This is a genomic window from Streptomyces sp. NRRL B-1140 (assembly GCF_001280065.1).
Classification (GTDB): Bacteria; Actinomycetota; Actinomycetes; order Streptomycetales; family Streptomycetaceae; genus Streptomyces.
The window spans coordinates 57,672-170,823 of record NZ_LGEA01000114.1 but is presented as its reverse complement, the minus strand read 5'-3'; the positions used below and the strand labels follow the sequence as shown (position 1 = coordinate 170,823).

The window sequence follows — 113,152 nt, the reverse complement described above, 5'->3', positions numbered from 1 at the left end:
CGAGCCCCGCGTGCGGCCGGCCCTCCTTGAGGACGACCTTGCGTCCGTCACGGGTGTCGGTGCCCGCGTACACCCCGCCGCCGTTGGAGAAGTGCAGCGCCTTCTCGATGCGGTAGGGAAGTTCGCCCGTCGTCGTGTTGTTCCGCGCGTCGAGATGCGGCTTGAGGAACGCCGGCAGCGTTACCCACTCGGGCACCTGGAAGGACGGCGACCGCCGGTCCGGCACCAGCCGCCCCTCACCGTCGCGCACCGCCGGCACCAGCGAGCCCCGCTGGTCCACGACGAACGCCCGTGCGAAGGCGCCGTAGCGGACGTACAGGGGCCCTTCGCCCCAGCGCAGGTCGGTGAGGATGTACGGCCCCTCGAACCCTTCCAGCAGGGCGCCCAGCTCGCGCAGCACCTGGTGCAGCTGCTCCTCGTCGGCCGGGTAGACGGTGACGAACTTGCCGCTGCCGTCGCGCGGCGCGTACTTGGTGTTGCGCAGGTGGAGCAGGTGCGGTCCCGGCACGAACTTGAAGGGGACGCGCCGCTCGACGCAGTAGTCCCACACGATCCGGGCGACGTCCTCCGCGTTCGCCCGGGTCGCCGAGGCGTGGATCTTCCACCCCTGGGCCGGGCCCTGCAGCGGTTCGCCGTCCGGGCCGAGCGGCGTCATCGTCTGCCAGTCGCCGATCCGGGCCGACTCCCAGCCCTCGGGCAGCGGCCGGCGGGCCGTCTCGTAGAGGTGGGCGGCCGTCCCTTGCGCGCCCCGCGCCAGCCGGTCCGGCGTCTCGTAGAAGTGCCGGTCGGCCAGCGCGTACACCTCGTACCGCTTGTCCATGCGTCCCCCTCCTGACGAGCACCGAGCTTTCCAGCCACCCGACGGGCACGCACAGTCACGCCTGTCACGAGAACACCGTGCGGAACGCATGCGTTAAGACATGTTCGGTTTCATTCGAGCGCCGTCGGCGGAGGCGGGGCACCGAACGCCCACAGGGGCTGCGTAGGTGTCTCATAAGCGCTGTAATGGCCAACGTGGTCAGTCAGGGCGCCCAGGAGCGCGGAACGCGAACGCTGCGTGCCGAAGGTGCCCTCAGGGCGATCGCGATCGATCAGGACTCGCCCGAACGGCTGCGTCGCGTCCTCGAACAGGCACTGGTCTTCGCCGGCGCGGCGCTGGCCGCCGTCTACGCGCCCAGCGAGGACGGCGAGCTGCTGTGCCTGATGGAGTCGGCCGGGGTTCCGAGGACCCTGTACGGGCTGCGCGACAGCTACCCGCGCGCCGGGCGGTCCCCCGTCGCCGAGGCGCACCGCCGCGGACGGCCGGTGTCGCTGGGCCCGGCGGAGCTCGCCGAGCACGCCCAGGCCCGGCGTGTGCCCTCCCGGGACTTCTTCCTGACGGCCCTGCCCGTCCAGGGGGACGGTGGCTGCCTGCTGGCCGTCAGCGAGCGCCCCGGGGGGTTCGCCGCCGACGACCTCAGGTGCCTGGAGCTCGTCTCCGACGCGGTCGCCTTCACCGCCCCGGCCGCACCCGCCGAGGCCGGCGAGCTGCCACCGAGCGCCTTCACCCTCGCCATGGACACCGGCCGCGTCCGGGTCGGCGACGACCTGCTGGACCTGTTCGGCCTGGACCCGGTGGAGTTCGACGGCCGGGTCGAGACACTGCTCAGCCTGACCGTCCCCGAGGACCTGCCGTCGCTGATGTCCGTGGTGGAGGCGGACCACATGTCGATCGGCGACCGCGAGCTGGAGTTCCGGGTGCTCCAGCCCGCCGGCCCCCCGAAGTGGCTCCGGCTGCGCGGACGGCTGCTGCCCGGCGGCGAGGGCCGCCCGGCACGGCTCGTCGGCACGGTCGTCGACGTCTCCACGCTGCGCTCCGACGTCACCGACGTGGCCAGGGTCCAGCGTCTGGCCGCCGCGCTGGCCACCGCCGTCACCGTCCGCGACGTCGGCAAGGCCGTGGTCGCCGCGCTGCGCGGGCCCCTGCGCGCCGACCGGATCGCCTTGGCCGAGCTGGAGAGCGATCGGCTCGTCGTCACCGTGCTCGACCCGCCCGAACCCGAGGCCTGGCCCGAGCTGTGGCGGTCGGAGTGGCGCACCGAATGGCCCGACGCGCCGGTACGCGCGATGCCCACCCTCGCCGCGGCACTGCGCGAGGGCCGGGCCCGCATCTGGCCCGCCGGCAGCCCCCTGGAGCGCGCCCTGGCCGAAGTGGGCCCCGGCGGTCTCGCCGTCCTGCCGCTGCCCGCCGGGAACCGCATGGCCGGAGCCTGCCTGATCGGCTGGGACACCCCGCACGACTTCGGCACCGACGAACGCGCCCTGCTCACCGCCTGCGCCGGACTCGCCGGACAAGCCCTGGTCCGGGCCCGGGCCTTCGACGCCGAACACGAACTCGTCGGCATGCTCCAGCGCCAGCTGCTGCCGCGCAGCCTGCCCCCGCTGCCGGGCGCGGTGGCCGTCGCCCGCTACCTGCCCAGCACGGCCGGGCTCGAACTGGGCGGCGACTGGTACGACGTCATCCCGCTGCCCGACCACCACGTCGCCCTCGTCATCGGCGACGTCCAGGGCCACAGCGCCGGCGCCGCCACCCTCATGGGCCAGATGCGCACCGCACTGCGCGCCTACGCCGTCGAGGGCCACCCCCCGGACGTGGTCGTCGCGCACGCCAACCGGCTGCTGACGGACATGGAGAGCGACCTCTTCGCCACCTGCTGCTACGTCGACGTCGACCTGGAGGAGGGCGCCGCCTGGTGCGTGCGGGCCGGGCACCTGCCGCCGGTGCTGCGCTACCCGGACGGCCGGACCGAGATCGCGGAGGCCGAGGGCGGTCCGCCCCTCGGCGTGGTCACCCGGGCCGACTTCCCCATGAGCCCGCTGCGGCTCCCGCCCGGCACCCTGATCACCCTGGCCACGGACGGGCTCGTGGAGACGCCCGACTCCGACATCGACGAAGGCATGGACCACCTCGCCGGGCGACTCGCGGACGCCGACCCCGCCGACCTGGGGCTGGTCGCCGACGCCCTCCTGGGCGACGCCCCGCGCAGCGACGACGTCGCCCTGCTCCTGTTGCGCTATGACGGCATGGCCCTGCGCCCGCTGCGGGAGAGCTGGACGGTCTGGCGGGTGCCGCAGGCCGTCGGGCACGCGCGCCGCTTCGCCCGGCGCACCCTGCGCTCCTGGGGCGTCACCGCCGAGTACGACGCCGTCCTGCTCGTCGTCTCCGAACTCGTCACCAACGCCCTGGTGCACACCGACGGCAAGGTCCGCATGGACCTCACCCTCATCGGCAACCGTCTGCGCGTCGCCGTGGCCGACGCCTCCCCCCGCTCGCCGGTCAGACCGGCCAGCATCGGCTGGGAGGCCACCGGCGGCCGCGGCATCCTCCTCGTCGAGGCCCTGGCGGCGACCTGGGGCACCCTGCCGGTCAGCGGCGGCAAGCAGGTGTGGGCTGAGCTGCTGCTGGGGCGCTGAGCACCCGTCCGGCGCGGGCGGGCGCCCGGCTCAGCCCAGCCGCTTCAGCAGCTCCTGAGCCAGCGGGGCCGACGACGCGGGGTTCTGGCCCGTGACCAGATTGCGGTCGGTGACCACGTGCGGGGCCCACGGCTCACCGGCCCGCACCGTCACTCCGGCCTCGGTGAGACGGTCCTGGAGCAGCCAGGCGGCCCGGTCGGCGAGACCGCCCTGGATCTCCTCGGCGTTGGTGAACGCCGCGACCTCGTAGCCCGCGAAGATGTTGTGGCCGTCGGCACCGACAGCGGCCAGCAGCGCGGCCGGGCCGTGGCAGACGACACCGAGCGGCCTGCCGGACTCCAGGGCCCGGGCGAGCAGCCGGCCGGAGTCGGCGTTCACGGCGAGGTCCTCCATCGGGCCGTGGCCACCGGGGTAGAAGACGGCCGCGTAGTCCTCCAGCCGGACGTCCTCGAGCCGCACGGGGCGCCGCAGCTCGGTGAAGGACTCCAGCGCCTTCGCGATCCGGTCGGCGTTCTCCTGGCCCCCGTTCACCTCGGGCGCCAGGGACGCCCGGTCGACGGTGGGCTCGACACCGCCGGGGGTGGCCACGACGATCTCGTGGCCGGCGGCCCGGAACGCCTCGTAGGGGGCGACGGCCTCCTCGGCCCAGAAGCCGGTGGGGTGGCCGGTGCCGTCGGTCAGGGTCCAGGTGTCGGCGCCGGTGACGACGAAGAGGATCTTCGACATGGTGATGCATCTCCAGGAGACGGGCCGCGGTCGCACGGTGCGGCGATGACTCGGACGTTGACGACCGTAGGCGCCCGGGCCCCACGTTTTCCAATGGACGATCCGATGGCAGCCATAGGTTCTCCGATGGCGGGGCGCGCTAGGGTCGGACCGTGTGAGGCCCACCGACCCCCTCGGCACGACCGGCACCCCCGCGCAGCCGGACCTCAACCTGCTGCGCACCTTCCTGGCCGTCTACCGGTCCGGCTCCTTCACGGCCGCCGCCCAGCTGCTCGGCCTGTCCCAGCCGACCGTCACCGCACAGATCCGCTCGCTGGAGCGGCAGACCCGACGGGAGCTGTTCGAGCGGCTGCCGCGCGGCGTCGCCCCCACCGCCGTGGCCCACGAACTCGCCGCTCGCGTGGCGGCCCCCCTCGACGCCCTCGCGGCGGTCACCGGGCACGGGCCCCGGGCGGAGGCGCACGCCGAGCCGGTCCACCTGGCCGGACCCGCCGAGCTGCTCTCCACCCGGGCCCTGCCCGCCCTCGCCCCGCTGGTCACCGAAGGCGTACGGCTGCGCGTCTCGACGGGACTGACCGATCCGCTGCTCGACGAGCTGCGCGCCGGCCGCCACGACCTGGTGATCGCCACCACCCGGCCCCGCGGCCGCACCCTGTCCGCGGTGCCGCTGACGGACGAGGAGTTCGTCCTGGTCGCCGCGCCCGTCTGGGCCGACCGCGCGGCGGAGCGCCCGGCCGCCGAGACACCCGCCGCGTTGCACGACATCCCGCTGATCGCGTACGCCGAGGACCTGCCCATCGTGCGCCGTTACTGGCGGCACGTCTTCGGCCGCCGCCTGAACTGCCGCGCCGCCGTCTCGGTACCGGATCTGAGGGCCGTCCTGGCCCTGGTCACGGCCGGGGCCGGCTTCAGCGTGCTGCCGCGCTACCTGTGCGCCGGGGAACTGGCGTCCGGTGCCCTGGTCCTCCTCGCCACCCCCGAGGACACGCCGATCAACACCGGCTTCCTGGTCCAGCGGCCGGGCACCTCGGACAACCCGCACGTCACCCTTGTGCGCGACCGGCTGCTGGAGGCCGGCCGCACCTGGTGATGCCGCGGGACGAGCGGGTACCCGGCGTGGCGCAGGACGGAGAGACCGCCACGAGCCGAAGGAAAAGGAAGAGACACATCATGGCTCAGCATGTCCGCGACATCATGACCGGCGATCCGGTCACCGTCGAGCCACAGACCTCCGTCGCCGAGGTGGCGCGCATCATGCGCGACGAGGACCTCGGGGCCGTCCTGGTGACGGACGGCGATCACCTCCGAGGCCTGGTCACCGACCGCGACCTCGTGGTGCGGTCGGTCAGCAAGGGCGGCGACCCGGAGCGGATCAGCGTGGCCGGCGCGTGCAGCGACGAGCTGGTCACCGTCAGTCCCGACGAGGACCTGACCCAGGCGGTGGAGCTGATGCGCGAGCACTCCGTGCGCCGCATCCCGGTCGTCGACCACGGGCACCCCGTGGGCATCGTCTCCTTGGGAGACATGGCCATGGAGCGCGACCCCGAGTCCGCGCTCGGCGACATCAGTGCCGCGCGCCCCAACGCCTGACAGGGCATCCCGTCGCACGGTCCCGCGCCCCCGAGGGGACGCGGGACCGTTGCGTCTGCCTGAACGCCGGACGGGAGAGGAGTTCCGACGCCGCCGCACAGGTGTTCCGCGCCGGGTTTGTTCGGTTTTTTGCCGGGCACTCGAACAAGAGCGGAATCAGAAGGAAGATGATGAGTCGTGGAGTCCATGGACACCAGTGAGAAGTCCGTCGTCCGTCAATACGAGACCGGCTGGTCGAAGGCACGCCGTCTGCGCGGAAAGGCCGCGCTGAGGACCTGCCTCCCCGCCGTGGGGGACCGGGGAACCCCCGGCACGATGCGCTCCGGGTCGGAGTGGAACATCGTCCGCGGTGAGGACTGACTCCCCCTGAACCCGTCCCACGGGGCCGCGCGGTGACGATCCGAGCAACTCCGAGCATGACGATTCGAGCAACTCCGCGCGTCGGCAACCAAAAGAAGTGATGTTCACAACCGCCGGTTCACGACTAAGGTGAACCGAATGAAGGCTCTCGTGCTGTCCGGCGGCGCAGGAACACGACTGAGGCCGATCACGCACACGTCGGCCAAACAACTCGTCCCCGTGGCCAACAAGCCTGTGCTGTTCTACGGGTTGGAGTCGCTCGCCGACGCCGGCATCACCGAAGTGGGCATGATCGTCGGGGAGACGGCCGCGGAGATCGAGGAAGCGGTCGGGGACGGGTCGAAGTTCGGTCTGGACGTCACCTACATCCCTCAGGAGCGCCCTCTCGGGCTGGCGCACGCGGTGCTGATCGCCCGGGACTACCTCGGTGACGACGACTTCGTGATGTACCTCGGTGACAACTTCATCGTCGGCGGTATCACCGGTCTCGTCGAGGAGTTCCGCGAGAACCGGCCCGACGCCCAGATCCTCCTCACCCGCGTTGCCGACCCGCGCGCCTTCGGAGTCGCCGAACTCGACCCGTCCGGCCAGGTCATCGGCCTCGAGGAGAAGCCCGACCAGCCCAAGAGCGATCTTGCGCTGGTCGGCGTCTACATGTTCACGCCCCTCATCCACGAGGCGGTGCGCGCCATCGAACCGTCCTGGCGTGGCGAACTGGAGATCACCCACGCCATCCAGCACCTGATCGACACCCGTGCCGACGTGCGCTCCACGGTCATCAAGGGCTACTGGAAGGACACCGGCAACGTCGGCGACATGCTCGAGGTGAACCGCACGGTCCTGGAGGTCGTGGAACGCCGCATCGACGGCGACGTGGACGACGACTCGGAGACCGTCGGGCGCGTGGTCGTCGAGGAGGGCGCGCGGATCGTGGGCTCCCGTATCGTCGGGCCGGTCGTCATCGGTTCGGGCACCGTCGTCAGCAACTCCTACGTCGGTCCCTTCACCTCCGTCGCCGAGAACTGCCGGATCACCGACAGCGAGCTGGAGTTCTCGATCGTCCTGCGGGACTCCTCGATCCAGGGCGTCGGCCGGATCGAGTCCTCGCTGATCGGCCGGCACGTCGAGGTGACCCCCGCCCCCAGCGTCCCCAGCGCCCACCGCCTCGTCCTCGGAGACCACAGCAAGGTGCAGATCACTTCATGAACCTCCTCGTCACCGGCGCCGCCGGGTTCATCGGCTCCCGCTACGTCCGCGCCCTGCTCGCCTCGGACGCGCCCGACGCGCCGCGCATCACCGTGCTGGACAAGCTCACCTACGCCGGCACGCTCGACAACCTCGAACTGACCCACCCTCGACTGGAGTTCGTGCAGGGCGACATCTGCGACGCCGAACTGGTCGACAAGCTGACGGCCGCCGCGGACCAGGTCGTGCACTTCGCCGCCGAGTCCCATGTGGACCGCTCCATCAGTGGCGCCGCCGACTTCGTCCGCACCAACGTCCTCGGCACCCAGACCCTGCTGGACGCCGCCCTGCGCCACGGGGTGGGCCCCTTCGTGCACGTCTCCACCGACGAGGTCTACGGCTCCATCGACTCCGGCTCCTGGCCCGAGGACCACCCGCTCCGGCCGAACTCCCCGTACTCGGCCTCCAAGGCCTCCTCCGACCTGCTCGCCCTGGCCTACCATCGCACCCACGGCCTGGACGTGCGTGTCACGCGCTGCTCCAACAACTACGGCCCGCACCAGTTCCCCGAGAAGGTCATCCCGCTGTTCGTCACCAACCTCCTCGACGGCCACACGGTGCCGCTGTACGGCGAGGGCCGCAACGTCCGCGACTGGCTGCACGTGGACGACCACTGCCAGGGCGTCGACCTCGCCCGCACCAAGGGCAGGCCCGGCGAGGTCTACAACATCGGCGGCGGCACCGAACTCACCAACAAGGAGCTCACCGGCCTGCTCCTGGAAGCCTGCGGCGCCGACTGGGACCGGGTGGAGTACGTCGAGGACCGCAAGGGCCACGACCTGCGCTACTCCGTCGACTGCAGCAAGGCCCGCGACGAACTGGGCTACCGCCCCCGCCACGACTTCACCACCGGCCTCGCCGAGACCGTCGCCTGGTACCGCGACAACCGCGCCTGGTGGGAGCCCCTGAAGCGGCGCGTGGCCCAGGAGCGGGCATGAGGTGGCTGATCACCGGCGCGGGCGGAATGCTCGGCCGTGACGTCGTCGGGGAACTGACGAGCCGCGGCGAGAGCGTTGTCGGCCTCGACCGCACCGCCCTGGACATCACGGACCCCGCGGCCGTCGACGCGGCCGTACGGCAGCACCGCCCCGACCTCGTCGTGAACTGCGCGGCCTACACGGCCGTCGACGACGCCGAGACCGACGAGGCCCGCGCCCTTGCGATCAACGGCGACGGCCCGCGCCTGCTGGCCCGCTCCTGCGCCGCGCACTCCGCCCGCCTGATCCACGTCTCCACGGACTACGTCTTCTCCGGCGAGGCCCGCACCACCCCCTACCCGGAGGACCACCCGACCGGCCCGCGCACCGCCTACGGCCGCACCAAGCTGGCCGGGGAGCGGGCCGTCCTGGAAGAACTCCCCGGCGCGAGCGCGATCGTGCGCACGGCATGGCTGTACGGCGTCCACGGCGCCAACTTCGTCCGGACCATGATCGGACTGGAGGCCCGCCGGGACACCCTCGACGTCGTCGACGACCAGCGCGGCCAGCCCACCTGGAGCGCGGATGTCGCCGAGCGGATCGCCGGCCTCGGCCCCCTGCTCGGCCCCGAGGCGCACGGTGTCTTCCACGCGACCAGCTCCGGCGAGGCCACCTGGTACGACCTCGCCCGCGAGGTGTTCTCCCTCATCGGCGCCGACCCGGACCGGGTGCGCCCCACCAGCAGCACGGCCTTCCCCCGGCCGGCGCCCCGCCCGGCGTACAGCGCACTCGCCCACGGACGGTGGCAGGCGATAGGCATGCCGCCCCCACGCGACTGGCGCTCCGCCCTGCACGAAGCACTGCCCCGTATCCGCAAGGAAGGTCTTCCTCGTGAAACGCCATGAGTTCCTCCGGGAACTGCACAAGGTCAGCGCCAATCGCAACTACCTGGAGATCGGCGTCAACGACGGGCGCAGCCTGACGCTGTCCCGGGTCCCCAGCATCGCGATCGACCCCGCCTTCAAAGTGGTCTCGGAGCTGCGGTGCGACGTCCACCTGGTGAAGGCCACCAGCGACGACTTCTTCGCGCGTGAGAATCCGCTCCAGCACCTCAAGGGCGGCCGTCACCCGCTGCGCAACCTGCGCCGCGGCCGCAGCCCGATCGGCTACTGGCGCAAGACGACGCTGGACCTGTCGTTCATCGACGGCATGCACCTGTTCGAGTTCGCGCTGCGCGACTTCATGAACGTCGAGAAGTACTCGGACTGGGGCAGTGTGATCGTCCTGGACGACATGCTGCCGCGCAGTGTGGACGAGGCGGCCCGGGACCGGCACACCAACGCCTGGACCGGCGACGTCTTCAAGATCACCGAGGTGCTGGCGCGCTACCGCCCCGACCTGGTCACCGTGCAGGTGGACACCGCGCCCACCGGCCAGCTGGTCGTCTTCGGCGCCGACCCGAACAACCGGGTCCTGCACGAGAAGTACGACGAGATCATGGCCGAGTACAAGATCCCCGACCCGCAGAAGGTTCCCGAGGCGATCCTGGAACGAGCCGGAGCGGTCAGTCCCGAGACCCTCCTGGAAGCGGGCTTCTGGCGGCCCCTCACCCAGGCCCGCAACCGCGGCCTGCCCCGCTCCGTCGGCTGGGAGCCCCTGCGCAAGGCCCTGCAGCAGGTCGGCGTCAGCCGCTGAGACGACGGCGTTCCCCGCCGGGCAGGACACAGGCCCGGACGCTGCACGCGTCCGGGCCTGCGGTGTGTCGGTGCTCCGGCTGCCTCAGCCGTCGGCCGGTGTATCCGGCCCGCCCCGCAGTCGCGCGTAGTACGCCCGGCAGGACTCGTACGCCGGCAGCAGCCCCCGCCGCTCCGCCTCGGCCAGGGTCGGGGCCTGTTCGTCCTTGGGGGAGAGGAGCGGCGTGATGCCCTCGGGCCACTCGATGCCCAGGGCCGGGTCGAGCGGGTGGATGCCGTGTTCGCGGCCCGGAGCGTAGCCCTCCGAGCACAGGTAGACCACCGTCGCGTCGTCCGTGAGGGCCATGAAGGCGTGCCCGAGGCCCTCCGCGAGAAAGACCGCGTGGCGCGTGTCGTCGTCGAGCCGTACGGCCTCCCACTTCCCGTAGGTGGGGGAGCCCACGCGGATGTCGATCACCACGTCCAGGACGGCACCGCGTACACAGGTGACGTACTTGGCCTGGCCGGGCGGCACGTCGGCGAAGTGCACGCCCCGCAGCACGCCCCGCCGCGAGACCGAGCAGTTCGCCTGGGCCAGGGACAGGTCGTACCCCGTCGCCTCACGGAACTCCGCACCGCGGTACCACTCGTGGAAGCTGCCCCGGTCGTCCGGGAAGATCTTGGGTTCCAGGACCCAGGCACCCGCTATGTCCAGGGGTCGCATGCCGTCACCGCCCTCCGTTCCTGATACGGGAATTCACCTTCCGGCGCGCGGCGCCGAGCACCCGGCGCGCGCGCCGGGCCAGCCGCAGCGCGACACCGGGCCCCGGCGCCGGCGTCACCAGCACGCTCCCGCCTCCGGCCCGCAGCGCGAACGGCAGGCCGGCGAAGCGCGCCCCCTCGGCGTCGGGGTTCAGGCACACGGCCACCCGCCAGACGTCATCCGAGAGGTCCTCGGCGGGCAGGTCGGCCGCCAGCACCGAGCCCGGCAGGTCCGCGTGGGGGGAGAGGGTGCCGGATGTCTCCAGGATCCGAGTGGAGGAGACGAACCTCAGCCGCACCGTCCTGTCACCCGTGACGTACACCGGAAGCACGACACGGAACCGGCCGTCGGAGACGGTGACGTCCCCCAGTTGCACCCGGCCCAGCCCGAGCCGCTTGCTGCGGGGGCGGATTTCCAGGGAGAGGTTGCCGTGCGGCTCGGTCCAATAGGGCAGGACCGGGCGGGCACCGACCAGGCCCACTTCCGGCGTGGGCCGGTCCTCGCGCGGCACCGGGCCCAGTCGGCACTCCTTGGTCCAGCCGCCCGACTTCACCCGGACGAGCGCGTCCCAGACGCCGTCGCGGGGCAGGGCGGCCGGGTCGACGGTGGCGGTCGCCCGCAGCACCAGCCGGACCTCCTCGCCGTCCCCGGCCGGCACGGTCTCGCCCGTGCACTCCACCGGCTGGAAGTACTGCGCCGCGCTGGAGCGCTCCCGCAGCAGCAGGTCGGCCGTGGCCTGCCCGAACCGGGCGGCGGTCTCCGAGGCCACCCACCGCACCGCCTCGGACACGTCCTTGGGCACGTCGGTGAGCGGCGTGGCCTCGGCGCCTGCGGGGAACGCCATCGGCTCGTCGCCGGACAGGTACTCGGCCGTGAAGGCGATACGGAGCCGGCCGTCACGCCACTCGATGTCCCCGGGGGCCGCCGCGGGGGCGACGCCCGCCTCCCACTCCGCGAACGCCACGACGTCGTCGTAGCGGTCGGCGGCCGTCAGCGCGGCGATGACCTGCTGCGTCGGCTGCAGTCCGGCGGCGACACCGGGCCCGAAGCGTTCGACGACGACCTCGTGGATCTCCCGGAACAGTTCCCTGCGGTAGTCGTCCGGCAGGCTCAGCAGGCGTCGCGCCCGCAGCCGCTCCACCATCTCCACGCGCAGCCAGCGCCGGAACAGCCGGTCGCGCACCGGACCGGGTTCCGTGTACCGCTCGACGACGTCGAGGGCCTCGCGCAGGTTCTCGAAGTAGCCGACGGGATCGAAGCGTTCGAAGCCCGCGTTGGAGCCGTCGTCCCGGCGGATGTGGTAGTAGCAGACGTAGTCGCTGAGCACCGAGACGTTCTCCGCGCGCAGGTACGCCTCCGTGATGAAGACGTGGTCCTCCAGGCGCCTTCGGCCCTCGGGGAAGCGCAGGCCGATGCGGTCCAGGAAGGCCCGGCGGAGCATCTTGTGCGGGGTGAGACTGTCGATGAGCGGGGCGTTCTCGACGGTGGCGCGCGGGCGGTTGCGCCGGAACAGCTCCACCGGCACCCCGCGGTTCTTGCCGGCCATCTTGCCCACGACGACGTCGGCGCCGTGGGCCACGCCGTAGTCGTACATCCGCTCCAGGGCCTCGTCGCCGAGGTAGTCGTCGTTGTCGACGAACATCACGAACTCGCCCCGGGAGGCCTCGATGCCGACGTTGCGGGGCTTGCCCGACCAGCCGGAGTTCTCCTGGTGGATGACCTTCATCCGGGGATCCCCGGCGGCGAGCGCGTCGAGCCGGGCCGGGGTCTCGTCGGTCGAGCCGTCGTCGACGAAGATCACCTCGAACTCGTCGGGAGGCAGCGACTGCCGCTGCAGCGAGGAGATGCAGTCCTCGATGTAGATCCCCGGGTTGTACACGGGGACGATGACGCTGACCTTGACCGGCATCGGGTTTCCGGGCCCCTTCGGGTCGCTTGCCGTAGACGTCCTGTTGTACTGCGTGTTGCCCGATGCTAACCCGCTCGGCGAGGTCGCCTCACCTTTCGAGACCTCGCCGTGATCATCTCCGCCGGCAGGGCAACTGAGCTGCTGCGTCTGTCTGTTCGCGGTCAAGCCGGTTGCGGGCGGGAGGGGCCCGCAGCGCCTAGGCTGAGGGCGTGCGCCTGCTTCTCATGTCGGACACCCACCTGCCCAAGCGTGCCAGGGAACTGCCCGCCCCCCTGCTCGCCGCCCTCCCGCAGGCCGACGTCGTCTTTCACGCCGGGGACTGGGTCGACACCGGCACGCTCGATCTGCTGGAGGCGCGCTGCCGCAGGCTCGTCGCCGTGTACGGCAACAACGACGGTCCGGACCTGCGCGCCCGGCTGCCGGAGGTGGCCTACGCCGAGCTGGGCGGGATGCGCTTCGGTGTGATCCACGAGACGGGCGCCAGAGACGGCCGGGAGCAGCGGTGCGCCGCCCGGTTCCCCGACCTCGACGTCCTCGTCTTCGGCCACAGCCACATCCCCTGGGACACCACAACCCCCTCCGGCCTGCGCCTGCTGAACCCGGGGTCCCCGACGGACCGGCGTCGTCAGCCTCACTGCACGTACATGACCGCCACGGTCGCCGACGGGCGGCTCACGGACGTGGAACTGCACCGGCTGCCGCCCCGCACAGCGAGCTGAACCGCCGCGCCGGGCCCGTGGCATGATCGCCGCATGGGTCAGGACGAGGGGTACCTCCTGGACAACCGCCGGACCGAGGCCGGCACGCGCTTCGACGCGCTGGCGGCCCTCTTCGACGCCTCGACGTTCCGGCACTTCGAGACGGCCGGGATCGCCGAGGGCTGGCGGTGCTGGGAGGTCGGGGCCGGCGGGCCGAGTGTCGCTCGGTGGCTGCGTGAGCGGGTCGGGCCGTCGGGGCGGGTGCTCGCCACCGACATCGACGTGTCCTGGACCGGTACGGCGGCCACCGAGGGGGTCGAGGTGCTCTGCCACGACGTCGGGCGCGACGCCCCGCCTGCAGGCCCCTTCGACCTGGTGCACGCCCGTCTCGTCCTGGTCCACGTCACCGAGCGCGAGGCCGCGCTGCGCTCCATGGTGCGGGCCCTGCGGCCCGGTGGAGTGCTGCTGGTCGAGGACGCCGACCCCGCGCTGCAGCCGCTGATCTGCCCCGACGAGCACGGTCCCGAGCAGCGGCGGGCCAACCGGCTGCGCACCGGCTTCCGGGAACTGCTGCGGCAGCGCGGTGCCGACCTCTCCTACGGGCGCCGACTGCCGAGGCTGCTGCGCGAAGCGGGCCTGGTGGACGTCGAGGCCGACGCCTACTTCCCGTTTACCTCGCCCGCCTGCGACCTCTTGGAGGCGGCCACCGTCCGGCAGGTGCGGGACCGGCTCGTCGCGGCGGGCCTCGCCACGGACGAGGACATCGACGCGCATCTCGCCGCCGTGGAGGCGGGACGCCTGGACCTCGCGACCTCGCCCATGATCTCGGCGTGGGGCCGCAAACCGGCGGGCGACGGCTCGCATCCCCTCGTCTAGAGTCGCCCCTATGACGGAGGCACCGGCCCTGGACCGCGGCGCGCGGTCCCGTGACGCGATCCTGGACACCGCCGGTGAGCTGATGTCGCGCCACGGCTACGCCGCCACGTCCATCTCGATGATCTCCACCGCGTGCGGTCTGCCGGTGAGTTCGATCTACTGGCACTTCGGGAGCAAGGACGGGATCTACGTCGCGGTGCTGGAGCGCGCGAGGACCGCGCTGCTGGCCGCCCTGCCCCCGGCCGAGGTGCCGGGCGCCGACGCGGCCCAGCGTCTGGACACCTTTCTCACAAACCTGGCAGGCGCCTTCCGGCACCACCCGCGGGGTGTGAAGCTCCTGTTGGGTTTGGGTACGGTCCAGAAGGACGCCAGCGCGGCCGCCCTGGCCGAGGTGCGTCACTACCGCGACGCACTGGTGGCCTGGGCCCGGGAGTCCGTCAGTTGCGTCTTCGCCCTGGACGACCGCCCCCAGGTGGCTGACGAGCTGGCGCGCTTCGTGCTGAGGATGACGACCGGCACCGCGGTGGCCCGCTGGTTCGAGCCGGATGCGGTCCTGGAGACCGAACCGCTGCGCGTGGCGCTGCTGGCGTTGGCCACCCATCACGGCGTTTCGGCCTCGTAGGCGCCCATGTCACAGGCCGCCCCCTGGGGGCGCGCGACGCCGCGCTGATCGGTGCCCGGGCAGCCGTCGGCCGTGTCCAGAGCGGGACTGCCGGGGAGCAGCGCGACGGTGTCGGTCGGGCCGCCGTTGTCCGTCAGCGGTCCGGTCAGCGGCGAGCGGCTGGGCAGATCGCCCGCCGCGGTCAGTCGGCAGCTGCCGTCGCCGTCGAGGTTGTGGCCCTGCGACGCGATGGTCGCGAACGCCTTCTTGCAGTCGGCGGGCGCTCCGTCGACCGTGTTGTTCGCGATGACGGAGTTGCGCAGCGTCAGGCGCCCGAGGGGCAGGTCGACGATGTCGGGGATCGGCGCGGGCAGGCTGTCGAGGTAGGCGGGGGCGATGTTGATCCCGCCCCCGCCGTCACTCGAACGGTTGCCGGTGATGGTGGAGTTGAGGATCTCCACCGCTCCGGTTCCCCGGATGTCGATGCCTCCGCCGTATCCGGCGAGGCTGCCCGGGCGGTCGCCGGGGTTCGTCACCCGGTTGTCCGCGATCGTGGAGTTGGTCACGGTACCGGTGTCGTCGAATCTGATGCCCCCGGCCTCTCCCGCGGTGTTCCCGCTGACGGTGCTGTCGATGAGATCGAGGTGGGAGTCGGGGACGTTGAAGACGCCCCCGCCGTAGCCGGCGGAGTTCCCGGTCACGGTGACCCGTCGCAGTGTCATGTGATGTCCGTTGGCGATCGCGCCACCACCGGTGTCGGTGATGGGGAGTTCGCGTTGTCTGGTCACTCCTCCCGTGATCGTCAGATCGGACAGCCGGGAGTCCGCCTGCATGCGGAAGGCCCGGTCCAGGCGGTTGGCGTCGATGACGGTGGTCCGTGCGCCGCTGCCCTTGATCGTGACGGGGGCGGCGACGTTCAGGTCGCCCGTGGTGGGGTCGGGGTGGTCGCCGATGATCAGCCGCGGGTCGGGCGGGATCGTCAGCCGGTAGTGGCCGGGAGGCAGCGTGATCGTGCTGCCCGGCCGGGCGTTGGCGGCCATCACCGCGGCACGCAGGCTGCACCGGCCCGAGTCGGTGAGACACCGGCCGTCCGCACCGTCGGCGTCGACCGCGTCGGAGGTGGTGTCGACGGTGTACTCCGCGGGACCGGAGTCCACGGGAGCGGAGGCGTGGGCGATTGCGCCAGGTGCGGCGGTGGCGAGGAGGACGGCGGTGATGGCGGCCGTGACGGCTGTGCGTTTCATGTGGAACCCCTCTCGGCGAGGCATCCGGGCGTGCCAGGACTCTGCTTGCGCGAGGACTTCGAGGAGCACTTCGTCGAGCACTTGGTGGAGCACTCCGTGGTGGTGAGCGAGGCGCGGTGCGTCGGGGAAACGGCATGGGGCGTCCGGAGGCGCGCCTTCCGGGTGTCGCCTCGCGCTCTGGAGGGAGCGTTCCATTCAGAGTGCTTCGTGTCCATCGGCGCATGCGGAAATGGCCGAATGGGGATGCCGCCGTCACGGGGTGGGGAGGCGCACCGGCGATTGGCATGCCTTCGGCGGACCGCTGAAGGGCCGCGGTCCCCGGAGTTCAGCGGGGCAGTGGCAGCTCACCGCACGCAGCCCGGCCGGAAGCGGGAACCGGCCTTCGGTGCGACCGTCGCCCTGACCACACGCCGCCGGTGATTGCGCAAGGGGACGCCGAGCCGTCCGTCCGCCGATTCGCCCGCACGGCCCGGGGCGAGGGCTTCGAGGGCCACGGGGCCGTCGGCTGCGCGGCCGACGGCTGGTCGGCTCCGAACGCAGCGTGCGCGCCGTGCTCGTCACCGACGGCGCCGACGGCCTACCGTGCACGCACGGTCACATGACGGACCGTTTGCTTGAAGCGCCCCTCACCCGTCCTCTCCTTCCCCCTCCGGGAAGCCGGTGCAGGGGAAGCCGGGTTCCAGTTCCACACCGGTGGCGTTCAGGAAGAAGGCCACCATCTGGTACTGGCCCACCAGCATGACGATCTCGATCAGTTCGGCGTCGCCGAAGTGCTCGGCCAGGCCCTCCCAGGTCGCGTCGGACATCGTGGCATCGCGGTGCAGCTCGTCCGCCGCGCGGAGCAGGTGCCGCTGGAGTTCCGCCCAGCCGGGTGCCTCGGGCCCTTCGCCGATGCGGTCGATGTCCGCGTCCGTGACGCCTGCGGCCCTGGCCATGGGGAGGTGGCGCCCCCACTCGTAGCGTGCGCCGGTGTTGCAGGCCGTGCGCAGGATCAGCAACTCGCGCACATCGCCCGGCAGTCGGCCGCTGCCGAGCAACTGGCCGCCGAAGGGCAGGAACCGCTCGTACAGATCGGGGTGGCGCACGAGCGTGGTGAAGATGTTCGGGATCCCGCCCCCGGGGTCGTGCGGAGCGAGCGCCAGCAGGTCCCGGATCCGCGGCTCCCACTGCTCTTCGGGGAGCGGCAGCAGCCGCGGACGGTTCGGTCGGGCGGCTTCGTCGCGCTGTGACATGGCGGCCTCCAGTCTCCGATGGACCACCCAGGAAACCGGCTGAACGCCTCGCAGTGAAAGGCCGCGAGCGGTCAGCCCGCCGGATCGAGGACTATCTTGCGGACACCGTCGGAGCGACCCGCGAACAATGCGTACGCCGCCGGCCCTTCGGAGAGGGCGAAGCGGTGCGAGACCACGACCTCGGGCTTGATCCGTCCGGCACGGGTGAGGGCGATCAGGGGAGGGAGTTCGTAGTGCACCGAGCACAGCCCGATGGCGAACTCCAGTTCCTTGACCTGCGCCAGGTACATGTGGAACGGGAACGCCTTGTTCTGGCTGACCCCGATCACACTGACCCGGCCTGCCTGCCGTACGGCCTTGACGGCGAGCTGGATGGTGGCGTCGGAACCCACCGCCTCCACCACGGCGTCCGGTCCGCGGCCGGCGGTCATGTCCCGGATGGCCGACCGCACGTCGTCACCCTCGACCGGCTCGACACCCAGGCCGGCGGCGAAGGCGCGGCGCTCCGCGACCAGATCCACGCCCAGCACCCGGGCCGCGCCCATGGCGAAGGCGGACTGGGCGGCCATGAGGCCGACCGGTCCGAGGCCGACGACCAGAACGGTCTCACCGGGCTGGATGCGGGCACGGCGGCAGCCGTACCAGGCGGTGGGGGCGTTGTCCGTGAGGACGACGGCCGCCTCGTCGGAGATGTCCTCGGGCAGGTGGACCAGATTGACGTCGGCGCAGGGCACGGCCAGGGCCTGGGCCTGACTGCCCGGAAGTTTCGCGCCGACTCCGTAGCAGAGTTCCGTGCTCGACGTGGCGCGTTCGCAGCGGGCGGTGAACCCGGCCGCACACTGCCCGCACCGAGCACAGCCGACCGAGGCGGGCACCAGGACCCGGTCGCCGGGCTTGAAACGAGTGACCTGGCCGCCGGTGTCGACGACCACGCCGACGCACTCGTGTCCCGGTGTGTAGCCCAGTTCCGGGCTGAATCCGTTGCCGCCGTAGATATGCAGGTCGCTGCCGCAGATACCGGCCGCGGTGACCCGCACCACCGCGTCGGCGGGGCCCGTGACGGCCGGGTCGGGGACGTCTCCGTAACGGATGTCGTGACGGCCGTGGTAGGTCAGTGCCTTCATCGGATCTCCCTGTGCCTCGGCCCGGTCAGTCCGCGATCTTCAGCACCAGCTTGCCGCGGTTGTCACCGCGGAACAGGCGCATCAGGGTCTCGGGGAAGTCCGCGACCGAGCCGGACACCACGTCCTCCAGGGACTTCAGCCGGCCCTCCGCCCGCCACGCGGCCATCTGCGCGATGCCCTCCGCGTACCGGTCGGCGTAGTCGAACACCACGATGCCCGTCATGGAGGCTCGGTTCACCAGCAGCGACAGGTAGTTGGCGGGGCCCTGCGGCTCGGTGCTGTTGTACTGGGAGATCGCGCCGCAGACCACGACGCGGGCGCCGCGCGCCAGCCGCAGCAGCACGGCGTCCAGAACATCGCCGCCGACGTTGTCGAAGTACACGTCGACGCCGTCGGGGGCGTGCTCGCGCAGGGCCTTGCGGACGTCCTCGCTCTGGTAGTCGATCGCGGCGTCGAACCCGAACTTCTCCACCACCATCCGGCACTTGGCCTCGCCGCCCGCGATGCCGACGACCCGGCATCCGAGGATCTTGGCGATCTGCCCGACGACGCTGCCCACGGCCCCGGCCGCTCCGGAGACCACGACGGTCTGCCCCGGCTCGGGACGCCCGACCTCGATCAGGCCGAAGTAGGCCGTCAGGCCCGACATGCCGAGCGTGCCGAGATAGGTCGGCAGGGGAGCGGCCGCGGGGTCGACCCTGGTCACGCCGCGCCCGTCCGACACGCAGTACTCCTGCACGCCGAAGGTGCCCGACACATGGTCGCCGACCGCGAAACCGGAGTGCCGGGAGGCGACCACCCTGCCCACCGCGCCGGCGCGCATCACCTCGCCGATCTCCACCGGCCGGATGTAGGACCTGCCCGCGTTCATCCAGCCGCGCATCGCCGGGTCGATCGACAGACAGAGCACCTGCACCAGGAACTCCCCGTCGTCCGGCTGCCCCGCCGGCTCCTCGGCGTGCTCCCAGTCGGTGGGGCGCGGCTCTCCCACGGGACGTGCGGCCAGGCGTATCTGGCGGTTGATCATGCTCATCTGCGGCGACTCTCCTCGGCTACGTACCGTCCAGTCGGTACGGCCGTGAGCGTACGGCTGCCCGCCGTCCGGGGCAAGAGCCGGGGGGAGAGAGCGCCGTCCGCTGCTTTGTGCCGTTCATGCCGCCGGCCGCCGGCCAGTGCAGCGGGTCAGTCCTGTCCCGGCACCGCCATCTCCCCGAGGAGCGACCAGTCGTCCTGCGGGACGTTCGCGTTCACGATGCGCGGCGTCTCGGCCAGATGGGGAGGCAGCGTCTGCTGGGCGGTCTTGAAGTGGGCGGACTGCACGTGGGCGGCACCGGCCTCGTCGTCCCGGAAGGCCTCGACGAGCACGTACTCCGACGGCTCGTCCACGCTGCGCGACCAGTCGAACCACAGGCAACCGGGCTCGGCACGCGTCGCCCGGGTGAAGTCGGCGGCGATCTCGGGCCAGCGGTCCGCGTGCTCGGGACGGACGCGGAACTTCGCGGTGATGAAGATCATGGGTTCCCTCTCGCTGGTGTGCTGGTGTGCTGGTGTGCTGGTGTGATCACTGTGTCAGGAGGGCCGGCGCGGATGCACCGCCCCCTCCGTCGCGGTGAGCGGCGCGCCGGTGCCGCCCCAGCGCAGCGCCACGATCTCGGCGGCCACGGACACCGCCACCTCCTCGGGGGTCCGGGCCCCCAGGTCCAGGCCCACCGGTGAGCGCAGCCGGGACAGTTCGCGCTCGGTGAGCCCCGCCTCGGCCAGTCGTGCGGCCCGGTCGGCGTGGGTGCGGCGGCTGCCCATCGCCCCGATGTAGGCGGCCGGGCGGCGCAGTGCCTCCGTCAGCAACGGCACGTCGAACTTGGGGTCGTGCGTGAGCACGCAGATCACGGTGCGCTCGTCGGTGTCGGTCTCCCGCAGATACCGGTGCGGCCACCGGGCGACCACCTCGACGCCCTCGGGAAAGCGCCGGGTCGTGGCGAAGACGGGGCGGGCGTCGCAGACGGTGACCCGGTAGCCGAGGAAGCCGCCGATGCGGGCCACGGCCGCGGCGTAGTCGATCGCGCCGAACACCAGCATCCTCGGCGGTGGCGCGAAGGACTGCAGGAACACGCTGACGGCGTCCTCGCGGCGCTGTCCCTCGGGCCCGTAGTGCCGCATGCCGGTGGCGCCGAGGGCGAGTTCCCCGCGGGCGTCGGCGGTCACGGCCGCGTCCAGGCCGCGGGTGCCGAGCGTGCCGAGGGTCCGGTCCGGCCACACGGCGAGGGCGGCTCCGTGCGGCGCCGGTCCGTCGGCCACGGTCGCCACGGTGACCGGCTCGCCCGCCGCGACCGATTCCGCGACCGCGCCGAAGGCGGGATCCCGCTCGGGCGTGACGGCCCGCACGAGCAGTGTGATCTCGCCGCCGCAGGTCAGGCCGACCGCGAAGGCGTCGTCGTCGTTGTAGCCGAAGGTCTCGAGTCGCGCTTCGCCGTCCGCGGCGACGGCCTGCGCCAGCTCGAACACCGCGCTCTCGACACAGCCCCCGGACACGCTGCCGACCACCTCGTCGTCCGGGCCCACCGCCATCGCCGCCCCCGGGCCGCGCGGCGCGCTGCGGCTGACCTCGACGACCGTGGCGAGGCCGAACGGGACCCCGGCCGCGTACCAGCGGCCGAGCGCCGGCAGAACGTCACGCACGAGCCACTCCTCTTCCGTCGGGCATCCCGCCGGGTACCCCCGTGGCGGTTAATTCCGTTGTGATCCCCGGCACTGGTCTGCTGCACTGCACTGGACAGCGAGACCAGCGAGTCCCCGAGGAGTTCCGAATGCGCACTGCGTGCATGTCCCCCCAGCCAGGAACGGACCTCTCTCCGAAGGACATGACGCTTCGTGCACATGCTCAACCTTGGAATTCTCGCCCATGTCGACGCCGGTAAGACCAGCCTGACCGAGCGGCTGCTCCATTCGGCCGGGGTGATCGACGAGATCGGCCGCGTCGACGACGGGAACACCCGCACCGACACCCTCGCCCTGGAACGCCGGCGCGGCATCACCATCAAGTCCGCCGTCGTCTCGTTCCCGCTGGACGGTGTGACCGTCAACCTCATCGACACCCCCGGCCACCCGGACTTCATCGCCGAGGTGGAGCGCGTCCTCGGCGTGCTGGACGGCGTCGTCCTCGTGATCTCCGCCGTGGAGGGCGTGCAGGCGCAGACGCGGGTGTTGATGCGGACGCTCCAGCGGCTGCGCATCCCGACGCTGCTCTTCGTCAACAAGATCGACCGGAGCGGGGCGCGCCACGAGGCCGTGCTGCGGGAGATCGCGGCGCGTCTGACTCCCGCGATCGTGCCGATGGGGACCGCCGCCGGCCTCGGCACGCGCGCGGCCCGCTTCGTCCCCGGCGCCGGACCGGCCGGTGCCCTCGACGTCCTGACCGGGCGCGACGACGCCCTGCTGTCCGCGTACGTCGAGAACACCGTCACGGACGAGCTGCTGCACTGCTCCCTCCTCGCCCAGACGAGGGAGGCACTCGTCCACCCCGTGTACTTCGGCTCCGCCGCCACGGGCGCGGGAGTGGAGGCGCTGCTGTCCGGCATCGAGACCCTGCTGCCGGTGGCCGACGGGGACGCGGACGGGCCGGTCTCCGCCACCGTGTTCAAGGTGGACCGGGGCCCGGCGGGGGAGAAGGTCGCCTACGCCCGCATGTTCTCCGGGACCCTGCGCACCCGCGACCGGGTCCCCTTCGGGGCGGACGGTGCCGAGGGCCGGGTCACCGGCATCAGCGTCTTCGGCGACGGCACGGACGTCCGCGAGGACTCCCTGGCAGCCGGCCGGATCGCCCGCCTCACCGGGCTCGGCGACATCCGCATCGGTGACGCGATCGGCGAATCCCGTTCGGTTGACGAGCACTTCTTCGCCCCGCCGACACTGGAGACGGTCGTCGTCCCCGGCCCGGACGTCGACAGGGGAGCGCTGCACCTGGCGCTCACCCAGCTGGCCGAGCAGGACCCGCTCATCGGCCTGCGGCGTGACGAACGCCGTCAGGAGACCTCCGTGTCCCTGTACGGCGAGGTGCAGAAGGAGGTCATCCAGGCGACCCTCGCCGAGGACTACGGCCTCGACGTCGCCTTCCGCGAGACCACGCCCCTGTGTGTCGAACGGCTCGTCGGCACGGGGCAGGCCGTGGAGTTCAACAAGAAGGACCCCAACCCGTTCCTCGCGACGGTCGGCCTGCGCGTCGAGCCGGCACCGGTCGGCTCGGGCGTCTGCTTCCGGCTGGAGGTGGAGCTCGGCTCGATGCCGTACGCCTTCTTCAGGGCCGTCGAGGACACCGTCCGCGAAACCCTCGACCAGGGCCTGCGCGGCTGGCAGGTCACCGACTGCGTGGTCACCATGACCCACAGCGGCTACTCGCCCCGCCAGAGCCATGCCCACCAGGGCTTCGACAAGAGCATGTCGAGTACGGGCGCCGACTTTCGCGGGGTGACGCCGCTGGTGCTCCTCGAGGCGCTGCGGCGGGCCGGTACGCGGGTGCACGAGCCGATGCACCGCTTCCGCGTCGAGGCGCCCGCCGACACCCTCGGCGCGCTGCTGCCGGTGCTCGCCCAGCTCGCTGCCGTACCGGAGACGACGCGGAGCCGGGACGACCTCTGCGTCCTCGAAGGCACCGTGCCGGCCGCCCGGGTGCACGCCCTCCAGCAGGCCCTGCCGGGACTCACCCGGGGCGAGGGCGAGCTGGAGAGCTCCTTCGCCCACTACGCGCCGGTCACGCACGGCACGATTCCCGAACGCCCGCGCACCGACCACAACCCGCTGAACAGGAAGGAGTACTTGTTGAACGTGACACGGAGGGTGGGTGGTTGACATGTGAGGGTTGCCGGAAAGGGAACTTACTCCGGAGTCAGAGGTGTTGACGGTGTCCTGATATCGCCGGACTGTAGTGGACATGCCGACTATCCGAGCACGTCTGCTGGTTGTCCTGGCTGTCCTCTTCGGCTCCGTCTCGGTGGCGGGTGTCCCGCCGGCCACCGCCGTACCCCCGTCCGGCTCCCTCTGGTTCGACGATCCCGCCGTCACCGTGAAGAACGGCCGCTTCACCGACGCCCACGGGCGCGAGATCGTGCTGCGCGGCTACAACGTCTCCGGCGAGACCAAGCTCGCGGAGAACAAGGGCCTGCCCTTCGCCTCGGTCGCCGACGCCCGTAAGTCGGCGACCGCGCTGCGCGCCCTCGGCGGCGGCAACACCGTCCGCTTCCTGCTTTCCTGGGCCTACGCCGAGCCCGAGCGCGGCCAGGTGGACACCGCCTACCTGGCCGCCGCCACCGACCAGATGAAGGCCTTCCTCGACGCCGGCATCCGCGTCTACCCCGACTTCCACCAGGACCTCTACTCCCGGCACCTCTTCGACAGCGACAGCTGGTACACCGGCGACGGCGCCCCCCGGTGGGCCGTGGACGCCGGGAACTACCCGGACGAGTCCTGCGGGATCTGCCTCTTCTGGGGACAGAACATCACCCAGAACGAAGCCGTGAAGCGTGCCTCGTACGACTTCTGGCACAACGCGCACGGCGTGCAGGACGCCTTCCTCGCCACCGCCGAGGAGACCATGCGGTACGTGCAGCAGCACCTGAGCGCGGACCAGTTCAAGGGCATCGCGGGCTTCGATCCCTACAACGAACCGCACGCGGGCGTCTACGACTCCGGGCAGACCAGCCGCGCCTGGGAGCGGGATGTGCTCTGGCCGTTCTACGAGAAGTTCCGGGCCCGCATGGACACGGCCGGGTGGCGTGACAAGCCGGCGTTCGTCGAGCCGAACCTCTTCTGGAACGCCAACATCGACTTCCAGAAGCAGGAGGGCGGCCTGCTGGACGCCGGAGCCCTGGGACCGCGCTACGTCTTCAACACCCACTTCTACGATCAGAAGGCCATCTCCGGCGTCTTCATGTGGGGCAAGGCGGCCGACGGCCAGTACGCGGGCGACTTCCGCACCGTCCGCGACCGGGCCGCCGCCGCCCGGACGGCCGCCGTGGTCAGCGAGTTCGGGCACCCGCTCGCCGGCAACGTCTCAGACAAGGCGCCGACCGTCCTCAAGGCGATGTACCAGGCACTCGACTCACGCCTCAAAGGCGCCGACTGGTGGTCCGACCCGGCGGCCTCGGGCCCCGTGCTCTCCGGCTCCCAGTGGCAGTGGGACATCTACAACGGCCGTCACCGCGAGCTGATGAACGGCAACCCCGACAAGGTGCTCACCGCCGGCGACGCCTGGAACGACGAGGACCTGTCCGCCGTGCGCCTCGACGACGCGGGCAAGCCCGTGCTGCGCCAGGACGCCCGGCTCCTGGACCGTCTCTATCCGAGTGCCACCGCGGGGGAGACCGTCGGCTTCACCTACGAGGACCGCTCCCGGGACGGCTCGGCGACCCTGACCTGGAACCCGGTGCCCGGCGCCCTGCCGAACGTGCAGCGGCTGGTGGGGTCCGGTCAGTACGGGCTGCTGCTGTGGCGCTCGAACGGCGGCCCGGCGCCCACCGAGATGCACCTGCCGGCGAGCTTCCCGACCGCGTCCACCACGGTCGTCTCCGACCTGGGCACGGTCCACGGCCCACCGGCCTACACCGCGACGACCCCGGTCGCAGTGGCACAGGAGCCCGGCGGCACCGGAAGCCGCCGCCTGCTGCTCACCGCGCCGGACCCGGGCGTCCTGCACTACGCGCTGGTGACCAACGGGGCGACGGCTCCTTCGGCGGACCTGCTCGCCGCGGCGCGCTCCGAACTGACGGCCTGGGCGGCGAAGGAGGTCAACTAGCGGACGGGCTCGTCCAGTCGGCCGCGACATGGCCGAGCCGGACGCGCTGCGGGTGGTCACCGACCGGCACCGAGACGACCTTCTTCCCGGAGGCGAAGTCGATCGCGGTGACCTGGTCGGTGCCGCTCTCGGAGACCACGCAGGACTTGCCGTCACCGCTGACCGTGGCCCAGTAGGGCTTGGCGGCGGTGACGAGCGGGCCCTCCTGGAGGGTGGCGCGGTCGACGACGGTGGCGTAGTCGTCCATCGTGCCCGCGACGCACAGCTTGCGCCCGTCCGGGCTCATCGAGATGCCGTGGTGGCGCGAGTCGTTGACGAAGGTCGTGCGGTCGTCGCTGGTCGCCGGGTTCTTCGGCAGGGTCTTGGTGCGGGTGATCTTCTCGGTGGTGACGTCGTACTCGAAGAAGCCGTTGAAGAACGAGACCTGGAAGTACAGCTTCGACTCGTCCGGCGAGAAGACGGCCGGGCGGACCGCGTCGGAGTAGTCCTTGAGGCCGAGCGCGTCCAGCTGCGGGCGCATGTCGATGACCTTGACCTGCTCGAACGTCTTCGCGTCGACGACGGTGATGCGCCGGTCGCCTTTGGTCCAGTCCAGCCACGGAGCGTCGGTCTGCGTGTTCACGTCGCCGATCGCCATGTTGTAGATGTACTTGCCGTCCTGGGTGAAGATGTTCTCGTGCGGCTTGTCGCCGGTGCCGAACCTGCCCAGCTCCTTTCCGGAGACGATGTCCAGCACGTGCACGGTGTTGGAGGTCGACGCCGACACCGCCACCCGCTTGCCGTCGGGGGAGACCGCCATGTGGTCGGAACGGTAACCGGAGACCGGGAAGCGCCAGTTGAGCTTGCCGGAGGCGAGGTCGATCGAGACGACGTCGGCGAAGCTCGGCCGGGAGACCACCACCGACGTCCCGTCCGGCGTGGAGTACATGTCGTCGACGAACTGGTCGTGACCCTCGCCGACGCTGTTGCGGATCGCCATGAAGTAGATCCACTTGATGGGGTCGGCGTTGATCGCCGCCATCCGCTCGTCCTTGTCGGGGATGACGTTGATCCGGCCGATCTTCGCGAAGTCACCGCTGGAGCGGATGACGTCGGCGGTGCCGTCCCAGTTGTTGCCCACGAACAGCACCTCGCGCAGCGCGGCGGAGGAGCCCGGAGCGGCCGCGGTGGCGGCGGTCGCTGGAGCGGTGACGGTCAGGGCCAGGGCCGCGGCTACGGAGCACAGGTGCCGGCGTCGGAAGACGGGCATGACGGCTCCCCTCTCTGCTGTGGGGTCGCTGCTGGGGGCGAGCAAGGTGAGTGGGACATGCCAAACAGGGGCGCGTGGGAAAACTGAACACGCATGCTTTCAGAGTCAACTTACTGCAAAGTAAGGAAGGGGTGCCCTTCTCCACAAGACCGCGTGCACGACAAAATCGGTGTTCGAACGAGGAAGGGAGAGCCGGTGCCGGGCAGACTCAGAGCGCCGACCGGCCGCTACGGCGGCAAGACGGCCGAGGAGCGGCAGGCCGAGCGCCGCCGGCGGTTCCTCGACGCCGCGCTCCGGCTGTTCGGCGACACCCCCGGCTTCCGCTCCACCACGGTCGCGGCCCTCAGCGAGACGGCGGGGCTGTCCACCCGGCAGTTCTACGAGGAGTTCCGCACCCTCGAGGACGTGCTCGCCGCACTGCACCTCCAGGTCAACGGCTGGGCCGAGGCCGCGGTGCTGGAGGCGGCCGCGGGCGCGGCCGACCTGCCCCTCGCGGAACGCGCCACAGCCATCTTCCGCGCCTACGCCGGGAACGTCACCGCCGATCCGCGCCGGATCCGCATCACCTTCGTCGAGATCATCGGCGTCAGCCCGCGCCTGGAGGAGCAGCGGCTCGCGCGCCGGGCCGGCTGGGTGGACCTCATCTGCGCCGAGGCCGAGGCAGCCGCCGCGCGAGGCGAGGCCGCACCCCGCGACTACCGCCTGCCGGCGACGGCCTTCATCGGCAGCGTCAACGGCCTGCTGCACGACTGGAGCGCCGGCTGGGTCGACGCCACGCTCGAGGAGGTCGTCGACGAACTGGTCCGGCAGCTGCTGGGGATCCTGTGGCCGCCGGGGTGGGAACCGGAAGGGTGACGGAGGCTGCTGCTCTGGACCGACGCCAGCACGGCGACGGCCCCCTGGACCACAACGCCGAGCGCCGGCTGCGGCAACTGCTGCGGGACCGGCCGGATCGGGTCCCCGGCCGGCTGCGGGACCGGCTGCCGCCGATGCCCGGCCGCTCCCGCTCGCGGTCCCGAGCGGCGTGGGGGCCGCGCCTGGCCTGGGGGCTGGTCGCCGGCGCCGTCGTCGCGGCCCTGACCCTCACCTTCGTGCTGAGCGGCCCGAGCACCGCACCCGCGGTCGCCGCGCCCCGACCCCTGGTGATCGAGTCGGGCTCCCCACCCGTACCCCTGGACCGGCTGGCCGAGCGCGCGGCGGACGAGGCGGCGGCCGGCGGCCCGCCCCGCCTGCGCAAGGGCACGCACGTGCAGTCCTGGAGCCTTGGGATGTCGGAGGACAAGCCCCCGATCACCCTGCCGCAGGAGCGCATCGTGCGCTGGCGGCCCGACGGCAGCCACACCGAACTCGTCGTCGCGACCGACCCGAGACACCCGGGCAGGCCGGTCCTGTCCGACGAGGGCGGCACACCGCGGCTCGTCGACGACCGCCACGTCCTGCTCGACCGGACGTACCCGCCGAGCTGGAGCGACGCCCCGCCCCAGTCGCCCCCGCCCCACGACCCCGCGAAGCTGCGCGCCTACCTGACGGAGTCGCAGTTCACCGACACGCCGCTGACCACGCCCGAGCTGCTCGACGCCACCGCGACGCTGCTGGACCACTGGACCCTCGGCGCACGCGAGAGCGCGGCGCTCGCCCGGCTCCTGGCCACGGAAGAGGGGCTGCGCCCCGCCGGCCAGGTGACCGACCGGCTGGGCCGCCGCGGCCAGGCCTATGTCAGCGACTCCCGCGGCATCCGCCGCATGCTGATCATGGACCCGGCCACCGGTGCCGTCCTCGGGCTGGAGAGCACCCTCACGGCCCCGGAGCCCGCGTTCGGCGTGAAAAGGGGCGACGTCATGTCGTACAGCGCCTGGATGCGCTGATCACACCGGCGCGACGCCGAGCTGCCGGGCGGCGGCCTCCGGACAGCAGCCGGGCGCCGTGCCCGCCCAGTCAGGCGCCTGTCACTCGTCCCAGGCCTGGACCAGCGTCTGCTCGGCGATTTTGCCGTCGCGCAGCCCGATCATCGACTCGGACAGCACGCGCACCCCGTCCGCGTACTGGCAGCTCTCGCTGTAGGCGGCCTCGTCGCCCTGGATGACGCACCGCTCCAGCTTGTGCGACATGTCGCGGCTGTAGACGTCCTCCAGCATCCGCCCGATTTCCTCCCGGCCGTTCAGGACCTTGGGGTGGCTGGGCTGGGTCGTGTGGTCCACGATGCGCAGTTCGGCGTCGTCGGCGTAGAGGGAGAGCAGGATGTCCGGATCCCCTTCCACGCCTTGGCGCAGGGTGTCCCGGTCGAAGGCGGGGTCTGCCGCGGTTCCCATGATGACCTCCTTCGAAGGGCCGCGGCCCTTCGGGAGCGGGCCGCGAAAGGCCTCTCCTGTCGAGCGTCCTCCCGCCCGGCGGGCTCGGCAAGCGCAGCGCGGACACGGGGCCTGACGGCCGAGCGGAGCCGCCCGCCCGGGCCCGCCGGCCCCGACGTGCTGTCACCACCGTTGGTCTCGCCGACCTCACGCCCGGCCTCAGTCCGCCGTGGCGAGGAACTGCGTCGCCGCCAGCTCGGCGTACAGCGGATCGGCCGTCACGAGCTCACGATGGGTACCGACGGCCCGGACCCGGCCCGCGTCCATCACCACGATCCGGTCGGCCATCGTCACCGTGGACAGCCGGTGCGCCACGACGAGGACGGTGGTCGTCCGCGCCACGTCCGCGACGGTGTCGCGCAGCGCCGCCTCGTTCACCGCGTCCAGCTGCGAGGTCGCCTCGTCGAGCAGCAGCAGCCGGGGGCGGCGCAGCAGCGCACGGGCGATGGCGACGCGCTGGCGCTCACCGCCGGACAGTTTGGTGCCGCGGTGCCCGACCAGCGTGTCGAGACCGCCGGGCAGCCGGGCCACCAGGCCGTCGAGACGGGTCGTCTTCAGGACCCGCGCGAGGGCGTCCTCGTCCGCCTCCGGATTGCCCAGCAGGAGGTTGTCCCGCAGGGAGCCCGACAGGACCGGCGCGTCCTGCTCCACGTAGCCGATCGCGGCCCGCAGGTGGGGCAGCTCCCAGTCGTTCAGGTCCCGCCCGTCCAGGGTGATCACGCCGGACTCCGGGTCGTAGAACCGCTCGATCAGCGAGAAGACGGTGGTCTTGCCGGCGCCGGACGGGCCGACGAACGCCGTCATGCCCTGTGCGGGCACCGTGAACGTCACCCCGTGGTGGACGTGGGGCAGGTCGTCGGCGTAGCGGAAGCGGACGTCGTCGAAGGCGAGGGCGGCGGGCCGCGCGCCGGGGGAGGGCAGCGGCGCTGCGTCGGCGGCCGGTTCGGCGGGCAGGCGCAGCGCCTCCTCGATGCGGGTGAGGGCCGCGGCGCCCGTCTGGTACTGGGTGATCGCGCCGACGACCTGCTGGATCGGCGACATCAGGTAGAAGACGAACAGCAGGAACGCCACCAGGGTGCCCACGTCGATCGCGCCGGTCGCGACCCGTGCGCCGCCCACCGCGAGCACCGTGATGAAGGCGATCTGCAGGGACAGCCCCGCCGTGTTCCCGGCGGCGGCCGACCACTTGGCGGCCCGCACGCTCTGCCGCCACGACTCCTGCGCCGCCTCGTGCAGCGTCCGCTCCTCCCGGTGCTCCGCGCCGGACGCCTTCACGGTGCGCAGGGCGCCGAGGATCCGCTCCAGCGAGGCCCCCATGACCCCCACCGCGTCCTGCGCCTGCCGGCTCGCCCGGTTGATGCGCGGCACGATCACCCCGAGCACCAACCCCGCGCCCAGGATCACGGCCAGGGTGACGCCCAGCAGCACCGCGTCCACCAGGCCCATCATCACGATCGTCGCCATGAGCGTGAGCCCACCCGTGCCCAGGCCGACCAGCGAGTCGGTGGTGACCGCGCGCAGCAGGGTGGTGTCGGAGGTGATGCGGGCCATCAGATCCCCGGGCTCGCTGCGGTCCACGGCCGTGATCCGCAGCCGCAGCAGGTACGACGACAGGGCGCGCCGCGCGCCGAGCACCACCGACTCGGCGGTACGGGTCAGCACGTACGAACCCAGTGCGCCCAGCGCCGCGTTGGCCACGACCAGGGCCGACATGGCCAGCACGGCGCCGGTGATGGCCCGGTCGTGCGACAGGTCGTCGACGAGGTCCCGCGCCACCAGCGGCAGCAGCAGCCCGGTGGCCCCGGTGACCAGGGACAGCAGCGCGCCGGCGAACAGGGACCGGCGATGCGGCCGTACGTACCCGAGGAGCTGCCGCCAGGCAGGGGCGGCCGTCTCGGTCTCTGCGATGCTCACGGCGCTCCCTCGGCCTCGGCGGAGCGTTCAGGCTACGTCGCAGGCGCCCCCGCGGCCTGCCCCTTTCGCGTCTTCGCGTGCGGAGCGGGCGGCCGATCCGCGCCCCTTACCGATCAGTCGCGCGTAGGGTCGGAGGGGAACGGACCCCGGCCACGAAGGAGTCAGCACCATGGCCCAGGAAGTACGCGGCGTGATCGCACCCGGCAAGGACGAGCCGGTGCGGATCGAGACGGTCGTGGTGCCCGACCCGGGACCGGGTGAGGCCGTGGTGCGGGTGCAGGCCTGCGGGGTGTGCCACACCGACCTGCACTACAAGCAGGGCGGCATCAACGACGAGTTCCCGTTCCTGCTGGGCCACGAGGCCGCGGGCGTGGTCGAGGCGGTCGGGGCCGGTGTCACCGATGTCGAGCCCGGTGACTTCGTGATCCTCAACTGGCGTGCGGTGTGCGGGAAGTGCCGGGCCTGTCTGCGCGGGCGGCCCTGGTACTGCTTCGACACGCACAACGCGCGGCAGAAGATGACCCTCGCCTCGACCGGCCAGGAGCTGTCCCCCGCCCTGGGCATCGGCGCCTTCGCCGAGAAGACGCTGGTCGCGGCCGGCCAGTGCACCAAGGTCGACCCGCGCGTGGCCCCGCAGGTGGCAGGGCTGCTGGGCTGCGGTGTGATGGCCGGGATCGGCGCCGCGATCAACACCGGGAACGTAGGCCGGGGCGACTCGGTCGCCGTCATCGGCTGCGGCGGCGTCGGCGACGCGGCCATCGCCGGATCGCAGCTGGCCGGAGCGGCGACGATCATCGCCGTCGACGTCGACGACCGGAAGCTGGAGACCGCCCGTTCCATGGGCGCCACGCACACCGTCAACTCGCGCGAGAACGACCCGGTCGAGGCGATCCGCGAGCTCACCGGCGGCTTCGGCGCCGACGTCGTCATCGAGGCCGTCGGCCGCCCGGAGACGTACGAGCAGGCCTTCTACGCCCGTGACCTCGCCGGCACGGTCGTCCTGGTCGGCGTCCCCACACCCCAGATGAAGCTCGAACTGCCCCTGCTCGACGTCTTCGGCCGCGGCGGAGCTCTGAAGTCGAGCTGGTACGGCGACTGCCTGCCCTCCCGGGACTTCCCCATGCTGATCGACCTGCACCTGCAGGGGCGCCTGGACCTCGGCGCGTTCGTCACGGAGACCATCCAGCTCGACGAGGTGGAGAAGGCCTTCGAGCGGATGCACCACGGCGACGTGCTGCGCTCGGTGGTGGTGCTGTGATGACCACGCGCATCGAACACCTCGTCACCTCCGGGCAGTTCAGCCTCGACGGCGGCACCTGGGACGTCGACAACAACGTGTGGATCGTCGGCGACGACCACGAGGCGATCGTCATCGACGCCGCCCACGATGCCGACGCCATCGCCGAGGCCGTCGGAGACCGGCGGCTCACCGCCATCGTGTGCACGCACGCCCACAACGACCACATCGACGCCGCCCCCGCCCTCGCCGAGCGCACCGGCGCCACCATCTGGCTGCACCATGACGACCTGCCGCTGTGGAAGCAGACCCACCCGGACCGCGAGCCCGACGCCTGGCTGGTCGACGGCCAGACGATCGAGGCCGGCGGCGCCGACCTCAGGGTCCTGCACACTCCGGGGCACGCGCCCGGCGCCGTCTGCCTCTACGACCCGGGACTGGGCACCGTCTTCACCGGCGACACCCTCTTCCAGGGCGGCCCAGGCGCCACCGGCCGTTCCTTCTCGCACTTCCCGACGATCATCGACTCGATCCGCGACCGGCTGCTCACCCTGCCGCCGGAGACGACGGTCCGCACCGGACACGGCGACTCCACGACCATCGGCGCGGAGGCCCCGCACCTGGAGGAATGGATCACTCGGGGCCACTGACCGCGACTCGCCGTCAAAAGGCGACAGAAGATGTCCGGCTTACCCGTCACGCTGAAGGCAGCCAAGCAGTCACCGTCACGGGAGGCCGGACATGTCAGCTCCGTTGCAGGACAAGGTCGCACTGGTCGCGGGTGCGACCCGGGGCGCAGGGCGCGGGATCGCGGTGGAACTCGGTGCGGCCGGTGCCACGGTCTACGTCACCGGCCGCACCACCCGCGCCCGCCGCTCGGAGTACGACCGGCCGGAGACCATCGAGGACACCGCCGACCTGGTCACCGCAGCCGGCGGCAACGGCATCGCCGTCCCCGCCGACCACCTCGACCGGGCGCAGGTCAAGGCGCTGGTGGACCGGATCGCGGACGAGCAGGGCCGCCTCGACGTCCTCGTCAACGACATCTGGGGCGGCGAGAAGCTCTTCGAGTGGGACGCCCCCCTCTGGGAGCACGACCTCGACAACGGCCTGCGCCTGCTCAGGCTCGCCGTGGAGACACACGCCGTCACCAGCCACCACGCCCTGCCCCTGCTGCTGCGCAACCCCGGCGGCCTGGTCGTCGAGGTCACCGACGGCACCGCCGACTACAACGCCGAGAACTACCGGGTGAACTTCTTCTACGACCTCGCCAAGGCCTCCGTGCTGCGCATGGCCTTCGCCCTCGGTCACGAACTCGGCCCGCGCGGTGCCACTGCCGTCGCCCTCACACCCGGCTGGCTGCGCTCGGAGCTGATGCTGGACGGATTCGGAGTGCGGGAGGAGAACTGGCGCGACGCCCTGAAGAGCGTCCCGCACTTCGCCATCTCCGAGAGCCCGCGCTACGTGGGCCGGGCCGTGGCCGCACTCGCCGCCGACCCGGACGTCGCGCGCTGGAACGGGCAGTCCCTCTCCAGCGGCGGACTCGCCCAGGCCTACGGCTTCACCGACCTCGACGGCAGCCGTCCGGACGCCTGGCGCTACCTGGTGGAGGTCCAGGACGCGGGGAAGCCGGCGGACACGACCGGCTATCGCTGACGGAGCCCCCCGAAAAGTCCCGAAAAGCCAGTTGTCAGTAATGCCCCACCGTGCGCATCTATGTCCACCTCCGTGCCGGTGGGGTATGTCACTGTTCGGTCCCAGCACACCCGACCGCACAACCACAACCGCTCTCCGTCCGTCTAGCTGGCAGACATCACAGACCCGTTTTCGCGAAAGGGCCAGCCATGGGGGACGTACGCAGACGGAGCGCCGTCGCACTGGGGATCACCGGTCTGGTGGCACCGCTCACACTCGCGCTCGGCGCCGCACCGGCCCAGGCCGCGAGCTGCACCACACAGGCCGGCCCGTACCAGAAGCAGGTCGAGAAGTTCCTCGGCCGCCCGGTCGACGGCAAGCAGTCCGCCGCCGACTGCAAGGCGATCAAGGCCTTCCAGACCAAGCACGGCATCACCCCGAACATCGGCTACGCCGGCTCGGTCACCTGGGGCGTGATGGACCTGATGCAGAAGCAGAAGGCCGTCGGCAAGACCCCCAACAAGGACGGCAAGTGCCCGGTGAACAAGGGCCGGATCGCCTGTGTGAACCTCACGCTCCAGCTCAGCTGGATCCAGGACGGCGAGAAGCTCGTCTACGGCCCCGTCCCGGTCCGCACCGGCCGCGACGGGTACGAGACCCGCACCGGCCTGAAGAAGATCTACTGGCGCGACATCGACCACGTCTCGTCCATCTACCACGTGCCGATGCCCTACTCGCAGTTCTTCGACGGCGGCCAGGCCTTCCACTCGGTGGGTGTCAGCATGTGGAACCCGCCGGGCTCGCACGGCTGCACCAACATGACCAAGACCGACGCCAAGAAGTACTGGTCGCTGCTGAAGAACGGCGACGACGTCTTCGTCTACGGCCGCAAGCCGGGCACCTGATCGCAGGTCCCCCGGCTCGCGGCCGTCGCCCCCTACTGCGGCGCGTCGCCGAAGTCCGGGATCTCCAGCCTCGCCCCGCCCTGCCGCGCCGACTCGTGCGCGATGATGCCCGGCAGGGTGTAGCGGGCCGCCACCCAGGCGTTCACCGACGGCAGCGTGCGGTCGTTGACCGCGGTCACGAAGTCGTCGACCAGGAAGTGGTGGCTGCCCTCGTGGCCGTTGTGGAGGTGGTCGAACTCCCTCGGCAGCCGCGCCCGGTCGTGCACGGGCGCCGACCCGGAGGTGAAGGCGGCCCGCAGCTCCGGCGCGATGTGCCGCAGCGAGGGGTCGTCGGGCGCCATGGTGGGCTTGGGCTCCAGCAGTTCGCTGATGTCCTTCACCCCCTGCTTGTCCTGCCAGAGGGCGACCGTGGCGAGCTGCTCCATGCTCGCCTCGGTGCCGAAGAACCGGAAGCGCGATTCCCGTATGTGCGAGGGGTAGCCGACCCGCCGGAACTCGTTCGTGCGGAACGATCCGCCGCCCGCCACCTCGAACAGCGCGGTGGCGTTGGAGACGTCGTTGCCGAACTGGCTGACGTCCTTGTCGAAGACGCCATCGCCCCGGTCGTCGACGACACCGATCGCCGACACACTCACCGCGTGCGTCTTCCAGGCGCCCAGGACCCCGCCGACCGCGTGCGTCGGGTACAGCAGCGGGGGATAGCTGGCGGTCGCCTTCCAGTTCTCGCCGCCGCTGTACTGGTAGGCCTCGTAGAACCCGAGGTCCATGTCGTGGACGTAGTCGCCCTCGGCGTAGAAGAGCCGCCCGAAGGCGCCCTCGGCGATCTGGTTGCGGGCGTGGACCGTGGCCGGGTTGTACTCGCTGGTCTCGCCCATCATGTAGGTCAGCCCCGTGGCCTTGACCGCGTCGATGATCGCCGCGATCTCCTCCGTGCTGATCGCCATGGGGACAGCGGAGTAGACGTGCTTGCCGGCGTTGAGGCCCTGGAGCACCAGCGGCCCGTGCGTCCAGCGCTGGGTGAAGATCGCGACGGCGTCGACGTCCTCCGACTCCAGCATGGCCTGGTACGAGGGGAAGGTGCCGGCGAGCCCCTGGGCGGCGGCGAGCTGCTCGGCCCTTTCCGGCAGCAGGTCCGTGACGTAGACGTCGCCGACGCCGGGGTGTGCCTGGAACAGCGTGGCGAACTGGCCGGAGAACTGGCCGGCGCCGACGATGCCGATGGAGAAGGTCATGGAGCGCGCGTCCTTCACTGGGAGAGGATGAGGTTGATCTGGTCGTTGGTCTGATCGAGGCTGCTCACGGGCTTTCCATTGCCGTAGATGTCCTCCATCGCGGGAGCCATCAGCGCTGTCATGTCCGCCGAGTAGCTGGCGATCGGATACGAGAAGGTCCGGAAGTCCTTCTTGTCGGCCACGGGTTCGGTGAAGGACGAGACGTCGATGCCCTTCTTCCGGTAGGCGGCGACGGCGGCATCGGTGCCGGCCTTCGTCGCGGGGAAGACGACGCCGTACCTGCCGACGACGGTCTGGCACCGGTCGGAGGCCAGATAGGCCACCCACTTCTTGGCGCCTTCCTTGTTCTTGGATGCCTTGGTGACGGAGTCGGCGAGGCCGTTCATCATGGTGGCGCGCTTGCCGGTGGGGCCGACCGGCGTCAGGGCGCTCTTGATGGCCTTGCCCTTGAACCCCGCGTACGTACTGATCATCCAGGCCCCGTCGAACGCGGTGGCCGCCTTGCCCGCCGCCACCTGGGTGTTCGCCTGGTTGGACTGGACGTTGTAGTCGGACAGTGGAGGCATGTAGCCCTTCTTCGCCAGGCCGAAGTACCACTTGACGACCGACTGGAAGGTCTTGCTGTCGTACTGGTACTTCGTGCCCCAGCGCGGCTTGTCGAGGTAACTCCACCCGGCGGAGGCGGCGAAGTTGCTCCACTGCGTCTGGCCGTCGCCGAAACCGCCGCCGTTGCTGGCCAGGCCGTACACCTTGACGCGGTTCTTGTCGAAGCCCGGTTCGTCACCCCGTTTGCCGTTCCGGTCGATCGTGAGGTGGGCGATGGCCTTCTCGAAGCTGCCACCGTCCTCCGGGTTCCAGGACAGGCCGTTGAGCTGCTCGGCGGTGACACCGGCCTGCTCGGTCATCTTCGAGTTGTAGAAAAGCGAGACGGTGTCCCAGTCCTTCGGGGCGCCGTAGCGGTGACCGTCCTTGCCGATCCAGTTGGCGGCGAGTCCCGGCTGGTAGTCCGCGTTGTCGATGCCGAGGTCGTCGAGTGGTTCAAGGACCTTGAGGTCGGCGAACTGGCCGAAGTTCTGAATGTGGTCGGTGAACACGTCCGGCTGGGTGCCCGCGATGAATCCGGCGGTGAGCTTGGTCCAGTAGTCGCTCCAGCCCAACTGCGTGATCTTCACGTTCAGTCCGGGGTTCTCCTTCTCGAAGCCCTTCGCGCAGGCCTGGTAGGCGGGCAGCTGGTTGGCGTCCCACAGCCAGTACGTGACGGTGTGCGCGGAGGATCCGGCGGCGCCTGTCTGCGCGCATCCGCTGATCAGGGACAGCGCCAGCGCTCCGGTCGCCGCGGCGAGCGGACGAAGTCGAATTCGCATCACAGTCCCCTTACTTGATCCCGGTGAAGCCGATGGAGCTGACGATGCGGCGGGCGAAGCAGGCGAACAGCACCAGCATCGGCAGCGCGGCGATCAGCGTCGCCGCCATGAGCCCGGACCAGTCGACGCCGGTCGCCGGGGTCTGCGCCCGGAAGACCGCGAGTGCCACGGTGAGCACGCGCGAGCTGTCGCTGTAGGAGACCATCAGCGGCCAGAAGTAGTCGTTCCAGGAGGTGATGTACGTCAGCACGGCCAGCGTGATGATGGGTGTCGACGCCATCGGCAGGACCACCCGGAAGAAGATCTTGATCTTCCCGGCGCCGTCGAGCAGCGCTGCCTCCTCGACCTCCTTCGGGATGTTCATGAAGAACTGGCGCAGGAAGAACACCGCGAACGGCGTCATGAACATGGTGGGCAGCGCGATGCCCAGGAGCGTGTCGATCAGGTGCAGCTGCTTGATGAGCACGAAGTTCGGCAGCAGCGTGAAGATGGCCGGCACCATCATCCCGGCCAGGAACAGCCCGAAGACCTTGTCCCTGCCCCGCCAGCGCAGCCGGGAGAAGGCGTAGGCGGCCATCGCGGAGAAGAAGATCTGGCATCCGGTGATCAGGGTGGACACCAGCACGGAGTTGAGCAGGTAGCGCCAGAAGTCCAGCCCACCGCCCGCGCCGCCCTGCGCGACGGCCTCCTCGGCCGACTGCAGGCCGAGCGCCCGTTCGAAGCCGCTGGTGGTGAGGTCCACCGGCAGGGGGTTGGTGGGGTCGGCGCCGAGGCCCGCGTTGGTGGACAGCGCGGTGCGCAGGATCCAGTAGAACGGCAGCAGGGTGATGAGGACGATCAGTCCCATCACGGTCCAGGCGGCGGCCCGCCCGAAGGAGAACCCGCGCCGCACCGGTCGTACGGTCGTCGTGGTCGTCACGGCAGCCATGAGGTGTCTCCCTTCCGTCAGCCGAGGTCGGTCCGGCCGGCCCGGGTGAGCCGGTACTGCAGGACGGTGATCGCGCTCAGCACGACGAGCAGGGCGACGGACATGGCCGAGGCGTAGCCGAACTGGAAGCGGCCGAATGCGGAGCCGTAGATGTAGTACTGCAGGACGTTGGTCGCGTTCGCCGGACCGCCGGCGGTGGTCACCGCGACCGTGTCGAACACCTGGAACGACCCGATCACCGTCATGATCAGCACGACCGCGAGCACCGGCCGCAGCAGCGGCATGGTGATCCGCCAGAACATCCGCCACTCGCTCGCGCCGTCCACCCGGGCCGCCTCGTACATGTCGTTCGGGATCGCCTGGAGGCCCGCGAAGAGCAGCAGGGCGGTGTACCCCACGTGCCGCCACACGTTGATGAGCGCGATCGTCGGGATGGCCCAGGTCTCGTCCGCGAGGAAGGGGATGCGGTCCACCCCGAGGCCGCTGATGATCTCGTTGCCGATGCCGAGCTGGGTGTCGAGGATCCACAGCCAGACCAGACCGGCCACGACGTTCGACATCAGATACGGCGTCAGCACGATCCCGCGCAGCATCGCCGACTGGGTCAGCCGCTGGAGCAGGACGGCGATGGCGAGCGCCGCGACCGTCTGGACGCCGATGTTGATGACGACGTACTCGACGGTGACCCACAGGGAGTCCCAGAAGATGGGGTCGTGGACCATGCGGACGTAGTTGTCCAGGCCCACCCACTCCGCGGGCGTCAGCAGATTGAAGCGGGTGAAGCTCAGATAGACGCCCCGCAGCGTCGGCCAGAGCAGGAACACCAGGAAACCGAGCAGCGCCGGCGCGATGAAGACCGCGGCCAGCCGCCCGTCCCCCCGGTCCTCGCCGGACACCCCCTGGCGCGGCCCGGTCCTGCTGCGGGCCTCCGCCGCGCCGCCCGAGGGCAGACGCGACGGAGGACTGCTGGAGGCGATGGTCATCGGGAGACTCCCTCGCTGCGGCGGCTCGTCCTCTGGCGGGACTTACTTTTGGTGCGAAACAATTGCTGCGTCAAGGGCCCTGCAAACATCTTTTCCCAGGAGCCGACATCTGCTTAGAGTGGTCATGTTGGTTTCAGTGCGAAAAAAAGGAGTGAGGGGAGTCGGACCTTTCATGACCGAAGGAACCTCCGGCTGGCTGCCGTTGAGCCCGGGCGAGCGCTCCGTGGCGATCGAGGTACTGGTCCACGGTCCGCTGTCTCGCACGGAACTCGCCCGCAGGCTGGGCCTGTCGGCCGGCAGCCTCACCCGCCTGACCAAACCGCTGATCGAGTCGGGCCTGCTGGTCGAGGTGCCCGAGGCGGGGGCGCCCGCGGAGGCGCGTCAGGGCCGCCCCTCGCAGCCGCTGGACGTCGTCGCCGACTCGGGCTTCTTCCTCGGTTTCAAGATCACGGAGGATGCGGTCTACGGTGTCGTCACCACCCTTCGAAGCCACATCGTCGCCCGCCACGACCGCGCACTCACCACCCACGACCCCGCCGAAGTCGCCGATCTGCTGGCCGCGATGACCGCCGAACTGGCCATGGGTCACCCTCGCCTCGCAGGGATCGGCATCGGGGTCGGCGGCTTCGTCCAGGACCGCGCGGTGGTCGGCGAATCCCCGTTCCTGCTGTGGCGGGACGTCCCCCTGGCCGAACTGGTCGAGGAGCGCACCGGCCTGCCGGTGGTCGTCGAGAACGACGTCGCGGCCCTGGTCGAGGCGGAGACCTGGTTCGGCGCCGGGCGCGGACTGGACCGCTTCGTCGTCCTGACCATCGGCGCCGGCCTCGGCTACGGGCTGGTCCTGGGCGGCAAGCGGGTGCCCTTCGCCGAGGAGGACCGCGGCTTCGGGAGGCACTGGATCGTCGACTCCCACGGGCCGCTCACCCCGGACGGCAGACGCGGCAGTGCCGTCTCGCTGCTGACCATCCCCAGCATCCGCTACCAGGTCCGGGCCGCCACCGGTGAGGACCGCACCTACGAGGAGATCCTCGCCCGCGCAGCCGCCGGGGACCCGATGCCCGCCCGGGTCGTCGGCGAGGCGGCGCGAGCCCTGGGCACGCTCGTCGCGCAGATCTCCAACTTCGTGATGCCGCAGAAGATCCTGCTCGCGGGGGAGGGCGTCGGGCTGATGGACGTGGCGGGCAAGACCGTCGAGGAGACGGTTCGTGAGCTCAGGCACCCGCTCGCCGCACCGGTCGGCCTGGAGACGAAGGTGTCCGACTTCCACGACTGGGCCCGTGGTGCGGCCGTGCTGGCCATCAAGGTGCTGGTGCTGGGGTCGGCCGAAGCGTGAGCGACGGTGAACTCGCCGCAGGCGAAAGGTGCTCACAGGCGGTTGATGTGAACAGCCTCACGTTTACCGGGAGATGGACGTGATCAGTAACACTGTCCGAAATGCCCGTTTGGCTCGTGATGACTCACATCGCCTTCACGTCCGGCGACGTATGCTTCACAGCATGTCCACCACTGTTGAAACCTCATCCGAGCGATCGGCTGACGAGGTCAACGAGGAGATCCGTGCGCTGTGGCGCCGGTCGGGCGGGACACTGAGCGTCGAGCAGCGCGAGGAATACCAGCGGCTCGTCCTGGAGTGGGCCGCCGCGGCCCCCAACTAGGCGCCCGCGGCCCGCTTCGTTCCGGCCCGTCGGCGCATCGGGCCCTCGTCCAAGGGCACCCCTGATCCCCATGGGTGCCCTTCTCGCACTGTCCTCGGCCGTCGTCTACGGCATCGTCGTCCCCCAAGCTCTCGACTTGCTTGAGCAGGGTGGTGCCCCCACCGTCGGCGGTCTGCTGTCCCGGCGCGCACATCACACGGCCGTCACCTTCCTCGGCCGGCTGGGCGGGTTGCTGCTCGCCTGCGCCGGCGCGCTCCTCCTGCCCGTCGGCGCCGTCCGGGGTGCCGACCTGTCGTGGGGCGCGCTGTCCGGCGTCGGCAGCGGCACCGCCATGTAGTTCCTCAACCGTGGGCTGAGCAGGGGGGGATGGGGGCACCTCCCTGTTCGAGCGAAGCCGAGAGCTTGGGGGAGAGCCTCGTGGTGCCGGTCAGCGCCGTCACCGGGGTCGCGCTGTCGGCGCTGTGCGGGGTGCTCGTCCTCGGCGACCGCCCGGGCGCCGTCGCTGGGCTCGGTATCGCCGTCACGGTGCCCGCCCTGTGGTTCGTGGCCGGTGGCCGGGGCGGCGCGGGGAGGGGAACGGCGGACGGGTACCGTGCCGCTCACGCTGGGCTGACGGGGACGCCCCCCCCGGCCTGTCTCACCCCCAAGTCGCCGAATAGTACTGCCGGTACGCCTTGCGGTCCTGTTCCGCGCGGATCCAGCGGGTCGCCACGAGGGCGACGAGGCTGCCCGCGATGACGAGCATGCCGGGGCCGACGTTGCGCGGGTCGGTGAGGCGGCTCAGCAGGGTCGACACGTCCGTGCCCGTGACCGGCGCCGACGTACCCGGCGAGGCCGCGCCCTGAGACGCCGACGGGGCGGGCGCGGCGCCCGTGCCGCCGGCCGACTTGGCCACGATCAGCTTGACGCCCAGCTCGGTCAGCGCCTTGGTCACCGGCTGGAAGAACGTCGTACCGCCCGCCTTGCAGTCCCCGCTGCCGCCCGACGTCAGCCCGAGCGCGATGCCGTCGGCGAACATCGGGCCTCCGCTGTCACCGGGTTCGGCGCACACGTTGGTCTCGATGAGGCCGCTGACCGTGCCCTCGGGGTAGTTGACCGTGGCGTCGAGCGCGGTCACCTCTCCCTCGCGCAGTCCGCTGGTGCTGCCGCTGCGGAAGACCTTCTGCCCGACGTCCGCATCGGCGACGCCCGTGATCCGCACACCCTTGCCGTCACCGACCGCCACCACGTCCGCGCCCTTGCCCGCGCGGCCGGCGTCGTACTTCACCAGGGAGTAGTCGTCGCCGGGAAAGCTCCCCTTGAGCGAGGTGCCGACCTGCTGCCGGCCCCGGTCGTCGGCGAACCAGACGGAGCCGTCGGGACCGCAGTGCCCCGCCGTGAGGATGAAGTCGCTCTCCCCGTCGGTCACGTTGAACCCCGCCGAACAGCGCCCGGCCGTCGACAGGATGGGCTGCGCGCCGTTCAGTCGTGTCGTGAACGTGCCCTCGGTGCGCTCCATGCGGACGAAGGAGCCGATGCCCTCGGCGACCTCGGTCATCCGGGACCAGGCCGAGGCGGAGACGGTGCCGTCGCCCCGCACCACCACCTGGTTGTTCTTGTAGTCCAGGGCCCACGAGGTGCCGGAGACCCGGGGGGCCGAACGCAGCGTCGCCGCTGCGGACTTGAGGTCGCTCATGCTGTGACCGACCATCTTGGCCCGCGCCCCGGCGCGTTTCACCTCGGCGGCCGCCTTCTCGTCGGTCACCGCGACGACCGGCCGCCCGGACGAGTCGATCCAGCTGCCCGCTGTGCGCGCGTCGCCGAGCCGCGACACGAGGTCGGCGCCCTCACCGGTCGCGGGTGGTGCGGTGAAGGGGACGCCGATGACCGGAGCCGATGGCTCGCTCGCCACTGCGTTGGTGACCATGGCTCCTCCGAGGAGGAGTCCGCCGACGGCCGCCAGCCGTGTCACTCGCCGGACGACCCGTCGTCGTGCGTGCCTCATGCATGGCTCCCGAACCCGAACATCACGCTGCGAACACCGCGGGGCCCTCCTTGAGTTGAGTGCCCCTCATCCATACGGGGCGCAGCCCTGCCGCGTTCAGCGCACGGGTGATCTCTTCGGGCGTCACCCGGCGACCGGGTCCGCGAGCAGCGCCCCGCTGCGGGCGTCGCCCCACACCGAACCGGGATCGACGTAGGGCCGCAGAAGGGCGGTGAGCGCCGGATCCCCGCGGCCGTTCAGCTCGTCGGAGGCGATCTTGCGGGCGATCCCGGCGAGGAAGTCCGCCACCTGCACCCGTGCGTCGTCCCGTGCCACGACGAGCCGCAGCCCGGCCAGGCCGGTCCCGGCCCGCCGGGCGGTCCCCTCGATCCACGCGATGCGGTCGGGCGTCAGCATGTTCTGCCGGTCGTGCACGAGGTGGACGGGCAGGCCGTCGCGGCTCCAGAGGGCGGCCGTGCGCACGATCGCCGGGAGGAGCGGGTTGAGCAGCGGGATCAGCGGCGGCCCGGCCCGAAGCCCGTCCCGGTAGGCAACCGCCCGGTGCCGGGTGGCGGCCAGCCGCCCCAGGACGCTCGCCGCGTCCGTCCCGGGCCGCTCCCGGAGCAGGGTGTCGACGGTGCCGTAGAAAGCGTCCACCGGGTCCTCGTCCTGACGGACCCGCAGTAGCCGGTTGGCCGCCAGGAGGAACGCCCGCCAGCCGGCCTCCCCGAAGGCCGGGCGCCCCGCGCGGAACAGAGCGGCCGCCTCGGCCGTGTCGTCCAGCAGCAGGCCGAGAGTCCGGTCCACCACGAAGAACGTCTTCTCCATGAGGTGCACCCGCGCCCGTCCGTGGATCGGCCCCCGCGGCGCGAGCAGCCACTCCAGCACCGCGCGGTGCTTCTCCCGCAGCAGGTGGTTCGCCTTGTACTCCTCGGCCGGTGACCTGATCCTGTCCCGGATCTCCCGCACCGTCGCCGCGGCCGCCGCCTCGGACAGCGACACGCCGGCGTGCGCGAACACGTCGGTGTTCCCGCCGGTGAGGTTCTCACCGTCCGAGCCCGACTCGTCGCAGGCGATCTCCAGCAGCGGGTGCGCCGCCCCGTCCCGATGGCTCTCCGCACGATTCCCGCTCACCGCACCGCCCCCTATCGTGTGCCCATGACCAGGATCCCGCACGAGTCGTCCGGTGAACCTAACCCCCTGCAGGCCCTCACTCTCGACCGCCTCCGGCAGCGCACGAGCATGAAGTGGCGCACCTACCCCGAGGACGTGCTGCCGCTGTGGGTGGCCGAGATGGACGTGCCGCTCGCCGAGCCGGTCGTGCGGGCCGTGACCGACGCACTCCACCTCGGCGACACCGGCTACCCGGCCGGCACCGCCTACGCGGAGGCCCTGGCCGCCTTCGCCGGGAAGCGGTGGGGCTGGGACGGGCTCGCCGTGGAGCGCACCGCGCTCGTGCCGGACGTCATGCTGGGTGTCGTCGAGATGCTCGGACTGGTCACCGGACCCGGTGACACCGTGATCGTGAACCCGCCGGTGTATCCGCCGTTCTACCAGTTCGTGGAGCACATGGGCCGACGGGTGGCCGAGGCCCCGCTGGGGGCGGACGGGCGGCTGGACCTCGACGTCCTGGAGGAGGCCTTCCGGCGGGCCGTGACGGACCGGCGACGGGCCGCCCATCTGCTGTGCAGCCCCCACAACCCGACCGGCACCGTGCACACGGCCGCGGAGCTGTCCGCCGTCGCGGCCCTCGCCGAGCGGTACGGCGTGCGCGTCGTCGCCGACGAGATCCACTCCCCGCTGGTGCTCGGCGGCACCGGGTTCGTGCCGTATCTCAGCGTGCCGGGTGCCGAGCGCGGCCTGTCACTGATGTCCGCCTCGAAGGGCTGGAACCTGGCCGGGCTCAAGGCCGCCCTCGCGATCGCCGGGCCCGGGGCCGCCGCCGACCTGGAGCGGATGCCCGAGGAGGTGGGGCACGGTGCCGGCCACGTCGCCGTCATCGCCCACACCGCCGCCCTGCGCGACGGCCTGATCTGGCTGGACGCCCTGCTGGCCGGGCTCGACGCCAAACGGCGGCTGCTCGCGGACCTGCTGGCCGAGCACCTGCCCGGGATCCGTTACCGGCCGGGTGATGCCACCTACCTGGCCTGGCTCGACTGCCGTGCCCTCGGGCTCGGCGACGACCCGGCCGATGTCTTCCTGCGCCGCGGCAGGGTCGCCCTCAGCTCCGGCCTGCCCTTCGGCACGGGTGGCACCGGCCATGCCCGGCTCAACCTGGCGACGCCGGACGAGGTGCTCACGAAGGCGGTGCGCGCCATGGCGGCGGCGCTCCACTGAGCCCCGGGGCGCGCTCGTACACTGCCCGCCATGGACGACACGACGCTGGACGCGCTCGGGGCGGGAAAGTACCTGCTGCTCACCAGCTACCGCAAGAACGGCACGCCGGTCGCCACCCCGGTCTGGGTGGTGCGCGACGGTGCGGCACTCGGCGTGTGGACGGCCGCCGGCTCCTGGAAGGTGAAGCGGATCCGCAAGCGCGCCGACGTACTCGTCGGCCCCTGCGACCTGCGGGGCAACCCCACCGGCGACCAGGTGCCCGCGACGGCGGAGATCTGCGACCCCGCGACCACCGCCCGTTACCGGCGGCTGATCGCCCGCAAGTACGGCCTGACGGGCCGGCTCACCCTCCTCGGCAGCCGGTTGCGCCGGGGCGTGGACGGCACGGTGGGCATCCGCATCGCTCTGTGATGAGGAGGTGTCAGCTCCAGGCCCGGTAGGGCTCGTCCAGGAGCTGGAAGACCGGCTCGCCCCGAACCGGGTCCTTGGCCGTGGACAGGCGTACCCGGTCGCCGCTGTGGATGCCGATCGGCGGGCCCATCACCCGGCCGCGCACCACGAACCCCTCGGCCATCTCGATCAGCGAGACGTTGCGCGCCGCGGGGGTGTTGCGGTGCACCACGGTGGAGTGGCGCACCGTGCCCGTGCCCTCGGCCCGCTCCGTGCGCAGCTCGCTGCCCCGGCAGACCGGACAGAGCACCCGGTGGTACATGGCGGTGCCGCACCAGGTACAGCGCTGGTAGAGGATGGCCTCGGAGTCCTGGCCCCTCGGGTCGAGCAGACCCGTCGCGGAGCCGGCTGCCTGCTGAGCGACGCTTCCTGAGTGGTACACGCTGGTCAACTCCCTGCACTCGGCCGGAATCCGCGTACGCGATCACTCGCGCACACGGGTGCGCGGCTCGCCGTGCCACCGTGCACGCAGCACAGGGTATGGCACTCAGTGCCACTCGTAAAGGCACTCCGTACCCTCAATGTGGGGAGACTCAGCCCCGCCCCAGCGTCGTCTCGATCTCCTGCACGACCCGCCACAGCGGTGCCCCGCGCCGCGACACGACGACCACCACGTCCTCCGGCTGCTCCATGGCGGGCGGGACCGGTACGCCGCCGAACGCCGACTGCACATAGGCCAGCGCGCGGTCGACCGCCGCGCTCGCCTCGCCCTGACCGTCCGAACGCAGCCAGGAGCGCAGCGCGTTGTTGTGCGCCGCGACCACCGCGGCCGCGATCACGTCGGCCCGCAGGGTGCCCTCCCGGCAGGCGGCGAAGCGCCGGCGCAGGTACGCGGCGAGGGCCCGCTCGTAGCGCCACACCACCGACAGTTCGTAGGCGCGCAGCCCCGGGACCTGCTTGGTGAGGCGGTAGCGCTGCACGGAGAAGGTCGGGTTCTCGGCGTACATGCGCAGCACGAGCCGGGCCGCGTCGCAGACCCGTCGCACGGGTTCGTCGTCGTCGGAGCCGTCCGCCAGGAAGGCCGTCATGTCGGCCAGGCAGCGCTCGTGGTCCGGGAAGACCACGTCCTCCTTGGAGGGGAAGTAGCGGAAGAACGAGCGCCGGCCGACCCCGGCGAGGGCGACGATGTCGTCGACGGTGGTCTGCTCGTACCCCCGCTCCAGGAACAGCTGGAAGGCCGCCGCCACCAAGGCGTCCCGCATGGGCGGTTTCCCGGTGCCCGCCTCGGCTTTCTCGAAGCTCATGAGCGCGAACGTAGCACCCGGAAGGGACATGGCACTCGGTGCACTCGCACGGAGGTACTCAGTGCACTGGCCGCCGGGCGTGGCCGGCCTCTGAACCCCGGGTGCGATGGCCGCGTATCCAAGGTCGGACGATCCTCGAAGACGGGCGCCCCGGGGCCCGGACGAAGGAGAACAACGTGTCGACACCGTCCGAGCCCAGGCCGCCGCAGGACGGCCCGGCCCTCGAACCCATCCGCGTCCTGCGGCCCCGCCGCACCGACGCGCTCGCCGAACTGATGCGGGAGTTCCGGCAGGAGACCGCTCGGGAACCCGGTGACCACGAGTCCGTCGCCCTGCCCGGACCGCCGGGCGGCTCCGAGGCCCTGACCCAGGAACTCCCGCCCGTCGCCCGCGAGATGCGCCGGCCCGCGCAAGCCGCACCCCCGGGGGCCGGGCTGCGCCGTGCCGCCGTCGCGGTGGCCGTCCTCGCGGCCGCGGTGATCGGCGCCGGCGGTGCGCTCCTGCTCCGCGGCGAGCACACCGACGACCAGGCCGCGCCCGCGCCGCCCCGGTCCGCCCCCTCCACTCCTGACCCCACGCCCACAGCGGCCCCCACCTCGCCCGCCCCGCCCGCCGCGCCCGTGGACCCGGACGGCGCCGGCACCCTGCGCGAGGGAGCGTCCGGCCCCGAGGTGACCGAACTCCAGCAACGCCTCCTGCGCATCCCGGACGTCTACCGGGACGGCTCCACCAGCGGACGCTACGACCCCACCCTCACCGCGGCGGTCGCCCGCTTCCAGCTCTGGTACGGCATCCGCGGCGACGAGACCGGCGTCTACGGCGACGACACCCGGGCGGCCCTGGAGTCCCGCACCCCGGCGGACACGAGCTGATGTGTGACCATGGCCGGCATGGACGAGTTCATCGACCGGCTGAACCCCGAGATGTACGTGGTCACGGCCGCCGCGGGAGGTGAACGAGCGGGCTGCCTGGTCGGTTTCGCCTCGCAGTGCTCGCTGCGGCCGGTCCGGTTCGTCGTGTGGCTGTCCGAGCTCAACCACACCTTCCGGGTGGCCCGGAACGCGGACGTCCTCGCCGTGCACCTGGTCGGCCGCGAACAGCGCGCCCTCGCCGAGCTGTTCGGCGGGCACACCGGCGACCGGACCGACAAATTCAGGGACGTGCCTTTGCGGGAGGCGCACGGCGGGGCCCTGGTCCTCACGGACGCGCCGGCCTGGTTCGTCGGCCGGATCGTGACGCGCACGGGCGGCGGCGACCACATCGGCTTCGTCCTCGACCCGGTCGAGTGGGGCGGCGACCAGGACGACGACGGGCCGCTGCTGCGCCTGTCCGACGCGGTCACCATCGACCCGGGCCACCCGGTCGACTGACGACGCTCCCCGCTGATCGAACGCCGGGCAACGGCTGGGAAAAGCAGCGGACGGCGACGCCACGCGGCCGCACCCTGGTCCGGGGCGACGCACGAGGCGCCCGAACCGCCGCGAACCGAAGGCCATGCCCATGAACGGCTCCCGCATCCCCGGCCTGGTGCTGCCCACCCTGTTCCTGCTGGCCCTGCTCGTGGGCCTGTGGTGGTACTGGCGTCACCGCGGGGACTCGTGAGGCGGCGTGCCCTACCGGTCCTCAGGCCCGGGGACCCGGACGTCCACCACGCACACGTCGTCCCGCCGCACATCGGGCAGCATCCGCGCGAGCAACGGCCCCAGCGACCCGGGCCCGTCGCCGTGCGGGGCGGCCACCGCCTCGGCGAGCTGCTCCAGCCCCCGGTCGATGCTGTCCGGTGGGTGCTCGACCAGGCCGTCGGTGTACAGGATGAGCCGGTCGCCCGGGTCGAGACGGCACTCCGCCTCCTGGTAGACCGGCCTGGCGGCCGCCCCGAGCAGCATGCCGCCGGGGCGGGCCAGATACCGTGCCCGCCCGTCTCGCAGCAGCAGCGGCGGGGGATGTCCCGCCTGGGCCCAGACCAGGCGCCGGCGGCGGGGCTCGTAGCGGGCGAGCACCATCGTGGCGGTGGTGTGGGAGTCACGTGAGTGCAGCAGCAGCGTGTTCAGCCGGGCGAGCGCCCCCGTCAGGGACGAGCCCGTGATGACCATGCCCTTCGCGGTGAACCGGAGCTGGGCCATCGTGGCCACGGCGTCGACCCCGTGCCCGGCGACGTCGCCGACCACCAGCAGCGCGTCCCCGTCGGGCAGTTCGATCGCACTGAACCAGTCACCGCCCACGTGCACACCCGACTGGGCCGGCAGATAGGCGACCTCGACGCGCAACCCGGCCAGGTGCACCGGCCGGTTGGACATCGGCAGCAGCGCGTGCTGAAGGCGGGAGGCAAGGGTCCGCTCGGCCTGGAGCACGTCGTGCTGCGTCAGGATCGCCCGCTCGCTCTCGACCAGTGCCAGCTCCGCACGCCGCCGGGCGGTCATGTCCTGTACGAAGCCGTGCACCTCCACGGGTGTGCCGTACCGGTCGGGCACCGCTTCCGCCACCAGCCGCAGATGCCGGATGCCGCCGCTCGTGCGGATCCGGAACGGCACGTCGAACGGCCGCCCGTCGTGGACGAGTTCCCCGACCGCGCGCGTCAGCGCCGGCGTGTCCTCCGGCAGGGCGAGCTTCGGCACCTCGGGCAGGGGCACCGGTCCGTGCGCGGGGTCCCGGCCGACGAGGGAGAACACCTGGGTCGACCAGGACGCCTCCTGCGTGGCCAGGTTCCAGTTCGCCCAGCCGAGATTGCCCAGCCGTTGCAGGTCCGCCAGGCGCTGTTCCTGCCGGTCGGAGGAGCCGTGCCGGATCCATGAGACGACGAGGGCGTCGCCCAGCGGCGCCACCCGTGCCCGGTAGACGGACAGCTCGGCGACGCCCGCCACGACCTCCTCGTGCGCGAACGGCTCGCCCTCGTACGCCGACCCGGTGGCCAGCACGTGCAGACAGCCCTGCCACACCGGCTCGGCCGCCAGGGCCGGGCGCAGCTCCAGCAGGCGCCGCCCGGCCGGTTCCTCACCGGTCCGGCCCAGCAGATCGCCCACCTGGGTCGTCGCGGCCTCCACCCGGAAGTCCTCGATCTCGCCCGTCGCGGACCGCAGCGGTGTGAGCAGCATCGCCGCCACCGGCAGCGCCTCGAACAGCGCCTGCACCGCGTCCGTGGCGGCGTCGGCGTCGCGCTCGGGCGGGATCTCGAAGGCGCGCAGCCGGCCGGCGCACAGAGCGGTGACGCCCCGCAGGTGGGCGCGGTCGCGTGGGGTGAAGGCCCCGGCACGGCCGCGCAGCACACCGATGCAGACCTCGGCGGAGCCTGCGGCGAGCACGGGCAGCCAGGCCCGCGAGCGCCACCGGTCGGGAGGGTCCCCGATGAGCAGGTACCGCCGCTCGTCAGCGGCGAAGTCCTCCAGCCAGCGCGGCTCGCCCGCCTGCAGCGCGTCCAGCGCCGCCATGCCGCTCAGCGGCGGCACCTGGCACCACTGGGCCGCCAGTTTGTCGTCGATCCCCGCGTGCCCGATCAGTCCCAGGCCGCCGTCGGGCCTGCGGGTGTAGATCAGGACCGCGTCCGCCGACATGTCGGGGCCGAGATGTTCTAGCAGGCACCGGGCGAGGTCGTGCGGTGTCATCACCCGAACGAGGGCCTGGCCGAGACGGGCCAGGGCGGCGGCGACGTCGTCCGGTACCCCCGGCTCCTGCAGGGCACCGGCCCGGCCGGGCGCCTCGATGCCGTAGGACTCGCTCGCCCTGCCCGGGCCGGACGGCATCGGCGCGAGTGTGCCGAGGGTGATCCAGCACTCCTCCAGCAGGGTGTGGCGGGCGGACTTGGCCCGCTGGAGCAGCTGCTCACCCGCCGCGTCCGCGGAACAGCCGGTCAGCGCCATCACCGCGCCCTTGGCCCGTTCCACGACAGCGGAGACGGCCGCCTGGTCGCGCAGCCGGTCCATCTCGGCGCGCTGCCGGGCGACGATCTTGGCCAGTTCGACCAGGTCCGGTGCGGCACCGGACTGCGCCGGCGTCACGGGCTCGCTCGTCACGCGTTGAGCATTGCACACCTGGCCCGATTCGCAGACCGCCTTGCGCGCACGGACAGCTCGTCCGCCTCCGTGGTCCCTTCTGTCACATGTGCCTCAGGGGAAACCGGTCAGTGGCCGTCGCGCGGGTACAGCCACAGCCGCAGCAGCCGGCTGAGGCGCGGCATCACGAGGTACGTCAGAAGGGGCAGCAGCACCAGCGGGAAGACGGCGGCCCGCAGGGGCAGCGGCCAGGTGGTCGTGTGAGGTGTCACCAGCCACTGGATGAGCAGGGTGAAGGGGTAGGCGCCGAGGAAGGTGGTGAGGACCATCTTCCAGCGGGGCGGGGCCTGCACCGTGGTGCCGGGCAGGCTGAACCATGTCTCCATCCCGCTCGTCGACTGGCGTTCGCTGCTGACCTCGGTGGCGACGTCCTCGATCCGCCGGTGCCAGCGCGCACGCTCCTCGGACTCCAGCCAGGCGGCGAGCCGGTGCTGATCGGACCAGCGCAGCACCGCGTGGTAGCGGTGGCCGTCCTCGGGGGTCAGCCACGAGACGCCCTCGTTGCCGGGGAACTTCCTCGCGCAGCGGGTGATGCCGTGCGTCCACTCCTCGAACCGCTGCTCCCGGCCGGGGCGCACCTGCCAGGTCAGGACCGTGGTCACCGGCTCACCGCGCCGGGGTTTCGTGGTGCTCATTCCTCCACGTGTGCCACGCGCGGCGGCCGTCATGCCCGGTGGCTCAGGGCTGGCGGTTCGCCTCGACCAGGGCCTGGGTGACCGCACGGACGCTGCGCGCGATGTGCTGGAGCTGCATGACCTCGGCCGCGTACAGCTTGATCGTGTGCTCGATGACCCCCTCGTGCAGGCCCAGCCCGGGCAGGTCCGCGCGGGCGGTCTGCAGGGCGGTGCGGGCGATCCGGATCTCGTTCTGGACCTGGATGTGGGCGTGCCGGGCGAGGAGGACGGGGTGGCGGACGAACACGGGGTAGCCGGCGTAGCGCGTGGGCACCAGTTCGCGCAGCCATCTGGCCGCCGAGCGCTCCCAGTCGTAGCTCCCGGGCGTCTTGACCTGGCAGGGCCAGTCGGGGCTGATGCGCGTGGTCGTCAGTTGCATGATCATCGCTTCCGGGTGTGCGGCGTCGTAAGGGTGGACGACGGGTCGGGGCGGCCCCGGCCTAGGGGATGACCGGGGCCGCCACGAACACCCGGGACCCGGAGTGGGTAGGACCCGGCTCCACGGGTGCGGAACGGATCCGGAACCGGCCGGGTCGCGATCCGTGAGCAGTATTTATATATGCCATCCGGTTTGCAAGGAGCATGAAAACATTCATGCGTGCTTTGTTGTGGATGGTCCCGTTGTGGGAGACCCCGGGCGCAGCTCAGTCCCTGAGGAAGAACTGGTGCTGGTCGGCCACCTGCTCGTACTCCTCGAGACGCGCCTGCGTCCGCTCCGGATCCGCGTCGGTCATGGCCTGCAGCAGCGCCGAGCACATCACGCCCGGGGCCGCATAGGAGTCGAACACCAGCCGCGACCCCGTCCCGATGGCGAAGACGACGTCGGCCTCGTCCGCGAGCGGCCCCAGTGCCAGATCGGTGATCAGCGCGACCTTGAGCCCGGCGCCCCGCGCGACCCGCACGGCCGTCAGGGTCTCCTGGGCGTGCCGGGGCATGGAGAACGCCAGCACCCAGGTCCCGCCCGCCTCACGCGACTGCAGCAGCGCGTCGTAGGCGACGCTGCCGCCCCGCGTGACGAGGCGTACGTCCGGATGGATCCGGCGGGCGGCGTAGGCGAAGTACTCCGCGAGCGAGACGGAGATGCGCAGCCCGAGGACCGTCAGGGGCGCCGACGACGAGAGCTTGCGGCCGACGTCGATGACCATGTTCGGGTCGGCCAGGTCCCGCCGCAGGTTCTCCAGGTTCTCGATCTCCGCGTCGACCGCCGCCTGCAGCTCGTTGCCCCGCATCTCCTCGGCCGGGCCGCCCGCGAGGGTGCCCAGCGCGATCGACTGCAGTTTCTCCCGCAGGGCCGGGTAACCGCTGAAGCCGACCGCCGAGGCGAACCGCGTCACGGAGGGCTGGCTGACGCCGACCCGGTCCGCGAGATCGGTGATCGACAGGAACGCCGCCTCGGTGATGTGCTCGATCAGGTACTGCGCGATGCGCCGCTGTCCCGGGGACAGCCGGGGACGGTCGAAGAGCGCCCTGAGCTGGGCGGACGGGGAGACCTCCGCTTCGGGGGCGGCTTTCCCCGAAGTGATCGCGGATGCCTGTGCGCGTGCCTGCTGCGGCGATGGCACCGGTGCGCCTCCTTCGTCTCCCACGGACGTTCAACATAGCTCACGCACAGGGTGACCAGGGCTTCTCCGGACAGCATGAGCTGCCCGGCAGGGGGTTACCCGTACGCCGGGCGGGAACCCGCCGCCGCACAGACCCGAAGAGAGGAGCCCCCGTCATGACCGTCCCCGAGGAGAACCGGCCCAAGACGGAGACCACCGGCGAACTGCTGGAACAGCACGACGAGAACCGCACGCGCCCGCCGGGCGCCACCGGTCGCACGATGCGCGAGGCCCTGGAGGAGGCCGAGGTGCGCCCCGACGACTTCGACGACCGCTAGGGCCTGTCCGACACCCCGGCCAACCGACGACGCATCCGGCAGGAGAGACGGCATGGGCGCGCTGAGTGCGCTGGAACAGACCCTGGAGAACCGCTGGGACGCGCTGTGGGCGCGGCTCCTCGACAAGGAACCGGTGGAGGTCGTCGACGCCCTGCGGCGCGAGTGCGACGACAACGCCGTCGTGTGCCGTGAGGGCCGCGTCATGGTCCCCAACGCCTACGACGTCGAACTTCCCGACGACGTGCACGACCATCTGACCCGTACCGGCACCGACGTGGGCCAGGCGCTCACCGACAGCCTGTCCCGCCACGCCGAACGCCGCGGCTACGAGTTCGCCGGCCCGCTGGCGGTCCATGTGGCGAAGTGCCCCGACGTGCCCAACGGCCGCTACCGGGTGGCGAGCAGGGTCATGCAGCACGTGAGCGCGGACGGGTTCTTCTACGCGACCCACTGACCCGTGCGGGCCACGGCACTCACCGGCGGTACAGCGTGATCGAGTGCCCGACATCGTCGACGGGGCGGCTGCCGCCGATCAACTCGGCCAGCCGCCCCGTGGCCTTCGCGGCCGCCGAGTCCGACACGGCCAGCAGCCCCCGCACCTCACGCAGTGGCACCCGCCGGGGATCCGACGCCTCGACGCCGTACGCGGACGGCACCCCACCGCCCTTGTACACGAGCCACACCCGCTCACCCGGATACCGCTCCCGCAACCGGTCCGCGAGCCGCCCGAGGTCCTGCCCCCAGTCCACGTTCGAATCGTGCAAGTACTCCCGGGTCCGGTCCGGCCCGCCGAACGCCTCGTTGGAGTAGGGCAGATAGAAGGGATACGTCCGTACCGAACTCACCGCGGTGAACGCGATCAGCACCACGACCCCCACGGACACCCACCGCCGCCGCGCCACCAGCACGCACCCCGCCGCCACCGCGAGGAACAGTGGCAGGAACACGGCGTACCGGGTCCCGAAGTCCCGGGCTCCCTGCATGGCGGCCGCCAGCAGCACCAGGGGAACGGCCAGTACATAAGGGGCGGCAGGCCGCAGCCGCCGGAACCCGGCGACGGCCGCCGCACCCCCGGCCCACAGCACGAGCATGCCCAGCGGCGTCTTCACCAGCAGCGCGGCCGGCAGGTAGTACCAGAGCGAGCCGTCGTACAGCCGCCCGAACAGAAACCCCTGCCAGGGACGGTTCTCCAGCCCGAACTGCACGCGCATCCCGTCCCGGTAGGCCTCCGGGAACGGCATCACCTCCACCAGCAGCCCGCGCAGCCCGTGCACGACCGGCACATGCTGCTCCGGAGCCCAGCGCAGCCGCGGATCCACCATCAGATACGTGACCCAGACGACGGCGACCGCGGCCAGGACCACACCCGATGCCGCGACCACGGCCCGGCGCCGGCCGGCCCCGCAAGCCCGCCGCACGGACACCACGGCCAGCACCGCCATCACCGGCACGGCGGGCAGCGTGCTCATCTTCGTGGCCAGCGCCGCACCGAGCGCGACTCCTGCGAGCGGCACGTACAGTCGCGGTCTGCGACGCGCCCGCCACACCAGCCATGCCGAGGTCAGCGTGAACCCGGCGGCCGGTACGTCGAGGGTGGCGAGCGAGCCGTGGGCGATGACGTCGGGGGAGAAGCAGTACAGCGCGAGCGCGGCCGACCCCGCGGCGAGCCCGGCCAGTTCCCGGGCGAAGGCGAACACCACCCACCCGAACGACAGGGTCAGCGCGATCATCGGGAGGCGGGCCCACAGCATCAGCCGCCAGGGGTCGTTGCCCGACCCGTACAGCAGGTGCCGGCCCAACTGCCCCTGGTCACCCGCGAAGCCGGGGTCGACGTGCGGATCCGTGAGGGCGACCCCCGCACCGATGACCAGCTTGCCGAGCGGCGGATGCTCGGGGTTGTGCCGCAGCCGGTGCTCGTGCACGTACTCCGCGGCCGCGCCCGCGTACACCGGTTCGTCGATGGTCGGGGTCTGCCGCACGGCGGTCGTGCCCATCGCGAAGGCCATCTGCGCGAGCAGCAGGGCCACGAGGAGGGCCGGCGGCCACCGTCGGCCCGGCCTGCGGGCGCTGCCGGCCGCTGCCGGGGGCGACAGCGACACGGGCCGCGGTACGGCGGGAGCGATCCAGAGGTCCCTCATGGGCCCACTCTGCATCAGCCCCCGCCGTAGAAAGCGTTACCGCCTCACGAGTCGCACCGACAGACCGTCAGCCGTGTACAACGGCACGGCCCGCAGCGACGCCGAGTCCAGCTCGACGCGGTCGAACCGGCCGCGCAGCTGTGAAGCCGACAGCACGGCTACGGTCGTGCCCGCGGCCGGCGGCCGCTCCGCGTCCAGCCGCAGGGACAGCACGCTGCCCCGGCCCAGCAGAACCCGCCGGTTCACCGTGAGGGCCGGGCCCTGGTTCCGGCGCAGCCGCAGCTCCAGCGTCGACTCGCCCTCCTGGACGTACGAGCCGCGCACCCGCGCGACCTCGTCCGCGCGGAGCGTGCCGCCCGTGACCCGTACGTCGCCCGCGCCCAGGGCGCCCGCTGAGGCGGCGACCAGGGTGCCGGCCTCGACGGCGGTTCCGCCGCGGTGGCAGTTGTGGCCCGTCAGGGTGAGCGTGCCCGAACCGCGCTTGGTCAGACCGCCCTCGCCCTCGATGTCGTTGCGCCAGCTGTCGGCCGCGTGGAAGCCCCCGGCCGCCGCGTCGAGCGTCACGGTGACGTCCCGCTCGAAGGCGCCGTACCCGTCCGCCGCGGCGAACAGGTTCAGCCGGCCCCACTGCTCGAAGCCGTCCAGCAGGACGTATCCCGACGGCAGCGCGGTCGTCCGCAGCACCTCACGCCGCTGGGCCGCGGTCAGGTACGGCAGCCGCGTCTCCAGCAGCACCTCCGCGCCCTTCGGGACCGTGAGCGGGTCCTCGCGGCCGCGGCGGGGCAGGATGTACGTCAGCCGGGGCCGGGCCGCGCGGGCGTTGGCGTCCCGGTCGGCGTAGGGGTCGGTGCCGGTGTCCGCGGAGTGCGCGTACGCGTACAGGGTGTCGGCCGTCGTGCCGGTCTTCTCCGTGAAGTAGGCCAGGGCCTGGGCCCGGGCCGCCGCCTTCAGCCCGGAGTTGGCCGGGTCCGCCAGGGTGGCGGCGGCCAGCGCGGTGGCCATGATCCGGCCGCCGAGCACGTCGACGGGGGAGTGCATGCCGGCGACGATCCGGGTGTGTGCGAGGTCCAGGGCGTGCGTCACCAGCTCCTGGAAACGCTCGGGCACCGCGTACGCGTAGGCCAGCGAGGCCAGGTGCAGGGCGTTGGTGTGGCCGCTGGGGAAACCGCCGTCCTCGGCCGGCTTGTCGCTGCGCTGGCGCAGCAGCTGCGGGGCGACGACGACCTTCGACTCGTACACCGGGAAGCCGAACTCGTCCTTCCTGCCGGTGTCGACGACCTCGCTGTCCTCGTTCATCCGCCAGGGCCGCGGGTACTGATAGGCGAACTTCGACGGGTTGCCGGAAGCCCAGTTGCCGCGCAACGTGTCCACCAGCCGGGCCACCTGGCCGAGTTCGGAGTCGTACGAGCCGGCGCCCAGCGCGGAGCCCGCCGGGGCGCCGGCCGGCACGGCGTCGTCGATCTTGGCCGGCGGTGTGCCGTCCGGGGCGCCGGTGATCGACGTGACCGCCTTGGCCCCGGTCTTGTAGAGGGCGGCGAGCGGGCCGAGTCCGTCGATCATCGCGTAGCTCTGGTGCTGGCGGTCGACGACGAAGGCCTTCTTCGCCTCGGCGTCGGTGCGCTCGGCGGTGATCCGCTCGCAGTAGCGCACGTTGGCGCGCAGTATCTCCGGCATGAGCGGGGTGCCGGTGTTCCAGGCGCCGCCGGTCTTCCATATCCGGGCGAAGCCTCCCAGCGCCCGGACGACCGCGTTGGTCTCGGGAGTCTGGTTCGCCAGGACGTTGGTCTTGTAGTCGTCGACGAACGCGGCGGGAGCGGTGGCTGCCTTGGCGTCCGCGGCGCTCAGCCACCCCACGAAGGCCGGCGCGGCGACCAGCGCGGCCGAGCCGCCCAGGGAGGTTCTGAGGAAGCCCCTCCGGTTCAGGGTGGGGGAGTGGTGCCCGGCGGATGACGGCATGGGTGTGCCTCTCTTCAGTTCTGCGGCCCTGCGGCCGGGTGCGGTCGTGCGATCTTGCCTGATGCGACGGGGAGTTGAGTGCCCCATGCGTCAGGTGGTGCTACGAGCGAAGAACTACGGCCGGGTCGTGTCCCGTCGGCGAGGGTGCCGCGGCCGGGACATGTCCCGCGGGTGAACGAGGGGCACCCGCGATCCGGCGCGTCAGAGCAGCGATCGTGCCAGTGCCACCGCGCCCTCGACCGGCGGCTCCCGCAGCGGCCTGGTGCGGGCCGCGGGCACGGTGGCGGCGAGGCCCGCGGTGAGGGCGTCGTAGAGCGCGGGCTGGGACAGGACGGTGCCGCCCGCGACCACCACGTCGTCGACGACGGCCCCGCGCGCGGCGAGACGGGCGACGAGTGCGGCGAGGGAACGGCCCGCGTCGGCGATCACGGCTCGGGCGAGCGTCGAGCCCGCCTCGGCGGCCGCGAAGACGACGGGAGCGTGCCGGCCCCACTCGGCGGAGACGTCGGTGGCACTCTCCAGGGCAGCGCCCAGCGCCGGTACCTCCGGCACGCCCAGCGACGCCACGAGGCCGAGAGCCAGCTCGTCGGGTTCCTCGCCCCGGTCGTGCGCCGCCCAGACGGCACGGGCCGCCTCCCGGACGAGACCGGCGGCGCCGCCCTCGTCGCCCAGCACGGCCCCCCAGCCGCCCACCTGGACAGCGGTGCCGTCGGGCAGCCGCCCCACGGCGACGGATCCGGTACCGGCGACCAGGCCGACGCCCTTGTCCAGACCGGCGGCGGGAACGAGGAGCTCCGCGTCGCCCACGACGAGCACGGGCACGCCGAAGGCACTCTCCAGACCGTCGCGGATCCGCGCGCACTGGCGGGGCGTCTCACAGGCGTGCGCGCCCACGGCCAGAGCCGAGGGCCGGGCGCCGGACGGCAAGGTCTCGCGGACCAGGCCGGTCAGCCGGGCGACCGCGGCCGCGGTGTCGTGCGGCCGCCAGCCGGCGCTCGAACGGACGTGATCGACGACGCGGTGGTCCCCCGCGAAGGCGCGGAGGTGCGTCTTGGTGCCGCCCACGTCGATGCCGAGCACGAGAGTGCCGGCGGAGGTGGAGTCCTGCACGGATCCTCTTTCGTCGGTGCGCAGTGCTGCGACGGCGGGCGAACCGTGCCTGAGAGAAGGGCAGTTGACAACTCTGGAAGCCCCGGGACGGGCCTCTGGCGGAGTCACGGCAGGCGAGTACCGTGACGTTCGTTAGGAAGTTAACTAACGAAGTACAGTGCGTCAAGAGGAATCCCATCGCCGCATCCACGGAGCCGTTCGCCAAGCCGACCGCCCCGGGGAGAGCGGCCCGTGACCTGTGTGGGGTAACTGTTGGAACAAGACCTGGCAAGAGCCCCCCGACTGACGGAGAGCGCGGCCGCGGTGTTCGCCGTGCTGGCCGCGGCCGGCCATGCGACCCGGCCCCAGCTCGCGAGCCTCGCGCGCCTGTCCAAGCCCACGGTCTCCTCCGCCGTCGCGGAACTGGAGAGCGTCCGGCTCGCCGCCCACTCCGGAACCGCCTCCAGCGGCACGGGACGCAATGCCGCCGTCTACCGTCTCGGGCCGGCCGCGGGGGCCGTGCTCGCCGTCGACCTCGGCCCCGCCCTCACCCGGGTCCGCGGCTGCGCCCTGGACGGCACGCTGCTCGCCGAGGCCACCGGGCCCCGGGAGGGCGCCGCCGACGTCGTGCGCGAGGCGCTCGACGCGCTGCCCGCCGGCGCCCCGCTGCGGACCATCGTCGTCGCCGTCGGTGATGTCACCTCCCCGCGCGAGGAGGGTGCCGGCATGCGTCCGGCGACCGCCAAGGCCGGTCCGGTCTTCGACGCCGTGACCGTCGCGCTGCCGCCGGGCGTCCCCGTCCACCTGGAGAACAACGTCAACTGCGCCGCCCTCGCCGAGCTGCACGAAGGTGCCGCCCGTGGCCGGAACATCTTCGGCTACCTGCGGATCGGCGTCGGCATCGGCCTCGGCATCGTCGTCGGCGGCCAGGTGCTGCGGGGAGCGAACGGCGCCGCAGGTGAGCTGGCCCGGATTCCCTACCCGTGGGACGACGGGCGCGAGCCCCGTCACGAGGCCCTGGAGGAGTACATCGGCTCGCGGTCCCTGCTGCGGCGCGCCGCCGAGGCCTGGCCGGCCGCCGACGGGCCGTGTCCCGGCACCGTCGAGGAGCTCTTCACCCTCGCCGGACAGGGTCGTGCCGCCGCCCGCGCCGTGGTCGACCGCCATGCCGTGGACGTGGGCCGGCTCGCCGCCGCCGTGACCGCGGTACTGGATCCGGGGCTGGTCGTGCTGGGGGGCAGCACCGGCGCGTACCCGCAGCTCCTGCACGGGGTGCGGGCCGAGCTCGCCCGGCTGAGCTGGCCCACCGAAGTCGTCAGCAGCACGGTCGGTGATCTCGGTACCGTCGTGGGTGCCGCCAGGCTCGCGGTTTCCCGAGGAGTCCAAACCGTGACCGAGGTCGCCGGGGCGAAGGATTGACGGCCTCCGACTCGTCGTGCCAATGTCCGGACAAGCGCTTTCTGAGTCGGCCGGGACGCCGACTCCGGGTGAGCCTCCCGCCCGTACGCGAAGTACGGCAGCCGCACGAGGGCGTGCTTGTGCGACGCCGGCCGTCATGGCCGGGGACCCCACCCGTCAAGGCGACGCGGCCGGGCGAGGCCGCGCCCCTAGAAAGCGAAATTTCCTGCAAAATGCACCCGTGCCGCCTCGGCTGGCGCCGTGCTTCTTCCGCTACGAAGAAAAGGGATCGAACATGATCAGTGTGGGTGTGCGGCGCTCCCGCCGACTCGGTGGCGGCATACGCCGCGTGGTTCCCCTCGCTGCCGTGGCCACGGCAGGTGCCCTTCTGCTCACCGCCTGCGGGTCGGGATCCGACTCGGGCGGCACGTCCAAGTCGCTGACGTTCTGGATCTCCACGGTTCCGGGCCAGGACGCGGGCTGGAAGAAGATGGTGTCGCAGTACAAGAAGGACACCGGCGTCACCGTCAAGCTCGTCAACATCCCCTACGACGGCTACACGACGAAGCTGCACAACGCCGCCCAGGCGAACTCCTTGCCCGACGTGGCGGCCGTGCCGGCGCTGGACCCGATCTGGTCGAGCAAGCTGATCGACCTCAAGTCCATCGCAGGCAAGAAGAGCAACAACATCAACGCCAACTTCCTCGCGAAGGACTCGTCCGGGAAGGTGCTGGCCATCCCCTCGGACGTCACCGCGTCCGGCATGTTCATCAACAAGTCGCTGTTCAAGAAGGCCGGCGTCTCCTTCCCGACCTCGCCCCAGAAGACCTGGACCTGGACCGAGTTCATCAAGGCGGCGAACAAGGTCCGCGAGAAGACCGGCGCCAAGTACTCCCTGACCTTCGACCAGTCGCCGTCCCGGCTGCGCGCCATGGTCTACGAGATGGGCGGGAAGTACGTCCACGCGGACTCCTCCGGCAAGTTCTCGGTGGACGCGGCCACCAAGGAGGCCGTGAACACCTTCGTCGGGTGGAACGACAACAAGACCATGCCGAAGTCGGTGTGGACCAGCGGCGCCGACCCGTCCGCCATGTTCCAGAGCGGTGACGTGGTCGCCTACTGGTCCGGTGTGTGGCAGGTCGCCGCCTTCTCCGAGAGCATCAAGAAGTTCGACTGGGCCAGCGTCCCCACCCCCGCCCAGCCGGTGCAGGCCAGCGACGTCAACAGCGGCGGCCTGATGGTCGGCTTCAACAACAACGGTGACGCGGCCACCGCCACGAAGAAGTTCCTGTCGTGGGTCTACGAGCCGGACAACTACCGCGTGCTGTGCGAGGCCTCCGGCTTCCTGCCGGTCGAGAACGGCCTGAACCCGAAGTACCCCTTCAAGTCCGAGGCGGCCCAGGCGGCGTTCAAGCTGTACAACGAGTCGATTCCGCTCTACGCCCCGATCTCCGGCTACTTCAACGGCGCGCAGACGCAGTGGGTGCTGAAGGGCAAGAGCCTCACCGAGGACCCGACCAAGACGGAGCTCGGCAAGGCGATCAACGGCCAGCAGTCGCCCGACAAGGCCCTGGAGAACATCGTGGCCGGCTACAACCAGCAGGTCGGCGGCGGATCGTAGGCCGCGGGGCCGGGCGGCGGGGGTGAGACACCGCCGCCCGGCCCTGGACACGCTCCCCGATCCCGGGCTCATGGCGTGAGCCCACCTGCAATCCCTTCCACCAGCACGGAGTCAGGAAGATGACCACACACGCCTCGGCCGTGTCCGCGAGCCCGCCCAGGAAACGCAGTAAGTACACCCTTGCGCCGCTCGTCCTCATCGCGGCCAACGTCGTGCTCTTCGCGCTGTTCTTCGTCTGGCCTGCGGTGATCGGGCTTGTCTACTCCTTCACGAACTACACGGGCGTGGGGGTGTTCCAGTGGGTCGGACTGGACAACTACCACAACCTGTTCGGGGACTCCACGTTCTACGACGCGCTGACAAGGACCCTCCTCTACACCGTCCTGTTCGTCCCGCTGAACTTCGCGCTGTCACTGCTCGCCGCAAATCTGGTGGTGAGCAAGCACGCCAAGGGCTCGTCGCTCGCCCGCGTCATCTTCTTCATCCCGTGGCTGCTGTCGCCCATCGTCGTGGGCGTCCTGTGGCGGTGGATGTTCGGAGAGAACTTCGGACTGGTCAACTACGTCATCGAGAAGCTCGGCGGCGGCGCCGTTCCGTGGCAGTCGAACGCGGACCTGTCACTGCTCGTCGTGGTCATGGCGGCGTCCTGGATGTGGACCGGCTTCACGATGCTGCTGTTCATCGCGGCGATCAAGAACGTACCGGTGTCGTACTACGAGGCGGCCTCGCTCGATGGCGCCGGTCCGTGGCGCCAGTTCATCAGCATCACCCTGCCGAGCATCGCGCCCACCTCGTTCATCGTCATTCTGCTCAACACGATCAACGCGATGAAGGAATACCCGGTGTTCGTCGCCCTCAACAACGGCGGACCCGGATCGTCGAACAACCTGCTCGTCCAGTACATCTACGAGACCGGCTTCAAGCGGGGCCAGATCGGCTACGCGAGCGCCGCGTCCTTCGTGCTCATGCTCATCCTGATGGCCGTCGCGATCATCCAGCTGATCGTCAACCGGCGGGTGGAGAACCGATGACTACCACAGACATGCCACGCCCGCTCGACGCCGACGCCAAACAGCCCGCTCCCCGGCAGAGCCCCCGCAGTGCGGGCCGCGGTGGGATCCGGCGGGCGGTGCCCGCGACGACACTGCTGTGGATCCTGGCCTTCCTCTACGGGTTCCCGGTGCTGTGGTTCATCCTCAGTGCCTTCAAGCCGGCCAGCGACCTGTTCTCCTATCCGCTGACACTCATCCCGCACAACCCCACCCTGTCGGGCTTCGAGGCGGCGTGGGACAGCGCCAACTTCTCCCAGTACTTCATCAACACGGCCATCGTGTGTGTGATCACGACGATCCTCACGGTGGGAGTCAGCTGCTGCACCGGCTACGCGCTGGCCAAGTACGACAACAAGTGGCTCAAGGCCTTCTTCCTCTGCATCCTGGCCACCACGATGCTGCCGGGCGAGGTCATGCTCGCCCCGGAGTTCCTCGTGGTCCGCAATCTCGGTCTCTACAACTCGTTCGCCGGCATCATCCTCCCGGCCGTGCTCACCGCGACCGGATGCTTCATGTTCCGCCAGTTCTTCCTTACGGTGCCCGACGAACTCGTCGAAGCCGCGCGCATCGACGGCGCCCGCGAACTGGCGATCTTCGCGCGGATCATGGTGCCGCTCTCCCGGCCCATCATGCTGACCCTCGCCATCCTGTCGTTCCAGTGGCGGTGGAACGACTACATCTGGCCGCTGCTGATGCTCAACGACCCCAACAAGTTCACCGTGCAGATCGGCATCCAGAGCATCGTCGGCGCCCAGAACATCAACTGGTCGGTCCTGCTCGGCGCATCGGTCATCTCGATGATCCCGCTGATCGCCGTCTTCCTGGTCTTCCAGCGCTACGTCATGGGCGCCGACATCAACGCCGGACTGAAGGACTGACCTTGCCCACCCCGCTCGACCACGAGTTCGTCCGCGCGGTCGCCCGCGCCGCCGACCGATCGGCCGCCCCGCTGGCGGACCGCCCCGACGACGAACCGGCCGGCTTGCCCCACCGCGCCCTGGCCCGCCGGGTGAAGACCCTGGTCGCGGCCTACCGGTCTCCGGACTCGGCCCTGCACGGCAGCGGGCAGGCCGTCGCCGCCGCGACCACCCACCTGCGCGCCCTGCAGGCCGCGCAGACGGTCACCGGCCTCTTCGCAGGCGGCGACAACGTGCAGTCCCCGCCGGACTCCGCGTTCACCGTCAACGACGTGTGCGACGCCCACGTCCTCGCCGCCGGAGGCGGGCCGGAACTGCGCGAGGTCACGGCCGCGCTCGCCGAGATCGCCGGCGCCGCCTCCAGCAGCCTCCTGACCGGTGGGGTGCACACCCCCAACCACCGCTGGGAGCTGTGCGCGGCGCTGGCCCGGCTGCACCGGTCGTTCCCCGACCAGCGGCTCCTCGACCGCATCGGGGAGTGGCTCTCCGAGGGCGTCGACATCGACGCCGAGGGCCTGTACTCGGAACGCAGCGCCAACTACGCGGCCCATGTGTCCAACCCGTCGCTGCTGCTGCTGGCCGGTGTCCTCGGCCGTACCGACCTGCTGGACGCCGTCGAACGCAACCTCACCACCACCCTGGACCTCCTCAGGCCGGACGGCACGGTGGAGACCGTCCACTCGCGCCGGCAGGACCAGAACGAACCGTTCCCGCTGGCGCCCTACCTGCCGCACTACCGGCTGCTCGCGATCCGCACCGGCCGGGGGGACTTCAGCCACGCCGCGACGCTGGCAGCCGCCGGCGGCATCGACGACCCCGACCTCCTCGCCGAGACCCTCCTCACTCCGGACCTGTGCCGCGTCCTGCCGGCACCGGCCGCACAGGCCCTTCCGCGTCACCGGTACCTCACCACCGCGCGCCTCGCCGCACACGCCTCGGCCACCGCGCACACGGTGGTGTACGGCGGCTCCGACGTGCCCGGGCACCGGCGCATCCGCTCGGGCCTCGCCTGCAACCCCACCTTCCTGCGCCTGTTCGCGGGCGACGCGGTCCTGGACGCGGTCCGCCTCTCGCGGGGCTTCTTCGACCTGGGCCCGTTCCGCGCCGCCGACATGCAACGGCCCGCCGACCACCGGTACCTGCTGACCGAAACCCTCACGGCCGCCTACTACCAGCCGCTCCCGCCGGGCGAACGCCGGGACGACGCCGCCTACCGGATGGCGGACGAGGGACGCTTCTCGGCCGCGATGGCCTTCGCGGACCGGCCCCGCGACGAGGTCTCCCACACGACCAGCGTCGAGGTCGACCTGCGGGAGGACGGTGCCGACCTGCGCATCGACATCAGCGGGCCACGGGTGCCCTGGGCCCTGGAACTGACCTTCCGGCCGGGCGGCGTGCCCGAGGGCGCCGCACCGCTCGGGGACGGGCGCTGGTGCCTGGCGGGCGGGCCGGTGACCTACCGGGCCGGTGCCGACGAGATCCGGATCGAGGCGGACGTCCAGGCAGGTGAACCGCTGGCCGGGCCCGAGCGGAGCGAGGTACTGCGGTACGACCCGGGGCAGGACTACACCGTGGTGGGCGGCACCGACGCGACGACCGGGAACCGTCTCTACCTCGGCGGACTCGGCCCGCACACACTGACCCTCGCCCTGCGCGCCCGTCGGACCGTACCGGTCATGTGACCCCGAAGGTCCACACCACGGGCGGGCGCCCGGCCATCCGGGCCGCGAGGTCGCGCACCCGCCCGGCGACCACCCCGGGCCGGACGGGGCGCCGACACCCAAGTCCTCGTCGTCCAGGGCGGCGCGAGGCGCGCCGGCACGCCGTGGGTCTCGATCACCTCGGTCACAGGGGATGCACGCGCATCTCCCCTACGCGCCGGCGGACGCGACGCCGACGGCCGGGGCCCGGGCGGCGAGTTCGGCGAGCGGGGCGCCACTGAGCCGGCACACCTTCCACTCGTCCAGCAGCTCCGCCCCGAGCGACGTGTAGAACTCGACGGCCGGCGTGTTCCAGTCCAGGACCCACCACTCGAAGCGGTCGTACCCGTTGCGCCGGCAGGTCGCGGCCAGAGCCGCGAGGAGGGCCTTGCCGTGCCCTGCGCCGCGGGCCTGCGGGCGGATGTACAGGTCCTCCAGATGCATGCCGCGCGTGCCCGTCCAGGTGGAGAAGCGCGGGAACCACAAGGCGTAGCCCATGGCCTCGCCCGTGTCGTCGTCCTCGGCGATCGACGCGAAGGCGGCCGGGTGCTCGCCGAACAGTGCCGCACGCAGCTGCTCCTCGGTGGCCACGGCCTGTTCCGCGGCCCGTTCGTACGCGGCGAGTTCGCGGATCATCGCGCGGATCTCGGGGATGTCGTTCACGGTGGCGTCCCTGATCATGCCGTCGATCATGCCTCATCACGGCAGTCCGGGAAACGGGTTGTCCGATCAGGCGGGCCCGGTGATTCTGTCGATGTTGCTGACATCCGTCGCCGCGTTCGTCGGCGCAGCGTTCCTGATCGCCATGGCTCCGGCCCGAGCACGGTAGTGATCCTGCGCCGGCCGGCGGTGGCGCCCGCGGCCGCTACTTCGGTGTCCCTGCGGCGTGCGCTCCGACAGGGCCTGGTCACCGACGCCGCCAACCCGAAAGGCGGGCTTGTTCGCCGTCTCGTCAGGGCGGCCGCTCATACCGGGGCGGGCGATGCGTTCACGCCTCCACGCGGGGGAGCGCGGACTGCGGCACCACCAGGTCAGCCCGCGCCCGGGTCGTCGCGACCAGCTCGGCGTTGCGCTCGTCCGAGCGGCGCACCCACGCCACCGCCTCCTCGTGGCTCTTGCCGAACTGTTCGTGCCGGGCGACCAGTCGCTGGATCCGCTCCGGCTCCGGCAACTCACAGAACCACACCTCGTCGAGCCGCGGCAGGACCCTGGCCCAGGCACCGGTGTCCAGGAGCAGGTAATTGCCCTCCGTCACGATGAGCCGGGCCGTGGGCGGGATGGGGATCATGCCCGCGATGGGCTGCTCCAGGACCCGTTCAAAGCCGGGTGCGTACACGGTGTCGTCGTCCGTCTCTTCGCGCAGCCGCCGCAGCAGGTCCGCGTACCCGGCCGCGTCGAACGTGTCGGGCGCTCCCTTGCGGTCCCGGCGGCCGAGGCGCTCCAGTTCGGCGTCGGCGAGGTGGAAGCCGTCCATGGGGACATGCGCGACCCAGGGCTCACCGTTGCCGTTCAGCTCCCGCACCAGATGCTCGGCGAGCGTCGACTTGCCCGCCCCGGGACTGCCCGCGATCCCGAGGATCGCGCGCCGGCCGCCCCGGGGGAGGGCCCGGGCGCGCTGGAGGAGGTCGTCGAAGGTGAGCGGCACAGGGAGAGTCTGTCACCCGGTGCCGGGTTCCGGCGCCGGGCGCCCCCCTCGCGCCCACGGCGTGTGGCGTGCGCCACTCACTGGAACATCTCCGCGAGGGGAACCGGTCCTGTATGACGCAGCTCGGTCTTCCCGAAAGCATCCATGCCTGTCTGTTCGACCTCGACGGTGTCGTCACCAAGACGGCCGTCGTGCACGCGGCCGCCTGGAAGGAGATGTTCGACGCCTTCCTGCGCGAGCGTGACGGCGCGGATTTCCGGCCGTTCGAGGCGGCGGACTACGACGAGTACGTCGACGGGCGGCCACGCGCCGACGGGGTGCGCACCTTCCTCGCCTCCCGCGGCATCGACCTGCCCGACGGCGACCCCGACGACCCACCCGGCGCCGAAACCGTGCACGGCCTCGGCAACCGCAAGAACGAGCTCGTCCTCGAGAAGATCCGCACCGAGGGCGTCGAGGCCTACGACGGCACCCTGCGCTATCTGGAGGCCGTCCGCGCGCACGGGCTCAGCACCGCGATCGTCTCCTCCAGCGCCAACTGCCGTGACGTGCTCCGCTCGATCGGCGCCGAGCACTTCTTCGACGTCCGCATCGACGGCGTCGTCGCCGCCGAGCGCAAGCTGCCCGGCAAGCCGCAGCCCGACACGTTCCTGGCCGCCGCCGAGGACCTCGGCGTCCAGCCCTCCGAAGCGGCCGTCTTCGAGGACGCCCTGGCCGGCATGGACGCGGGCCGCGCGGGGCGCTTCGGCTACGTCGTCGGAGTCGACCGGGTCGGGCAGACCGACGCCCTGTACCGGCACGGCGCCGACATCGTGGTGCGGGACCTCGCCGAACTGGGGGAGACGAAGTGATCGCACAGCGGGCGTACAACGTCGAGCCCTGGACCGTGCGCGAGACGGAACTCAACCTCGACGTCCTGGCGCAGAGCGAGTCCGTGTTCGCCCTGTCCAACGGCCACGTCGGCTGGCGCGGCAACCTCGACGAGGGCGAACCCCACGGCCTGCCCGGCTCCTACCTCAACGGCGTCCACGAACTGCACCCGCTGCCGTACGCCGAGGCCGGCTACGGCTATCCCGAGTCCGGTCAGACCTCCATCAACGTCACCAACGGCAAGGTGCTGCGCCTGCTCGTCGACGACGAGCCGTTCGACCTGCGCTACGGGCGGCTCGTCACCCACGAGCGGACCCTCGACCTGCGGCGGGGCGTCCTGGAGCGGGTCTGCGAATGGACCTCACCGGCCGGCTCGACCGTCCGGGTGCGCTCCACCCGCCTGGTGTCCCTCACCCAGCGCGCGATAGCCGCCGTGGCGTACGAGGTGGAGCCCGTCGACAGCCGGACCCGCGTGGTCGTCCAGTCGGAACTCGTCGCCAACGAGAGCCTGCCCGAGCCGGACGGCGACCCGCGGGCCGCCAAGGCACTGAAGTCGCCGCTGGAGCCGGAGGAGGACCTGGCCGAGGGCAGCAGGCTGCGCCTGGTCCACCGCACCCGCCGCAGTGGCCTGAGGGTCGCCGTGGCCGCCGACCACACCGTCGACGGGCCCGAACGGACCACCACGAGCAGCGAGTCCAACGTGGACGTGGCCCGGCTGACCATCACCTCCGTCCTGGAGCCGGGGGAGCGGCTGCGCGTGGAGAAGCTGGTCGCGCACGGCTGGTCCGGTGTGCGCTCCCGGCCCGCGATGAGCGACCAGGTCGAGGCGGCCCTCGCCGCGGCCGGGCACAGCGGCTGGCAGGGACTCCTGGAGGACCAGCGGGCCTACCTCGACGGCTTCTGGGCGCGCGCCGACGTCGAGATCGACGGCGACGAGGAGATCCAGCAGGCCGTCCGCTTCGCCCTCTTCCACGTTCTCCAGGCGGGTGCCCGTGCCGAGCAGCGCGCCATCCCCGCCAAGGGACTCACCGGCTCCGGCTACGACGGCCACGCCTTCTGGGACACCGAGGCGTTCGTGCTGCCGCTGCTGACCTACACCGCGCCGAAGTCCGCCGCCGAGGCCCTGCGCTGGCGCCTGGACACGCTGCCCGCCGCCCGGGAACGCGCCGCCCAGCTCGGCCTCGACGGCGCCGCGTTCCCCTGGCGCACCATCGAGGGCTCGGAGGGCTCCGCGTACTGGCCGGCCGGCACGGCCGCCTTCCACGTGGGCGCCGACATCGCCGACGCCGTCGTGCGGTACGTGGCCGTCACCGGCGACGAGACCTTCGAACGCGAGGTCGGCGTGGAGCTGCTGGTGGAGACGGCCCGCCTGTGGCGCTCCCTCGGCCACCACGACGACCGGGGCGTCTTCCACATCGACGGCGTCACCGGACCGGACGAGTACAGCGCCATCGCCGACGACAACACGTACACCAACCTCATGGCCCGGGCGAACCTGCTGGCCGCCGCCGACGCGTGCAAGCGTCATCCCGACGAGGCCGCGCGGCTCGGCGCCGACGAGGAGGAGATGGCCGCCTGGCGGGACGCCGCCGAGGCCATGAACGTCCCCTACAACGACGAACTCGGCGTGCACGAGCAGCACTCCGGCTTCACCCGCTACCAGCGCTGGGGCTTCGACCGCACCGGCCCCGACCAGTACCCCCTGATGCTGCACTTCCCCTACTTCGACCTGTACCGCAAGCAGGTCATCAAGCAGGCGGACCTGGTACTGGCGATGTACACCTGCGGTGCCTTCTTCGAGGAGTACTTCGACGAGGAGCAGATCGCCCGCAACTTCGCCTACTACGAGCCGCTGACCGTCCGCGACTCCTCCCTGTCCGCCTGCGTCCAGGCCGTCATGGCAGCCCGCTCCGGGCACCTCGACCTGGCCGCCGACTACACGGCCGAAGCGGCGCTGATGGATCTCGGCGACCTGGAGCACAACACCCGCGACGGACTGCACATCGCCTCGCTGGCCGGCACCTGGATGGCGCTGGTCGCCGGGTTCGGCGGCATGCGGTGCAGCGACGGCGCCCTGCGGTTCGCGCCCCGCCTGCCCGAGCGGTACAGCCGGCTCGCCTTCACGGTGGGCTTCCTCGACCGGTGCCTGCGCGTGGAACTGACCGCCGACCAGGCCACCTACACCCTGAACTCCGGCATGCCCCTGACCATCCGGCACCACGGCACCGAGCTCACGGTGAGTGAGGACGCCCCCGTTTCCCGGCCGATCCCCGAGCTGACCCACCGCCCGGCCCCGAGCCAACCCCCGCACCGGGCCCCGCACACCCGCTGACCCGCGCCCCGGGTCAGGCACTTGGCCGAGTTCCGCCCTGCACCTGCCCGCCCCGCGGGTTAGCTTGATCGTGTTTTCCGATCATCGGGGTAAGGGGCGGAACATGCCTGATGGCGCGAACGCCATCCTCGTCCGCAGGCGAAGACGCGCACAGGCGGCCGGGCCGCGCGCCGCCTTTGAAGCGAGCGGCAACCGGCCGCTCGCCGTCCTGGCCGCGGTCTTCGTCCTCGCGCAGCTCGTCCTCGTCCGGCCCGTCCTGGGCCTCGGCTGGGACGAGATCGTCTACGTCAGCCAGGTCACCTCCCACCACCCCGCGGCCTTCTTCAGCGCCCCCCGCTCCCGCGGCGTCTCGCTGCTGGTCGCGCCCGTCGCGTCCTGGTCCTCGTCCGTCCCGCTGCTGCGCGTCTACCTCGCCCTGCTGTCCGGCCTCGCCCTGTACGTGGCTCTGCGTTCCTGGCGGGGCCTGTTCCCGGCCCGCGTCCTGGTCGTCGGCGGTGCCCTCTTCGCCTCGCTGTGGATGACCCTCTTCTACGGCCCGCAGGCCATGCCCAACTACTGGGTCGCGATCGGCGCCCTGATCAGCGTCGGCTGCTTCCTCCGCGCGCGGGCCGGGCGTTCCTCTCCGGCGGTCCTGTGGGGCCTCGGGGCCGGCGCCGCCCTCATGGCGTGGATGCGTCCCACCGACGCGGCCTACGTGGCCGTGCCGCTGCTCGTCCTCGCCCTGGTGCGCCGGCACCGGCGCATGCTCCTCGTCCTTTTGGCAGGCCTCGCGGCGGGCGCCGTGCCCTGGGTGATCGAGGCGTACGCGAGCTACGGCGGGCTGGGCGAGCGGCTGGCGGAGGCCTCCCGGATCCAGGGCGGAATGGGCTGGCAGATCGCCGTCGACGACCAGCTGCGCAGCCTGGGCGGACGGGCCCTGTGCCGGCCGTGCACCGGGTCGATGCCCAGCCCCTTGGTCATCGCCTGGTGGTTCGCCCTGCCCGTCCTGGCCGGTCTCGGACTGACCGTCGCGGCCCGGGCCCGGCGCCTGGAGCGGTCCCTCGTCCCGCTGGCCTGTGCGGCCATGGCGGCGCTGCCGTACCTCTTCATGATCGGCTACGCGGCGCCCCGCTTCCTCCAGCCCGCCTACGCGCTGCTCGCGATCCCGGTCGCCGACGCCCTGTGGCACCTGGTCGGAACGCCGGGCGGAGCATGGCGCCCGGTGACCGCCCCGCTCGTCGCGCTCGCCCTGGCCGGGCATCTCGCGGCGCAGCTCGCCGTGCTGGACGGCGCCGTCTCCCGCAACGCCGAGAGCCGCCGTGACTGGGGCCGCACCGCCGACGCCCTGCACCGGCTCGGTGTCCGCACCCCCTGTCTGCTCACCGGCCACGAGGCCATCCCGATCGGCTACTACACCGGCTGCTCCTCGGGTGCGACGTCCGGGAACAACGAGAACACCACCGCGGCGGAGATCCTGCACACCGCCGAGCGTCGCCCGGTCGCCCACCTGGCACGGGCCGGCGGCAGGCCACCCCGCTACGCGCGGTCCTGGCCCGTCCACCGGATCTCGGACCTCGACGTCCGCGTGGCACCGCGCCGTTGATTCCCTGACCGCGTTTCCCGTCCGCCCGACTCAGGTAGGAGTCGTGTTGACGGTCACGATCGAGGGGGAACGGCATGGCGGCGGGCGACCACGAGGGCAGACTGGGCGAAGAGTTCTTCACCCCGGGCTGTTCGTCCTTCACCGACTTCCTGGCGGCGCACCGCCCCGAGTTGCTGAGCACCCGCCGTGTCCTGCCGCACGGCGTCCGCGCCGAGGGCGCCCCGCACGGCACGACCGTGCTGGCCCTCACCTACCGGGACGGCGTACTGATCGCGGGCGACCGGCGGGCGACGATGGGCAACCTGATCGCCCAGCGCGACCTGGAGAAGGTGCACCCCGCGGACGACCACTGCGCGGTCGCCTTCGCGGGCACGGTCGGGCTCGCGGTGGACCTGGTGAGGCTGTACCAGGTCGAACTGGCGCACTTCGAGAAGATCGAGGGCATCCCCATGACCCTCGCCGCGAAGGCGACCCGGCTGGCCGCCATGATCCGCAACAACCTGGGCCAGGCCATGCAGGGCCTCGCGGTCGTCCCGCTGCTCGCCGGCTACGACCCCACGGCCCCCGAGGGGCGGCAGGGCCGCATCTTCTCCTTCGACGTCGCCGGCGGCCGCTACGAGAAGTCCGGCTTCCACGCCGAGGGCTCCGGATCGCCCTATGCGCGGGGCGCGCTGAAGAAGCTGTACCGCCCGGGCATGTCCCGCCGCGAGGCGGCTCTGGCGGCCCTGCAGGCGCTGTACGACGCGGCGGACGACGACTCGGCGACCGGCGGCCCCGACCTCACCCGCCGCATCTACCCGATCGTCTCGGTCATCACCGAGGACGGCTTCGAGCGGCTGGCCGAGGCGGAGACGGAGCAGCTCAGCAGAGAGATGGTCGAGCAACGGCACAGCCGCCCGGACGGACCGAACGCCGAGATCTGACACCCGGCCGGCCCGGCTGCCCGGCGCCGGTCCGGCGGAATTTTCGGTTCCATGGACAAGACCTGTCACGGGCTTTACTGCACATCACTTGCAGGTACAGAAGGATGGCACGAGGCTGTTCACCGCAGCCGTCCGTCCGACAGAAAGACCTCCCCCCGATGACGGCCGCCCCTGGGTCCACTCCGCGCCTCCCCGCCCCGGCCCCCGCCCGACGCACGGCCCGGCGCCGCGTCCGCATCTCCATGACGCGGCGGGAGTGGACCAGGGCCGGGGGGATGGCGGCCTTCATCCTGGCCCTGCACGTGATCGGCTGGTTCACCCTCGTCGCGATCGTCGCCCCGGAGCACCACGCCATCGGATCGCAGAGCTTCGGCATCGGCATCGGCGTCACCGCGTACACGCTCGGCATGCGGCACGCCTTCGACGCCGACCACATCGCCGCCATCGACAACACCACCCGCAAGCTGATGGGAGAGGGGCAGCGGCCCCTGTCCGTGGGCTTCTGGTTCTCCCTCGGCCACTCCAGCGTCGTCTTCGCCCTGGCCTTCCTGCTCACCCTCGGCGTGAAGACCCTGGCCGGGCCGGTCCGTGACGACGGCTCCGCCCTGCACGACGTCACCGGCCTGATCGGCACGGCCGTCTCCGGCACGTTCCTGTACCTCATCGCGGCCGTCAACCTCGTCGTCCTGGCCGGCATCTGGAAGGTGTTCCGCGCCATGCGCTCGGGCCGCTACGACGAGGCCGCCCTGGAGGAGCAGCTGAACAACCGCGGGTTCATGAACCGCCTGCTGGGCCGCGTCATGAAGTCGGTTTCCAGGCCCTGGCACATGTATCCGCTGGGCCTGCTGTTCGGCCTCGGCTTCGACACCGCCACCGAGATCGCCCTGCTCGTCCTGGCCGGCTCCGGCGCCGCCTCCGGACTGCCCTGGTACGCGATCCTTTGTCTGCCCGTCCTGTTCGCGGCGGGCATGTGCCTGCTCGACACCGTCGACGGCTCGTTCATGAACTTCGCCTACGGCTGGGCCTTCTCCAAGCCCGTCCGCAAGGTCTACTACAACCTCACCATCACCGGCCTGTCCGTCGCCGTGGCCCTGCTCATCGGCACCGTCGAACTCCTCGGCCTCCTCGCCGGACGGCTCGGCCTGCACGGCCCCTTCTGGGACCGGGTCTCCGGCCTCGACCTCAACGTCCTCGGCTACGTCGTCGTCGCCCTGTTCTTCGCCACCTGGGTGGTGGCGCTCGTGGTGTGGAGGGCCGGACGCATCGAGGAGAAATGGTCGGGGGACCTGGCGGGGCCGGAGGGCGGCGTCAGTCCATGACGGCCATGGCATAGGCGAGCGCGAGGATCACCGCAAGGCCGGCGGCGGCCACGGCGAGCACGACCGCGCCGAACAGACACGTCACCACTGACATCCCTGTCCAGGCGACCCGGCGGGCGCGTGCGGCCTCCCTGGCCACGTCGCCGTCCTCGTACCAGCCGTTCTCAGCCATCACGCCCCTCCCGGCCGGGAGCATACAGTCGGCCGCTCACGCCCCCAGCCGCAGCTCCTTGCGCCACTTGGTGATCTGTTTCTCGGCGTCACCCGTGTACGACCAGGGCGTGCGCGTCGCGCGGGGTCCCAGCATGCCCAGCAGGACACCCGCGATGTCCGTGGCGCCGGCGGAGCAGGCCGCGTGGGCAAGGTAGTTGAAGTCGCGGAGCTCACCGGGAGCGATCCCGGTCTCCCTCCGGCCCATGACCCAGCGCTGCCAGGTCCGCCGCAGGTCGCTCGCCGCGCCGTCGTGGCTCCAGTGCTGGGACAGGCCCACGGCGGAGTGCCTGCCCTGCGCCGCGTCCAGGGCGAAGCGGTACTCCTCGACCCGGGCGTACTGCACCAGCACCGGCAGCGGACAGCCGGGCGGCGCCACTCCGGCCGCGTCCCGGGCGAAGTCGTACATCAGGCCGTGCGTGCCGTGCCAGCGCGCCGAGTAGTAGTGCAGCACCTGCAGGTGCCCCTCGACGCTGTGGGGGTCCCGGCCGTGCAACTCGTCCCACCAGCGCCCCAGTTCCTGCCGGCGCACGCCCTGCGGGTACAGGCGCGCCACCGAGATCAGCGACACCCACGGCGTCGGGTCCTCCGGGTGTGCCTCCGCCGCCGTCAGGCAGGCCAGCACCGCGGCGTCCACGCGGTGCTGGTCGATCGGCACGCCCCGCCCCGCGGCGATGGCGACGTTGAAGGTGCGGGCGGTCTCCGTGGCCGCCCGCAGCACCAGCGCGTCGGCGCTGTGCGGGTCGGCCGAGAGCCAGGACTCCACCGTCGAACTGCCCGCGCACACCTGTGCGAGCTGCCGGATCCGGTGCCCCCTGGCCGTCCAGTCGCGGCCGGTGGCGGCCAGCAGGTCCCGCGGCCCCTGCCAGCGGCCGATCACGACGTCCTGGCGGGCGGAGGTGAGGTCGGTGTCCCCGCAGTCGGGGTCGAAGTCGGGAGTGAAGCCGCGTCTGAACCCGAGTGCCATGGCCTGCCCCCTCAGAAGTCGGTGGACAGACCCTCGTGGACCCGCGCGTGGGCGTCCAGTTCGTCGGGGACGTAATCCGTCTCGACCGCCCGCGAGGCGTCCAGCTTCGCGGGCCGGTAGTAGTCGCTGCCCTGCCTCCAGTACCAGAGCATCGGGACGAGCCCGACCGCGAGCCCGCCGATGCCGATCGAGATCGCGGCGCGGCTCAGTTCTCCCAGCGACTCCACGAACACCCAGAACATGAACAGGGCACCGCACAGCGGCCACAGGCCGCCGAAGAGGAAGTTGGCCGGGGACTTCAGCAGCATCTTCCGGTAGGCGACGACCACCGCGAGCCCCGCGAGACCGTAGTAGACGGCGATCTGCAGGCCGATCGCCGAGATGGCGTCGGAGAGGATGTCGCCCACCGAGCCCAGGGCGTTGGAGGCGATGAACATCGCCAGCGCCACGGACCCGACCACCACGATGGCCACCCACGGCGTGTTCCAGCGGCGGTGCACCCGGCCCAGCGCCGACGGCATCGTACCGTCGCGGCCCATCGCGAACAGCGAGCGCGTCACCTGGATCAGCGTCGTCTCCAGGGTGGCGATGGTGGACAGCATCACGGCCACGATGAGCAGCTTGCCGCCCCAGCCCGGCCAGATCTCCTCGCCGAGCACCGCCAGCACGTTCGCGTCGTTCTCCTCGATCTGCTTCGAGGTGAGGATGACGTTGACCGCGATGGTGAACACCTCGAACAGCAGGAACACGATGCCCACCCCGATCAGGCCCGCCAGGCCCGTCGTACGGCGGCTGTTGCGGGTCTCCTCGCTGAGGTTGCTGGTGACGTCCCAGCCCCAGTAGTAGAACGCCGCGATGAGCGCGCCCGAGGCGAAGCCCGCCATGCCGTCGAAATGCGAGAAGCCGAGCCAGGACCAGTCGAAGGCGCGGGCATGGCCGGTGTGGAAGAAGGCGAGCACCGCGAACAGTGCCAGGACGGCCAGCTCGACACCGGACATGACCAGCTGGGCGCGGACCGTGAGCCGGGCGCCGCCGAGCACCACGCCCAGCATGATGAGGAACCAGCCCGCGCCGACCACCGTGGACAGCGCGGTGTTGTCGGCGAGACCTTCGTCGAAGAGCGCCAGCGTCATCGAACCCGCGGGCAGCGAACCGGCCACCATGAAGATCGTCGCCGAGATCACCAGCGCCCAGCCGCTGATGAAGCCGAGGAAGGGGTGGAGCGTGCGTCCCACCCACGAGTAGCTGGCGCCCGCGTTGACGTCGATCCGGCCGAGGTAGCTGAACGCCAGCGCGATGCCCAGCATGGGTATCGCGCAGTACAGCAGGGCGGCCGGACTCGCCAGCCCCACCGCGGCGACCAGCACGGCCGTGGTCGCCGCCAGTGAATACGCCGGGGCGCTGCCCGCGACCGCCATCACCACGGTGTCGAACGTGCTGAGGACATTGGCCTGCAGTCCTCTGCCCCTGCTGTAGCTCATGGATGCGCTGCTTTCGCTTGTGCGCGACCGGAGGCGGGCAGGCCGTTCCGGAGGCGTTGGGGGGTGGGGGTGAAGCTCGCCGCCGGATGGAGGAAAGGGGTGGCCTCGGTCCCGGTGGCGTGAGAAGGGGTGGCGGATACCCGTGCTGCCGCCGCGTCGACAGCCGGTCACACCGTGTGTGCGAGTGATGATAGTCCTACTGATTGAGCTTTCAAGATTGACTGGTGGGTAATGTCCGGTGCCTCACGCGGATTTAACTTCCTGTTGGTCCCCGCGAGGTTCGGGCACTGCCGGCGCCGGCCGGCGTCCGCCGAGGTTAGAGCCCGCGTAACGGGAAACGCGGAACGGACAGGCGAGACGAACGAGCCGAGAAGTGGACAGGAAGGCAGGAGTGATGGGCACGGAACCGATGCGCCCCGAACCGATGGCGGACGACGCGTACCAGCCCACCGGTACCAACGAGGAGCAGGAGGACGCCGCGCCGCTGGACCTGCAGGACGCCGTCGACGAACGGACGTACGACGACACGCTCGACGAGGGCTACTCCCCGCCGGAGAAGCCCTTGGGCGTCACCAAGCGCGGCACCACCGCGGCCGAGCAGCACGAGGGCGAGAGCCTCGACGAACGGCTGGCCCAGGAGGTCCCCGACGTGTCCGCCGAGCCCGCCGGGGACGGTGTGGGGGACACCCCCGACGGCGACGGCGAACCGGTGGACCCCGAGGCGGGCACCGCCCGCGCGGGCCGCCTGGTCGCCCCCGACGAGGGCGCCCACCCCGACACCACCAAGGAGACCGTCGCCTCCGACGTCGGCATCGACGGCGGGGCGGCCGGCGCGGAGGAGGCCGCCGTGCACGTGGTGGAGGACGACAGCGCACTGCCCGAGGACGACGGCGGCGTGTGACCCGCCCTCCGGCGTGCGGTCGCCGGCACACATGGGGCCACCGGGCCCGTGACGCCGAGCGTCACGGGCCCGGTGGCTCTCCGCGTGCCGAGGGCGCCGACAGGAGGATGGCTAGGGCAGCAGCTTCTCCAGGGCGGCAGGTCCCTCCGCCGCCAGCTTGCGCTTGGCCCACTCGAGGGTGTGCGGGTTGAGGTCCTTGCCCGAGGCGAGGACGAGGTCCTCCGGCGACACGTCGGTGCCGGTGCGGGCGTGGAGCAGGCGGTCCGGGGTGGCGCGGTCCTCGGACGGCCGGGAAGCGGCAGGCTCTGACGTCGACATGTTCTCTGCTCCTAGGGTCCGGATCGCTGGGGCGGCCCCGGTGCTGAAAAACCGGTCCGATATCACCATTCCCCGCCCGAGCGCGGCGTGCATCCGGAGAGCGCGGCCCCGCCGCCGGCCGCCGATGTCAGGAGGACCCGCCCGCGCCGCCGCGCGTACGCGGCGCGAGCACCAGCATCGTGACGTCGTCCTGCACGTCCGGGCAGTGCCGCACGAGGTCGGTCCACACCCGCTCCGCCAGCGCGACCGGATCCTCGGCGGCGAGGCCCGGCAGCCGTTCGGCCAGGGGATAGAAGACCCCGTGCGTGTCCCTGGCCTCGGTCACCCCGTCGGAGGCGAGGAAGAGCCGGTCACCGGCCCTCAGCGGAACCGAGACGACCCGGGGCGGAGCCGCCTCGGCGAGACCGAGACCCAGCGGTGTGCACGGCTCGACGTCCAGCTCCACGGCCCTGCCGTCCCGCAGCAGCAGCGGCCCGGCCTGCCCGCACGCCACGATCCGCACCAACCCGGCGTCGGCGGAGAAATCGAGCAGCACCGCCGTGGCGAACAGCTCGGCGTGCGGATCGCCCGCGGAGTCCACCGCCAGCCTCCGGTCGAGCCGGGCCGCCACCGCCTCCGGGTCCGGCTGGTCCAGCACCGCCTCCCGGAAGGCGCCCAGCAGCGAGGCGACCGTGGCCACGGCCGACAGCCCGTGCCCCTGCACATCACCCATGACCGCCCGTACGCCGTAGGGGCCCGCCCGTACGTCGAAGAAGTCACCGCCGACCAGCGTCCCGCGCTGCGCGGCCCGGTACAGCCCCGCGCACCGCACCGGCCCGACCCGGTCCGGCAGCGGCGGCACCACGGCCCGCTGCGCGACCTCGGCGACGGCCCGCTCGGTGACCAGCTGGGCATCCCGCCGGGATCGGACGTACGACAGCAGCACACTCAGCACCGAGACGAAGCACACGGTCAGCAGGTCGGTGCTGCCGGGATCGTCGAGGTTGAAGACGGGCACGGTCAGCACGACCACCACCAGCGCGCCGAGCACCGCCGTCGCCACCGGACCGTGCGCCAGCACGGCCAGCGGCGGGATGGCCCCCAGCAGGAAGCCGATGTCGAGCGGCTCCGGGGCGATCAGCTCCGCCAGGCAGACGCCCGCCAGCAGCGCCGACGGCAGCACCCGGGCCCACAGGGGCGGGGGTGCGCCGCGCAGCCAGCCACGCCGGTCCGAGTCCCGGCGCGCTGGCCGGCCGCGCACACTGCTCACACCACCACGCTGCTACGGCCGACCGGCCGCCGCACCCGGGACCGCACCGCCGCGGGCCGCCGGGTGGCCACCTCTCGGGGGTGACGGCCGCCGCCCGGCCGCCCTCTCGAGCGGTCGTCGAGACGTGCCTGAAATCGGTGGACCTCCCGCCCGAAGACCCCGTAGCGTGTGCCGCGCCACGCCCCGAGACCTGTGGAAGGAGGGCAGAGCCGTGCAGTTCACACCGATCCCGCGCTCCCTCCCCGTTGTCCCGGCGTGCTGCGACTGACCGACCGGGAGCGCTCCGAGCCGTATGCGTCCCGGAGGACACCCCCATGACCGACGTGGTCATCCGCGCGCTCGACACGAGCGACGCCGAACTCTTCGACACCCTGCCCGACCCGCTGGGCGCCCGTGAGGGCCACCGGCTGACCCGGCACCGCCCCGACTGGAAGCGTGTGGCCCTGCGCGACGGCCGTGTCGTCGCCCGCGGCGCCTGGTGGGGCGGCCCCGACGACAGCGAGCCCGTCAACCTCAACTGGTTCGACGTGGCCGAGGGCGAGGAGGAGGCGGGCGCCGCACTCCTGCGTTCCGCCCCCTGGCAGGTCGAACTGGAGCTGAACCTGCCCGCCGGCTGGCGTGACGACCCCGCCCTGCGCGCTGCCGCCGAGACCCGCTTCACCGCCGCCCGGACCGCCGGCTACGACCTCCTGGTCGAACGCCTCCTGTACCGCTGGACCCCCGACCGCGGCCTGCCCGAGCGGCCACGCCGCCTGGAGTTCCGCGCCGAGCCCGACGACGCCGTGTTCTTCGACGCCCTGCGCCGCATCCACTCCGTCACCCTGGACGCGCACGCGCTCAAGGCCATCGAGCAGGGCGGGCCGGACCGGGCGGCCCAGGAGGAACTCGACTTCTTCCACTGGTGCCCGTCACCGCGCGAGTGGTGGCAGGTGGCGTACACGGCGCAGGGCGACCCGGTCGGCATCCACGTCCCGGCCCACAACCCGACGGGTCCCTGCGTCGGATTCATCGGCGTCCTTCCGGAGCACCGCGGCCACGGCTACGCCTACGACCTGCTGGCCGAGTGCACGCACTTCCTGGCCGAGCAGGGGGCGGAGTTCGTCGCCGCCGCCACGGACCAGGGCAACTTCCCCATGGCGGCGAACTTCGCCAAGGCCGGCTACCCGGTGGTGAAGGAGCGGCTCAACTTCGAACCGGCCTAGCGCCAGGGCCGCCCGCACGCTCGGGGACCAGCAGCTCCGGGACCGTCCGCGTGCTCAGGGGTTCAGCAACTCCTGGGCCGCCGTGAGGATCTCCGTGACCCGCAGGCCGAACGCCGCGTCGCAGGCGTGCGGGCGACCGGTCCGGGCGGCGTCGAGCAGCGCGTCCGCGGCACGCATCAGCGCGGGCACCGCGCCGTCGGAGCCGTCCGGAAGCGCCGTGACCCCGGCCTCTCCGCGCAACTCCAGGGCGGCACCGGCCGCGGCGGGCGGCGCCGTCAGGCTCAAGGTGAGGGTGCTCGACGCGCCACCGGCGTGGTCGAGGACGACGTGCGCCGTGTCGCCGGGGCCGTACGCCGCCGCGGTCACGCGCCGCACGTCACCGAGGACCGGCAGCAGGACGGACAGGGCGTGCGGGCCGACGTCCCACAGGGCGCCCTTCTCCCGCCGCCACGGCGTCGCGAAGGGGCTCTCGCTGGTGAACACCGCCCCGAGCCACTCGGCCCGGGCGGTGAACCAGCCCGGCACAGCCGCCTGTTCGGCGATCCACGCCGCCGGCTCGGGCTGGAAGCGGGTCGTGAAGAACACGACCGAGGCGACACCGGCCTCCCGGGCCGCCTCGACCACGGCGCGTCCCTGCTCCACCGTCGGCGCGAGCGGCTTGTCGAGCAGCAGATGGCACCCGGCCCGCGCCGCCCGCGCGGCGAGTTCGGCCTGCACCTGCGGCGGCAGCGCGACGGCCACCGCGTCCACGTCGGCGAACAGCTCGTCGGCAGCGTCGTAGGCACGGACACCGTGCCGCTCGGCCAGTTCCTTCGCGGCCTCGGGGCGACGGCCCCACACGCCCGTGAAGTCCAGCTGCCCGTGCCCGCTCAGTGCGGGGGCGTGGGCCATCCGTGCCCAAGGTCCGGTGCCGAGCAGTCCTATGCGCATGCCGCCGCCTCTCCACGCTGCCAGAACGACGAGCGTGCCACAGGAAAACGGCCGGTGGGCACCAGGGGCGGGCAACAAAAAAGGCGAGGAGTGCTCTCCTTGCCTGTCTCAAGTTATAGCCCACGGGGGGCCTTGCGGCAAGGCCCCCCGTCTGCCGCAAGATATCCGGCCTAAGCCCAGGACCTGCGGAAACGGGAGCATGACGTGACCCCTGCGACAACGAGCGCGTTCGATCTTCCCGGCCGCCTCGCGCACAAGGCCACCCCGGCGTCGATCGCCGGGGACGAGCGGCACTTCGCCGCCGTCGCCGACTGCCTGGAGCAGTCCGTCGCGGAACTGTCCGACCGTCTGGAGGCCGAGCGCAGGGCGCCCGGCGGCAAGGGCAGGCAGGCCATGGACCGCGACGCCGAGATCCACCGGCTGACCACGCGCCTGCGCGCCCTGCGCCGCTTCGGACTGGACCTGTGTCTCGGGCGCATGGTCGGCGCGGACGGCTCCGGGCCCGTGTACGTGGGACGGCTCGGCCTCACGGACAGCGAGGGACGCCGGCTGCTGGTCGACTGGCGTTCCCCGGCAGCCGAGCCGTTCTTCGGGGCGACTCACGGCAACCCGATGGGTCTGACCAGCCGCCGCCGCTACCGCTGGACCGACGGCAGGATCAGCGACTACTGGGACGAGGTGTTCGCCGCCGACGCGTTCGCCGGGCACGCCGCCCTCGACGACCAGTCCGCCTTCATCGCGAGCCTCGGCACCAACCGCTCGCCCCGCATGCGGGACGTGCTGGGCACCATCCAGGCCGACCAGGACGCCGTCATCCGCGCCGGTTCCCGCGGCGCTCTGGTCGTCGACGGCGGCCCGGGCACCGGCAAGACCGTCGTCGCCCTGCACCGCTCCGCCTACCTCCTCCACTGCGACCCGCGCCTCGGGCAGCACCGCCGGGGCGGGGTGCTGTTCGTCGGTCCGCACCGGCCCTACCTGTCCTACGTGTCCGACGTTCTGCCCAGCCTCGGCGAAGAGGGTGTGCAGACCTGCCTGCTGGCGGACCTCGTCGACGAGGGCGCCACCGCGGCGGCCGAGACCGACCCGGAGGTGGCCCGTCTGAAGTCGTCCGCGGACATGGTGCGGGCGATCGAGAAGGCCGTCCGGTTCTACGAGGAGCCGCCCACCGAGGCGATGACGGTCACGACCCACTGGTCCGACGTCCGCCTGGGCGACCACGACTGGGCGGCGGCCTTCGACGCGGCCGAACCCGGCACGCCGCACAACGAGGCGCGCGAGCAGGTCTGGGAGGAACTGCTCACGATCCTCGTGGACAAGCACGAGGGCGACGTCCCCGAGGAGCCGCTCCGCAAGGCGCTGTCGCGGGACCGGGACCTGCTCACGGTCTTCAACCGTGCCTGGCCGCTGCTCGAGGCGACCGACCTCGTCGGGGACCTCTGGTCCGTGCCCGCCTACTTGCGCATGTGCGCGCCCTGGCTCGACCGCGACCAGGTGCGCACCCTGCAACGCGCGCAGCCGCACGCCTGGACCGTGTCCGACCTGCCGCTGCTGGACGCGGCACGCCATCGGCTCGGCGACCCGGACGCCGCACGGCGCAGGCGCCGGCAGGAGGCCGCCCTCGCCGCACAGCAGCAGGGCATGGCCGACGTCATCGGCAACCTGCTGGAGGCCCACAGCCACGACGACGGCGAAGGCGTACTGGTCATGCTGCACGGCCAGGACATGCGCAACTCCCTGGTCGACCACAGCGCGCTGCCCACCGCCGAACCGGACCGGCTCGCCGGACCGTTCGCACACATCGTCGTGGACGAGGCGCAGGAACTCACCGACGCGCAGTGGCAGATGCTGCTGCGGCGCTGCCCGTCCAGGAGCTTCACCATCGTCGGTGACCGCGCGCAGGCCCGGCACGGGTTCACGGAGTCGTGGCGGGAACGCCTGGAGCGGGTCGGGCTGGACCGGGTCGAGATGGCCTCACTGAGCGTCAACTACCGGACTCCGCAGGAGATCATGGCGGAGGCCGAGCCGGTCATCCGGGCCGTGCTGCCGGACGCCAACGTGCCGGTGTCGATCCGCAGCGGGGGCGTCCCCGTCCGCCACGGGCCGGCCGCCGAGCTGACGTCGATCCTCGACACATGGCTGGCCGGGCACGCCGACGGGATCGCCTGTGTGATCGGAGACCCGGCGTTCCGGCCGGCCTCGGCCCGCGTCCGGTCGCTGACCCCGGAGCTGTCGAAGGGGCTGGAGTTCGACCTGGTGGTCCTGGTCGACCCGGAGGACTTCGGCGACGGTGTCGAGGGTGCCGTCGACCGCTATGTGGCGATGACGAGGGCGACGCGGGAGCTCGTGATCCTCACGAGCCCCTGATTCCCCGCTCTGCCGGGCGTCCCTCCTCGAAGGGTGGTCGGGAAAAGCGCGCCCGGAGCTCGGCCTCGAGGGCTTCCAGTGTGCGGCCACCGGTCTCGGGGACGTACCGCTTCACGAAGAGGAGGGACACCACGCCCGCGGCCACGAACAGGAAGAAGGTGGGGGAGATCCCGATCCCGGAGACCAGGGACGGGAAGACCAGCCCGATCACGAAATTGGTCAGCCAGAGCACCACGGCCGCCGCCCCCATCCCGAAGCCGCGCATCCGCATCGGGAACATCTCCGACAGCATCAGCCAGGTCACCGGCGAGATGGCGCCCTGCTGGAAGGCGAGGAACGTCACTGTCATCGCGAGCACCGCGAACGCCCGCGGATCACCCGGGGGCAGCACCAGCGAGAAGACGCCGATCAGCAAGAGCGCGGTGGTCGTCCCCACCTGACCGGTCATCAGCATGGGGCGGCGCGGCACCCGGCCCAGCAGCCGGATGCCGACGAAGGTGGCCAGAACCGAGATCACACCGTTGGCGATGTTCGCCGTCAGTGCGCTGTCGGCGGCGAAACCGGCGTCGGTGAGGATCTGCGTGCCGTAGTACATGATCGTGTTCACGCCGGTGATCTGCTGCACGACGGCGATGCCGAAGCCGACGAGCAGCAGCTTGCGCATCCACGGTGTGCTCCTGATGTCCTGCCGGTCTGCGAGCTTCGTCCGCGCATCCTGCACGGCGAGCGCGGAGACCTCCTTCAGCTCGGCCTCGGCCCGGGCCCGCGACCGCACCTGCTTCAGAACGCCGAGGGCCTCGCCGAAGCGGCTCTCGGAGGCCAGCCAGCGCGGGCTCTCCGGCAACACCAGCATGCCGAACCACAGCACCACGGCCGGCAGTGTGGCGACGACCAGCATCCAGCGCCACACGCCGCCGGACTCGCCGCCGATGCGGGCGATGATCGCGTTGACCGTGAACGCCAGCAGCTGACCGGTGACGATCATCAGCTCGTTGCGGGTGACGAGGGGGCCGCGTCGCTCGGCGGGCGACACCTCGGCGAGATACACCGGCACGGTCACCGAGGTACCGCCGACCGCGAGGCCCAGCACGAACCGGGCCCCGACCATCACGGCGGTCGTCGGGGCGAGCGTGCAGCCCAGGGCGCCGAGGAAGAACAGCGCGGCCAGCAGCAGGATGGTGCGCCGCCTGCCGCGTGCGTCCGACATCCGGCCGCCGGCCACCGCGCCCAGCGCGGCACCCAGCAGCAGCGAGCTGGTGACCATGCCCTCGGTGACGGGGGTCAGGCCGAGGTCCGTGGTCATGTAGGGCAGGGCGCCGTTGACGACGCCCGTGTCGTAGCCGAAGAGCAGACCGCCGAACGTGGCGATGGTCGTGATGACCCGCAGCCGCCGCGAGACCGCCGGCGGCGTCGGGTCCGCGACGCCGCCGGCGGGGGTGGGGGTCGGTGTCGTCTCGACCCTGACGTCCATGGCCGCTCCTTGCCTGTCGAAGTCCGGCCGCCGGGCCCCGGCCGACCGCGGCCGGCCGGGTGCGCACGGTGCCGGCCGCGCTGGGCAGCGGCACCCCGGCGGGTGCGACTCGCCTACCCCGTGCAGCGCGGTCTCACCGGACTCGGACCGGGCTCCAGCGGGCCGCTCAGCCCTCCGTGCTGATGTTGACCATCCACGGGACGCCGAAGCGGTCCGTGCACATGCCGAACACGTCACCCCACATCTGCTTCTCCAGCGGCACCGACACCGCACCGCCCTCGGACAGCTTCTGCCAGTAGCCGCGCAACTCGGCTTCGTCGTCGCCGCTCAGGCTCACGGAGAAGCGGCTGCCCTGCTCGGACTCCATGCCCGGCGGGTCGTCGGCGCCCATCAGGGTGAAGCCGCTGGTGGTCTCCAGCATGCCGTGCATGATCTTGTCGGCGTTCGGGGCGTCCGCCTGCCCGAACTCGCCGTAGCTGTTCAGGTCGAGGGTGCCGCCGAAGACCTCCTTGTAGAACTCCATCGCCTGCCGGGCGTCGCCGTTGAAGGTGAGATACGGGTTGAGACGCGAGGCCATAGGAACCTCCCAGAAGAGGGCAAAAAGCCGTTTTCGCGCAGCGTATCGCCGGGCGCAGCGAACGGCTCGTCGAGTGCGCCGCGCCTCGGGCCGGGAGGGCTGCCCCGCCTCGCCTTCCGGTCAAGAGGCCACGCCGGCAAGTCGGTCAGCGTGACGCCCGGCTCCACGGCCCGAAGCCGAGCCGGCGTACCTTCGGATCCCCGCCGATCCCGGAACTGACACCCGCCCCTCACGACCGTCTCGACGGGGCGTCCGACGAGGTGTGAGCAGCCTCACGCCTCGTCGGACGCCCCGTTGTTCCAGTCGTACGGGCCGCCGCCCTGCCACTCGATCAGCTCGGTGTCGTCGACGGCCGTGTCCGTGGTGGGCAGGCCCTCGCGGTGCAGCAGGTCCAGCACGTCGAAGAGGCTGTAGGCGACGCCCATGCGCTCGCCGTGGATGGTCACCAGCCGTCCGCCGTCCGTCGCGGGCGGCTGCACGACCACAGGGGGTTGACCGTCCATAGCCCCACCATGCTCCCGAAACGGCCGGTCCGCAGCTCGGTGGCGTCCAGAAGCGGTACGAACCCCCTCTCCCGCCGGGGCCGTGCGCGCTGTGCGGCGGTGACAAGCCGTCGTCCGGAAGCTGAGTTCTCATCAGCACTGACTGAGAGCGGGCGTCCCACCGCCCTAGCGTCCATGGCATGGACATGGACCGTATCTGCAGAAGGAAGTGGCGTGGTGCCGCGCTCGCGGCACTGCTGACCGCCGGGACACTCACGGCCGCCACCCCGGGGGCACGCGCCGAGGGAACGCGCACCGAGCTGCCGGTCACGTCGACCTCGCCGGTGACCGGGGTGACGGAGTCGGTGGTGCTCGTGCAGGTGCCGCTGCCGGAATCGGCCGGGCCCCGTCCGGCGGCGTGCGACTGGCTGTCGTACCTGCGCTACCGCTCCGCCGACGGCCCGGCCGCGTCCGCCGACGCCGACCGGATCCTCATCGCCCAGCCCGGCATCCTGGAAGGAGCGGGGGCCTTCGACGGTGTCGCCCGCAACACGGTCACACGGGCCGCCGAGCAGGGGCTGCACATCGAGTTCTGGGCGCTGGACCGGCGCTCCAACTGCCTGGAGGACCGCACCGGCATCGCCACCGGCGACCAGCACACCGCCGTCGACTACTACTACCGCGGCAAGCAGGTCGGCGGCCGGACCTTCGGCGGCTACGCCGGCAACGCGCAGCTGGGGTGGATGGCGAAGCTCGGGATCGAGCAGACCGTACGCGACCAGTACGACCTCCTCACCGCCGAGTTGCCCTCCCCGGCACAGCGCAAGCGGAAAGTGCTGTGCGGCGGGCACTCGCTGGGCGGTGTCATCACCGGCTACTTCGCCGCGGCCGACTTCGACGGCGACCGCGCCACCACGGCGGACGCCGGGTACAACCAGTGCGCCGGCTACTTCGCCCTCGACACGACCGTCTCGACCACGCTGGGCGACCTCAGCGGCAGCATCCCCGAGGACACCAACCTGCCCGACACCGGCCTCGGTCACGGTGTCGTGCAGGCCGGACTGGACAGCGGGGTACTGCCGCGCACCCTGTCGGCGCCGGTGCTGCTCAACCCCGAGACCATGACCCTCCTCGGCATCGCGGGACTGGGAGCCCTGAAGGACCTGGACGGTGAGGCGGACCTGCCCGGCTACCTGCCCCGCAACCTCAACATCGAGGCCACTCACCGTTTCCTGTTCGCCAAGGACACCGCCGCCTTCCTCAGCGGCTCCCCGGCGGTGAAGGACTTCCGGCTCACCAACGGGGCCGTCCTCGGGGCACTGCTGGACGACAACTCCGTCCCCCTGGCGTTCCTGCAGACCAGTGTCGGCTTCTTCGACGGCGGACCGATCGCCGACAAGAGCTTCCCGGCCGCCAACGGGGGTGACGCTCGACCGGGGCTGTACGGCACCGCGTACAAGGCCACCCCCGACCGGCCGCGGGGTCCCCTCTACACCTGGCGCAACTACGACCGCGTGGGCGACCCGGACGACCCCGGCCACCGGTCGGCCGACGGCACCCCGTTCACCGGCCCCGGCGAGGAGGTCACCGACATACGCCAACTGGCCCGCAGCCTCGCCGAGCAGCCGCTGGACTTCACCGAGCAGTACTTCCCGACCAAGCTGGTCACGGACATCGAACTGGCCACCTCACCGCAGGTGAAGAAACTCGTCGTCCACCCCGAGGGGCTCAAGGCCAACCCGGTGCTCACCGTGCTCGCCGGTGAGGGTCTGCTGGCCGGACGGGTCCCGGCCGACCTGCACCCGGTGGTCGCGGACGGCTACCAGCACCTCGACGTCCTGACGGCCGCGCCCGTGCAGAACGACGGACGGCCCGAGCCCGTCTCCACCAGCCTCGCCGACTTCGCACGGACACCGCGCTAGCCGTCGTCCGCACACACGCGGGGCCCGGGAGGACATCCTCCCGGGCCCCGCGCCCTGTCAGGCGGGCTCAGAGCCTGCCCGCGGCGAACGTGGCCGCCTCCTCGGCGTCGTCCCGGTAGCCCAGGTGCGCCCCGACGTCGCCGCCGCCGTTCTCGCAGACGGGGTCACCCTTGGCACAGAGGTCGAGCGTGCGGCCCTGGTAGGTGCCGGTGACGCTCTTGCCGAGCGCCCGGATCGGGTTGCCGAACAGCAGCACCGCGGCGACCTTGGGCTCGACCGCGGCGGGCAGCGTGGCCACGATGGGGCTGCCGACCACCGCACCGGCACTGCTGATGCCGATCGAGTTGTCCACGACGTTCGCACCCTGCGAATAGCCGACGAGAACGAACTTCTGATTCGGGCAGGCGGCGGCCTGGCTCTTCACATGATTCACCAGATCCAGATTGCCCTGGGCCGCGGACGTGGGGGAGAGATCGGCGGGGTAGTTCACCTTGTAGCTGGAAACGTTCCTGCCCGCCGCCTTCTTCTGCAGGGCGGAATACACCGGGTCGCCGACGATGAAGCCGAGCGTGCCCGGCTCGAAGGTGCCGCGGGCCGCGACGACCTCGACGTCCGAGCAGGCCGCGGCCATGGCCTGGGGAGCCGAGATGGTGGCGAGTCCCGCCCCGCCGGCCAGTGAGAGCGCCGCGAGACACAGACGGATACGCATGGGGGATCCTCCGCGTGGGGAAAGGCGCGGGAAGCGCCTGCGAAAAAGGACGCCCCGAACGTATGGGCTGTCTCCCGCCTGCTGTTATGGACAGGATTATGGAAACCCCGCCGGTTTTTGTCGCCGATTGAGTACGCCGCTCGAACAGGGAAAGTCAGTTCTCCCGCGCGTGTAGTGATTCCGCGCGCAACGCGAGAATGAGATCGAGGCGCGTCGCCGGGTCGTGCAGGGCGTCGCCGAAGAGCTTCTCCAACTGACGCAGGCGGTAGCGGACCGTCTGGGGGTGGATGTGCAGCCGCACGGCGACGTCCGGCACGTTGCTGCCGCTGAGCAGCCAGGCCAGCAGTGTCTCGGCGAGCCGGTCGCGCTGCCCCGCCGACACCGTGCCGAGGGGCGCCAGGGCCCGGCTCCGCAGCCGCCCCAGCAGCGGCTCGTCGCCGTGCAACAGCAGCGTCGACAGATGCTCGTCACAGCGCACCACGCCCTGACGGGGCAGCACCCCACGACCCATCAGCCCGAGCGCCCGGGTGGCCAGGCGCAGCGACTGCGCGGCCTCGGTGACCGCGACCGTCGGGCCGATCGCGGCGGGCCGCCCGCGCAGCGCGAGCGTGAACGCCCGGCCACCGATGCCGCCGGAGCCGTCCGGGTCGGGCACCAGCATGCGCGGCGGGCGGGACCCCATGTCCACCAGCGCACCCGCCGCCGCCAGCGGCCGGTCCTCCTCCCGCCGGTCCGGCGCCGCCGCGAGCGCCACGACGGCGACCGTCCGGGGCACGGGCCAGCGCGCGCCGTGCGCCAGGTCCTGCACGGCCTCCGGCGCCACCGGCCCGTCCTCCAGGAGCAGGCCCAGCAGGCGCCCCCGGCGTCGCTCCAGCTCGTCGGAGCTGCGCAGCCGGGCCTCGGCGTACCCGGACGCGGCCGCTTGGGCGACCTCGTGCACGGTCCGGAAGGCCAGCTCCCCGAGCACGGCCACCACCGTGGAGTCCAGCCCGAGTTCCTCCGCCGTCCGGCCCATCCGCCGCCAGGCGCACATACCGCCCACCCGCAGCGCGGACTGCAACGCGTCCAGGCTGCGGCCCTCCAGGGCCTCACCCCGCCCGAGTTCGTAGTACGTCGCCGCGATCGCGTCCCCGTCGTCGCGCGGGTCGGCGATGTGGTCGACGAACAGGGTCAGCGCCTGCACCACCCCGGACCGCAGGGCCTGGCGGTACGCTCCGTCGGCGGGCCGGGCGTACTCGGGCACCTGACGGCGGACCTCCTCCTCCACCTCGTCGGCGACGGCCGCCAGATCGGCCCGCAGCACCTGCGCGAGCTCAGGGGGGAACTGCGGCGTGGTGGGGTGGTCCGGCACGCCGTGCGGGGTGGGCACAGCCATCACGGACACTCCTTTCGACCGGAAGCGGCTCACCCGCGGGCCGTCGCCCGTGGGACGAGTGGGGAGTCCCGTGCGGGACGGACGACCCCTCCGCTCCGTTCCGTGCCCCGACGGCACCCCCGTCACTCCGGCACCCCCAGCGCACGGGCGAGGACCGGCCACGAGGCGGTGAACTCCGGCTTCCAGTGCGCCCAGTCGTGCCCGCCGCCCCCGTAGAAGTGCGTGGTGGCGGGGACTCCCATGAGGGCCAAGGCGCGGGCGAAGCCCTGGGCCGAGGGCCACAGGGCGCTCTCCAGGATCCCGGGCAGCGGATCGCCGCCGTTGCCGACTCCGCTGCCCTGCGACAGGAACAGGGCCGTGCCGCGCAGCCCGGTGGCACGGGCGCGCGGATTGAAGTCCCGCCACGTCAGGGCGTTGAACACCGGATTGCCCCAGAGGGACCCGGCCGGGAGGTTCTCGCGCGCCACGATCGCGTCCACGATGGCGGGAACACCGGGAGCCATGGTGTCGAGGATGCCGCTGTAGGAGGCCGCCGCGGCGAACGCCCCGGGGTGGCGGGCAGCGTGGGCCAGGGCACCGTAGCCACCGGTGGACACCCCGGCGACCGCCCGGGTGCCGGAGGCCCGGTAGTTCCGGGCGAGCAGCGCCGGCACCTCCTTCACCTGGAACGTCTCGTAGTCGGGGCCGCCCCGCCAGGCGCTCGGGATGCCGGTGGGGCCCGCGTCCGGCATCGCCACGATCAGGTCGCGGCCGGCGGTGAACGCCTCGATGTCCGTCTCACGGGTCCACGAGGTGTAGTCGTCGTGGGCGCCGTGCAGCAGGTACAGCACCGGGTACTTCTTCTCCGGGCGCGTACCGAAGTCCGACGGCAGGATCAGCCGGACCGGCGCGCTGCGGCCGAGCGCCGCGGAGGGCACGGACACGTCCAGCGTGCGCGGCCCGAGCCGGGCGGCCGCCCGGGCCGTGCCGGTCGCGGCCCCGAACAGGGCGGCGAGACCGGCGGCGGCGGTCGCTCTCGCTACGGTGCGCCGGGACATCGCGGCGGCGGGCTGCTGCGGCAGGTGGGGCATGACGGCTCCTCGGGTTCCATGTCAGGGGGCCGGCTCGGCGAGTGTCCGGCTCAGATGGGCGGCGATCTCGCCGACGTGCGGCGGATCGAGCAGCGACAGATGGTGACCGGCCACCGGCACCACCTGCAGACGCGGGCACACCTCGTCCCAGCCCAGCGCAGGGTCGTCCCGCTCGTACGCGGGGTCGCGCACGGTGTGCGGCGCGGGTTCGGTGGCCCGGTAGAGGATCACCGGCCCGTCATGGGCGGCGGGGGTGTGCGACTCGCCGATGCCCATGTCCAGATAGGAGGCCCGCTGGTGCTCCAGTGCCGCGGGCGGCACGTCGGCGGCGGCCCGCAGGGCCCGCAGCACGGCGTCGATCCGGGCCGCGTCGTCGTCCATCGCCACGAGCTCGTCGTACGGCAACTCCAGCCGCACGCCGTAGGCGTCGGCGACGTGGCGGGCGAAGCCCTCGAAGTGCGCCCGGATCCGGTCGGACCGCGTCGATCCCGGGCGGAGGAGGGGCCGTACCGAGTCGATGAGCACGACCAGCCGCACCTCCCGCCCTGCGGCGATCAGTTGACGTGCCGTCTCCTGGGCGACGAAGCCGCCGAAGGACCAACCGCCCAACACCGACGGGCCGTCGGGGTGGACGGCGTCGATCGCCTCGGCGTAGCGCCGTGCCTTCTCGGACACGCTCCCGGCGTCCTCGATCCGCTCCAGCCCGTACACCGGCTGGTCGTCGCCGAGGAGTTCGGTGAGCGTCCGGTAGACGCCGACCGGGCCGCCGGCGGCGTGGACGAGGAACAGCGGGGGCCGTGAGCCGGTGGCACGCAGCGGCCGCACCGGGGTGTCGCCGCGGGCCAGGGCGTGCTCGACACGCATGACGGCGTCCTCCACGGTGACGGCGGCGAACAGCTCGCGCAGGGGCAGCTCGATGCCGAACTCGCGCTCCACCGCCGTACGCACCCGGACCGCCATCAGCGAGTCCAGGCCGAGGTCGGCCCACGCGGTGCCCGGGGTGATACGGGCGGGGGAGTGGCCGGTGACGGCGGCGATGTGGCGGGTCACACGGGTCAGGACCGACGAGGGGGGCTCGTGCACAGCGGCAGGAGGTTCCTGCGGCGCCGGGTCGGTGCGAGCGGCCCTGCGGTCCGTCCACCAGTGCCGTACGTGCCGCCACCGGGGCAGCGGCAGGTCGACGACCCGCCCGGGCGGCACGGGCAGTCGTTGTCCCGCCGCGTACAGGGCGCCCAGTTGCCCGGCGAACGCCTCCGACCCGTCGGCGTCCCGGCGCAGCGTGGCCAGGGTGAGGGCGCCGGGCACGGTGTCCGCGACGGGTCCCGTCAGCACGGGGTGAGGGGAGATCTCGACGAAGGCCGTGTGGCCGTCGGCTGCGGCCGAAGCGAGTGCCCGGTCCAGCCGCACGGGCCTGCGCAGGTTGGCCGCCCAGTGCGCGGCGTCGAACAGGCAGTCCCCGCGCGGGTCGTCGAGGACCGTGGAGTGGACCGGGACGCGCGGCCGCCGCCCCCGGATGCCGGACAGCGCCTCCAGCAGCTCCGGCAGCAGCCCGTCCACCTGGGGCGAGTGCCCGGCGCCGACGACCCGCATGGCCCTCGCCGCCCGGCCCTGCCCCTCCAGTCGGCGCACGAGCCCGGCCACCGCGGCCTCCGCACCCGTGACGACCTTCTGCCGCGGGGAGGAGTGCACGGCGACGTGCACGTCCGGGAAGTCCGTCGCCAGCACGTCCAGTTCGGAGTCGTCCAGGTCCACCACGGCCATCGCGCCGCCCTGCAGACGGCTCAGCAGCCGGGCCCGCACGGCGATGACACGCGCCCCGTCCGGCACGTCCAGCGCGCCCGCGCACACGGCCGCCGCCACCTCGCCCATGGAGTGGCCGATGACACCGGCGGGCTCGACACCGTGGGAACGCCACAGCTCGGCGAGTGCCAGCTGAAGGCCGAACAGCACCGGTTGGGCGACCTCCAGACGGTCGAGCCCGTCACCCGAGGACAGGTGGTCGTACAGGGACAGGCCGCACTCGGGGGCGAGCTGCGGGTCGAGTTTCTCGACGGCGGCGGCGAACGCGGGTTCCTCCGCCAGCAGTCGGCGCCCCATGCCGGGCCACTGGCTGCCGTACCCGGAGAAGACCCACACGGGGCCGCGCCCCACGCGGTCGCGGTCCCCGGTCGTGACCCGGCTGTCCGGCCTCCCGGACGCCAACGCATCCAGGGCGTCGGCCAGTTCGATCCGGTCGCGGGCGGCCACGGCGGCGCGCACGGGACCCCGGCCCGTGCGCCCCGCCAGGGTCCGGGCCACGTCGGCGGGGTGCGCCGGGTGCTCCCGCAGCCGGCGGGCGAGCCTGCCCGCCGTGTCGCCGAGGCGCTCGGTGTCCAGGTCGGAGAGCAGGTGCAGGCGGGCGGCCGGTTCCTCGGCCGGTCGCACCGGGACCAGGCCGGGCGGTCCCTCCTCGAGCACCACATGGGCGTTGGTGCCGCCGAAGCCGAACCCCGAGACTCCCGCGACGGCCGTGCCGCCGTAGCGGGGCCAGGGCTCGGGCTCGGTCACCACCCGCAGCCGGGCATCGGTGAGGGAGGTCCCCCGCTCGCAGTGCAGGGACGGCGGGATGGTGTCGTGGTGCAGGGCCAGCACGGTCTTCACCAGGCCCGCGATGCCCGCCGCCGACTCCAGATGGCCGAGGTTGCCCTTGGCGGACCCCAGCAGCAGCGGCTGGTCGGGGTCCCGGCCCACGCCGAGCACCGCGCCGAGCGCACCCGCCTCGATCGGGTCGCCCAGCGGGGTACCCGTGCCGTGCGCCTCCACATAGTCGACGTGCTCCGCGGCGAGCCCGGCCTGCGCGTACGCCCGTTCCAGCAACGCCTGCTGGGCGGCCGGGCTGGGCGCCATCAGGCCGTTCGAGCGGCCGTCGGAGTTGACGACGCTGGCCCGGATGACGGCCAGGACCCGGTCGCCGTCCCGCTCGGCGTCCGACAGCCGCTTCAGGATCACCGCCGCGCAGCCCTCGCCGCGCCCGATGCCGTCGGCCGCCGCGGAGAACGGCTTGCAGCGCCCGTCCGGTGCCAGGGCGCCCGCCCGGTGGAAGGCGACCGTGACGGCCGGCGACAGCAGCAGGTTGACCCCGGCCGCGATCGCCGTGTCGCTCTCGCCGGTGCGCAGACTGACGCAGGCGTGGTGCACGGCGACCAGCGAGGAGGAGCAGGCCGTGTCGACGGCAAGGCTCGGCCCCCGGGTGTCCAGGACGTAGGCGAGCCGTCCGGCGGCGACACCGAGCGCGCCCCCGGCCGGGGCCCAGGGGTCGACGGCCGCCGGGTCGGCTCCCGTCACCTGCCCGTACTCCGGTGCGGAGATGCCGACGAACACGCCGGTGGCCGTGCCCGCCAGGGACCCGGCCGGCAGGGCGGCATGGTCGAGCGCCTCGTGGACGACCTCCAGCAGGAGACGCTGCTGGGGGTCCATCACGGCGGCCTCGCGCGGCGTGATGCGGAAGAACTCCGCGTCGAACCCGGCGATGTCGTCCAGATAGCCGCCGTACGGAGTGGCCTCGGCGGGCGGGAACGCGGTGAAGTCGCGCCAGCGGTCCTCCGGGACGCGCCGGATCGCGTCGACGCCGTCGCCGAGCAGCCGCCAGTAGTCGTCCGGGCCGTGCACGCCGCCGGGCAGGCGGCAGCCGGCCCCGACGACCGCGACCGGCTCGGCCGTCCCGGCCGGCACGGCGGTGCGCGACGCCGGCGCCACGCCGTCTCCCGGGGCGGGTGTCTCGCACAGCCGCGCCAGCAGGGCCTCCCCGGTGGGCGCTTCCCACAGCAGCGTCGTCGGCAGCTCCCGGCCGGTGGCGCGGGACAGCTCACCGGCCAGGGCGACGGCGTCGCGCGAGGCCATGCCCAGGTCGGCGAGCGGCCGGTCCATCGCAACGTCGTCCGGGGATGCGCCGCTCCAGGCGGCCACCCGATCGGCGATCATCCGGCGCAGCGCGGCCTCGTCGATGCGCCTCATACCGCGGCACCCGCGGCCCGGGCCCGCCCGCCGTAGGCACCCTCCAGGTACCGGGTGCGGGTCAGTGCCCGTGACACCTTGCCGCTGGAGGTGCGTGGCACGGTCCCCGGCGCCACCACCACGACGTCGGCCAGCCGCAGCCCGTGCCGGGCGGACACGGCGCCGCGCACGGCACGCGTCAGGGCGGCCACGTCCAGCTCGGCGGAGTGCGTGGTCCGCGTGTGCTCCGCCACGACGACCGCACACTCGCCGCCGGCACCCCCCGGCACGGCGAAGGCGGCGAGCCGGTCCCGGCGCACCGCGTCGTGCGCCTCCTGCACCGTCGCCTCGACGTCCTGGGGATAGTGGTTGCGCCCGTCGACGATGATCAGGTCCTTCAGCCGTCCCGTGACGACCAGCCGCCCCTCCAGCACCGTCCCCAGGTCACCCGTGCGCAGCCAGGGCCCCGGATCGGCAGCGGCGTCCGCGAACTGCGCGGCGAAGACCTCCCGCGGGTCCCGGCTCCAGTAGCCGCGGCCCACGTTCGGCCCCTGCACCCAGATCTCCCCGACCTCGCCCTCCGCCAGCAGGGCCCGTGACACCGGGTCGGCCACCCGGACCCGCTGCCCCGCCGGAGTGCCACAGCCCGCCAGCAGCACCGCCCGGGGATCGTCGGGCCGGGCCGGCAGGGCCTTTCCGGCCGCCAGGGCGTCGCGGTCGAGCGCGAACCGGCTCAGCGGCTCACCCGGCCGGGCCGCGCACACGAACACCGTGGCCTCGGCCAGCCCGTACGACGGGCAGTGCGTCCCCGGCGCCAGGCCCTGGTCGGCGAACGCCGCGTGGAACCGGTCGGCCGTGCCCGGGCGGACCGGCTCGCTGCCGTTGATCAGCGCCGTCACCCCGTCCAGCCGCAGGTGCTCCTTCTGCTCTGCGGTGACGGTCGCGACGCAGTAGTCGTAGGCGAAGTTGGGGGCGGCGCTGACGGCGTTCGGGTGCGCGGCGAGCAGCCGCAGCCAGCGCACCGGCTCGTGCAGGAACGCCGCCGGGTCCATCAGTACCGACAGCGCCCCGCGCGCGACGGGAGCCGCCACGCTGAGCACGAGCCCCATGTCGTGGTAGAGCGGCAGCCAGCCCACACAGGTCGGCAGACGGGTGTCGAGGCCATAGGCGGTCAGCGCCTGCCGGGCGTTGGCTACGACGTTGCCGTGGGTGATCTCCACGCCGGCCGGGGCGCGGGTCGACCCGGACGTGTACTGCAGGTAGGCGGTCGCCCCGGGATCCGGGGCGACCGGTCGCCGCTCCCGCCCCTCGCCGTCGGGCACCTCGTCCGCGACGACGATCCGCGGCCCGTCGGCGCCGAGGAACTCCCGCACCTCGTCCACGACCCTGCTGGTGGTCACCACCACCGAGGGACGCGCGTCGTCCAGGACGCCCGCGAGCCGGTCCGCGTGCCCGGGCAGGCCCGGCGTGTACAGCGGTACGGCCACCAGCCCGGCGGCCAGGGTCGCGAGGAAGGCGGTCACGTACTCCGTGCCCTGCGGACACAGCAGTGCGACCCGGTCCCCGGGGTCCGTCGCGCCCGTGAGACGTGCGGCGATCGCCCGCACCCGCACGTCCAGGCGGCGCCAGGTCAGGGTGCGGTGGACGCCGCGCGAGTGCGGTGCCGGATGTTCGACGAAGGTGAAGGCCCGGCGGTCGGGGGTGGTCCCGGCCCAGTGCCGTACGTACTCCGGCAGTGTGGGACACGCGGGAACGAGCGGGGGGCGGCGGCTGTCCATCGGGCGGGCTCCTCACGGCGCGGATCGGCCTACGGGTCGCAAAGGGGGCGAGTCGCCGAGGGGGCGGCGCTCAGCGGGAAGGGGGGTTAGAGGGGGATGTTGCCGTGCCGGCGTTCCGGCATCGGGGCGCGTTTGCCGCGCAGCGCGCGCAGGGCGCGGCAGACCTGCTCCCGGGTCTCGCGCGGAGCGATGACGGCGTCGACATAGCCGCGTTCGGCGGCGGGGTACGGGGTGCCGTGAGTGCGTTCGTACGCGTCGAGCAGGCGTGCCCGCAGTGCCTCGGGGTCGTCGGACGCGGCGAGTTCACGCCGGTGCAGGACACCCACGGCCCCCTCGGCGCCCATGACGGCGATCCGGGCGGTGGGCCAGGCGAGGTTGACGTCGGCGCCCAGGTGCTTGGAGCCCATCACGGCGTACCCGCCGCCGTACGCCTTGCGTACGACGACCGTGACCTTGGGGACGGTGGCCTCGGCGTAGGCGTACAGCAGCTTCGCGCCGCGCCGGATGATACCGGCCTGTTCCTGCCGTACCCCGGAGAGGTATCCGGGCACGTCGGCGAAGGTCAGCAGCGGGATGCCGAAGGCGTCGCAGAACCGCACGAACCGCGCCGCCTTCTCGGACGCGTCGATGTCGAGGACCCCGGCGGTGTGCAGCGGCTGGTTGGCGACGACGCCGACCGAGCGGCCCTCGACGCGGGCCAGGGCGCAGATGATGTTCGGCGCGAACAGCTCCTGCACCGGCAGCAGTTCACCGTCGTCGACGACCGCGTGCAGGATGTCGCGCATGTCGTAGGCCTCGCCGAGCCGGTCCGGGACGACCTCGTCCAGCCCGGCACCGGCCGGGGCGTGTCCGGGCGCGTACTCCGGGGGCGGTTCCAGGTTGTTGGCCGGCAGGTACGACAGCAGGTCGCGCACGGTGTCGAGGGCGTCCTCCTCGTCGGCGGCCAGGAAGTGGGCGTTGCCGTTGACGGTGTTGCTGGTGCGGGCGCCGCCCAGTTCCTCGGCGGTGGTGCGCTCGCCCGTGACCGTCTCGATGACGTCGGGGCCGGTGACGAACATGTGCGAGGCGCCGTCCACCATGACCGTGAAGTCGGTGATCGCCGGGGAGTAGGCGGCGCCGCCGGCGCAGGGGCCCAGGACGACCGAGATCTGCGGGATCACCCCGGACGCCTTGACGTTGCGCCGCACCAGTTCGGCGTAGAGGGCGAGAGCGGCGACCCCCTCCTGGATCCGGGCCCCGCCCGAGTCGTTCAGGCCGATCACCGGGCAGCCGGTCTTCAGGGCCAGCTCCATCAGGGCGACGGTCTTCTCACCGAAGGCCTCGCCCATGCTGCCGCCGAACACGGTGGAGTCCTGGGCGAAGACGCACACCCGGCGGCCGTCGACCGTGCCGTACCCGGTGATCACCCCGTCGCCGCAGGGGCGGCGGGAGTCGGGACCGGAGGGCCGGGCCCGGACGAACAGGCCGGTCTCGGTGAAGGAGTCCTTGTCCACGAGCCGTTCGATCCGCTCCCGGGCGGAGAACTCCCCGCGTCTGCGTGGCCCGCCGGGGGCGACCGCCCGCTCCCGGCGGTGCTCCAGGCCGGCGACGCGCTCCGCGGTGCCGCCGGGTGTGCGCGTCGCCGTATCCCCCGGACCGGATGGTGTCACCTCTGTGCTCACAACCACCTCCGAAGTGGCTCTCGAATATGGCAGCGAGGCGGGGGAGGGCCGAAGGGATCGCGGTTCTGTGTGGGGGAGGTGAGTGCTCGGGCGCGGGGTTTCATCCGGGTGTGACAAGAGGGCCGGCGGGGGCCGGGGGTGATTCAGCGGCCGGGGTGCTGAATGTGTTCTCCTTCTTCTATTGGACCCCCGGCCGTACGGCGTCCAGGCTGGAGCGCACCATCGCCGACAGCCGGAAGAAGGTCATGGCCCATGCACACCCGCCGCATCGGTGACGTCGAGGTCAGCGCGATCGGGCTGGGCGCGATGCCCATGTCCATCGAGGGGCGACCGGACGAGGAACGCTCTCTCGCCACCCTGCACGCCGCCCTCGACGCCGGTGTGACCCTGGTCGACACCGCGGACGCCTACCACCGCGACGCCGACGAGGTCGGTCACAACGAAACCCTGATCGCCAAGGCCCTCGCCTCCCACGACCGCGGCGGCGACGTCCTGGTCGCCACCAAGGGGGGCCACCTGCGCCCGGGCGACGGCAGCTGGACGCTCGACGGCAGCCCCCGCCACCTCAAGGCGGCCTGCGAGGAGTCGCTGCGCCGGCTCGGCGTCGACGCCATCGGCCTCTACCAGTTCCACCGCCCCGACCCGCGTGTCCCCTACGCCGAGTCCGTCGGCGCGATCCGGGACCTGCTGGACGAGGGCAAGATCCGCATGGCCGGCATCTCCAATGCCGGCCCCGAGCAGATCAGGCAGGCGAACGAGATCCTCGGCGGGCGTCTGGTCTCCGTGCAGAACCAGTTCTCCCCGGCCTTCCGCTCCAGCGAGCCGGAACTGCGCCTGTGCGACGAGCTCGGGATCGCTTTCCTGCCCTGGAGCCCCCTCGGCGGGATCTCGAAAGCCGGTTCACTCGGTTCGGGCCACGCCGCCTTCGCCCGCATCGCCGAAGCGCACGGCGTGAGTCCGCAGCGCGTGTGCCTGGCCTGGATGCTCGCCAAGTCGCCGGTGGTCGTGCCGATCCCGGGCGCGAGCCGGCCCCGGACCATCCGCGACTCGCTCGCCGCCACCGAGCTCACCCTGACGGCCGGGGAACTGGCGGAGCTGGACGCCGCCTGAGCGGACGGACCACCAGATGGACGAAGGCCGCGCGCCGCCGGGGGAAGCTGGTGCCGGCTGCGCGGCCGGATGTTCCAGCGATGCACTCGGCCCTGATCAGACCCGGCGGGTGAGCCGATGGAGTGGCCACACGCGCTCGTCACCTTCCGTGGCCGGTGCCGGCCGTCACGGGGACTGCCGCTTGCCGCTGTAGCGCTGGGCGAGCCGGGCGAGGGCCACCGCACCGAGCAACAGGCCGAAGTCGCGCAGCGCGATGTCGTAGTAACCGGGGATGGTCAGCAGATTGACGATGATCCCGGCGAGCCGGCCGGCCACGAGCCAGCCGCCGAAGCGCGGTGCGAGGGCGACGGCCAGGCCCGCGACGATCTCGATCACTCCGACCGTGTACATGGCCGCCTGGGCGCTCCCGGGAACGATGTCGTCGATCCACGGGGCAAGGTAGGCGGGCCAGTCCACGAGCAGGTTGGCGAACTTGTCCAGCCCGAACCGGACGGCTCCTGGCCCAGGCGCTGGAGGAGTCCGAATCCACAGGTGAACCGGTCCGTCCGGTTCTGCACCGGAAGGCCCACGCGCTGGGCGCGCGACTCGCCGGGCCGGGCCGCTCAGATGTGATCGCCGTACTGGAGGACAACGGCTTCGAGCCCCGCTCCGACGGTGATGCCGTCGTCCTGGGCAACTGCCCCTTCCACGCCCTCGCCCGCGAGCACACCCGGACGGTGTGCGGCATGAACCCCCACCTGCTCCGGGGCCTGCTGGACGGGCTGGCCGAAAGCGGCCTCCAGGCACGCCTTGCGCCCGGTCCCGGTCACTGCTGCGTCCGCTTGGAGCCGGAAGGCCGAGCCCCCGCCCGGGACAAGGGCGGGGGCTCAGCCTTCCGGTCGGGAGGCGGGTTCAGTTGGCGTTCACCAGGTCGTGCGCCGGTACGGTGACCGTCCGGTTGCCCGGCTTGCCGCCGAGCACGACCTTCCGCAGGGCGCTGTTGTTGCCGAGGTCGGTTTCCTTCAGCCGCTTCTCGGGGTTGGCCAGCACCTGGATGTAGTAGGTGCCGTTGGGCACGTCGGTGATGTCGAACGACTGGCCCGGCAGGTCCTGGGTGTACGTGTCACCGGAGCCGACGTCCAGCACCTCGCGGACGGAGATCGAGTTCTCCTCACCGCAGGCGGTGGCCAGGTCGGTGTTGTACGGGTGCCAGTTGGCGTTCTTCACCGTGTAGTCGATCGCGTCGGTGTTGGCCAGGCAGAACGCCTCCTTGCCGCTGCGCACGGCCTCCTTCTTGTCGGCCTTCAGCAGCCGGTAGCTGGCGAAGTCGGTGAAGTGCCAGTGCACGTGTCCCGGACGCGGGTCCCACTCCATGGTGCCGGTCGGGGTGTAGCCGACCTGCTTGCCCTTCGCGTCGTAGAAGTACTGGAAGGCGTCCATCTTGGCCTTGCCGGGCGAGCGGAACCCGTCCACCACGAGCTGCGCCGGGCCGGCGTTCCAGACGTTGGCGCTGAACGCCAGGTAGTCCTTGCCCGGGACGTCCCTTTCGCCGTCGCTGATGGTGATGCCGTAGGCCGGCAGCGAGCGCAGGTCCGGCTTGGGGACGTCCGGGACGGAGGGCTTGCCGGCGGGCCGCTTCGACTGCGGCTTGAGAGCGGGCGCCTGACGCGAGCCGTCGGTCTGGCCGCTGACGTCCCTGGCCTGCTGAGACAGTGCGGACTGCTTCTTCTTCAGCGCCCACGGCAGAGCCGGCGGTGCGGCCTTCAGCGGGCCGTGGCCCACGTTGTACGAGGGCCCCGCACCGCTCGTCACCGGCGCGGCGGCCTCGGCACGGCTCGGGGCATGCCCCGGCCCGTGACCGGTGTGCGCGGACGGCGCCTGGTGACCGGCACCGTGCCCGGCGTGCCGGCCGGCCTTCGCGGAGCGGGGCGTCACTCCGGTGGAGCCCTCTCCGTCCTCTTCGCTTCGCTCCTCCACGGTCACCTTGACCGTGGCCGGCTTGTCGGCGATGCCGAACAGGTCGCGATACTTCTTGGCGACACCGATCCTGGCCGTGTAGGCACCGGCCGGCAGCTGAGCCGGCTCGCCGTAGGAGCCCGCGTAGGTGTTGGCCGCCCAGCCCTTCTCGACGCCCCACACGGACCCGAGGGTGAAGGGGTTGGTGGGGCAGCTCTCCGGATACTTCGAGGTGGAGGGGGCGTCGGGCCGCACCCGGCCGCTGGCGTTGTTCGGGCAGAAGCTCTCGCTGCGCGAGAGGACCTGCTTGCCGGCCTTGTCGGTGAGGGTGATCTCCGTGAAGCCGGGCAGCCCGGAGAAGTCCTTCACCGTGCCCTTGGGGAGCTTCTTGGCCTTGGCCTTGCCGCCCTCGTACACGGTCTGGGTGACCGCCACCGGGTCCTTGTAGGACTTCCGGGTCACCTTGAGCTCCAGCGGCGTCCCCTCGGCGATGAGGTAGGTGCCGAGGTCCAAGTACACGCCCGGCTCCTCCTTCCAGGAGGTGAGCGTCACCGAAGTGGTCGCCGCGACGAGGCTCAGCTCGGGGCCCTTCGCGGCCTTCGCGGGCTCCTGCGCCGCGGCCACGATGCCGGCCGTGACGGCTGTCACGGCAACGGCCGTGGTGCCCGCGAGCAGCGTGCGCCGCAGCCGAGCGGTGCGTCTTGTGGTCATGGTTCCCTCGTCCTCGGGTGGTGTGAGAAGGAAGCAGGCGGCATGGCGCGTCCGCGAGGTCCGGGCCGGTGCCGCCTCATGGGAGGCGTTCGCTTCGCCCGCGCTGTGAGAGGAACAGGCCGGTTGCTTGGTTGTCCGAAAGGCGCAAGGCGGTGGAGTGTTGGCCGAATGCCGCCGCAGTGACGAAATCCGGTCGTCGGTGCGGGCAGGCGGGCGTCGCGGCTCTGCTCGACGGCCGAGTCGTCCAAGACCGGTCGCAACCGATCAGTTCTCGTCAAATCCACCTCAGGTGAGAAAATCGTGTGAATGTTTACGCGTGGTTCGGGCATACGCAGCGAAAACACAGAGAGGGGCGCTACGTGCTTGTACCGGACCGGAAGATCGTCAGGGAGTTGCTGACGCGGTACGCGTCGCTGAGGATCGCTCAGTCGGAGAGGCACGTGCCGACGGCGGCACGCGAACTGGAGGACGTCAGCTACACGCTGTGCGTGATGATGGGGACGTCCGACATCAGTGACGCCATTGCCAAGGCGGATGTGCTGCTGCTCACCGAGCGGCGGCCGGACGCCGCGGACGCGGACGGGGAGAACGGCCTGACGCTGGTCGGCTGACGTTCGACGAAAGACCCGGCACGGACCGGGTACACGCCTCGGCGGCCTGGGAAGGGGCCGCCGAGGCGTTCGTCCGCCCGGGTTCCACGACGGGAGCGTGAACAACCCGACTTCGCCTGTCACGGATGTCCGGTCTGCGTCAAGTCATCCCAAGGAATTCACACTCCGGGACACCGTGCCGCCTACACTCGCAGTCTCGCCCCCGCACGGGGCCGACGAGCAGAAAGGCGCGTTGACGGGTGTTCCAGGATTCCCCCATCTACGACCGACTCATCGCGGAGCGCGGTGACGTACCCGCACAGGTGCGCCGCGAGGCCGAACGTGTGAGCAGGGAACTGGAGCTGGTCATGCGGCCCTCACAGTCCCTCGGCTACGACCGCCCGCACTCCCCGGGCGCGGGCTGGCAGCGCGCGGGCATGCTTCCCGGCCCGCGCCCTCAGTGAACCGAACGGCTGCCCGGTCCCATTCCGCTGCCGGGCCCGGCACTCAACGGACCTTCGTGTGCCGGCCGTTGACGTGGGACGGCTGGACCGGGACGGGCCGGGCCAGCCACTCGGCGATGGTGCGGGCGATCGGCTGACCCGTCTCCACCTCGACGAACCCGAACTGCCCGGACTGGTTGCACTCCAGGAACCACCAGGTCCCGTCGGCGTCCTCCGCGAAGTCGAAGGCGCCGTAAGCCAGTTCGGCCTCGCTCAGATACGCGAGGACGCCCGGCGCGATGCGGGGCGGCACCTCGGCGGGCAGCCACGGCGAGCCCGGAGCCGCGAACCGTACGTCGACGTCGTCCGGGTCCGCGTCCTCGGCGGTCGCCTTGCGCGCGGCCAGCATCCGCTCGCCCACGACGGTGAGCCGGATATCGGCCCGCTTGGTGATCCGCCGCTGCAGCAGCGTCGGCCCGAACGCCACGGCGGAGAAGTCCGTGTCCGGTGCGACCCGGCTGGTCGGCACCGCCCGTGGCGGGTCCTGTGGATGCGCGCCCGACACCGGCTTGACCACCAGTTCCGGGTAGCGCTCGGCGAACTCGCGGGCGGCACGCGGGAACGTGGTGATCAGTGTCGCGGGCACGGGCAGGCCGCATCTCTGGGCGAGCCGCAGCTGCCACGGCTTGTGGCGGGCCCGGCGGGCCGCGTCCGGATGGTTCATCCAGCGCGCGTCCGAGCCCCGCAGCATGCCGTAGAGCGCCTGGGTGGCCTCCTCGGTCAGCCAGGCGGACGGCTGGGCCGCCCGCGCGGCCGGGACGCCGGGCCGGCGCACCCATACGGACCGGAGCCCCCCGATGCTCACCAGCCGCCCCCCGGCGGACAGATGGCCGCGGAACCGGCCGTGCACGTACTCCCCCGAGAGCGAGACACCACCGGTCAGGTCCGCGGGATCGACCCGGACCACCGGCACCCCCGTCGCGTTCAGGTGCACGACCACCATGTCCGCGGTGACGTCCTCCTCACAGGTGAGGATCAGTACGGTCATCGTCGGCGGCCCGTGGTCAGTCGTCGAAGTGCGTCTTGGAGCCGGCGGTGGACGTCGTGGTGCCGAACTCTCTCAACAGGGCGAAGTCACAGGCCGCGACCCGGCCGTCGCGGAGCACGTTCAACTGCAGTCCGGCGTCGTACACGTACGGAATGGCAGCTTCCAACTCCACTGCCGGGCGCGCGTAGTTGAGCGCGAACGGTTGCATCGTCTCTCCCTCGTCGGTACTGCGCCGGGCAGGCGGTGACACAGGGGCGAGTCCGCCCCGTCCACCGGCCTGATGCGGCTTCCAGAGACTTATACGAATCGAACGGGTGGTTGGTTTCCTTACTTTCCGTAGTCATCGGCCAGTTGCCGGTCCGGCCGGTGTGCCGAACTGCGCTCCCGTCCGCCGAGGGAGCCGCGGACAGTGCGCAGAGCGAGCAGCAGGACCCCGATGTCGTCCAGGTACACCGGGTCGGGCACCAGATCGGTGGGCAGCACGAGATACAGCACCGCGCCCCAGAAGACCCAGCGCGGGCCCGTGGGCAGTCCCGCCCGCCGCAGATCGCGCCGTGTGCGGACCAGCCGTACGAGGACGGCGACGGCGAGAACGAGGACGACGGCCGCGAGGACCGCGGCCAGAATGATCACTTGTGTGGTCGTGTCCACGGGGCGCCCTCCTCCTGGCATGCCACGACACGAGGTGTCCTTAGCTGGATTCCCTTTTCCGGCGGTCGTATTGCGGCCGGGGCCCGACATGTCGGCGCGTCGGCGGATTTTCCCGTGCGCATGGTCATCCCGGTGGCTCATCCGAGTGGCACGGGGTGACGGGGACGCCTAGTAATGGTCACCGTAACGTCGCTCGTCACACGACGGGGGGCGCAGGAGCGGCCGCACTCTTCCCACGGAGGTGAGTATGACCACCTGCTCTTCATCCCCCCGCTCGAACGAACCTGCCATACTCCACGAGCCGAACGCGTCCACCCAGCCGTCCGCCGAGACGACCACCGTCACCGGCACGCACCAGGTGGCGCAGACGAGCGCGCAGCCCGTGGCCGGCTCCCACCCGGCCGACCCGGTGGCCGCCGAGCCCGCCGCCCCCGGCCCCCCTCCCGCGGCGGACACACCGACGCAGCCGCCCGTCTTCGAACCGGAGCGGACGGACCGGACCCCTGCCCGGCCAGTCGCGTACGACCCGGACGAGACGGACACGTCCGCCGCCCATGCCCCGGACCGGGCCGAGGCGCAGCCGCCTCCTCCGGTCGAGGACTGGCTGGATCCCGCCGAAGCGATGCCTTCGACTCCCGCGCCGGACGGGACGGAAGCCGCTCACGGGCCCGCCCCGTCCGCTGCCGCGGACCCGGGCGGGATTCTCGTCCCCGCCGCGCACGGCGGGGACGAGACCGCACCGCCGGCCGGGCCCGGTCCGGACGTCGCCGACCGGGCGGGTGCGCGGCCGCTCGTCATCCGGTCGCTCGACGACAATCCGGTGGAGCTCCGGCCCGGCACCGGTCCGGCCTCCGGCGCACCCTACGGCGACGCCGTCAGCGACCTGGTGCACGCCGCCGTGGCCGACCGGCCGCTGGAGGAGGTCGTCGACCTCATCGTCTCGCTGGAGGAGTCGCCCGACCACACCCGGGCGAGGGTGGACGCGCTGCGCACCGCCGGGGTGCGCCGGTCCGTCGAGGACGTCTCCCGGATGATCGCCCTGCTGACGAAGCCTCCGCGCGACGCCGAATGCGCGGACGAGGCGATCCGCGCCGCTGCCGCCCACCGTCCGGTGGAGGAGGTGACCCGGCTCGTGACCCTGCTGCACAAGGAGCCGCAGGCGCCCCACGTCCGCGAGGAGGCCCTGCGCGCGGCCGCCACCGGCCGGTCCGTCGGTGAGCTGGTCGAGCTCATCGACCGCCTCGGCCTGGAACGACTGGACCGCGAAGGCCCACGCCCCGAGGAGACTTCTGCCCCCGTGGCGGAGAGGGGCGGGCCCGCAACGCCCGGCCGGCCGGGCCGGCGCCGTGCGGCAGACCGGGGAACGGGCCGTGAGAACCACCGCACCCTCGACGAGGCACCGCCGGACGGCGTGTCCGCGACGGACCGGCTGGACCGGGCCGTGTCCTGGTCGGGCTGGCTCGCCGCCCTGGCCCTCGTCGCGTGCGCGGTGGTCCACTTCCCACTGCAGCGGGGCGACACGTCTCTGCAGCTCCACGCGTTCGCCCTCGGCCTGTCGGTGCTGTGCACGGTGCTGGCGCTGCTGCTGGTCCTGCGCCCCGTGGCGCTGGTCCTGGCCGGGGCGGTGCTGGTGCCCACCGTGCTGGCCGGGGCCCAGGCGTACGGAAACTCCTTCCCCTCGGCGTCCCTGCCCCGTGCCGTCGACCTCGCGCTCGCCCCGCCGTGGCTGGCCGCCGCGGTCGCCGTCTGCGCGGCCCTGCTGGCCCTGGTCGCGTTGGTGCTAGGGGTCCTGGCGCCCATCGCCGCCCGGCAGTGGACCGCCGCCCCCGCAGGAGCCCAGTCGGCCGACTGAGACGGATCCGTGACCGGGTCGAACGGCCGATACCAGCCGCTCGACCCGGTCAGCCGTCTGTGCGGTGCTGTGTCACACCGTCCCGCGCACCCGGCGATCGAGCAGCCCGGTCAGCACCCGGTCCGGCGTCAGCGGCAGTTCACGCAGGCGCACGCCCGTGGCGTGGTGCACCGCGTTGCCGATCGCCGCGGCCGTTCCGACGATGCCGATTTCTCCGATCCCCTTGCTGCCCATGGGGTTGAGCCGGGCGTCCTCCTCGTCGAGCCAGTGCGCCTCGATCTCGGCGACATCCGCGTGCACCGGCACGTGATACGACGCCAGGTCCGACTCGGTGAAGTCACCGAACGCGGCGTCCATGGTGCTGCCCTCGGTCAGCGCCATGCCGAGGCCCATCGTCATGCCGCCGACGAACTGGGAGCGTGCCGTGCGGGCGTTGAGGATGCGGCCCGCCGCGTACACCCCGAGCAGCCGGCCGACCCGCACCTCGCCGGTGACCGTGTCCACGGCGACCTCGGCGAAGTGCGCCCCGAAGGCATGCCGGGCGAAGTCGCTCTCGGCGTCCGCCGCGCCCCTGGTGTCGGCACGGACGTCGAGGCCCTGTGCGGGCAGGGGCCCCGGGTGCTCGGCGAGCCGCCGGGCCAGCCTGGCGCACGCCTCGTGCACCGCCCAGCCCCAGGAGGCGGTGCCGGACGAGCCGCCGGCCAGCGACGCCGGGGGGAGTTCGGTGCTGCCGACCTCGATCCGGACCCGCTCCAGCGGCACCCCGAGCGCGTCGGCGCCGACCTGCGCGAGCACGGTCCGCGCGCCCGTCCCTATGTCGGTGGCGTTGATGCGCACCAGGAACGTCCCGTCGGGCCGCGCGTGAGCCGTCGCCGCGGACGGGGCCACCAGGACGGGATAGGTCGCCGCCGCCACGCCCGTCCCCAGCAGCAGGGGCCCTTCCCGGCGGGTTCCAGGGCGGGGGTCGCGACCGGCCCAGCCGAAGCGACGGGCGCCCTCGCGCAGACACGCGACCAGGTTCCTGCTGCTGAAGGGCTTGCCGCTGTCGGGCTCGACGTCCGGCTCGTTGCGCACGCGCAGCTCGATCGGATCCATGCCGAGTTCGGCGGCGAGCTCGTCCATGGCGGACTCCAGCGCGTACATGCCGGGAGCCTCGCCCGGAGCCCGCATCCAGGACGGCGACGGCACGTCCAGCGCCGCGACCCGGTGCACCGTGCGAGTGTGCGGCGCGGCGTACATCACCCGCGCCGGCACCGCCGCCTGCTCCACGAACTCCTTGATGCGGGAGGTGTGCGTGGTGACCTCGTGCACGACGGAGCCGAGACGGCCGTCCGCGTCGGCCCCGAGCCGCAGCCGGTGCAGGGTCGGGGCGCGGTGCCCGACGACGGCGGGCAGGTGGCGGCGCGGCAGCGACACCGTCACCGGACGCCCGGTGTGGCGGGCCGCCATGGCGGCGAGCACCACGTCGGGCCGGGGCGTCCCCTTGGAGCCGAAGCCGCCGCCGACGTGCTCGGCGGTGACGACGATCCGCTCTTGCGGAAGGCCGAACAGCGCGGCGAGCGTCGCCCGTACGACACCGGTTCCCTGGCTCGAGGTGTGCACGGTGAGCCGGCCGTCCACCCACCGGGCGGTGCTGGCGTGCGGCTCCATCGGGTGGTTGTGCAGCGGCGGTACCCGGTAGGCGACGTCCACCCGCGCGGCCGCGGAACCGAACGCCCCGTCGGGGTCGCCCTGTTCACGCACCGCCGGATGACCGCCGTTGGCCTCCTCGGGCACGTACACACCCGGGTGCGAGACGCTGAGGGCCACGTCGTGCTCTTCGACGTCGTAGGTGACACGGACGGCGGCGGCACCGGCCCGGGCCGCCTCCAGGGTCTCGGCCACCACCAGCGCCACGAACCAACCGCGGTGCGGGACCCGGGCGTTCTGCAGCACGGCGAGCGTGGGATCGTCCGGCTCCGCGAGGCGCGGCGCGTTCTCGTGGCTGAGGACGGCGAGGACACCGGGCACGGCCAGCGCCGCCGCCGGGTCGACGCCGGTCACCCGGCCCCGGGCCACCACAGCCGGTACGGGCCAGGCCTGGACCGTGCCGGGGAAGTGGAACTCGGCGGCGTACCGGGCGGTGCCCCCGACCTTCTCGCGTCCCTCCCGGCGCTCCGCGGGAGCGCCCACACTGCCGGTCATGAGGCCCTCCCGGTGAGCGCGGTCTCCGTGAGCCGCGTCAGCACGTCCACGGCGAGATTGCGGGCGAGCGGCACCTTGTAGACGTTGTCCCGCAGTGGCTGCGCGGCGGACAGCTCCTCCTCGGCGGCGTGCTCGAACGCCGCGCGGGTCGGGGCCGCACCCAGCAGTGCCTCCTCCGCCCGCCGGGCCCGCCAGGGCCGGTGTGCCAGCGCCCCGAAGGCGAGCCCTGCATGGCCGATGACCCCGTCGTCGAGACGCAGCACGACCGCCACGGAGGCGAGCGCGAAGGCGTAGGAGGCCCGGTCGCGGGCCTTGCGGTACGCCGACGGCAACCCGGCCGTGGCGGCCGGCAGCACCACGCCGGTGATCAGCTCGCCGGGGCGGATCTCGGTGTCCTGCTCGGGCCGGTCCCCGGGCAGCCGGTGGAAGCCTGTCGCCGGAACACTCCGGATGCCTTCGGGCCCCTCCAGCTCGATGCGCCCGTCGAGTGCGGCGAGCGCCACCGCCATGTCCGAGGGATGGGTGGCGATGCAGTGCGCGGAGTGGCCGAGCACCGCGTGATCACGGTGGACACCATCCCGCGCGCCGCAGCCGCTGCCCGGATCGCGCTTGTTGCACGGCTTCGACAGGTCCTGGAAGTACGGGCACCGGGTGCGCTGGAGCAGGTTCCCGCCGGTGGTCGCCGCGTTGCGCAACTGCCCTGAGGCACCCGCGAGCACCGCCTGGGACAACGCCGGGTACCGGTCGCGGACGAGGGGATGGGCGGCGAGGTCGCTGTTGCGGACCGTCGCACCGACGCGCAGGGATCCGTCGGGCAGTTCCTCGACGGTGTCCAGGGGCAGCCGGGTGACGTCGACGAGTGCGGCGGGCGCCTCGACGCCGAGCTTCATCAGGTCGACCAGGTTGGTGCCGCCGGCGAGGTAGCGGGCGCCTGCGTGCGCGGCGTACGCGGAGGTCGCCTCCTCGACGCTGCCGGCACGGACGTAGGCGAACTCCTTCACGGGATCACGTCCTCGACGGCCTCGGCGATCCGCGGATACGCGCCGCACCGGCACAGGTTGCCGCTCAGCCGCTCCCGGATCTCCTCCCGGTCCAGCGGCACCGGCTCGCCCGACGGTGCCGCCGGATCGGTGACGTGCGAGGGGTGACCGGCCGCCGCCTCGGCGATGGCACCGGCCGCGGAGCAGATCTGCCCCGGGGTGCAGTAGCCGCACTGGAAGGCGTCGCGCTCCAGGAAAGCCCGCTGGAGCGGATGCGCTTCCTCACCGTCGCCGGACAGACCCTCGACGGTGGTGACCTCGCAGCCGTCCAGGGCCACCGCGAACAGCAGACAGCTGTTGACACGCCGCCCGTCCACCAGGACCGTGCAGGCGCCGCACTGGCCGTGGTCGCAGCCCTTCTTCGCGCCCGTGAGCCCGAGATCCTCGCGCAGCAGGTCCAGCAGGACCCGCCGGTGATCGACCGTGAGCGTGTGGGGTTTGCCGTTGACGCGGAGCGCGGTCCGCGTGTGGTGCTGGTGGTTGCCCATGTCGTGGAGGACCTTCCCGGGCGGGCCGTGTTGCCGTAGGGACCGCGTATCCAGGAGGGAGCGACCGACACGTGCGCCCTGCGGGGTGTTACCGCTCCGACGCCACGCGCTGAGCCGGGGTGCTCGTCTCGCCGTTCTCCTCGCCGCCCGTGTCGTGGTTCTTCTCGTCGCCGGCCGGCGGTGCCGGGCGCTTGACCTTGAAGCGTTCGAACGTCCGTGTGAGCTGTTGGAGCGGGGACGCGGCGGGCGGACCGGACGGGCGGGGTCCGGCGGGAGCACTCGCGGCGGACTCCTGGTAGGCGGCCAGGGCCTCGTGGGCGCTCTCGGCAGCCTCCCGGTACAGGTCACGGGACTTCGTCATGGCTTCCAGCGCCTCGGCGTACATGGCCACCAGGCCACGCTGGCGCTCCAGCTCCTCTTGGAGGTTCAGCAGGTGCCAGTTCTCCCGCAGCGCGGTCAGGGCGTCCTCGGCGCCGTCGGGCAGCGGTCTGGGCAGTGCGGCGAACCGCGTCACCGCTTCGACGAGGTCCACCGGCTCGGAGCCGTCGAGGAAGACCGCGCGGACCGAGAAGTCCCGGGCCTGGTAGCGCTCCGGCGCCGGGACGCCGGGCAGGACCACCGCTCCACCGCGTGGCACCTCCACGCCGGTGTCCCGCAGGGCCCAGTTCAGTCCGCGCAGCTGCTGCGGGGCAGCGTGATGTTCCACCACCCGGTGCCGCAGACCCGGCGGCAGCCATCGCGCCACCGGCGCACGCCCCCGGTCGTCGGTGGTCATCGCCTCGTGGACGACCACGTGGATGTGCCACCCGCCGCGCACGGCGTTCCGCAGCAGGCGACGCATCTCCTTGTCGTCCTGGGGGAGGACGTTGATCTCGCCGAGGGCCAGACGCGTGGCGGAGTCCTGGTTCCAGGCGGTGTCCGGCTCCTCGGGCCAGAACAGGGCGGCGGGAGAGGGCCATGCGTCGTCCCATGGCTGCTCGGCCTCGGCGACCAGGATCCACTCCTGCCCGGGCCCGGCGTCCCCTCCGGGACGCACGCACAGCCGGGCCCGTACGGTCACGTCGTCGCCGACCCGCCAGCGGGCCTCGAAGACCCGCTCCGCCGAAGCGGTTTCGTCCTCGGGCAATTCGAGGAAGTCGTCGATGGCCTGGCTGTTCTTGCGCTGCTGCAGCGAGCGCCGGAGAACGTCTTCCGCGGAGCCCGCGGCGTGGCGGCCGCGTGCGAGCCACACCGTGTCGGGAGTGATGGCGCGGACGGTGAGGGAGGTCTGCATGAATCCATCTGTGAACGGGGGTGGGGGCGCCTGCCAGTATCGTCGGCGCAGGCCGACGGGTGCTACCCGGGGTCGCACGGGGCTCCGGACGCCGGTGACGTACGTGTCTACGCCCCTTCACCTCCCCGGTGGAGCAGGGGTGCGCCGCTCGCCGGGCCGGGGCCGACGGTCCGCTCCGGCCCGCCCGCGGCTGACGCCCCCTCTCGCGCGCACGCCTGTTTCCTCGTCCGTCTCACCGTGGGTCATGTGCACCGCCTACCCGCGCGGGGCCGTGCCATGTGACGCGCGCCCGGTGGGGCGAGGTGCACGGGATGTGCGCCGTGCGCGCGGGGTGTGCGCGCCGCGCGCACATCGAGTGATCTCACCCGTGGCCCGTCCGTCACACGGTCCCGACAATGGTGCGCACGAGCAGGACCCGCCCACCATCCGCATCGGGGCGGGTCCTGCCCGCCTCGCGGCACGGGGAGCCGCTCACCGCTCCACCCCGTCGACGGGACGCGTCGCGCGGGGGGCCTCGATGCCCGAATGACGATCTCGCATGCCTGGCACAGCGGGGAGCGGGTACTAGGTTCCCGCACGAGCCGGTGCTGGGACGCAGGAGAGGGGACCGGGGGCAGTGGCGGTAAAAGCGATGGGGTGGGCGCATTCGTTCCGGATGTCCCAAGGAGTGCGTGCGGGCAGGGAGTGGACGCGCGAGCGCCTCGAAACCCTGCCGTGGGCCGCTGCCGAGCCGGACACGGTGGACGCGGTGGTCCTGGCGGTGTCCGAGCTGATCACCAACGCGCACATCCACGCGCACAGTGACGCGCACCTGGTCCTGACGTGGGACGGCGACTGCCTTCATGTGAGCGTCCACGACGAGGACCCGACGCTGCCGCGCCAGCGCGAACCGGAGCCGGGCGAGGTCTCCGGCCGCGGTGTGGCGATCGTACGCACGCTCGCCGACGAGTGGGCGATGAGGTGCCAGCGGCACGGCAAGACGGTGACCGCGTGCTTCCGTCCCGCCGACCCCGAGGGCGCCGGCGCATGCTGAGTGCCGCTCACCGACGAGGCCCCCTTCCCAAGGAGAGGTGTTGTGTATCTGGCACGAGGGTCGAGTGACGAGGACCCCTACGTCTGGCTCTGGGTCCTGGGCGCCCTCGCGCTGTACGCACTGATCAGCTACGGGCTGCAGTACCGCGCCCGCGCCCGGCGCGGTTCCGCCCATCCGGCGCACGACGCCCTGCACGACCTCAAGGACCGCGAGGACCCCCAGCCGTCCGGGAACCGCTTCGTCAGCCGCGTGATCATGCTGTGCGGAGCGGGGCTCACGGGACTGGTCGCCTACCTCACGAGCGGCGCCGCGCGGATCCTCGCTGCCGGCCTCACCGCCGTGGTGGCCGTGACCGTCTGGGCGTACTACGACCAC

The 113,152-nt window shown here is 72.1% G+C and carries 103 protein-coding genes (2 of these 103 only partly in view); 48 read left to right on the top strand and 55 right to left on the bottom strand.

The window, feature by feature from the left end; translation table 11 throughout:
• Positions 1-820 carry the 5' end (the start) of a class III lanthionine synthetase LanKC gene (gene lanKC, locus ADK65_RS26825; RefSeq protein WP_053673471.1) on the bottom strand. Its footprint begins 1,775 nt before the window's first position, so the window shows 820 of its 2,595 coding nt (coding positions 1-820); it begins with the start codon at positions 818-820; its stop codon lies off the left edge, out of view.
• A 185-nt stretch (positions 821-1,005) separates the two neighbouring features.
• On the opposite strand from lanKC, the gene ADK65_RS26820 reads away from it, so the two are divergent.
• Entirely contained in the window at positions 1,006-3,453 is a 2,448-nt protein-coding gene (locus tag ADK65_RS26820) for a SpoIIE family protein phosphatase (protein WP_053673469.1), read from the top strand.
• Between the two features lie 30 nt (positions 3,454-3,483).
• Here ADK65_RS26820 and ADK65_RS26815 read toward each other — a convergent pair whose 3' ends face one another.
• Positions 3,484-4,179, bottom strand: coding sequence for a type 1 glutamine amidotransferase domain-containing protein (locus tag ADK65_RS26815; protein WP_053673467.1), 696 nt, complete (start codon positions 4,177-4,179; stop codon positions 3,484-3,486).
• 154 nt (positions 4,180-4,333) lie between these two features.
• Between ADK65_RS26815 and ADK65_RS26810 the strand changes: the two genes are divergently transcribed.
• The 7 genes from ADK65_RS26810 (at position 4,334) to ADK65_RS26780 (ending at position 9,986) form a co-directional block, all read left to right on the top strand.
• Positions 4,334-5,269, top strand: a complete 936-nt coding sequence (locus tag ADK65_RS26810) for a LysR family transcriptional regulator (protein WP_053673465.1) — start codon at positions 4,334-4,336, stop codon at positions 5,267-5,269.
• A gap of 80 nt (positions 5,270-5,349) precedes the next feature.
• A complete protein-coding gene (locus ADK65_RS26805) occupies positions 5,350-5,769 on the top strand; it encodes a CBS domain-containing protein (protein WP_053673463.1) in 420 nt (139 codons plus the stop codon).
• A gap of 177 nt (positions 5,770-5,946) precedes the next feature.
• Positions 5,947-6,129, top strand: a complete 183-nt coding sequence (locus tag ADK65_RS26800) for a hypothetical protein (protein WP_053673461.1) — start codon at positions 5,947-5,949, stop codon at positions 6,127-6,129.
• A gap of 138 nt (positions 6,130-6,267) precedes the next feature.
• Entirely contained in the window at positions 6,268-7,335 is a 1,068-nt protein-coding gene (locus ADK65_RS26795; RefSeq protein WP_053673459.1) for a glucose-1-phosphate thymidylyltransferase, read from the top strand.
• The gene (gene rfbB / locus ADK65_RS26790) at positions 7,332-8,312 is read left to right on the top strand and encodes a dTDP-glucose 4,6-dehydratase (RefSeq protein WP_053673457.1); all 981 of its coding nucleotides are present in this window, start codon (positions 7,332-7,334) and stop codon (positions 8,310-8,312) included. Before ADK65_RS26795 ends, rfbB begins: the two co-directional genes overlap by 4 nt.
• Positions 8,309-9,196, top strand: coding sequence for a dTDP-4-dehydrorhamnose reductase (rfbD, locus tag ADK65_RS26785; RefSeq protein WP_053673455.1), 888 nt, complete (start codon positions 8,309-8,311; stop codon positions 9,194-9,196). The genes rfbB and rfbD overlap by 4 nt, the downstream gene beginning before the upstream one ends.
• Complete coding sequence (locus ADK65_RS26780) at positions 9,183-9,986, top strand: methyltransferase type 11 (RefSeq protein WP_053673453.1); 804 nt, start codon at positions 9,183-9,185, stop codon at positions 9,984-9,986. Before rfbD ends, ADK65_RS26780 begins: the two co-directional genes overlap by 14 nt.
• An 84-nt stretch (positions 9,987-10,070) precedes the next feature.
• Here the strand turns inward: ADK65_RS26780 and rfbC are convergent, their stop codons facing one another.
• Positions 10,071-10,688, bottom strand: a complete 618-nt coding sequence (gene rfbC, locus ADK65_RS26775; RefSeq protein ID WP_053673451.1) for a dTDP-4-dehydrorhamnose 3,5-epimerase — start codon at positions 10,686-10,688, stop codon at positions 10,071-10,073.
• A 4-nt stretch (positions 10,689-10,692) separates the two neighbouring features.
• Entirely contained in the window at positions 10,693-12,636 is a 1,944-nt protein-coding gene (locus ADK65_RS26770; protein ID WP_053673449.1) for a glycosyltransferase family 2 protein, read from the bottom strand.
• A 209-nt stretch (positions 12,637-12,845) separates the two neighbouring features.
• Here ADK65_RS26770 and ADK65_RS26765 point away from each other — a divergent pair, with 209 nt between their 5' ends.
• Genes ADK65_RS26765 through ADK65_RS26755 form a run of 3 tightly spaced genes read left to right on the top strand, consistent with a single transcriptional unit; the run spans position 12,846 to position 14,832 of the window.
• Positions 12,846-13,355, top strand: coding sequence for a metallophosphoesterase family protein (locus ADK65_RS26765; RefSeq protein ID WP_053673447.1), 510 nt, complete (start codon positions 12,846-12,848; stop codon positions 13,353-13,355).
• A gap of 33 nt (positions 13,356-13,388) precedes the next feature.
• Positions 13,389-14,210, top strand: coding sequence for a class I SAM-dependent methyltransferase (locus tag ADK65_RS26760; protein WP_053673445.1), 822 nt, complete (start codon positions 13,389-13,391; stop codon positions 14,208-14,210).
• Positions 14,211-14,220: 10 nt separating this feature from the next.
• Positions 14,221-14,832: a TetR/AcrR family transcriptional regulator gene (locus ADK65_RS26755; protein ID WP_053673443.1), complete on the top strand. Its 612-nt coding sequence runs from the start codon at positions 14,221-14,223 to the stop codon at positions 14,830-14,832.
• Here ADK65_RS26755 and ADK65_RS26750 read toward each other — a convergent pair.
• The 6 genes from ADK65_RS26750 to ADK65_RS26725 form a co-directional block, all read right to left on the bottom strand.
• A complete protein-coding gene (locus tag ADK65_RS26750; RefSeq protein WP_234352968.1) occupies positions 14,811-16,055 on the bottom strand; it encodes a right-handed parallel beta-helix repeat-containing protein in 1,245 nt (414 codons plus the stop codon). The genes ADK65_RS26755 and ADK65_RS26750 overlap by 22 nt on opposite strands.
• Before the next feature lie 626 nt (positions 16,056-16,681).
• Positions 16,682-17,287, bottom strand: coding sequence for a carboxymuconolactone decarboxylase family protein (locus tag ADK65_RS26745; protein ID WP_053673441.1), 606 nt, complete (start codon positions 17,285-17,287; stop codon positions 16,682-16,684).
• Between the two features lie 71 nt (positions 17,288-17,358).
• Complete coding sequence (locus ADK65_RS26740; protein WP_053673439.1) at positions 17,359-18,411, bottom strand: alcohol dehydrogenase catalytic domain-containing protein; 1,053 nt, start codon at positions 18,409-18,411, stop codon at positions 17,359-17,361.
• Between the two features lie 25 nt (positions 18,412-18,436).
• Positions 18,437-19,444, bottom strand: a complete 1,008-nt coding sequence (locus tag ADK65_RS26735) for an NADP-dependent oxidoreductase (protein WP_199825712.1) — start codon at positions 19,442-19,444, stop codon at positions 18,437-18,439.
• 149 nt (positions 19,445-19,593) lie between these two features.
• On the bottom strand, positions 19,594-19,926 hold the full coding sequence (locus tag ADK65_RS26730; RefSeq protein ID WP_053673437.1) for a putative quinol monooxygenase: 333 nt from the start codon (positions 19,924-19,926) through the stop codon (positions 19,594-19,596).
• Positions 19,927-19,980: 54 nt separating this feature from the next.
• The gene (locus ADK65_RS26725) at positions 19,981-21,087 is read right to left on the bottom strand and encodes an XdhC family protein (protein WP_053673434.1); all 1,107 of its coding nucleotides are present in this window, start codon (positions 21,085-21,087) and stop codon (positions 19,981-19,983) included.
• A gap of 192 nt (positions 21,088-21,279) precedes the next feature.
• On the opposite strand from ADK65_RS26725, the gene ADK65_RS26720 reads away from it, so the two are divergent.
• Both ADK65_RS26720 and ADK65_RS26715 read left to right on the top strand, forming a co-directional pair.
• A complete protein-coding gene (locus tag ADK65_RS26720) occupies positions 21,280-23,253 on the top strand; it encodes an elongation factor G (protein ID WP_053673433.1) in 1,974 nt (657 codons plus the stop codon).
• 82 nt (positions 23,254-23,335) lie between these two features.
• Positions 23,336-25,195, top strand: coding sequence for a cellulase family glycosylhydrolase (locus tag ADK65_RS26715; RefSeq protein WP_053673761.1), 1,860 nt, complete (start codon positions 23,336-23,338; stop codon positions 25,193-25,195).
• Here ADK65_RS26715 and ADK65_RS26710 read toward each other — a convergent pair.
• Positions 25,188-26,444 carry a YncE family protein gene (locus ADK65_RS26710; RefSeq protein ID WP_053673431.1) on the bottom strand — a complete coding sequence of 419 codons (1,257 nt, stop codon included), beginning with the start codon at positions 26,442-26,444 and terminating at the stop codon, positions 25,188-25,190. The two genes, ADK65_RS26715 and ADK65_RS26710, sit on opposite strands and share 8 nt — an antisense overlap.
• A 195-nt stretch (positions 26,445-26,639) precedes the next feature.
• Here ADK65_RS26710 and ADK65_RS26705 point away from each other — a divergent pair, with 195 nt between their 5' ends.
• Both ADK65_RS26705 and ADK65_RS26700 read left to right on the top strand, forming a co-directional pair.
• Positions 26,640-27,299: a TetR/AcrR family transcriptional regulator gene (locus ADK65_RS26705; protein ID WP_053673429.1), complete on the top strand. Its 660-nt coding sequence runs from the start codon at positions 26,640-26,642 to the stop codon at positions 27,297-27,299.
• Positions 27,296-28,309, top strand: coding sequence for a CU044_5270 family protein (locus ADK65_RS26700; RefSeq protein WP_234352967.1), 1,014 nt, complete (start codon positions 27,296-27,298; stop codon positions 28,307-28,309). Before ADK65_RS26705 ends, ADK65_RS26700 begins: the two co-directional genes overlap by 4 nt.
• Positions 28,310-28,390: 81 nt before the next feature.
• On the opposite strand, the gene ADK65_RS26695 is transcribed toward ADK65_RS26700, so the two are convergent.
• Together ADK65_RS26695 and ADK65_RS26690 are read right to left on the bottom strand one after the other, a co-directional pair.
• Positions 28,391-28,753 carry a nuclear transport factor 2 family protein gene (locus ADK65_RS26695; RefSeq protein ID WP_053673425.1) on the bottom strand — a complete coding sequence of 121 codons (363 nt, stop codon included), beginning with the start codon at positions 28,751-28,753 and terminating at the stop codon, positions 28,391-28,393.
• 198 nt (positions 28,754-28,951) lie between these two features.
• Positions 28,952-30,706 (bottom strand): ABC transporter ATP-binding protein, encoded by a 1,755-nt coding sequence (locus ADK65_RS26690; RefSeq protein ID WP_053673423.1) that lies wholly within the window; start codon positions 30,704-30,706, stop codon positions 28,952-28,954.
• A 169-nt stretch (positions 30,707-30,875) separates the two neighbouring features.
• Between ADK65_RS26690 and ADK65_RS26685 the strand changes: the two genes are divergently transcribed.
• The 4 genes from ADK65_RS26685 to ADK65_RS26670 all read left to right on the top strand — a co-directional run bounded on the left by ADK65_RS26685 (position 30,876) and on the right by ADK65_RS26670 (position 34,483).
• Complete coding sequence (locus ADK65_RS26685) at positions 30,876-31,964, top strand: S-(hydroxymethyl)mycothiol dehydrogenase (RefSeq protein WP_053673421.1); 1,089 nt, start codon at positions 30,876-30,878, stop codon at positions 31,962-31,964.
• Positions 31,964-32,593 carry an MBL fold metallo-hydrolase gene (locus ADK65_RS26680; protein WP_053673419.1) on the top strand — a complete coding sequence of 210 codons (630 nt, stop codon included), beginning with the start codon at positions 31,964-31,966 and terminating at the stop codon, positions 32,591-32,593. The genes ADK65_RS26685 and ADK65_RS26680 overlap by 1 nt, the downstream gene beginning before the upstream one ends.
• Positions 32,594-32,684: 91 nt before the next feature.
• The gene (locus ADK65_RS26675) at positions 32,685-33,599 is read left to right on the top strand and encodes an SDR family oxidoreductase (RefSeq protein WP_053673417.1); all 915 of its coding nucleotides are present in this window, start codon (positions 32,685-32,687) and stop codon (positions 33,597-33,599) included.
• A gap of 188 nt (positions 33,600-33,787) precedes the next feature.
• The gene (locus tag ADK65_RS26670; RefSeq protein WP_053673415.1) at positions 33,788-34,483 is read left to right on the top strand and encodes a L,D-transpeptidase family protein; all 696 of its coding nucleotides are present in this window, start codon (positions 33,788-33,790) and stop codon (positions 34,481-34,483) included.
• Positions 34,484-34,515: 32 nt separating this feature from the next.
• On the opposite strand, the gene ADK65_RS26665 is transcribed toward ADK65_RS26670, so the two are convergent.
• The 4 genes from ADK65_RS26665 to ADK65_RS26650 are packed head-to-tail and all read right to left on the bottom strand — an operon-like array spanning position 34,516 to position 38,990.
• A complete protein-coding gene (locus ADK65_RS26665) occupies positions 34,516-35,715 on the bottom strand; it encodes a Gfo/Idh/MocA family protein (RefSeq protein WP_053673413.1) in 1,200 nt (399 codons plus the stop codon).
• Between the two features lie 14 nt (positions 35,716-35,729).
• The gene (locus tag ADK65_RS26660) at positions 35,730-37,079 is read right to left on the bottom strand and encodes an ABC transporter substrate-binding protein (protein ID WP_053673411.1); all 1,350 of its coding nucleotides are present in this window, start codon (positions 37,077-37,079) and stop codon (positions 35,730-35,732) included.
• 10 nt (positions 37,080-37,089) lie between these two features.
• Positions 37,090-38,007, bottom strand: coding sequence for a carbohydrate ABC transporter permease (locus ADK65_RS26655; protein ID WP_053673409.1), 918 nt, complete (start codon positions 38,005-38,007; stop codon positions 37,090-37,092).
• Between the two features lie 17 nt (positions 38,008-38,024).
• A complete protein-coding gene (locus tag ADK65_RS26650; protein ID WP_053673407.1) occupies positions 38,025-38,990 on the bottom strand; it encodes a carbohydrate ABC transporter permease in 966 nt (321 codons plus the stop codon).
• A gap of 172 nt (positions 38,991-39,162) precedes the next feature.
• Between ADK65_RS26650 and ADK65_RS26645 the strand changes: the two genes are divergently transcribed.
• The 3 genes from ADK65_RS26645 to ADK65_RS39400 all read left to right on the top strand — a co-directional run bounded on the left by ADK65_RS26645 (position 39,163) and on the right by ADK65_RS39400 (position 40,982).
• The gene (locus ADK65_RS26645; protein ID WP_053673405.1) at positions 39,163-40,323 is read left to right on the top strand and encodes an ROK family transcriptional regulator; all 1,161 of its coding nucleotides are present in this window, start codon (positions 39,163-39,165) and stop codon (positions 40,321-40,323) included.
• Positions 40,324-40,486: 163 nt separating this feature from the next.
• The gene (locus tag ADK65_RS38225) at positions 40,487-40,645 is read left to right on the top strand and encodes a hypothetical protein (RefSeq protein WP_199825719.1); all 159 of its coding nucleotides are present in this window, start codon (positions 40,487-40,489) and stop codon (positions 40,643-40,645) included.
• Between the two features lie 70 nt (positions 40,646-40,715).
• Positions 40,716-40,982: a hypothetical protein gene (locus tag ADK65_RS39400; RefSeq protein ID WP_053673403.1), complete on the top strand. Its 267-nt coding sequence runs from the start codon at positions 40,716-40,718 to the stop codon at positions 40,980-40,982.
• 300 nt (positions 40,983-41,282) lie between these two features.
• On the opposite strand, the gene ADK65_RS26635 is transcribed toward ADK65_RS39400, so the two are convergent.
• Both ADK65_RS26635 and ADK65_RS26630 read right to left on the bottom strand, forming a co-directional pair.
• Positions 41,283-42,629: a S1 family peptidase gene (locus ADK65_RS26635; RefSeq protein WP_053673401.1), complete on the bottom strand. Its 1,347-nt coding sequence runs from the start codon at positions 42,627-42,629 to the stop codon at positions 41,283-41,285.
• Between the two features lie 123 nt (positions 42,630-42,752).
• Positions 42,753-43,742, bottom strand: a complete 990-nt coding sequence (locus ADK65_RS26630; RefSeq protein WP_053673400.1) for a hypothetical protein — start codon at positions 43,740-43,742, stop codon at positions 42,753-42,755.
• A 24-nt stretch (positions 43,743-43,766) separates the two neighbouring features.
• Here ADK65_RS26630 and ADK65_RS26625 point away from each other — a divergent pair, with 24 nt between their 5' ends.
• Both ADK65_RS26625 and ADK65_RS26620 read left to right on the top strand, forming a co-directional pair.
• Positions 43,767-44,945 carry a MalY/PatB family protein gene (locus ADK65_RS26625; RefSeq protein ID WP_053673398.1) on the top strand — a complete coding sequence of 393 codons (1,179 nt, stop codon included), beginning with the start codon at positions 43,767-43,769 and terminating at the stop codon, positions 44,943-44,945.
• 30 nt (positions 44,946-44,975) lie between these two features.
• Complete coding sequence (locus ADK65_RS26620) at positions 44,976-45,356, top strand: PPOX class F420-dependent oxidoreductase (RefSeq protein ID WP_053673396.1); 381 nt, start codon at positions 44,976-44,978, stop codon at positions 45,354-45,356.
• Between the two features lie 10 nt (positions 45,357-45,366).
• On the opposite strand, the gene ADK65_RS26615 is transcribed toward ADK65_RS26620, so the two are convergent.
• Together ADK65_RS26615 and ADK65_RS26610 are read right to left on the bottom strand one after the other, a co-directional pair.
• Positions 45,367-45,777, bottom strand: coding sequence for a Zn-ribbon domain-containing OB-fold protein (locus ADK65_RS26615; protein WP_053673394.1), 411 nt, complete (start codon positions 45,775-45,777; stop codon positions 45,367-45,369).
• A gap of 151 nt (positions 45,778-45,928) precedes the next feature.
• Entirely contained in the window at positions 45,929-46,597 is a 669-nt protein-coding gene (locus ADK65_RS26610) for a TetR family transcriptional regulator (protein WP_199825716.1), read from the bottom strand.
• A 218-nt stretch (positions 46,598-46,815) separates the two neighbouring features.
• Between ADK65_RS26610 and ADK65_RS26605 the strand changes: the two genes are divergently transcribed.
• Positions 46,816-47,511, top strand: a complete 696-nt coding sequence (locus tag ADK65_RS26605) for a peptidoglycan-binding domain-containing protein (RefSeq protein WP_053673390.1) — start codon at positions 46,816-46,818, stop codon at positions 47,509-47,511.
• Positions 47,512-47,520: 9 nt separating this feature from the next.
• Positions 47,521-48,009, top strand: a complete 489-nt coding sequence (locus tag ADK65_RS26600) for a flavin reductase family protein (protein WP_053673760.1) — start codon at positions 47,521-47,523, stop codon at positions 48,007-48,009.
• A gap of 243 nt (positions 48,010-48,252) precedes the next feature.
• On the opposite strand, the gene ADK65_RS26595 is transcribed toward ADK65_RS26600, so the two are convergent.
• The 4 genes from ADK65_RS26595 to ADK65_RS26580 form a co-directional block, all read right to left on the bottom strand.
• A complete protein-coding gene (locus tag ADK65_RS26595; protein ID WP_078956153.1) occupies positions 48,253-50,646 on the bottom strand; it encodes a SpoIIE family protein phosphatase in 2,394 nt (797 codons plus the stop codon).
• A gap of 107 nt (positions 50,647-50,753) precedes the next feature.
• Positions 50,754-51,320: an antibiotic biosynthesis monooxygenase gene (locus tag ADK65_RS26590; RefSeq protein WP_053673388.1), complete on the bottom strand. Its 567-nt coding sequence runs from the start codon at positions 51,318-51,320 to the stop codon at positions 50,754-50,756.
• Between the two features lie 43 nt (positions 51,321-51,363).
• Complete coding sequence (locus ADK65_RS26585) at positions 51,364-51,744, bottom strand: hypothetical protein (RefSeq protein WP_199825711.1); 381 nt, start codon at positions 51,742-51,744, stop codon at positions 51,364-51,366.
• A 259-nt stretch (positions 51,745-52,003) separates the two neighbouring features.
• Complete coding sequence (locus tag ADK65_RS26580; protein WP_053673385.1) at positions 52,004-52,921, bottom strand: MurR/RpiR family transcriptional regulator; 918 nt, start codon at positions 52,919-52,921, stop codon at positions 52,004-52,006.
• A 155-nt stretch (positions 52,922-53,076) separates the two neighbouring features.
• Here ADK65_RS26580 and ADK65_RS38985 point away from each other — a divergent pair, with 155 nt between their 5' ends.
• Both ADK65_RS38985 and ADK65_RS26575 read left to right on the top strand, forming a co-directional pair.
• On the top strand, positions 53,077-53,238 hold the full coding sequence (locus ADK65_RS38985; RefSeq protein WP_199825710.1) for a hypothetical protein: 162 nt from the start codon (positions 53,077-53,079) through the stop codon (positions 53,236-53,238).
• A gap of 52 nt (positions 53,239-53,290) precedes the next feature.
• Entirely contained in the window at positions 53,291-53,692 is a 402-nt protein-coding gene (locus ADK65_RS26575; RefSeq protein ID WP_053673383.1) for a DUF3662 domain-containing protein, read from the top strand.
• Between the two features lie 19 nt (positions 53,693-53,711).
• Here ADK65_RS26575 and ADK65_RS26570 read toward each other — a convergent pair whose 3' ends face one another.
• The 3 genes from ADK65_RS26570 to ADK65_RS26560 form a co-directional block, all read right to left on the bottom strand.
• The gene (locus tag ADK65_RS26570) at positions 53,712-55,376 is read right to left on the bottom strand and encodes a phospholipid carrier-dependent glycosyltransferase (RefSeq protein WP_420709088.1); all 1,665 of its coding nucleotides are present in this window, start codon (positions 55,374-55,376) and stop codon (positions 53,712-53,714) included.
• Between the two features lie 36 nt (positions 55,377-55,412).
• A complete protein-coding gene (locus ADK65_RS26565; RefSeq protein WP_053673379.1) occupies positions 55,413-57,332 on the bottom strand; it encodes a phosphatase PAP2 family protein in 1,920 nt (639 codons plus the stop codon).
• A gap of 201 nt (positions 57,333-57,533) precedes the next feature.
• The gene (locus tag ADK65_RS26560) at positions 57,534-58,442 is read right to left on the bottom strand and encodes an N-acetylglucosamine kinase (protein ID WP_053673377.1); all 909 of its coding nucleotides are present in this window, start codon (positions 58,440-58,442) and stop codon (positions 57,534-57,536) included.
• Positions 58,443-58,694: 252 nt separating this feature from the next.
• Here ADK65_RS26560 and ADK65_RS26555 point away from each other — a divergent pair, with 252 nt between their 5' ends.
• The 5 genes from ADK65_RS26555 (at position 58,695) to ADK65_RS26535 (ending at position 65,091) form a co-directional block, all read left to right on the top strand.
• Positions 58,695-59,840, top strand: a complete 1,146-nt coding sequence (locus tag ADK65_RS26555; protein ID WP_053673375.1) for an ROK family protein — start codon at positions 58,695-58,697, stop codon at positions 59,838-59,840.
• A gap of 274 nt (positions 59,841-60,114) precedes the next feature.
• Positions 60,115-61,440 (top strand): ABC transporter substrate-binding protein, encoded by a 1,326-nt coding sequence (locus tag ADK65_RS26550; RefSeq protein WP_053673373.1) that lies wholly within the window; start codon positions 60,115-60,117, stop codon positions 61,438-61,440.
• A gap of 119 nt (positions 61,441-61,559) precedes the next feature.
• A complete protein-coding gene (locus ADK65_RS26545) occupies positions 61,560-62,471 on the top strand; it encodes a carbohydrate ABC transporter permease (RefSeq protein WP_053673371.1) in 912 nt (303 codons plus the stop codon).
• Positions 62,468-63,370: a carbohydrate ABC transporter permease gene (locus tag ADK65_RS26540; RefSeq protein ID WP_053673369.1), complete on the top strand. Its 903-nt coding sequence runs from the start codon at positions 62,468-62,470 to the stop codon at positions 63,368-63,370. Before ADK65_RS26545 ends, ADK65_RS26540 begins: the two co-directional genes overlap by 4 nt.
• Before the next feature lie 2 nt (positions 63,371-63,372).
• On the top strand, positions 63,373-65,091 hold the full coding sequence (locus ADK65_RS26535; protein WP_053673367.1) for a hypothetical protein: 1,719 nt from the start codon (positions 63,373-63,375) through the stop codon (positions 65,089-65,091).
• Positions 65,092-65,280: 189 nt separating this feature from the next.
• Here ADK65_RS26535 and ADK65_RS26530 read toward each other — a convergent pair whose 3' ends face one another.
• Entirely contained in the window at positions 65,281-65,790 is a 510-nt protein-coding gene (locus tag ADK65_RS26530) for a GNAT family N-acetyltransferase (protein ID WP_053673757.1), read from the bottom strand.
• A gap of 307 nt (positions 65,791-66,097) precedes the next feature.
• Positions 66,098-66,754: a nucleoside/nucleotide kinase family protein gene (locus tag ADK65_RS26525; protein ID WP_053673365.1), complete on the bottom strand. Its 657-nt coding sequence runs from the start codon at positions 66,752-66,754 to the stop codon at positions 66,098-66,100.
• Positions 66,755-66,867: 113 nt separating this feature from the next.
• Here ADK65_RS26525 and ADK65_RS26520 point away from each other — a divergent pair, with 113 nt between their 5' ends.
• The 5 genes from ADK65_RS26520 to ADK65_RS26500 all read left to right on the top strand — a co-directional run bounded on the left by ADK65_RS26520 (position 66,868) and on the right by ADK65_RS26500 (position 73,780).
• On the top strand, positions 66,868-67,605 hold the full coding sequence (locus ADK65_RS26520; protein WP_053673363.1) for an HAD family hydrolase: 738 nt from the start codon (positions 66,868-66,870) through the stop codon (positions 67,603-67,605).
• Positions 67,602-69,956, top strand: coding sequence for a glycoside hydrolase family 65 protein (locus ADK65_RS26515; protein WP_053673361.1), 2,355 nt, complete (start codon positions 67,602-67,604; stop codon positions 69,954-69,956). Before ADK65_RS26520 ends, ADK65_RS26515 begins: the two co-directional genes overlap by 4 nt.
• A 103-nt stretch (positions 69,957-70,059) precedes the next feature.
• Entirely contained in the window at positions 70,060-71,538 is a 1,479-nt protein-coding gene (locus ADK65_RS26510) for a hypothetical protein (protein WP_053673359.1), read from the top strand.
• 74 nt (positions 71,539-71,612) lie between these two features.
• The gene (prcB, locus tag ADK65_RS26505) at positions 71,613-72,461 is read left to right on the top strand and encodes a proteasome subunit beta (protein ID WP_053673357.1); all 849 of its coding nucleotides are present in this window, start codon (positions 71,613-71,615) and stop codon (positions 72,459-72,461) included.
• Between the two features lie 158 nt (positions 72,462-72,619).
• Positions 72,620-73,780 carry a HoxN/HupN/NixA family nickel/cobalt transporter gene (locus tag ADK65_RS26500; protein ID WP_078956152.1) on the top strand — a complete coding sequence of 387 codons (1,161 nt, stop codon included), beginning with the start codon at positions 72,620-72,622 and terminating at the stop codon, positions 73,778-73,780.
• On the opposite strand, the gene ADK65_RS26495 is transcribed toward ADK65_RS26500, so the two are convergent.
• The 3 genes from ADK65_RS26495 to ADK65_RS26485 are packed head-to-tail and all read right to left on the bottom strand — an operon-like array spanning position 73,770 to position 76,438.
• Positions 73,770-73,952 carry a hypothetical protein gene (locus ADK65_RS26495; protein ID WP_159038833.1) on the bottom strand — a complete coding sequence of 61 codons (183 nt, stop codon included), beginning with the start codon at positions 73,950-73,952 and terminating at the stop codon, positions 73,770-73,772. The genes ADK65_RS26500 and ADK65_RS26495 overlap by 11 nt on opposite strands.
• Positions 73,953-73,988: 36 nt before the next feature.
• On the bottom strand, positions 73,989-74,957 hold the full coding sequence (locus tag ADK65_RS26490) for a hypothetical protein (RefSeq protein ID WP_053673351.1): 969 nt from the start codon (positions 74,955-74,957) through the stop codon (positions 73,989-73,991).
• Positions 74,958-74,968: 11 nt separating this feature from the next.
• On the bottom strand, positions 74,969-76,438 hold the full coding sequence (locus tag ADK65_RS26485; RefSeq protein WP_053673349.1) for an APC family permease: 1,470 nt from the start codon (positions 76,436-76,438) through the stop codon (positions 74,969-74,971).
• 409 nt (positions 76,439-76,847) lie between these two features.
• Here ADK65_RS26485 and ADK65_RS26480 point away from each other — a divergent pair, with 409 nt between their 5' ends.
• Complete coding sequence (locus tag ADK65_RS26480) at positions 76,848-77,339, top strand: DUF5709 domain-containing protein (protein ID WP_053673756.1); 492 nt, start codon at positions 76,848-76,850, stop codon at positions 77,337-77,339.
• A gap of 111 nt (positions 77,340-77,450) precedes the next feature.
• Here ADK65_RS26480 and ADK65_RS26475 read toward each other — a convergent pair whose 3' ends face one another.
• Both ADK65_RS26475 and ADK65_RS26470 read right to left on the bottom strand, forming a co-directional pair.
• Positions 77,451-77,657, bottom strand: coding sequence for a hypothetical protein (locus tag ADK65_RS26475; protein ID WP_053673347.1), 207 nt, complete (start codon positions 77,655-77,657; stop codon positions 77,451-77,453).
• Positions 77,658-77,784: 127 nt separating this feature from the next.
• Complete coding sequence (locus ADK65_RS26470) at positions 77,785-78,897, bottom strand: PP2C family protein-serine/threonine phosphatase (RefSeq protein ID WP_053673345.1); 1,113 nt, start codon at positions 78,895-78,897, stop codon at positions 77,785-77,787.
• 323 nt (positions 78,898-79,220) lie between these two features.
• On the opposite strand from ADK65_RS26470, the gene ADK65_RS26465 reads away from it, so the two are divergent.
• Positions 79,221-80,108 (top strand): GNAT family N-acetyltransferase, encoded by an 888-nt coding sequence (locus ADK65_RS26465; protein ID WP_053673343.1) that lies wholly within the window; start codon positions 79,221-79,223, stop codon positions 80,106-80,108.
• Positions 80,109-80,162: 54 nt separating this feature from the next.
• Here the strand turns inward: ADK65_RS26465 and ADK65_RS26460 are convergent, their stop codons facing one another.
• A complete protein-coding gene (locus ADK65_RS26460) occupies positions 80,163-81,038 on the bottom strand; it encodes a Gfo/Idh/MocA family protein (RefSeq protein ID WP_053673341.1) in 876 nt (291 codons plus the stop codon).
• Between the two features lie 204 nt (positions 81,039-81,242).
• Here ADK65_RS26460 and helR point away from each other — a divergent pair, with 204 nt between their 5' ends.
• Positions 81,243-83,402: an RNA polymerase recycling motor ATPase HelR gene (gene helR, locus ADK65_RS26455; protein ID WP_053673339.1), complete on the top strand. Its 2,160-nt coding sequence runs from the start codon at positions 81,243-81,245 to the stop codon at positions 83,400-83,402.
• Here helR and ADK65_RS26450 read toward each other — a convergent pair.
• The 3 genes from ADK65_RS26450 to ADK65_RS26440 all read right to left on the bottom strand — a co-directional run bounded on the left by ADK65_RS26450 (position 83,389) and on the right by ADK65_RS26440 (position 85,953).
• On the bottom strand, positions 83,389-84,873 hold the full coding sequence (locus tag ADK65_RS26450) for a sugar porter family MFS transporter (protein WP_053673336.1): 1,485 nt from the start codon (positions 84,871-84,873) through the stop codon (positions 83,389-83,391). The two genes, helR and ADK65_RS26450, sit on opposite strands and share 14 nt — an antisense overlap.
• A 166-nt stretch (positions 84,874-85,039) precedes the next feature.
• The gene (locus tag ADK65_RS26445) at positions 85,040-85,450 is read right to left on the bottom strand and encodes a VOC family protein (protein ID WP_053673334.1); all 411 of its coding nucleotides are present in this window, start codon (positions 85,448-85,450) and stop codon (positions 85,040-85,042) included.
• A gap of 272 nt (positions 85,451-85,722) precedes the next feature.
• Positions 85,723-85,953, bottom strand: coding sequence for a hypothetical protein (locus ADK65_RS26440; RefSeq protein ID WP_031143787.1), 231 nt, complete (start codon positions 85,951-85,953; stop codon positions 85,723-85,725).
• A 179-nt stretch (positions 85,954-86,132) separates the two neighbouring features.
• Here ADK65_RS26440 and ADK65_RS26435 point away from each other — a divergent pair, with 179 nt between their 5' ends.
• Positions 86,133-87,854 carry a hypothetical protein gene (locus ADK65_RS26435; protein WP_053673332.1) on the top strand — a complete coding sequence of 574 codons (1,722 nt, stop codon included), beginning with the start codon at positions 86,133-86,135 and terminating at the stop codon, positions 87,852-87,854.
• Between the two features lie 67 nt (positions 87,855-87,921).
• Here the strand turns inward: ADK65_RS26435 and ADK65_RS26430 are convergent, their stop codons facing one another.
• From ADK65_RS26430 to ADK65_RS26405, 6 genes are all read right to left on the bottom strand, one after another.
• Positions 87,922-88,563, bottom strand: coding sequence for a cutinase family protein (locus ADK65_RS26430; protein ID WP_053673330.1), 642 nt, complete (start codon positions 88,561-88,563; stop codon positions 87,922-87,924).
• Positions 88,564-88,717: 154 nt separating this feature from the next.
• Positions 88,718-89,938, bottom strand: a complete 1,221-nt coding sequence (locus tag ADK65_RS26425; RefSeq protein WP_053673328.1) for a PucR family transcriptional regulator — start codon at positions 89,936-89,938, stop codon at positions 88,718-88,720.
• 122 nt (positions 89,939-90,060) lie between these two features.
• Positions 90,061-91,008: an alpha/beta hydrolase gene (locus ADK65_RS26420; RefSeq protein ID WP_053673326.1), complete on the bottom strand. Its 948-nt coding sequence runs from the start codon at positions 91,006-91,008 to the stop codon at positions 90,061-90,063.
• 21 nt (positions 91,009-91,029) lie between these two features.
• On the bottom strand, positions 91,030-95,001 hold the full coding sequence (locus ADK65_RS26415; protein WP_053673324.1) for a type I polyketide synthase: 3,972 nt from the start codon (positions 94,999-95,001) through the stop codon (positions 91,030-91,032).
• Positions 94,998-96,758: a fatty acyl-AMP ligase gene (locus tag ADK65_RS26410; RefSeq protein ID WP_053673322.1), complete on the bottom strand. Its 1,761-nt coding sequence runs from the start codon at positions 96,756-96,758 to the stop codon at positions 94,998-95,000. The genes ADK65_RS26415 and ADK65_RS26410 overlap by 4 nt, the downstream gene beginning before the upstream one ends.
• An 86-nt stretch (positions 96,759-96,844) precedes the next feature.
• A complete protein-coding gene (locus tag ADK65_RS26405) occupies positions 96,845-98,425 on the bottom strand; it encodes an acyl-CoA carboxylase subunit beta (RefSeq protein ID WP_420709086.1) in 1,581 nt (526 codons plus the stop codon).
• A gap of 246 nt (positions 98,426-98,671) precedes the next feature.
• Between ADK65_RS26405 and ADK65_RS26400 the strand changes: the two genes are divergently transcribed.
• Positions 98,672-99,529: an aldo/keto reductase gene (locus tag ADK65_RS26400; RefSeq protein WP_053673320.1), complete on the top strand. Its 858-nt coding sequence runs from the start codon at positions 98,672-98,674 to the stop codon at positions 99,527-99,529.
• 165 nt (positions 99,530-99,694) lie between these two features.
• Here the strand turns inward: ADK65_RS26400 and ADK65_RS26395 are convergent, their stop codons facing one another.
• The 3 genes from ADK65_RS26395 to ADK65_RS26390 form a co-directional block, all read right to left on the bottom strand.
• A complete protein-coding gene (locus ADK65_RS26395; protein WP_420709097.1) occupies positions 99,695-100,060 on the bottom strand; it encodes a hypothetical protein in 366 nt (121 codons plus the stop codon).
• 71 nt (positions 100,061-100,131) lie between these two features.
• Positions 100,132-100,338 carry a hypothetical protein gene (locus tag ADK65_RS40005; protein WP_199825718.1) on the bottom strand — a complete coding sequence of 69 codons (207 nt, stop codon included), beginning with the start codon at positions 100,336-100,338 and terminating at the stop codon, positions 100,132-100,134.
• Between the two features lie 82 nt (positions 100,339-100,420).
• Positions 100,421-102,175, bottom strand: a complete 1,755-nt coding sequence (locus ADK65_RS26390) for a lysyl oxidase family protein (RefSeq protein WP_053673317.1) — start codon at positions 102,173-102,175, stop codon at positions 100,421-100,423.
• Positions 102,176-102,534: 359 nt separating this feature from the next.
• Between ADK65_RS26390 and ADK65_RS26385 the strand changes: the two genes are divergently transcribed.
• On the top strand, positions 102,535-102,786 hold the full coding sequence (locus tag ADK65_RS26385; RefSeq protein ID WP_053673753.1) for a DUF5133 domain-containing protein: 252 nt from the start codon (positions 102,535-102,537) through the stop codon (positions 102,784-102,786).
• A gap of 239 nt (positions 102,787-103,025) precedes the next feature.
• A complete protein-coding gene (locus tag ADK65_RS26380) occupies positions 103,026-103,229 on the top strand; it encodes a hypothetical protein (RefSeq protein WP_031111422.1) in 204 nt (67 codons plus the stop codon).
• A 43-nt stretch (positions 103,230-103,272) separates the two neighbouring features.
• Here the strand turns inward: ADK65_RS26380 and tgmB are convergent, their stop codons facing one another.
• The 3 genes from tgmB to ADK65_RS26365 form a co-directional block, all read right to left on the bottom strand.
• Positions 103,273-104,256 (bottom strand): ATP-grasp ribosomal peptide maturase, encoded by a 984-nt coding sequence (gene tgmB / locus ADK65_RS26375; RefSeq protein WP_053673315.1) that lies wholly within the window; start codon positions 104,254-104,256, stop codon positions 103,273-103,275.
• 16 nt (positions 104,257-104,272) lie between these two features.
• Positions 104,273-104,464 (bottom strand): putative ATP-grasp-modified RiPP, encoded by a 192-nt coding sequence (tgmA, locus tag ADK65_RS26370; protein ID WP_053673313.1) that lies wholly within the window; start codon positions 104,462-104,464, stop codon positions 104,273-104,275.
• Positions 104,465-104,583: 119 nt separating this feature from the next.
• Entirely contained in the window at positions 104,584-104,907 is a 324-nt protein-coding gene (locus tag ADK65_RS26365) for a YkvA family protein (protein ID WP_053673312.1), read from the bottom strand.
• A 247-nt stretch (positions 104,908-105,154) separates the two neighbouring features.
• On the opposite strand from ADK65_RS26365, the gene ADK65_RS39390 reads away from it, so the two are divergent.
• Positions 105,155-106,759 carry a hypothetical protein gene (locus ADK65_RS39390; RefSeq protein ID WP_053673309.1) on the top strand — a complete coding sequence of 535 codons (1,605 nt, stop codon included), beginning with the start codon at positions 105,155-105,157 and terminating at the stop codon, positions 106,757-106,759.
• Between the two features lie 72 nt (positions 106,760-106,831).
• Here the strand turns inward: ADK65_RS39390 and ADK65_RS26355 are convergent, their stop codons facing one another.
• The 4 genes from ADK65_RS26355 to ADK65_RS26340 all read right to left on the bottom strand — a co-directional run bounded on the left by ADK65_RS26355 (position 106,832) and on the right by ADK65_RS26340 (position 111,744).
• Positions 106,832-108,943, bottom strand: a complete 2,112-nt coding sequence (locus ADK65_RS26355; RefSeq protein WP_053673307.1) for a xanthine dehydrogenase family protein molybdopterin-binding subunit — start codon at positions 108,941-108,943, stop codon at positions 106,832-106,834.
• Positions 108,940-109,944 (bottom strand): FAD binding domain-containing protein, encoded by a 1,005-nt coding sequence (locus ADK65_RS26350; RefSeq protein ID WP_053673305.1) that lies wholly within the window; start codon positions 109,942-109,944, stop codon positions 108,940-108,942. Before ADK65_RS26350 ends, ADK65_RS26355 begins: the two co-directional genes overlap by 4 nt.
• Entirely contained in the window at positions 109,941-110,471 is a 531-nt protein-coding gene (locus tag ADK65_RS26345) for a (2Fe-2S)-binding protein (RefSeq protein WP_053673303.1), read from the bottom strand. Before ADK65_RS26345 ends, ADK65_RS26350 begins: the two co-directional genes overlap by 4 nt.
• 88 nt (positions 110,472-110,559) lie before the next feature.
• Positions 110,560-111,744 carry a hypothetical protein gene (locus ADK65_RS26340; RefSeq protein ID WP_078956151.1) on the bottom strand — a complete coding sequence of 395 codons (1,185 nt, stop codon included), beginning with the start codon at positions 111,742-111,744 and terminating at the stop codon, positions 110,560-110,562.
• 616 nt (positions 111,745-112,360) lie between these two features.
• Here ADK65_RS26340 and ADK65_RS26335 point away from each other — a divergent pair.
• Both ADK65_RS26335 and ADK65_RS26330 read left to right on the top strand, forming a co-directional pair.
• Positions 112,361-112,777: an ATP-binding protein gene (locus ADK65_RS26335; RefSeq protein ID WP_053673301.1), complete on the top strand. Its 417-nt coding sequence runs from the start codon at positions 112,361-112,363 to the stop codon at positions 112,775-112,777.
• A 42-nt stretch (positions 112,778-112,819) separates the two neighbouring features.
• On the top strand, positions 112,820-113,152 hold the 5' portion of the coding sequence (locus ADK65_RS26330) for a hypothetical protein (protein WP_053673299.1). Its footprint extends 33 nt past the window's final position; 333 of the gene's 366 nt are visible here — the first part of the coding sequence; it begins with the start codon at positions 112,820-112,822; its stop codon lies beyond the right edge, outside the window.

What these genes read in the sequence shown, in the direction of transcription:
- ADK65_RS26820 (WP_053673469.1), top strand. Translation starts at nt 1,006, where the DNA reads ATGGCCAACGTGGTCAGTCAGGGCGCCCAGGAGCGCGGAACGCGAACG.
- ADK65_RS26815 (WP_053673467.1), bottom strand. Translation starts at nt 4,179, where the DNA reads ATGTCGAAGATCCTCTTCGTCGTCACCGGCGCCGACACCTGGACCCTG.
- ADK65_RS26805 (WP_053673463.1), top strand. Translation starts at nt 5,350, where the DNA reads ATGGCTCAGCATGTCCGCGACATCATGACCGGCGATCCGGTCACCGTC.
- ADK65_RS26795 (WP_053673459.1), top strand. Translation starts at nt 6,268, where the DNA reads ATGAAGGCTCTCGTGCTGTCCGGCGGCGCAGGAACACGACTGAGGCCG.
- rfbB (WP_053673457.1), top strand. Translation starts at nt 7,332, where the DNA reads ATGAACCTCCTCGTCACCGGCGCCGCCGGGTTCATCGGCTCCCGCTAC.
- rfbD (WP_053673455.1), top strand. Translation starts at nt 8,309, where the DNA reads ATGAGGTGGCTGATCACCGGCGCGGGCGGAATGCTCGGCCGTGACGTC.
- rfbC (WP_053673451.1), bottom strand. Translation starts at nt 10,688, where the DNA reads ATGCGACCCCTGGACATAGCGGGTGCCTGGGTCCTGGAACCCAAGATC.
- ADK65_RS26770 (WP_053673449.1), bottom strand. Translation starts at nt 12,636, where the DNA reads ATGCCGGTCAAGGTCAGCGTCATCGTCCCCGTGTACAACCCGGGGATC.
- ADK65_RS26760 (WP_053673445.1), top strand. Translation starts at nt 13,389, where the DNA reads ATGGGTCAGGACGAGGGGTACCTCCTGGACAACCGCCGGACCGAGGCC.
- ADK65_RS26755 (WP_053673443.1), top strand. Translation starts at nt 14,221, where the DNA reads ATGACGGAGGCACCGGCCCTGGACCGCGGCGCGCGGTCCCGTGACGCG.
- ADK65_RS26750 (WP_234352968.1), bottom strand. Translation starts at nt 16,055, where the DNA reads ATGAAACGCACAGCCGTCACGGCCGCCATCACCGCCGTCCTCCTCGCC.
- ADK65_RS26745 (WP_053673441.1), bottom strand. Translation starts at nt 17,287, where the DNA reads ATGTCACAGCGCGACGAAGCCGCCCGACCGAACCGTCCGCGGCTGCTG.
- ADK65_RS26740 (WP_053673439.1), bottom strand. Translation starts at nt 18,411, where the DNA reads ATGAAGGCACTGACCTACCACGGCCGTCACGACATCCGTTACGGAGAC.
- ADK65_RS26735 (WP_199825712.1), bottom strand. Translation starts at nt 19,444, where the DNA reads ATGAGCATGATCAACCGCCAGATACGCCTGGCCGCACGTCCCGTGGGA.
- ADK65_RS26730 (WP_053673437.1), bottom strand. Translation starts at nt 19,926, where the DNA reads ATGATCTTCATCACCGCGAAGTTCCGCGTCCGTCCCGAGCACGCGGAC.
- ADK65_RS26715 (WP_053673761.1), top strand. Translation starts at nt 23,336, where the DNA reads ATGCCGACTATCCGAGCACGTCTGCTGGTTGTCCTGGCTGTCCTCTTC.
- ADK65_RS26710 (WP_053673431.1), bottom strand. Translation starts at nt 26,444, where the DNA reads ATGCCCGTCTTCCGACGCCGGCACCTGTGCTCCGTAGCCGCGGCCCTG.
- ADK65_RS26695 (WP_053673425.1), bottom strand. Translation starts at nt 28,753, where the DNA reads ATGGGAACCGCGGCAGACCCCGCCTTCGACCGGGACACCCTGCGCCAA.
- ADK65_RS26685 (WP_053673421.1), top strand. Translation starts at nt 30,876, where the DNA reads ATGGCCCAGGAAGTACGCGGCGTGATCGCACCCGGCAAGGACGAGCCG.
- ADK65_RS26680 (WP_053673419.1), top strand. Translation starts at nt 31,964, where the DNA reads ATGACCACGCGCATCGAACACCTCGTCACCTCCGGGCAGTTCAGCCTC.
- ADK65_RS26675 (WP_053673417.1), top strand. Translation starts at nt 32,685, where the DNA reads ATGTCAGCTCCGTTGCAGGACAAGGTCGCACTGGTCGCGGGTGCGACC.
- ADK65_RS26670 (WP_053673415.1), top strand. Translation starts at nt 33,788, where the DNA reads ATGGGGGACGTACGCAGACGGAGCGCCGTCGCACTGGGGATCACCGGT.
- ADK65_RS26665 (WP_053673413.1), bottom strand. Translation starts at nt 35,715, where the DNA reads ATGACCTTCTCCATCGGCATCGTCGGCGCCGGCCAGTTCTCCGGCCAG.
- ADK65_RS26660 (WP_053673411.1), bottom strand. Translation starts at nt 37,079, where the DNA reads ATGCGAATTCGACTTCGTCCGCTCGCCGCGGCGACCGGAGCGCTGGCG.
- ADK65_RS26655 (WP_053673409.1), bottom strand. Translation starts at nt 38,007, where the DNA reads ATGGCTGCCGTGACGACCACGACGACCGTACGACCGGTGCGGCGCGGG.
- ADK65_RS26650 (WP_053673407.1), bottom strand. Translation starts at nt 38,990, where the DNA reads ATGACCATCGCCTCCAGCAGTCCTCCGTCGCGTCTGCCCTCGGGCGGC.
- ADK65_RS26645 (WP_053673405.1), top strand. Translation starts at nt 39,163, where the DNA reads ATGACCGAAGGAACCTCCGGCTGGCTGCCGTTGAGCCCGGGCGAGCGC.
- ADK65_RS38225 (WP_199825719.1), top strand. Translation starts at nt 40,487, where the DNA reads ATGTCCACCACTGTTGAAACCTCATCCGAGCGATCGGCTGACGAGGTC.
- ADK65_RS39400 (WP_053673403.1), top strand. Translation starts at nt 40,716, where the DNA reads ATGGGTGCCCTTCTCGCACTGTCCTCGGCCGTCGTCTACGGCATCGTC.
- ADK65_RS26635 (WP_053673401.1), bottom strand. Translation starts at nt 42,629, where the DNA reads ATGAGGCACGCACGACGACGGGTCGTCCGGCGAGTGACACGGCTGGCG.
- ADK65_RS26625 (WP_053673398.1), top strand. Translation starts at nt 43,767, where the DNA reads ATGACCAGGATCCCGCACGAGTCGTCCGGTGAACCTAACCCCCTGCAG.
- ADK65_RS26620 (WP_053673396.1), top strand. Translation starts at nt 44,976, where the DNA reads ATGGACGACACGACGCTGGACGCGCTCGGGGCGGGAAAGTACCTGCTG.
- ADK65_RS26610 (WP_199825716.1), bottom strand. Translation starts at nt 46,597, where the DNA reads ATGCGGGACGCCTTGGTGGCGGCGGCCTTCCAGCTGTTCCTGGAGCGG.
- ADK65_RS26600 (WP_053673760.1), top strand. Translation starts at nt 47,521, where the DNA reads ATGGCCGGCATGGACGAGTTCATCGACCGGCTGAACCCCGAGATGTAC.
- ADK65_RS26590 (WP_053673388.1), bottom strand. Translation starts at nt 51,320, where the DNA reads ATGAGCACCACGAAACCCCGGCGCGGTGAGCCGGTGACCACGGTCCTG.
- ADK65_RS26585 (WP_199825711.1), bottom strand. Translation starts at nt 51,744, where the DNA reads ATGATCATGCAACTGACGACCACGCGCATCAGCCCCGACTGGCCCTGC.
- ADK65_RS38985 (WP_199825710.1), top strand. Translation starts at nt 53,077, where the DNA reads ATGACCGTCCCCGAGGAGAACCGGCCCAAGACGGAGACCACCGGCGAA.
- ADK65_RS26575 (WP_053673383.1), top strand. Translation starts at nt 53,291, where the DNA reads ATGGGCGCGCTGAGTGCGCTGGAACAGACCCTGGAGAACCGCTGGGAC.
- ADK65_RS26570 (WP_420709088.1), bottom strand. Translation starts at nt 55,376, where the DNA reads ATGAGGGACCTCTGGATCGCTCCCGCCGTACCGCGGCCCGTGTCGCTG.
- ADK65_RS26565 (WP_053673379.1), bottom strand. Translation starts at nt 57,332, where the DNA reads ATGCCGTCATCCGCCGGGCACCACTCCCCCACCCTGAACCGGAGGGGC.
- ADK65_RS26550 (WP_053673373.1), top strand. Translation starts at nt 60,115, where the DNA reads ATGATCAGTGTGGGTGTGCGGCGCTCCCGCCGACTCGGTGGCGGCATA.
- ADK65_RS26545 (WP_053673371.1), top strand. Translation starts at nt 61,560, where the DNA reads ATGACCACACACGCCTCGGCCGTGTCCGCGAGCCCGCCCAGGAAACGC.
- ADK65_RS26540 (WP_053673369.1), top strand. Translation starts at nt 62,468, where the DNA reads ATGACTACCACAGACATGCCACGCCCGCTCGACGCCGACGCCAAACAG.
- ADK65_RS26530 (WP_053673757.1), bottom strand. Translation starts at nt 65,790, where the DNA reads ATGATCAGGGACGCCACCGTGAACGACATCCCCGAGATCCGCGCGATG.
- ADK65_RS26520 (WP_053673363.1), top strand. Translation starts at nt 66,868, where the DNA reads ATGACGCAGCTCGGTCTTCCCGAAAGCATCCATGCCTGTCTGTTCGAC.
- ADK65_RS26510 (WP_053673359.1), top strand. Translation starts at nt 70,060, where the DNA reads ATGCCTGATGGCGCGAACGCCATCCTCGTCCGCAGGCGAAGACGCGCA.
- prcB (WP_053673357.1), top strand. Translation starts at nt 71,613, where the DNA reads ATGGCGGCGGGCGACCACGAGGGCAGACTGGGCGAAGAGTTCTTCACC.
- ADK65_RS26500 (WP_078956152.1), top strand. Translation starts at nt 72,620, where the DNA reads ATGACGGCCGCCCCTGGGTCCACTCCGCGCCTCCCCGCCCCGGCCCCC.
- ADK65_RS26495 (WP_159038833.1), bottom strand. Translation starts at nt 73,952, where the DNA reads ATGGCTGAGAACGGCTGGTACGAGGACGGCGACGTGGCCAGGGAGGCC.
- ADK65_RS26490 (WP_053673351.1), bottom strand. Translation starts at nt 74,957, where the DNA reads ATGGCACTCGGGTTCAGACGCGGCTTCACTCCCGACTTCGACCCCGAC.
- ADK65_RS26485 (WP_053673349.1), bottom strand. Translation starts at nt 76,438, where the DNA reads ATGAGCTACAGCAGGGGCAGAGGACTGCAGGCCAATGTCCTCAGCACG.
- ADK65_RS26480 (WP_053673756.1), top strand. Translation starts at nt 76,848, where the DNA reads ATGCGCCCCGAACCGATGGCGGACGACGCGTACCAGCCCACCGGTACC.
- ADK65_RS26475 (WP_053673347.1), bottom strand. Translation starts at nt 77,657, where the DNA reads ATGTCGACGTCAGAGCCTGCCGCTTCCCGGCCGTCCGAGGACCGCGCC.
- ADK65_RS26465 (WP_053673343.1), top strand. Translation starts at nt 79,221, where the DNA reads ATGACCGACGTGGTCATCCGCGCGCTCGACACGAGCGACGCCGAACTC.
- ADK65_RS26460 (WP_053673341.1), bottom strand. Translation starts at nt 81,038, where the DNA reads ATGCGCATAGGACTGCTCGGCACCGGACCTTGGGCACGGATGGCCCAC.
- ADK65_RS26450 (WP_053673336.1), bottom strand. Translation starts at nt 84,873, where the DNA reads ATGGACGTCAGGGTCGAGACGACACCGACCCCCACCCCCGCCGGCGGC.
- ADK65_RS26445 (WP_053673334.1), bottom strand. Translation starts at nt 85,450, where the DNA reads ATGGCCTCGCGTCTCAACCCGTATCTCACCTTCAACGGCGACGCCCGG.
- ADK65_RS26440 (WP_031143787.1), bottom strand. Translation starts at nt 85,953, where the DNA reads ATGGACGGTCAACCCCCTGTGGTCGTGCAGCCGCCCGCGACGGACGGC.
- ADK65_RS26435 (WP_053673332.1), top strand. Translation starts at nt 86,133, where the DNA reads ATGGACATGGACCGTATCTGCAGAAGGAAGTGGCGTGGTGCCGCGCTC.
- ADK65_RS26430 (WP_053673330.1), bottom strand. Translation starts at nt 88,563, where the DNA reads ATGCGTATCCGTCTGTGTCTCGCGGCGCTCTCACTGGCCGGCGGGGCG.
- ADK65_RS26425 (WP_053673328.1), bottom strand. Translation starts at nt 89,938, where the DNA reads ATGGCTGTGCCCACCCCGCACGGCGTGCCGGACCACCCCACCACGCCG.
- ADK65_RS26420 (WP_053673326.1), bottom strand. Translation starts at nt 91,008, where the DNA reads ATGCCCCACCTGCCGCAGCAGCCCGCCGCCGCGATGTCCCGGCGCACC.
- ADK65_RS26415 (WP_053673324.1), bottom strand. Translation starts at nt 95,001, where the DNA reads ATGAGGCGCATCGACGAGGCCGCGCTGCGCCGGATGATCGCCGATCGG.
- ADK65_RS26410 (WP_053673322.1), bottom strand. Translation starts at nt 96,758, where the DNA reads ATGGACAGCCGCCGCCCCCCGCTCGTTCCCGCGTGTCCCACACTGCCG.
- ADK65_RS26400 (WP_053673320.1), top strand. Translation starts at nt 98,672, where the DNA reads ATGCACACCCGCCGCATCGGTGACGTCGAGGTCAGCGCGATCGGGCTG.
- ADK65_RS26390 (WP_053673317.1), bottom strand. Translation starts at nt 102,175, where the DNA reads ATGACCACAAGACGCACCGCTCGGCTGCGGCGCACGCTGCTCGCGGGC.
- tgmB (WP_053673315.1), bottom strand. Translation starts at nt 104,256, where the DNA reads ATGACCGTACTGATCCTCACCTGTGAGGAGGACGTCACCGCGGACATG.
- tgmA (WP_053673313.1), bottom strand. Translation starts at nt 104,464, where the DNA reads ATGCAACCGTTCGCGCTCAACTACGCGCGCCCGGCAGTGGAGTTGGAA.
- ADK65_RS39390 (WP_053673309.1), top strand. Translation starts at nt 105,155, where the DNA reads ATGACCACCTGCTCTTCATCCCCCCGCTCGAACGAACCTGCCATACTC.
- ADK65_RS26355 (WP_053673307.1), bottom strand. Translation starts at nt 108,943, where the DNA reads ATGACCGGCAGTGTGGGCGCTCCCGCGGAGCGCCGGGAGGGACGCGAG.
- ADK65_RS26345 (WP_053673303.1), bottom strand. Translation starts at nt 110,471, where the DNA reads ATGGGCAACCACCAGCACCACACGCGGACCGCGCTCCGCGTCAACGGC.
- ADK65_RS26340 (WP_078956151.1), bottom strand. Translation starts at nt 111,744, where the DNA reads ATGCAGACCTCCCTCACCGTCCGCGCCATCACTCCCGACACGGTGTGG.